115 protein-coding genes, 3 tRNA genes and 1 pseudogene (1 of these 119 running past the window's edge) are annotated in these 112,049 nt (G+C 60.4%); 34 read left to right on the top strand and 85 right to left on the bottom strand.

The window, feature by feature from the left end; translation table 11 throughout:
- Positions 1 to 2,449, top strand: the 3' portion of a protein-coding gene (locus IGB42_RS14670; RefSeq protein WP_159672913.1) for a non-ribosomal peptide synthetase. 6,143 nt of this gene lie to the left of the window's left edge; 2,449 of the gene's 8,592 nt are visible here — the last part of the coding sequence; the start codon falls outside the window, past its left edge; the stop codon is at positions 2,447 to 2,449.
- 403 nt (positions 2,450 to 2,852) lie between these two features.
- Here the strand turns inward: IGB42_RS14670 and IGB42_RS14665 are convergent, their stop codons facing one another.
- A complete protein-coding gene (locus tag IGB42_RS14665; RefSeq protein WP_159672911.1) occupies positions 2,853 to 3,035 on the bottom strand; it encodes a hypothetical protein in 183 nt (60 codons plus the stop codon).
- A gap of 350 nt (positions 3,036 to 3,385) precedes the next feature.
- Between IGB42_RS14665 and IGB42_RS14660 the strand changes: the two genes are divergently transcribed.
- The gene (locus tag IGB42_RS14660; protein ID WP_159672909.1) at positions 3,386 to 3,727 is read left to right on the top strand and encodes a hypothetical protein; all 342 of its coding nucleotides are present in this window, start codon (positions 3,386 to 3,388) and stop codon (positions 3,725 to 3,727) included.
- A 31-nt stretch (positions 3,728 to 3,758) separates the two neighbouring features.
- Positions 3,759 to 4,034 (top strand): cytoplasmic protein, encoded by a 276-nt coding sequence (locus tag IGB42_RS14655; RefSeq protein WP_159672907.1) that lies wholly within the window; start codon positions 3,759 to 3,761, stop codon positions 4,032 to 4,034.
- Between the two features lie 107 nt (positions 4,035 to 4,141).
- On the opposite strand, the gene IGB42_RS14650 is transcribed toward IGB42_RS14655, so the two are convergent.
- The 28 genes from IGB42_RS14650 to tpiA all read right to left on the bottom strand — a co-directional run bounded on the left by IGB42_RS14650 (position 4,142) and on the right by tpiA (position 28,298).
- Positions 4,142 to 4,218 (bottom strand) — tRNA-Pro (locus tag IGB42_RS14650).
- Positions 4,219 to 4,327: 109 nt separating this feature from the next.
- On the bottom strand, positions 4,328 to 4,690 hold the full coding sequence (locus IGB42_RS14645; RefSeq protein ID WP_159672905.1) for a MerR family transcriptional regulator: 363 nt from the start codon (positions 4,688 to 4,690) through the stop codon (positions 4,328 to 4,330).
- On the bottom strand, positions 4,653 to 4,973 hold the full coding sequence (locus IGB42_RS14640) for an integration host factor subunit alpha (RefSeq protein WP_159672903.1): 321 nt from the start codon (positions 4,971 to 4,973) through the stop codon (positions 4,653 to 4,655). Before IGB42_RS14640 ends, IGB42_RS14645 begins: the two co-directional genes overlap by 38 nt.
- A 22-nt stretch (positions 4,974 to 4,995) precedes the next feature.
- Positions 4,996 to 7,350, bottom strand: coding sequence for a phenylalanine--tRNA ligase subunit beta (gene pheT, locus IGB42_RS14635; protein ID WP_159672901.1), 2,355 nt, complete (start codon positions 7,348 to 7,350; stop codon positions 4,996 to 4,998).
- Between the two features lie 15 nt (positions 7,351 to 7,365).
- Complete coding sequence (gene pheS, locus IGB42_RS14630) at positions 7,366 to 8,361, bottom strand: phenylalanine--tRNA ligase subunit alpha (RefSeq protein ID WP_159672899.1); 996 nt, start codon at positions 8,359 to 8,361, stop codon at positions 7,366 to 7,368.
- Positions 8,362 to 8,551: 190 nt separating this feature from the next.
- Positions 8,552 to 8,911 carry a 50S ribosomal protein L20 gene (gene rplT, locus IGB42_RS14625; protein ID WP_035053497.1) on the bottom strand — a complete coding sequence of 120 codons (360 nt, stop codon included), beginning with the start codon at positions 8,909 to 8,911 and terminating at the stop codon, positions 8,552 to 8,554.
- A 16-nt stretch (positions 8,912 to 8,927) separates the two neighbouring features.
- The gene (gene rpmI / locus IGB42_RS14620; protein ID WP_159672897.1) at positions 8,928 to 9,125 is read right to left on the bottom strand and encodes a 50S ribosomal protein L35; all 198 of its coding nucleotides are present in this window, start codon (positions 9,123 to 9,125) and stop codon (positions 8,928 to 8,930) included.
- A gap of 228 nt (positions 9,126 to 9,353) precedes the next feature.
- Positions 9,354 to 9,875, bottom strand: coding sequence for a translation initiation factor IF-3 (infC, locus tag IGB42_RS14615; protein ID WP_159673116.1), 522 nt, complete (start codon positions 9,873 to 9,875; stop codon positions 9,354 to 9,356).
- Between the two features lie 48 nt (positions 9,876 to 9,923).
- Complete coding sequence (thrS, locus tag IGB42_RS14610; protein ID WP_159672894.1) at positions 9,924 to 11,828, bottom strand: threonine--tRNA ligase; 1,905 nt, start codon at positions 11,826 to 11,828, stop codon at positions 9,924 to 9,926.
- 217 nt (positions 11,829 to 12,045) lie between these two features.
- Positions 12,046 to 12,122: transfer RNA gene (locus tag IGB42_RS14605), tRNA-Val, on the bottom strand.
- 76 nt (positions 12,123 to 12,198) lie between these two features.
- Positions 12,199 to 12,492: a DUF2818 family protein gene (locus IGB42_RS14600; RefSeq protein WP_159672892.1), complete on the bottom strand. Its 294-nt coding sequence runs from the start codon at positions 12,490 to 12,492 to the stop codon at positions 12,199 to 12,201.
- Positions 12,493 to 12,498: 6 nt separating this feature from the next.
- Positions 12,499 to 13,953 carry an NADH-quinone oxidoreductase subunit NuoN gene (gene nuoN / locus IGB42_RS14595; protein WP_159672890.1) on the bottom strand — a complete coding sequence of 485 codons (1,455 nt, stop codon included), beginning with the start codon at positions 13,951 to 13,953 and terminating at the stop codon, positions 12,499 to 12,501.
- Between the two features lie 28 nt (positions 13,954 to 13,981).
- Positions 13,982 to 15,490, bottom strand: a complete 1,509-nt coding sequence (locus IGB42_RS14590) for an NADH-quinone oxidoreductase subunit M (RefSeq protein ID WP_159672888.1) — start codon at positions 15,488 to 15,490, stop codon at positions 13,982 to 13,984.
- 46 nt (positions 15,491 to 15,536) lie between these two features.
- On the bottom strand, positions 15,537 to 17,579 hold the full coding sequence (gene nuoL, locus IGB42_RS14585) for an NADH-quinone oxidoreductase subunit L (RefSeq protein WP_159672886.1): 2,043 nt from the start codon (positions 17,577 to 17,579) through the stop codon (positions 15,537 to 15,539).
- A 37-nt stretch (positions 17,580 to 17,616) separates the two neighbouring features.
- A complete protein-coding gene (gene nuoK, locus IGB42_RS14580) occupies positions 17,617 to 17,922 on the bottom strand; it encodes an NADH-quinone oxidoreductase subunit NuoK (protein ID WP_159672884.1) in 306 nt (101 codons plus the stop codon).
- Between the two features lie 15 nt (positions 17,923 to 17,937).
- Entirely contained in the window at positions 17,938 to 18,576 is a 639-nt protein-coding gene (locus IGB42_RS14575; RefSeq protein ID WP_159672882.1) for an NADH-quinone oxidoreductase subunit J, read from the bottom strand.
- 12 nt (positions 18,577 to 18,588) lie between these two features.
- On the bottom strand, positions 18,589 to 19,077 hold the full coding sequence (gene nuoI / locus IGB42_RS14570; RefSeq protein WP_084088800.1) for an NADH-quinone oxidoreductase subunit NuoI: 489 nt from the start codon (positions 19,075 to 19,077) through the stop codon (positions 18,589 to 18,591).
- 16 nt (positions 19,078 to 19,093) lie between these two features.
- Positions 19,094 to 20,146, bottom strand: a complete 1,053-nt coding sequence (nuoH, locus tag IGB42_RS14565) for an NADH-quinone oxidoreductase subunit NuoH (protein WP_159672880.1) — start codon at positions 20,144 to 20,146, stop codon at positions 19,094 to 19,096.
- A 10-nt stretch (positions 20,147 to 20,156) separates the two neighbouring features.
- A complete protein-coding gene (nuoG, locus tag IGB42_RS14560; protein WP_159672878.1) occupies positions 20,157 to 22,460 on the bottom strand; it encodes an NADH-quinone oxidoreductase subunit NuoG in 2,304 nt (767 codons plus the stop codon).
- A gap of 41 nt (positions 22,461 to 22,501) precedes the next feature.
- The gene (gene nuoF, locus IGB42_RS14555) at positions 22,502 to 23,791 is read right to left on the bottom strand and encodes an NADH-quinone oxidoreductase subunit NuoF (protein WP_159672876.1); all 1,290 of its coding nucleotides are present in this window, start codon (positions 23,789 to 23,791) and stop codon (positions 22,502 to 22,504) included.
- Between the two features lies 1 nt (position 23,792).
- Positions 23,793 to 24,266: an NADH-quinone oxidoreductase subunit NuoE gene (nuoE, locus tag IGB42_RS14550; protein WP_159672874.1), complete on the bottom strand. Its 474-nt coding sequence runs from the start codon at positions 24,264 to 24,266 to the stop codon at positions 23,793 to 23,795.
- Complete coding sequence (locus IGB42_RS14545; protein ID WP_159672872.1) at positions 24,266 to 25,522, bottom strand: NADH-quinone oxidoreductase subunit D; 1,257 nt, start codon at positions 25,520 to 25,522, stop codon at positions 24,266 to 24,268. The genes nuoE and IGB42_RS14545 overlap by 1 nt, the downstream gene beginning before the upstream one ends.
- Positions 25,512 to 26,105 carry an NADH-quinone oxidoreductase subunit C gene (locus tag IGB42_RS14540; RefSeq protein ID WP_159672870.1) on the bottom strand — a complete coding sequence of 198 codons (594 nt, stop codon included), beginning with the start codon at positions 26,103 to 26,105 and terminating at the stop codon, positions 25,512 to 25,514. Before IGB42_RS14540 ends, IGB42_RS14545 begins: the two co-directional genes overlap by 11 nt.
- Before the next feature lie 7 nt (positions 26,106 to 26,112).
- A complete protein-coding gene (locus IGB42_RS14535; protein WP_159672868.1) occupies positions 26,113 to 26,613 on the bottom strand; it encodes an NADH-quinone oxidoreductase subunit B family protein in 501 nt (166 codons plus the stop codon).
- Positions 26,614 to 26,618: 5 nt separating this feature from the next.
- Positions 26,619 to 26,987, bottom strand: a complete 369-nt coding sequence (locus IGB42_RS14530) for an NADH-quinone oxidoreductase subunit A (protein WP_159672866.1) — start codon at positions 26,985 to 26,987, stop codon at positions 26,619 to 26,621.
- A 91-nt stretch (positions 26,988 to 27,078) separates the two neighbouring features.
- Positions 27,079 to 27,163: transfer RNA gene (locus IGB42_RS14525), tRNA-Leu, on the bottom strand.
- 20 nt (positions 27,164 to 27,183) lie between these two features.
- Positions 27,184 to 27,531, bottom strand: coding sequence for a preprotein translocase subunit SecG (gene secG, locus IGB42_RS14520; protein WP_159672864.1), 348 nt, complete (start codon positions 27,529 to 27,531; stop codon positions 27,184 to 27,186).
- Between the two features lie 56 nt (positions 27,532 to 27,587).
- Complete coding sequence (tpiA, locus tag IGB42_RS14515; RefSeq protein ID WP_159672862.1) at positions 27,588 to 28,298, bottom strand: triose-phosphate isomerase; 711 nt, start codon at positions 28,296 to 28,298, stop codon at positions 27,588 to 27,590.
- A gap of 211 nt (positions 28,299 to 28,509) precedes the next feature.
- On the opposite strand from tpiA, the gene pstS reads away from it, so the two are divergent.
- From pstS to IGB42_RS14490, 5 genes are all read left to right on the top strand, one after another.
- Positions 28,510 to 29,550, top strand: coding sequence for a phosphate ABC transporter substrate-binding protein PstS (gene pstS, locus IGB42_RS14510; protein WP_159672859.1), 1,041 nt, complete (start codon positions 28,510 to 28,512; stop codon positions 29,548 to 29,550).
- Between the two features lie 145 nt (positions 29,551 to 29,695).
- Positions 29,696 to 30,652 (top strand): phosphate ABC transporter permease subunit PstC, encoded by a 957-nt coding sequence (pstC, locus tag IGB42_RS14505; protein WP_159672857.1) that lies wholly within the window; start codon positions 29,696 to 29,698, stop codon positions 30,650 to 30,652.
- Positions 30,653 to 30,663: 11 nt separating this feature from the next.
- Positions 30,664 to 31,500 carry a phosphate ABC transporter permease PstA gene (gene pstA / locus IGB42_RS14500; RefSeq protein WP_159672855.1) on the top strand — a complete coding sequence of 279 codons (837 nt, stop codon included), beginning with the start codon at positions 30,664 to 30,666 and terminating at the stop codon, positions 31,498 to 31,500.
- 25 nt (positions 31,501 to 31,525) lie between these two features.
- Positions 31,526 to 32,287, top strand: coding sequence for a phosphate ABC transporter ATP-binding protein PstB (gene pstB / locus IGB42_RS14495; RefSeq protein ID WP_159672853.1), 762 nt, complete (start codon positions 31,526 to 31,528; stop codon positions 32,285 to 32,287).
- Positions 32,288 to 32,671: 384 nt separating this feature from the next.
- On the top strand, positions 32,672 to 33,157 hold the full coding sequence (locus IGB42_RS14490; RefSeq protein ID WP_159672851.1) for an arsenate reductase ArsC: 486 nt from the start codon (positions 32,672 to 32,674) through the stop codon (positions 33,155 to 33,157).
- A gap of 179 nt (positions 33,158 to 33,336) precedes the next feature.
- Here IGB42_RS14490 and IGB42_RS14485 read toward each other — a convergent pair whose 3' ends face one another.
- The 5 genes from IGB42_RS14485 to IGB42_RS14465 all read right to left on the bottom strand — a co-directional run bounded on the left by IGB42_RS14485 (position 33,337) and on the right by IGB42_RS14465 (position 39,676).
- Complete coding sequence (locus tag IGB42_RS14485; RefSeq protein WP_159672849.1) at positions 33,337 to 33,945, bottom strand: hypothetical protein; 609 nt, start codon at positions 33,943 to 33,945, stop codon at positions 33,337 to 33,339.
- Between the two features lie 839 nt (positions 33,946 to 34,784).
- Complete coding sequence (glmM, locus tag IGB42_RS14480; RefSeq protein ID WP_159672847.1) at positions 34,785 to 36,146, bottom strand: phosphoglucosamine mutase; 1,362 nt, start codon at positions 36,144 to 36,146, stop codon at positions 34,785 to 34,787.
- A gap of 37 nt (positions 36,147 to 36,183) precedes the next feature.
- Positions 36,184 to 37,008: a dihydropteroate synthase gene (gene folP, locus IGB42_RS14475; RefSeq protein ID WP_159672845.1), complete on the bottom strand. Its 825-nt coding sequence runs from the start codon at positions 37,006 to 37,008 to the stop codon at positions 36,184 to 36,186.
- A 67-nt stretch (positions 37,009 to 37,075) separates the two neighbouring features.
- Positions 37,076 to 38,995 (bottom strand): ATP-dependent zinc metalloprotease FtsH, encoded by a 1,920-nt coding sequence (ftsH, locus tag IGB42_RS14470; RefSeq protein ID WP_159672843.1) that lies wholly within the window; start codon positions 38,993 to 38,995, stop codon positions 37,076 to 37,078.
- A gap of 60 nt (positions 38,996 to 39,055) precedes the next feature.
- Positions 39,056 to 39,676: an RlmE family RNA methyltransferase gene (locus IGB42_RS14465; RefSeq protein ID WP_159672841.1), complete on the bottom strand. Its 621-nt coding sequence runs from the start codon at positions 39,674 to 39,676 to the stop codon at positions 39,056 to 39,058.
- Positions 39,677 to 39,710: 34 nt separating this feature from the next.
- On the opposite strand from IGB42_RS14465, the gene yhbY reads away from it, so the two are divergent.
- Positions 39,711 to 40,031, top strand: coding sequence for a ribosome assembly RNA-binding protein YhbY (gene yhbY, locus IGB42_RS14460; protein ID WP_159672839.1), 321 nt, complete (start codon positions 39,711 to 39,713; stop codon positions 40,029 to 40,031).
- A 165-nt stretch (positions 40,032 to 40,196) separates the two neighbouring features.
- Here the strand turns inward: yhbY and IGB42_RS14455 are convergent, their stop codons facing one another.
- The 5 genes from IGB42_RS14455 to IGB42_RS14435 all read right to left on the bottom strand — a co-directional run bounded on the left by IGB42_RS14455 (position 40,197) and on the right by IGB42_RS14435 (position 46,619).
- Positions 40,197 to 40,634, bottom strand: a complete 438-nt coding sequence (locus IGB42_RS14455) for a DUF4149 domain-containing protein (protein WP_159672837.1) — start codon at positions 40,632 to 40,634, stop codon at positions 40,197 to 40,199.
- A gap of 76 nt (positions 40,635 to 40,710) precedes the next feature.
- The gene (gene greA, locus IGB42_RS14450; RefSeq protein WP_159672835.1) at positions 40,711 to 41,193 is read right to left on the bottom strand and encodes a transcription elongation factor GreA; all 483 of its coding nucleotides are present in this window, start codon (positions 41,191 to 41,193) and stop codon (positions 40,711 to 40,713) included.
- A 178-nt stretch (positions 41,194 to 41,371) separates the two neighbouring features.
- Positions 41,372 to 44,593, bottom strand: coding sequence for a carbamoyl-phosphate synthase large subunit (carB, locus tag IGB42_RS14445; RefSeq protein ID WP_159672833.1), 3,222 nt, complete (start codon positions 44,591 to 44,593; stop codon positions 41,372 to 41,374).
- Between the two features lie 117 nt (positions 44,594 to 44,710).
- Positions 44,711 to 45,838 (bottom strand): glutamine-hydrolyzing carbamoyl-phosphate synthase small subunit, encoded by a 1,128-nt coding sequence (gene carA, locus IGB42_RS14440; protein WP_159672831.1) that lies wholly within the window; start codon positions 45,836 to 45,838, stop codon positions 44,711 to 44,713.
- 331 nt (positions 45,839 to 46,169) lie between these two features.
- A complete protein-coding gene (locus IGB42_RS14435; RefSeq protein ID WP_159672828.1) occupies positions 46,170 to 46,619 on the bottom strand; it encodes a nuclear transport factor 2 family protein in 450 nt (149 codons plus the stop codon).
- A gap of 142 nt (positions 46,620 to 46,761) precedes the next feature.
- Between IGB42_RS14435 and IGB42_RS14430 the strand changes: the two genes are divergently transcribed.
- Positions 46,762 to 47,307 (top strand): TetR/AcrR family transcriptional regulator, encoded by a 546-nt coding sequence (locus tag IGB42_RS14430; RefSeq protein ID WP_159672826.1) that lies wholly within the window; start codon positions 46,762 to 46,764, stop codon positions 47,305 to 47,307.
- Positions 47,308 to 47,422: 115 nt separating this feature from the next.
- On the opposite strand, the gene IGB42_RS14425 is transcribed toward IGB42_RS14430, so the two are convergent.
- Both IGB42_RS14425 and IGB42_RS14420 read right to left on the bottom strand, forming a co-directional pair.
- Positions 47,423 to 48,778 carry a C13 family peptidase gene (locus IGB42_RS14425; protein ID WP_159672824.1) on the bottom strand — a complete coding sequence of 452 codons (1,356 nt, stop codon included), beginning with the start codon at positions 48,776 to 48,778 and terminating at the stop codon, positions 47,423 to 47,425.
- A 129-nt stretch (positions 48,779 to 48,907) separates the two neighbouring features.
- Positions 48,908 to 49,387, bottom strand: a complete 480-nt coding sequence (locus IGB42_RS14420; RefSeq protein ID WP_159672822.1) for a glutathione peroxidase — start codon at positions 49,385 to 49,387, stop codon at positions 48,908 to 48,910.
- Between the two features lie 72 nt (positions 49,388 to 49,459).
- On the opposite strand from IGB42_RS14420, the gene IGB42_RS14415 reads away from it, so the two are divergent.
- Entirely contained in the window at positions 49,460 to 49,897 is a 438-nt protein-coding gene (locus tag IGB42_RS14415; protein WP_201799947.1) for a DUF1841 family protein, read from the top strand.
- Positions 49,898 to 49,912: 15 nt separating this feature from the next.
- Here the strand turns inward: IGB42_RS14415 and IGB42_RS14410 are convergent, their stop codons facing one another.
- From IGB42_RS14410 to cyaY, 3 genes are read right to left on the bottom strand one after another with little or no spacing between them, the layout of a single operon-like run.
- Positions 49,913 to 51,382 (bottom strand): M48 family metalloprotease, encoded by a 1,470-nt coding sequence (locus IGB42_RS14410; RefSeq protein WP_159672820.1) that lies wholly within the window; start codon positions 51,380 to 51,382, stop codon positions 49,913 to 49,915.
- Between the two features lie 42 nt (positions 51,383 to 51,424).
- The gene (locus IGB42_RS14405) at positions 51,425 to 51,826 is read right to left on the bottom strand and encodes a VTT domain-containing protein (RefSeq protein WP_201799957.1); all 402 of its coding nucleotides are present in this window, start codon (positions 51,824 to 51,826) and stop codon (positions 51,425 to 51,427) included.
- Positions 51,827 to 51,837: 11 nt separating this feature from the next.
- A complete protein-coding gene (cyaY, locus tag IGB42_RS14400; protein ID WP_159672818.1) occupies positions 51,838 to 52,149 on the bottom strand; it encodes an iron donor protein CyaY in 312 nt (103 codons plus the stop codon).
- Between the two features lie 22 nt (positions 52,150 to 52,171).
- Between cyaY and IGB42_RS22690 the strand changes: the two genes are divergently transcribed.
- Positions 52,172 to 52,423, top strand: a complete 252-nt coding sequence (locus IGB42_RS22690) for a lipoprotein (protein WP_374705055.1) — start codon at positions 52,172 to 52,174, stop codon at positions 52,421 to 52,423.
- Between the two features lie 766 nt (positions 52,424 to 53,189).
- On the opposite strand, the gene IGB42_RS14390 is transcribed toward IGB42_RS22690, so the two are convergent.
- Positions 53,190 to 53,384 (bottom strand): hypothetical protein, encoded by a 195-nt coding sequence (locus IGB42_RS14390; RefSeq protein WP_159672814.1) that lies wholly within the window; start codon positions 53,382 to 53,384, stop codon positions 53,190 to 53,192.
- Positions 53,385 to 53,496: 112 nt separating this feature from the next.
- Between IGB42_RS14390 and IGB42_RS14385 the strand changes: the two genes are divergently transcribed.
- A complete protein-coding gene (locus IGB42_RS14385) occupies positions 53,497 to 53,700 on the top strand; it encodes a hypothetical protein (protein ID WP_159672812.1) in 204 nt (67 codons plus the stop codon).
- Between the two features lie 12 nt (positions 53,701 to 53,712).
- On the opposite strand, the gene IGB42_RS14380 is transcribed toward IGB42_RS14385, so the two are convergent.
- From IGB42_RS14380 to IGB42_RS14360, 5 genes are all read right to left on the bottom strand, one after another.
- On the bottom strand, positions 53,713 to 54,045 hold the full coding sequence (locus tag IGB42_RS14380) for a hypothetical protein (protein ID WP_159672810.1): 333 nt from the start codon (positions 54,043 to 54,045) through the stop codon (positions 53,713 to 53,715).
- A gap of 106 nt (positions 54,046 to 54,151) precedes the next feature.
- Positions 54,152 to 54,541 carry a hypothetical protein gene (locus tag IGB42_RS14375; protein ID WP_159672808.1) on the bottom strand — a complete coding sequence of 130 codons (390 nt, stop codon included), beginning with the start codon at positions 54,539 to 54,541 and terminating at the stop codon, positions 54,152 to 54,154.
- Positions 54,538 to 55,659: a hypothetical protein gene (locus IGB42_RS14370; RefSeq protein WP_159672806.1), complete on the bottom strand. Its 1,122-nt coding sequence runs from the start codon at positions 55,657 to 55,659 to the stop codon at positions 54,538 to 54,540. Before IGB42_RS14370 ends, IGB42_RS14375 begins: the two co-directional genes overlap by 4 nt.
- A 42-nt stretch (positions 55,660 to 55,701) precedes the next feature.
- Positions 55,702 to 56,412, bottom strand: a complete 711-nt coding sequence (locus tag IGB42_RS14365; protein ID WP_159672804.1) for a hypothetical protein — start codon at positions 56,410 to 56,412, stop codon at positions 55,702 to 55,704.
- On the bottom strand, positions 56,360 to 57,397 hold the full coding sequence (locus tag IGB42_RS14360; RefSeq protein ID WP_159672802.1) for a hypothetical protein: 1,038 nt from the start codon (positions 57,395 to 57,397) through the stop codon (positions 56,360 to 56,362). The genes IGB42_RS14365 and IGB42_RS14360 overlap by 53 nt, the downstream gene beginning before the upstream one ends.
- A gap of 404 nt (positions 57,398 to 57,801) precedes the next feature.
- On the opposite strand from IGB42_RS14360, the gene IGB42_RS14355 reads away from it, so the two are divergent.
- Positions 57,802 to 58,842 (top strand): NADP-dependent oxidoreductase, encoded by a 1,041-nt coding sequence (locus IGB42_RS14355; RefSeq protein WP_159672800.1) that lies wholly within the window; start codon positions 57,802 to 57,804, stop codon positions 58,840 to 58,842.
- 84 nt (positions 58,843 to 58,926) lie between these two features.
- On the opposite strand, the gene IGB42_RS14350 is transcribed toward IGB42_RS14355, so the two are convergent.
- Positions 58,927 to 59,535 carry a thermonuclease family protein gene (locus IGB42_RS14350; protein WP_201799946.1) on the bottom strand — a complete coding sequence of 203 codons (609 nt, stop codon included), beginning with the start codon at positions 59,533 to 59,535 and terminating at the stop codon, positions 58,927 to 58,929.
- Position 59,536: 1 nt separating this feature from the next.
- Entirely contained in the window at positions 59,537 to 60,370 is an 834-nt protein-coding gene (hpnC, locus tag IGB42_RS14345; protein ID WP_159672798.1) for a squalene synthase HpnC, read from the bottom strand.
- Between the two features lie 102 nt (positions 60,371 to 60,472).
- On the opposite strand from hpnC, the gene IGB42_RS14340 reads away from it, so the two are divergent.
- Positions 60,473 to 60,847: a helix-hairpin-helix domain-containing protein gene (locus tag IGB42_RS14340; protein WP_159672796.1), complete on the top strand. Its 375-nt coding sequence runs from the start codon at positions 60,473 to 60,475 to the stop codon at positions 60,845 to 60,847.
- Between the two features lie 95 nt (positions 60,848 to 60,942).
- Positions 60,943 to 61,281 carry a P-II family nitrogen regulator gene (gene glnK, locus IGB42_RS14335; protein ID WP_159672794.1) on the top strand — a complete coding sequence of 113 codons (339 nt, stop codon included), beginning with the start codon at positions 60,943 to 60,945 and terminating at the stop codon, positions 61,279 to 61,281.
- A gap of 81 nt (positions 61,282 to 61,362) precedes the next feature.
- On the opposite strand, the gene IGB42_RS14330 is transcribed toward glnK, so the two are convergent.
- Positions 61,363 to 61,704, bottom strand: coding sequence for an FKBP-type peptidyl-prolyl cis-trans isomerase (locus IGB42_RS14330; protein ID WP_159672793.1), 342 nt, complete (start codon positions 61,702 to 61,704; stop codon positions 61,363 to 61,365).
- A 391-nt stretch (positions 61,705 to 62,095) separates the two neighbouring features.
- The gene (locus tag IGB42_RS14325) at positions 62,096 to 63,055 is read right to left on the bottom strand and encodes a polysaccharide deacetylase family protein (RefSeq protein WP_236822596.1); all 960 of its coding nucleotides are present in this window, start codon (positions 63,053 to 63,055) and stop codon (positions 62,096 to 62,098) included.
- Positions 63,056 to 63,204: 149 nt separating this feature from the next.
- Here IGB42_RS14325 and IGB42_RS14320 point away from each other — a divergent pair, with 149 nt between their 5' ends.
- Together IGB42_RS14320 and IGB42_RS14315 are read left to right on the top strand one after the other, a co-directional pair.
- Positions 63,205 to 63,546, top strand: coding sequence for a hypothetical protein (locus IGB42_RS14320; protein WP_159672791.1), 342 nt, complete (start codon positions 63,205 to 63,207; stop codon positions 63,544 to 63,546).
- 272 nt (positions 63,547 to 63,818) lie between these two features.
- Positions 63,819 to 64,757 (top strand): class I SAM-dependent methyltransferase, encoded by a 939-nt coding sequence (locus IGB42_RS14315; RefSeq protein WP_159672790.1) that lies wholly within the window; start codon positions 63,819 to 63,821, stop codon positions 64,755 to 64,757.
- A 251-nt stretch (positions 64,758 to 65,008) separates the two neighbouring features.
- Here IGB42_RS14315 and argS read toward each other — a convergent pair whose 3' ends face one another.
- From argS to IGB42_RS14285, 6 genes are all read right to left on the bottom strand, one after another.
- Positions 65,009 to 66,736, bottom strand: a complete 1,728-nt coding sequence (argS, locus tag IGB42_RS14310; RefSeq protein ID WP_159672789.1) for an arginine--tRNA ligase — start codon at positions 66,734 to 66,736, stop codon at positions 65,009 to 65,011.
- A gap of 43 nt (positions 66,737 to 66,779) precedes the next feature.
- Positions 66,780 to 68,954, bottom strand: a complete 2,175-nt coding sequence (locus IGB42_RS14305; protein WP_159672788.1) for a primosomal protein N' — start codon at positions 68,952 to 68,954, stop codon at positions 66,780 to 66,782.
- Between the two features lie 317 nt (positions 68,955 to 69,271).
- Entirely contained in the window at positions 69,272 to 70,336 is a 1,065-nt protein-coding gene (hemE, locus tag IGB42_RS14300) for a uroporphyrinogen decarboxylase (RefSeq protein ID WP_159672787.1), read from the bottom strand.
- 42 nt (positions 70,337 to 70,378) lie between these two features.
- Positions 70,379 to 72,094: an ABC transporter ATP-binding protein/permease gene (locus IGB42_RS14295; protein ID WP_159672786.1), complete on the bottom strand. Its 1,716-nt coding sequence runs from the start codon at positions 72,092 to 72,094 to the stop codon at positions 70,379 to 70,381.
- A 63-nt stretch (positions 72,095 to 72,157) separates the two neighbouring features.
- Positions 72,158 to 72,568 (bottom strand): hypothetical protein, encoded by a 411-nt coding sequence (locus IGB42_RS14290; RefSeq protein ID WP_159672785.1) that lies wholly within the window; start codon positions 72,566 to 72,568, stop codon positions 72,158 to 72,160.
- The gene (locus IGB42_RS14285; protein ID WP_159672783.1) at positions 72,568 to 74,256 is read right to left on the bottom strand and encodes a glutamine--tRNA ligase/YqeY domain fusion protein; all 1,689 of its coding nucleotides are present in this window, start codon (positions 74,254 to 74,256) and stop codon (positions 72,568 to 72,570) included. The genes IGB42_RS14290 and IGB42_RS14285 overlap by 1 nt, the downstream gene beginning before the upstream one ends.
- Positions 74,257 to 74,433: 177 nt before the next feature.
- On the opposite strand from IGB42_RS14285, the gene IGB42_RS14280 reads away from it, so the two are divergent.
- The gene (locus tag IGB42_RS14280; protein ID WP_159672781.1) at positions 74,434 to 75,006 is read left to right on the top strand and encodes a YIP1 family protein; all 573 of its coding nucleotides are present in this window, start codon (positions 74,434 to 74,436) and stop codon (positions 75,004 to 75,006) included.
- Positions 75,007 to 75,093: 87 nt separating this feature from the next.
- Here IGB42_RS14280 and IGB42_RS14275 read toward each other — a convergent pair whose 3' ends face one another.
- The 4 genes from IGB42_RS14275 to IGB42_RS14260 all read right to left on the bottom strand — a co-directional run bounded on the left by IGB42_RS14275 (position 75,094) and on the right by IGB42_RS14260 (position 80,199).
- Positions 75,094 to 77,472, bottom strand: a complete 2,379-nt coding sequence (locus IGB42_RS14275) for a hypothetical protein (protein ID WP_159672779.1) — start codon at positions 77,470 to 77,472, stop codon at positions 75,094 to 75,096.
- A 347-nt stretch (positions 77,473 to 77,819) separates the two neighbouring features.
- The gene (locus IGB42_RS14270; protein ID WP_159672777.1) at positions 77,820 to 79,064 is read right to left on the bottom strand and encodes a uracil-xanthine permease family protein; all 1,245 of its coding nucleotides are present in this window, start codon (positions 79,062 to 79,064) and stop codon (positions 77,820 to 77,822) included.
- Between the two features lie 45 nt (positions 79,065 to 79,109).
- Positions 79,110 to 79,754, bottom strand: coding sequence for a uracil phosphoribosyltransferase (gene upp, locus IGB42_RS14265; protein ID WP_159672775.1), 645 nt, complete (start codon positions 79,752 to 79,754; stop codon positions 79,110 to 79,112).
- Positions 79,755 to 79,854: 100 nt separating this feature from the next.
- A complete protein-coding gene (locus IGB42_RS14260) occupies positions 79,855 to 80,199 on the bottom strand; it encodes a DMT family protein (RefSeq protein ID WP_159672773.1) in 345 nt (114 codons plus the stop codon).
- Between the two features lie 73 nt (positions 80,200 to 80,272).
- Between IGB42_RS14260 and IGB42_RS14255 the strand changes: the two genes are divergently transcribed.
- Both IGB42_RS14255 and IGB42_RS14250 read left to right on the top strand, forming a co-directional pair.
- The gene (locus tag IGB42_RS14255; protein WP_201799945.1) at positions 80,273 to 81,358 is read left to right on the top strand and encodes a tetratricopeptide repeat protein; all 1,086 of its coding nucleotides are present in this window, start codon (positions 80,273 to 80,275) and stop codon (positions 81,356 to 81,358) included.
- 24 nt (positions 81,359 to 81,382) lie between these two features.
- On the top strand, positions 81,383 to 82,654 hold the full coding sequence (locus IGB42_RS14250; protein WP_159672769.1) for a murein L,D-transpeptidase family protein: 1,272 nt from the start codon (positions 81,383 to 81,385) through the stop codon (positions 82,652 to 82,654).
- 96 nt (positions 82,655 to 82,750) lie between these two features.
- Here the strand turns inward: IGB42_RS14250 and IGB42_RS14245 are convergent, their stop codons facing one another.
- On the bottom strand, positions 82,751 to 83,491 hold the full coding sequence (locus IGB42_RS14245; protein WP_159672767.1) for a beta-ketoacyl-ACP reductase: 741 nt from the start codon (positions 83,489 to 83,491) through the stop codon (positions 82,751 to 82,753).
- On the opposite strand from IGB42_RS14245, the gene IGB42_RS14240 reads away from it, so the two are divergent.
- Complete coding sequence (locus IGB42_RS14240; protein WP_159672765.1) at positions 83,481 to 83,801, top strand: hypothetical protein; 321 nt, start codon at positions 83,481 to 83,483, stop codon at positions 83,799 to 83,801. The genes IGB42_RS14245 and IGB42_RS14240 overlap by 11 nt on opposite strands.
- A gap of 34 nt (positions 83,802 to 83,835) precedes the next feature.
- Here the strand turns inward: IGB42_RS14240 and IGB42_RS14235 are convergent.
- Positions 83,836 to 84,123, bottom strand: a pseudogene (locus tag IGB42_RS14235) (DUF3579 domain-containing protein); the annotation flags it as partial.
- 206 nt (positions 84,124 to 84,329) lie between these two features.
- On the opposite strand from IGB42_RS14235, the gene argF reads away from it, so the two are divergent.
- The 9 genes from argF (at position 84,330) to IGB42_RS14190 (ending at position 91,083) form a co-directional block, all read left to right on the top strand.
- The gene (argF, locus tag IGB42_RS14230) at positions 84,330 to 85,244 is read left to right on the top strand and encodes an ornithine carbamoyltransferase (protein WP_159672761.1); all 915 of its coding nucleotides are present in this window, start codon (positions 84,330 to 84,332) and stop codon (positions 85,242 to 85,244) included.
- Between the two features lie 7 nt (positions 85,245 to 85,251).
- Positions 85,252 to 85,881: a leucine efflux protein LeuE gene (gene leuE, locus IGB42_RS14225; protein ID WP_236822595.1), complete on the top strand. Its 630-nt coding sequence runs from the start codon at positions 85,252 to 85,254 to the stop codon at positions 85,879 to 85,881.
- Positions 85,882 to 85,964: 83 nt separating this feature from the next.
- On the top strand, positions 85,965 to 87,182 hold the full coding sequence (locus tag IGB42_RS14220) for an argininosuccinate synthase (protein ID WP_159672759.1): 1,218 nt from the start codon (positions 85,965 to 85,967) through the stop codon (positions 87,180 to 87,182).
- A 72-nt stretch (positions 87,183 to 87,254) separates the two neighbouring features.
- On the top strand, positions 87,255 to 87,482 hold the full coding sequence (locus tag IGB42_RS14215; RefSeq protein ID WP_236822594.1) for a DUF2788 domain-containing protein: 228 nt from the start codon (positions 87,255 to 87,257) through the stop codon (positions 87,480 to 87,482).
- 12 nt (positions 87,483 to 87,494) lie between these two features.
- Positions 87,495 to 87,806 carry a pyrimidine/purine nucleoside phosphorylase gene (locus IGB42_RS14210; RefSeq protein WP_159672756.1) on the top strand — a complete coding sequence of 104 codons (312 nt, stop codon included), beginning with the start codon at positions 87,495 to 87,497 and terminating at the stop codon, positions 87,804 to 87,806.
- 69 nt (positions 87,807 to 87,875) lie between these two features.
- Positions 87,876 to 88,406 (top strand): metal-dependent hydrolase, encoded by a 531-nt coding sequence (locus IGB42_RS14205; RefSeq protein WP_159672754.1) that lies wholly within the window; start codon positions 87,876 to 87,878, stop codon positions 88,404 to 88,406.
- Positions 88,407 to 88,408: 2 nt separating this feature from the next.
- Positions 88,409 to 88,894 (top strand): YajQ family cyclic di-GMP-binding protein, encoded by a 486-nt coding sequence (locus tag IGB42_RS14200; protein ID WP_159672752.1) that lies wholly within the window; start codon positions 88,409 to 88,411, stop codon positions 88,892 to 88,894.
- A gap of 55 nt (positions 88,895 to 88,949) precedes the next feature.
- Positions 88,950 to 90,830: a diguanylate cyclase gene (locus IGB42_RS14195; RefSeq protein ID WP_159672750.1), complete on the top strand. Its 1,881-nt coding sequence runs from the start codon at positions 88,950 to 88,952 to the stop codon at positions 90,828 to 90,830.
- Positions 90,831 to 90,921: 91 nt separating this feature from the next.
- Complete coding sequence (locus IGB42_RS14190) at positions 90,922 to 91,083, top strand: DUF3149 domain-containing protein (protein ID WP_159672748.1); 162 nt, start codon at positions 90,922 to 90,924, stop codon at positions 91,081 to 91,083.
- On the opposite strand, the gene IGB42_RS14185 is transcribed toward IGB42_RS14190, so the two are convergent.
- From IGB42_RS14185 to flgJ, 8 genes are all read right to left on the bottom strand, one after another.
- Positions 91,077 to 92,714 carry a glycosyltransferase family 39 protein gene (locus tag IGB42_RS14185; protein WP_159672746.1) on the bottom strand — a complete coding sequence of 546 codons (1,638 nt, stop codon included), beginning with the start codon at positions 92,712 to 92,714 and terminating at the stop codon, positions 91,077 to 91,079. The two genes, IGB42_RS14190 and IGB42_RS14185, sit on opposite strands and share 7 nt — an antisense overlap.
- Before the next feature lie 93 nt (positions 92,715 to 92,807).
- A complete protein-coding gene (locus tag IGB42_RS14180; RefSeq protein ID WP_159672744.1) occupies positions 92,808 to 93,071 on the bottom strand; it encodes a type B 50S ribosomal protein L31 in 264 nt (87 codons plus the stop codon).
- 299 nt (positions 93,072 to 93,370) lie between these two features.
- Positions 93,371 to 94,627: a transcription termination factor Rho gene (gene rho, locus IGB42_RS14175; protein WP_159672742.1), complete on the bottom strand. Its 1,257-nt coding sequence runs from the start codon at positions 94,625 to 94,627 to the stop codon at positions 93,371 to 93,373.
- Positions 94,628 to 94,823: 196 nt separating this feature from the next.
- Positions 94,824 to 95,150 carry a thioredoxin TrxA gene (gene trxA / locus IGB42_RS14170; protein ID WP_159672740.1) on the bottom strand — a complete coding sequence of 109 codons (327 nt, stop codon included), beginning with the start codon at positions 95,148 to 95,150 and terminating at the stop codon, positions 94,824 to 94,826.
- 130 nt (positions 95,151 to 95,280) lie between these two features.
- Positions 95,281 to 96,633 carry a DNA repair protein RadA gene (gene radA, locus IGB42_RS14165; RefSeq protein WP_159672738.1) on the bottom strand — a complete coding sequence of 451 codons (1,353 nt, stop codon included), beginning with the start codon at positions 96,631 to 96,633 and terminating at the stop codon, positions 95,281 to 95,283.
- A gap of 167 nt (positions 96,634 to 96,800) precedes the next feature.
- On the bottom strand, positions 96,801 to 98,189 hold the full coding sequence (gene flgL / locus IGB42_RS14160) for a flagellar hook-associated protein FlgL (RefSeq protein WP_159672736.1): 1,389 nt from the start codon (positions 98,187 to 98,189) through the stop codon (positions 96,801 to 96,803).
- Between the two features lie 36 nt (positions 98,190 to 98,225).
- Positions 98,226 to 100,409, bottom strand: coding sequence for a flagellar hook-associated protein FlgK (flgK, locus tag IGB42_RS14155; RefSeq protein ID WP_159672734.1), 2,184 nt, complete (start codon positions 100,407 to 100,409; stop codon positions 98,226 to 98,228).
- 28 nt (positions 100,410 to 100,437) lie between these two features.
- Positions 100,438 to 101,391 (bottom strand): flagellar assembly peptidoglycan hydrolase FlgJ, encoded by a 954-nt coding sequence (gene flgJ, locus IGB42_RS14150; RefSeq protein ID WP_159672732.1) that lies wholly within the window; start codon positions 101,389 to 101,391, stop codon positions 100,438 to 100,440.
- A 213-nt stretch (positions 101,392 to 101,604) separates the two neighbouring features.
- Here flgJ and IGB42_RS14145 point away from each other — a divergent pair, with 213 nt between their 5' ends.
- Positions 101,605 to 102,342, top strand: coding sequence for a pseudouridine synthase (locus IGB42_RS14145; protein WP_159672730.1), 738 nt, complete (start codon positions 101,605 to 101,607; stop codon positions 102,340 to 102,342).
- Positions 102,343 to 102,408: 66 nt separating this feature from the next.
- Here IGB42_RS14145 and IGB42_RS14140 read toward each other — a convergent pair whose 3' ends face one another.
- Complete coding sequence (locus IGB42_RS14140; RefSeq protein WP_236822593.1) at positions 102,409 to 102,966, bottom strand: fasciclin domain-containing protein; 558 nt, start codon at positions 102,964 to 102,966, stop codon at positions 102,409 to 102,411.
- A gap of 143 nt (positions 102,967 to 103,109) precedes the next feature.
- Here IGB42_RS14140 and IGB42_RS14135 point away from each other — a divergent pair, with 143 nt between their 5' ends.
- Both IGB42_RS14135 and IGB42_RS14130 read left to right on the top strand, forming a co-directional pair.
- On the top strand, positions 103,110 to 103,655 hold the full coding sequence (locus IGB42_RS14135; RefSeq protein ID WP_159672728.1) for a sigma-70 family RNA polymerase sigma factor: 546 nt from the start codon (positions 103,110 to 103,112) through the stop codon (positions 103,653 to 103,655).
- Between the two features lie 10 nt (positions 103,656 to 103,665).
- Positions 103,666 to 104,349, top strand: coding sequence for an anti-sigma factor domain-containing protein (locus tag IGB42_RS14130; protein ID WP_159672726.1), 684 nt, complete (start codon positions 103,666 to 103,668; stop codon positions 104,347 to 104,349).
- An 89-nt stretch (positions 104,350 to 104,438) separates the two neighbouring features.
- Here IGB42_RS14130 and IGB42_RS14125 read toward each other — a convergent pair whose 3' ends face one another.
- The 10 genes from IGB42_RS14125 to IGB42_RS14080 all read right to left on the bottom strand — a co-directional run.
- Positions 104,439 to 105,530 (bottom strand): flagellar basal body P-ring protein FlgI, encoded by a 1,092-nt coding sequence (locus tag IGB42_RS14125; RefSeq protein ID WP_174764218.1) that lies wholly within the window; start codon positions 105,528 to 105,530, stop codon positions 104,439 to 104,441.
- A 42-nt stretch (positions 105,531 to 105,572) separates the two neighbouring features.
- A complete protein-coding gene (locus tag IGB42_RS14120; protein WP_159672722.1) occupies positions 105,573 to 106,256 on the bottom strand; it encodes a flagellar basal body L-ring protein FlgH in 684 nt (227 codons plus the stop codon).
- A 9-nt stretch (positions 106,257 to 106,265) separates the two neighbouring features.
- Positions 106,266 to 107,051: a flagellar basal-body rod protein FlgG gene (flgG, locus tag IGB42_RS14115; protein WP_159672720.1), complete on the bottom strand. Its 786-nt coding sequence runs from the start codon at positions 107,049 to 107,051 to the stop codon at positions 106,266 to 106,268.
- 20 nt (positions 107,052 to 107,071) lie between these two features.
- Positions 107,072 to 107,809: a flagellar basal-body rod protein FlgF gene (gene flgF / locus IGB42_RS14110; protein ID WP_159672718.1), complete on the bottom strand. Its 738-nt coding sequence runs from the start codon at positions 107,807 to 107,809 to the stop codon at positions 107,072 to 107,074.
- 31 nt (positions 107,810 to 107,840) lie between these two features.
- Positions 107,841 to 109,181, bottom strand: coding sequence for a flagellar hook protein FlgE (gene flgE / locus IGB42_RS14105; RefSeq protein ID WP_159672715.1), 1,341 nt, complete (start codon positions 109,179 to 109,181; stop codon positions 107,841 to 107,843).
- Between the two features lie 71 nt (positions 109,182 to 109,252).
- A complete protein-coding gene (locus IGB42_RS14100) occupies positions 109,253 to 109,930 on the bottom strand; it encodes a flagellar hook assembly protein FlgD (protein ID WP_159672713.1) in 678 nt (225 codons plus the stop codon).
- Between the two features lie 16 nt (positions 109,931 to 109,946).
- Entirely contained in the window at positions 109,947 to 110,357 is a 411-nt protein-coding gene (gene flgC / locus IGB42_RS14095) for a flagellar basal body rod protein FlgC (protein WP_159672710.1), read from the bottom strand.
- 14 nt (positions 110,358 to 110,371) lie between these two features.
- Positions 110,372 to 110,779: a flagellar basal body rod protein FlgB gene (flgB, locus tag IGB42_RS14090; protein ID WP_159672708.1), complete on the bottom strand. Its 408-nt coding sequence runs from the start codon at positions 110,777 to 110,779 to the stop codon at positions 110,372 to 110,374.
- A 279-nt stretch (positions 110,780 to 111,058) separates the two neighbouring features.
- Positions 111,059 to 111,382, bottom strand: coding sequence for a DUF2325 domain-containing protein (locus IGB42_RS14085; RefSeq protein WP_174764217.1), 324 nt, complete (start codon positions 111,380 to 111,382; stop codon positions 111,059 to 111,061).
- Positions 111,383 to 111,522: 140 nt separating this feature from the next.
- Positions 111,523 to 112,049, bottom strand: a 527-nt coding sequence (locus tag IGB42_RS14080; protein ID WP_159672705.1) for a zinc-binding dehydrogenase, incomplete at its 5' end; no start/stop codon positions are given.

The raw sequence follows: 112,049 nt of genomic DNA, 5'->3' as shown, positions 1-112,049 counted from the left end.
TCTGGCGCGCGGCCTGACCGATGCGGGCGTACACACCGGCGATATCGTGGCCATTGCGCTGCCACGCTCGGTGAAGCTGAGCCTGGCGCTGCTGGCCGCCGTCGAGGCGGGCGCAGCTTACCTGCCGCTGGATACCGGCTACCCCATCGAGCGGCTGGCCTATATGGTCAGCGATGCCAAACCCAGGCTCATCGTGACCAGCCCGGAGCTGGCCGACTGCTTTGCGCCACTGGGCGAGCTGCTGATCATCGATACCCTTCCCGATGCCGCCACCGCTGCAGCGGCCACCTTCGAGCCGCCGCTGCTGACGCCGGAGCATGCGGCCTACCTGCTGTATACCTCCGGCTCTACTGGCCGCCCCAAGGGGGTACTGGTATCGCACCGCGCCATCGTCAACCGGCTGGTGTGGATGCAGCACGAATACGGGCTGATCCCCAGCGATGTGGTGATGCAGAAAACGCCATGCAGCTTCGATGTATCGGTATGGGAATTCTTCTGGCCCTACCTGTACGGCGCCCAGCTGCACATGGCCCCGGCCGAAGCGCACCGTGATCCGGAGGCGCTGCTGGCATTGATCGAAGCCGAACAGATCACCACCATGCACTTCGTGCCGTCGATGCTGGCCGCCTTTGTTGCGCACCTGCAGGCCGATCCGCAGCAACATGCACCGCGCACCTGCAGCCTCAAGCAGGTGTTCTGCAGCGGCGAAGCGCTGTCGAAAGAACTGGCGCAGCAATACGCGGCGCTGGTCGATGCACCGCTGCACAATCTGTACGGTCCCACCGAGGCCGCGGTCGACGTCAGCTACAAGCCGGCGGCAGACGACGATGCCGGCACCCGCATCGCCGCCAGCGTGCCGATCGGCAAGCCGGTATGGAATACCGGGCTGCGCATTCTGGATGCCGCGCTGCGCCAGGTACCAATCGGCGTGCAGGGCGAGCTTTACCTGACCGGCGTGCAGCTGGCGCACGGCTACCTGGGCCGCCCGGATCTGACCGCCGCACGCTTCGTTGCCGATCCGTATGCGGACCCCGCAAATGGTGGCGAGCGCATGTACCGCACCGGCGACGTGGTGCGCTGGCTGCCCACCGGCGACGTGGAATACCTGGGCCGCAGCGACGATCAGGTGAAAATCCGCGGCCAGCGCATCGAGCTGGGCGAAATCGAGGCGGTGCTGCTGGCCCAGCCGGGTGTGGCGCGCGCGGTGGTGCACGCCCGCACGCTGGGCAGTGCCGAAGCAATGGCCGGCGCGGACAGCCGGCAACTGGTCGGCTACATCGTTGCCGCCGATGCTGCGCCCGATGTCACGGCATTGCGTGCCGCACTGGCAGACCGGCTGCCGGCGCACATGGTGCCGGTAGGCATCGTGCAACTCGATGCCTTCCCACTCAGCGCCAACGGCAAGCTCGATCGCAAGGCATTGCCTGCGCCGAGCGATGTGGCCACCGGCAGCGGCCGTGCACCAAGGCCGGGGCTGGAAAGCCAGGTCGCCAACGTGTTCGCCCGCATGCTGGAAACGGAAGCGGTCTCCGCCGATGACGATTTCTTTGCACTGGGCGGCCATTCGCTGCTGGCGATGCGCCTGGCGGCCGAACTGCGCCGCGAGCTGAACCGGCCGGTTTCGGTTGGCCAGATCATGGTGTCGCCATCGGTGGCGCGGCTGGCAGCGGTGCTGTCGGATGCCAACGCCGCCAATGACCCGGCCAATGCCGGCTTCGGCGATGTGCTGCACCTGCGTGCCGGCCTGGGCGCACCGTTGTTCTGCATCCATCCGGCCTCCGGCTTTGCCTGGCAGTACAGCGGCCTCAGCCGCTACCTGCCGCCGCAGCTGCCGCTGATCGGCCTGCAGTCACCCCGCCCGGACGGCGCGATTGCCGCCAGCGCCGACATGGCTGCCGTGTGCGAGCAGCATCTGGCCGCATTGCGGCGCATCCAGCCGCATGGTCCGTATCATCTGGTCGGCTATTCGCTGGGTGGCACCGTGGCGCAGGGCCTGGCGGCACGGCTGAGCGCGCAGGGTGAAGAAGTAGCCTTCCTGGGCCTGTTCGATACCTATCCGCCGGAAGGCCAGGACTGGAGCGGGCCGACCGAGGACGAAGCCCGCGCCGAGGTAGACCGCGAACGCGAACAGTTCATGGATGCCGCCGAGGAAGCCACCGACAGCTTCATGGAGAACGAAAAAGCACAGATGTTCGGCCACATCATGGCCAACTACCAGGACGCGGTACGGTTGTTGTCAGCAGCGCGCACGCAGCGCTTTGCCGGCAAAGCCACGCTGTTCGTCGCCGAGCGGACGTTGCCGGCGGGCTGGGATGTGGAAGGTTGCTGGGCACCGCATCTGGATGGCCTGACCGTGCATCGCTTCGATTGCGCGCATGAAGACATCCTGTCACCCGAATCGCTGCAAACGCTGGGGCCGGTACTGGCGCAGGCATTGCGCGGGGATTGAACCATGACACTCGCGCTGCGCGTGATCGAGCCAGTCACGCAAGCACCCTGCATGCGGTTTTGCACTGCACCGGCCGTACGCTGGTCGGCGCGACTGCAGACTTGCGCTGCAGCGCCGATATGGATGATGCAGTAACAGCAATCGTAAAAACACGGCCCATGCCGTGGCAGTACACGCAATTCAAACCGGGGCCCTGCCCCGGTTTTTTTATGCCTGCCATTTGCGATGCATGCTCACAGGGCAAGCCAGCACATCACACCGCTTTCATGAGATCCGACGCGCTACCCATCGCCTTACCAGGCGCTGTTAGCCGCTTCAAAGGCGATGGCACCCGTTGCAGCAGACAGCAAAAAGCCGCCACAGCGCATGCGCACCGTGGCGGCTTTTGCCAGCAGGAACAGGTTTAGCTGTTCTTGTGGCTTTGGCGGCCGGCATTCACGTGTTGCTCGTGCGTGCCGCCCTGGGTGCCCTTGCCGCTTTGCGACGAAGCAGATTTGCTCTGCGACGACGAATTTTGCGACGAAGCGCTCTTGGCGTTGCTGTTGCTGTTCTTGGATTGATTGGACGAATTCGATTGATTAGCCATGATCATGCTCCTTGAAAAGTCGGCGAAGTTGCCGTTCCTCCCTGGTGCCGGAAGAACCGCCGCGCCTTTGCGCAACGTGACGTCAGCTTAATCGACCCGCCTGATTCCCCTCATCGGTACAGCCCGCGCTTTGGGCTAGGATTTCTGCCGGCCGCTTGTGGGGTAATCCCCATTGGCTTGTGGGGCAATGCCGTAACGTGGTTGCAATGCAGCAATGTGGTGACGTTGCAGCACAAAAACGGCAGTGACCATCGACGTGGCTGGGCTGCCACTGCCGTTTGCACCGCAGCATCGGCAATACGTATGCCACAGCAGCGCCCCGCTTGCCCTCTCCATTTGCATCAAGCAGCATGCCATCCGCATTGACATCCGTTCCACCAGTACCTAATTTGGAACGCTTCCCTTCATCCTCAATATGGAAACACGCAATGTATTTCTTGCTACGCTGCATCCGCGGTCTTGCCGGCCTGATCTTTGTGGGCAGTGCAAGTGCAGCCTTCAAGTATCTGGGCTCGGCTAACCTGCCCGGCACCGATACCGGCCACGCCATGGCCATCGTGCTGTTCATGGCCGTGCTGATGTCGATCTCTGGCGGCGTATTCTTCGGCCTGCGCAAACTGATCAACACGCTGCATCAAAAAAACGTTGGCACGCCACATCCCAAGCTGGCAGCCAGTCATTGGGCGCTGTGACGCAGCAATCCGTCTTTGCCGGACTGATGCAATGACAGCCATCATCGCCGCACATGAACACTCGATTTATCATCGCAAAGCACTGCAGCAAAGCGATCTTTGCGGCTGCCTCCATTGCCTGGCGATCTTTCCGCCAGATGCAATCGAGGAGTGGACCGATTTTCCCGAAGACGCAACGGATGAACCGCTCGGGAACACGGCGCTGTGCCCCGCATGCAGCATCGACCCGGTGATCGGTAGCGCCCCGGGGTATTCCGTCACCCCCGAGTTTCTGGCACAGACGCAGGCGCACCGGTTCAGGCACTGAGCTGCGTTGCCACAACCCCATGCGGTTCTGTTTCGCGACGCGGCATGGTGTTTGCAGAAATGAAAAACGCCGAATCAGCAATATCACTGATTCGGCGTTTCTTTTTTTGGTCGGAATGGCGGGATTCGAACTCGCGACCCCTTGCACCCCATGCAAGTGCGCTACCAGGCTGCGCTACATTCCGAGAGAGCAGCGATTATAACCACTCGTCGGCACTTGCGCCATAGCCCTCTTGCATTGAATTACCCAAGGGGAACCGACCCCTTGCACCCCATGCAAGTGCGCTAGCTGCATCAGGCCTGCAGCCAGTGCAGCAGCGCGTGCAGTTCTTCGCGCACGGTGGCATTGGCCACCACGGCGCTTGCTTCATCCTCACCCAGATGCGCCAGCTGGTTGCGGGCGCCACTGATGGTAAAGCCCTGCTCGTACAGCAGCGAGCGGATACGGCGCACCAGCAGCACCTCGTGGTGCTGGTAGTAACGCCGGTTGCCGCGGCGCTTCACCGGCTTGAGCTGGGTGAACTCCTGCTCCCAGTAGCGCAGCACATGCGGCTTTACGCCACACAGCTCGCTCACTTCACCGATGGTGAAGTAGCGCTTGGCCGGGATCGATGGCAGATCAGATGTCGGTACGACGTTGCTGCTGGCGCTTTGCATAATGCAGTTCAACCAGTCCCTTCAGTTTCTGGCTTGCGTGGAAGGTAACGACACGGCGCGCAGAGATAGGAATCTCTTCGCCGGTCTTGGGATTGCGGCCCGGGCGTTGCGGTTTGTCGCGCAGCTGGAAATTACCGAAACCTGAAAGTTTGACCACATCGCCATCTTGCAATGAGGTACGGATTTCTTCGAAAAAGGCCTCGACCATGTCTTTGGCCTCACGCTTGTTGAGGCCGACCTTGTCAAAAAGAAGATCGGCCAAATCAGCCTTGGTGAGCGTCATTTATTAAACCCTGAACAACCTGTTATGCGCGGAGCGTTGCACCGCATCCTTCCCCGCGGCGAATGATTTCCGCCACTACGCTTTCGACTTCTTCGTCCGTAAGCGTTTTCTGAGTATCTTGCATCAACACCTTGAATGCAAGGCTCTTTTTGCCTTCTTCAACACCCTTGCCACGGTAGACATCAAAGAGTTCGATGCCCGTAATCAACGGGGATTTCACTTTGGCAAACGCCGCAAGCAGCTCGGCGACGGCCACGTGCTCGTCCACCACCAGCGCCAGATCGCGGCGTACCGGCTGGAATTTCGACACCGCGCGGGCCTCGTGCTTGTGCACTGCCAGCAACGCGGCCACGTCCAGTTCGAACAACACCGGTGCGCTGCCCAGCTCGTAAGCCTGCGACCATTGCGGATGCAATTCACCCACCACTCCGATCACCAGGCCATCGACCACCACCTCGGCAGAACGGCCCGGGTGCAGTGCCACATGGCTGGCGCGGCGGAATTCGGCGCGGCGCGGGGCCAGCAATGCTTCCACGTCCGCTTTCACGTCGAAGAAATCAACCTTGTCCTTGCCTGCAGCCCATTGCTCCGGCTCGCGGCCACCCCATGCCAGGCCGGCGATCTTTTCCGGCTGTGCATCCGCGGCCACACCATGGAACACGCGCGCCACTTCGAACAGGCGCACGCGCTCATGGCGGCGGTTGATATTGTGCTTGAGGCCATTGATCAGACCGCCGAACAGTGTCGAGCGCATCACGCTCATCTGGCTGGCAATCGGGTTGATCAATTTTACCGGTGCCGTGTTGCCGGCAAAGTCTGCCTCCCACTTTTCTTCCACGAAAGCGTAGTTGATCGCTTCCTGGTAATCGCGGGCGGCGAGGATGTTCTTCAGTGCGGCCTTGCCACGCAGGTTGCCCGGCTGCGCCAGCATGGCGAGCTTGGCAACCGATGCACTCACGGGCACATTGTCGTAGCCATACACGCGCGCCACTTCTTCGATCAGGTCTTCCTCGATTTCGATATCGAAGCGATAAGACGGTGGCGTCACGGTGATCACGTCGCCCGCCAGCGCGGTAGCAAGGCCCAGCCGGCGCAGGATGGCAACGATCTCATCGGCCGGCAATGCCAGCCCCAGCACGCGGGCCACGCGCGATACACGCAGCGCCACCGGTGCACGTGCGGGCAGTTCGGCCACGCTTTCCTGCACCGGGCCAGCCTGGCCACCGCAGATGTCCAGCACCAGTTGCGTGGCGCGCTCCAGCGCGTTGCGACAGCTGCCGAAATCCACGCCCCGCTCGAAGCGGTGCGACGAATCGGACGAGAAACCCAGCCGGCGTGCCTTGCCGGCAATCACTGCCGGCGCAAAGAATGCCGATTCCAGGAAGACATCCTGTGCGCCGGCTTCCACGCCGGTTTCGCCGCCACCCATGATGCCGGCCAGTGCCACTGGCCTGGCTTCATCGGCAATCACCAGCATGTCGGCTTCGAGCTTCAGCTCCTTGTCGTTCAACAAGGTGATGGTCTCGCCGGCATGAGCAAAACGCACGGTGATGCCGCCCTGCAGCTTGGCCAGATCGAACGCGTGCATCGGCTGGCCCTGTTCGAGCAGCACATAGTTGGTGATGTCGACGATGGCCGAGATCGAGCGCGTGCCACTGCGCGCCAGGCGCTGCTTCATCCAGTCCGGCGTTGGCGCGGCCTGGTTCACACCCTTGATCACGCGGCCAGCGTAGCGCGGGCACGCATCACCCGCAGCCAGCGTGATGCTGCGCACATCGTCGACTTGCGGTGCCACTGCGGCAATCTCCACCACGGTCTGCGCGGTGCCGGTCAGCGCGGCCACTTCACGCGCAATCCCCTTGATCGACAGGCAATCGGTGCGGTTGGGCGTGAGCTTGAGCGTCAGCAGCCGGTCGTCCAGGTTCAGGTAGTCACGGATGGGTGTGCCGACCGGCGCATCCGCCGGCAGGATCATCAGGCCATCCACATCGTCGGGCAGGCCCAGCTCCTTGCCGGAACAGAGCATGCCGGACGATTCGATGCCGCGCACCTTGGCCTGCTTGATCTTGAAATCACCCGGCAGCACCGCGCCGATGCGTGCGCACGGAATGCGGATCCCCACCGAGACATTCGGCGCGCCGCAGACGATCTGCAGCGGCCCGGCTTCGCCGACGTTCACGCTGCACACGTTCAGGCGGTCTGCATCCGGGTGCTTGCTCACGCTGAGCACTTCGGCCACGAATACATTGCTGAATGCCGGGGCCGCAGCCTCGTTTTCTTCCACTTCCAGACCGGCCATGGTCAGCAAATGCGCCAGCTCATCGGACGAGAGCGCCGGGTTCACCCAGCTGCGCAGCCATTGTTCAGAGAATTTCATGCTGTGCGCTCCGGATTATTTGAATTGGCCAAGGAAGGACAGGTCGTTGTCGAAGAACAGGCGCAGATCGTTCACGCCGTAATACAGCATGGCAAAACGGTCGAGGCCGATGCCGAAGGCAAAGCCGGTGTACTGCTCCGCATCGATACCCACGTTCTTCAGCACATTCGGGTGCACCATGCCGCAACCGCCCACTTCCAGCCAGCCACGCGCGCCCAGCACGTCGATTTCGGCGGACGGCTCGGTAAACGGGAAGAACGACGGGCGGAACCGCACCTGCAGGTCGTCACGCTCGAAGAAGTTGCGCAGGAAGTCGACGATCACGCTCTTCAAGTCGGCAAACGATACGCCCTCGTCCACCCACAGGCCTTCCATCTGGTGGAACATCGGCGAGTGCGTGGCATCCGAGTCAACGCGGTACACGCGGCCCGGCGCAATGATCTTGATCGGCGGCTGGTTATCCAGCATGTAGCGCACCTGGATCGGGCTGGTATGCGTGCGCAGCACCAGCGGCTCGCCAGCGCCCTCTACATAGAAGGTGTCCTGCATGGCGCGCGCCGGGTGATCCTTGGGGATATTGAGCGCGGCAAAGTTGTGGAAGTCGTTTTCGATTTCCGGGCCATCGGCCACGTCGAAACCGATGGAGCGGAACAGGTTCTCGATGCGCTGCTGCACCAGTGTCACCGGGTGAAGTCCACCGGCGCTGCGGCCGCGGCCCGGCAACGTGATGTCCAGCGCCTCGGCCGCCAGCTGCTTCGCCAGCTTCTCGGCCGCCAGCGCTTCGCGGCGCGTGTTCAGCGCGGCTTCGAATGCCTGCTTAGCCTGGTTGACGGTGGCGCCGAAGCTTTTTTTCTCTTCCGGCGGCAAGGTGCCCAGCTGCTTGAGCAGCGCGCTGATGGCACCCTCTTTGCCGACATAGCGGGCTTTGGTGTTTTCAAGTTCGACCGGGTCGTTTGTCGCGGCGAGCGCGGCAAGGCCCTCTTCGAGTATGGCTTGTACGTTGGCAACCATGGTGGCCCCATCTGGGTCTGAAATACGTTACGCAAAACCGCCTGAGCACAGGCGCACTTGGGTAAGGCATCGCATTGTTTGAAACAGCGGCACGGCGGCCGGCGGACATCAGGCATCGGCTGGCGATCGGGTGAAAGCGGCCGAATAAAAAAGGGAGGCTTATCGCCTCCCTTTTCAAAGCACTTGCCGATCAGGCAGCGAGGCTTACCTTGGCTTGCTCGACAAACTTGGCAAAAGCCGGCTTGTCAAACACGGCCAGGTCGGCCAAGACCTTGCGGTCTACTTCGATGCCAGCCTTTTTCAGGCCGTTCATGAAGCGGCTGTACGCCAGACCACACTCACGGGAAGCCGCGTTGATACGGGCGATCCACAGAGTACGGAATTGACGCTTCCTTTGACGACGGTCGCGGTAAGCATATTGACCGGCCTTCATCACCGCTTGCTTGGCGATCCGGTATACGTTCTTGCGACGGCCGCGGTAACCCTTGGCCAGTGCGAGTACTTTCTTGTGACGAGCGCGGGCTGTTACACCACGTTTAACGCGAGGCATCTCTTATCTCCTTGAGTTACGCGTAGGGCAACATTGCACGTACGTGGCCCATGTTCGACGGATCGACCATGCTGGTGCCGCGCAGTTGGCGCTTTGTCTTGGTAGTTTTCTTGGTCAGGATGTGACGCTTGAACGCGTGTGCGCGCTTGACGCCGCCACCGCCGAGAACCTTGAAGCGCTTTTTGGCGCTGCTCTTGGTTTTCATCTTGGGCATGGAATGCTCCGAATGAAGTTAAATTAGGCAACAGGCGCCCCGCGGTATTGACCTTGGGGACTTAGTGGCCTGGCACCACGTTTATGTTGCGACAACCGGCAGCGGTGTTCTGCGCCTTGACGGGGGCTGTCGCCACCCCGCTCTTTTTTCTGTACGGCCTGTACTGCAAGCAATACGCCCCCTGCCGCATCAATCAATCGATGCCGGCAGGTACTGCGGCAGCAATGCTTATTTCTTCTTGGGCGACAGCATCATCACCATCTGACGGCCTTCCAGGCGCGGGTGTTGCTCCACGATCGCCAGTTCGGTCAGGTCAGCTTCGACACGCTTCAATTGCGCCATGCCGATTTCTTGGTGAGCCATTTCACGGCCGCGGAAACGCAGCGTGATCTTGGCCTTGTCGCCATCTTCGAGGAAGCGGATCAGATTGCGCAGCTTGACTTGGTAGTCGTTCTCGTCGGTACCCGGACGGAATTTGACTTCCTTGATCTGGATCTGCTTCTGATTGAGCTTGGCCGCGTGGTCTTTCTTGGATTTCTCGTACTTGTACTTGCCGTAGTCCATCACACGGCAAACCGGTGGCGTGGCGGTAGGGGCGATCTCAACCAGATCGACTTCCGCTTCTTCGGCCAGTGCCAGCGCTTGCGCCAGGCTCACGATACCGAGTTGCTCACCATCCAGACCTTGCAGTCGTACTTCTCGCGCGGTGATTTCACCATTGATGCGCGGTTCTTTATCCGAAGCAGCTATCTCTTTTCTCCAAGTCGTAAAACAAAAACCGTGCGGCTGACGTGGGCATCAGGCCTTGGGGGTTTCCGCCTGCATGCGTTCCAGGAACGCTGCCAGGTTGATTTGCCCGAGGTCTTCGCCACTGCGGCTGCGCACGGCCACCAAGCCCGCTTCTTTTTCCTTGTCGCCCACGATGAGCTGATAAGGAATCCGTTGCAAGCTATGTTCCCGGATTTTATAGGTTATTTTCTCATTTCTCAAGTCGGCCTCAACCCTGAGGCCTGCATCCTTGAGCTGGCGCGCCACCGATTCGGCATATTCACGCTGCGATTCGGAGATATTGAGCACCACCGCCTGCACCGGGGCCAGCCACGACGGGAACGCACCAGAGAAGTTTTCGATCAGGATGCCGAGGAAACGCTCCATCGAGCCGACGATGGCACGATGCAGCATCACCGGGCGCTGGCGGGTATTGTCTTCCGCCACGTATTCCGGGCCCAGGCGTTCGGGCAGAACGAAGTCGAGCTGCAGCGTACCGCACTGCCAGGAACGGCCGATGGCATCCTTGATGTGGTATTCGATCTTGGGGCCGTAGAACGCACCCTCGCCCGGCAACTCTTCCCATTCCACGCCACAGGCACGCAGTGCAACACGCAGGCCATCTTCGGCACGATCCCACACTTCATCGCTGCCGGCACGCTTGGCCGGGCGCAGCGCCAGCTTGATGGCGATGCCCTCAAAGCCGAAATCGTCGTACACGCTCATCGCCAGCGCATGGAAAGTCTTCGCTTCTTCGATCAGCTGGCTTTCCATACAGAAGATGTGTGCATCGTCCTGCGTGAAACCGCGCACGCGCATCAGACCGTGCAGCGAGCCGGACGGCTCGTTGCGGTGGCAGGCGCCGAACTCGGCCAAGCGCAGCGGCAGATCGCGGTACGAGCGCAGGTCGCTGTTGAAAATCTGTACGTGGCCCGGGCAGTTCATCGGCTTCACCGCATAGGTGCGCTTTTCCGATTCGGTCACGAACATGTTGTCCTGGTAGTTCTCCCAGTGGCCCGATTTCTCCCACAGGCTGCGGTCCATCATCATCGGCGTACGCACTTCCTGGTAGCCGGCCTTGTTCAGGCGGGCACGCATGTACTGCTCGACCGATTGCCACAGCGACCAGCCCTTGGGGTGCCAGAACACCATGCCCGGCGCCTCTTCCTGCATGTGGAACAGATCGAGAGCGCGGCCGATCTTGCGGTGATCGCGCTTTTCCGATTCTTCCAGCCGGTGCAGATAGGCTTCCAGGTCTTCTTTCTTCGCCCACGCCGTGCCATACACGCGGGTGAGCATTTCGTTCTTCGAATCACCGCGCCAGTAGGCACCGGCCACCTTCATCAGCTTGAAGACTTTCAGCTTGCCGGTGGACGGCACGTGCGGGCCGCGGCACAGGTCGGTGAAATCGCCTTCGCGGTACAGGCTCAGCACTTCACCCTGCGGGATCGATTCAATGATCTCGGCCTTGTACGCCTCGCCGATGCTCTTGAAGTAGGCAATGGCTTCGTCGCGCGGCAGCTCGTAGCGCTCGACCGGAATATCCTTCTTGGACAGCTCGAGCATTTTCTTCTCGATCGCTTCCAGATCTTCCGGCGTGAATGGGCGCTTGTAGCTGAAATCGTAGAAGAAGCCATCCTCGATCACCGGGCCGATGGTGACTTGCGCATCCGGGAACAGGCTCTTCACCGCGTAGGCGAGCAAGTGGGCTGTCGAGTGGCGGATCACGTCCAGGCCATCGGCATCACGCTCGGTCACGATGGCCAGCTGCACATCGCGCTCGATCAGGTAGCTGGTATCGACCAGCACACCATCCACCTTGCCGGCCAGCGCGGCACGGGCAAGACCGGCACCGATGCTGGCAGCAACGCCGGCTACGGTAACGGGCGCGTCGAATTGACGTTGGGAACCATCTGGAAGCGTAATCACCGGCATGTGAGCCACCTGTTCAAGTAAACGTTGTGTCTGCTGCGGCCCACATGGGCTGCGCGTATCGGTTCGTGCTTTGCGCCCGCGCGGGCAAAAAAAAAGTGCGGGCTAAGCCGCACTTTTTTACATCAAGCTCTGGTTTGACCAGTGCACGGCTACCCGGGTCAGTTTTGGGTAGTGGTGCGGGTTCGAAACATGAGCTTGATTCCTTATCTAAATCCGTTGGTAGGCACGATTGGACTCGAACCAACGACCCCCACCATGTCAAGGTGGTGCTCTAACCAGCTGAGCTACGTGCCTAACGAAGAAGGCGAACTATAGCGAGATTACCGCAGGGCTGCAAGCCCCCTTACACAAGAAATTTCGCTCAACTACGTCAAATACCGGGTTTACGCCAGAAATAGCGCCATACGAAGCCGGGCCAGGCCAGCACCGCGAACAACGCCAGCGTAGTGGCATAGAACGGCCAGTTCTGCGCGTGCACGTCGGCAATGCGCCCTTCCAGCAAGCGGGCTAGCAAACCCAGTACCACGTAGTAAACCAGCCATTCCAGCAACTGCCAGCCGAAGTGCTTGCGGGCCAGTGCCACAAAACCGAACAGCCGGACGGAGAGGAAAGGCACATTGGCGGCCAGCGCCGCCAATGTGCAGATGATCAGTACTTCGATCATGCGGGATCAGTGCATCAGCAGCGAGGTACCGATGGCGCGGTTGGCAATTGCCAGCAGCGTATCGGGCACCAGGCCCAGGGCCAGCAGCGCCAGGCAGTTCACCGACAGGATGATGCGCGTATCCCAGCCCGCAACGATGGCTTCGTTGTCGGTCGGCTCGTCAAAGTACATGACCTTGACCACGCGCAGGTAATAGAACGCGCCGATCAGCGACATCAGCACTGCAATCACCGCCAGCCATACCAGGCCCAGGTTCACCACAGCCTTGAGCACCGCCAGCTTGGCAAAGAAGCCGACGAAGACCGGAATGCCCGCCATCGAGAACATCACCATCAGCATCATCAGCGCAAACCACGGGCTGCGGCGGGCCAGGCCCTTGAACGCATCGATGGTATCGGCTTCATAACCCTCGCGGGACAGCAGCATGATCACACCGAAGCCGGCAGCTGCGGTCAGCACATAGGTGAACGCGTAGAAGAATGCCGCCGAATACCCAACCGGATTGGCCACCAGGAAACCCAGCAGCAGGAAACCCATGTGCGAAATCGTCGAGTACGCAAACATCCGCTTCAGGTTGGTTTGTGCAATCGCGGTCAGGTTGCCGATCACCAGCGACAGCACCGCCAGCACCACCAGCATGCTGCGCCAGTCCGGGCCGAAGCCCTCCAGGCCCTGTGCCAGAATGCGGATGATGAAGGCAAACGCAGCCAGCTTCGGAGCGGAACCGATCAGCTGTGCAATCGGGGTCGGTGCGCCTTCGTAAACGTCCGGCACCCACATATGGAACGGCACGGCACCCAGCTTGAAGCCGAGGCCGGTCACGATGAATACCAGACCGAAGATGGCCAGCAGCGGGTTGACCTGGCCTTGCGAGATCTTGTGCGCAATCACGAACACGTCCAGCGAACCGGTGGCACCGTAGACCATGGACATGCCGTACAGCAGCATGCCGGAGGCCAGCGCGCCCAGCACGAAGTACTTCATCGCTGCTTCGGTGGCTTTCACGTAGTCACGGCGCAGTGCCACCAGCGCATACAGCGACAGCGACAGCAGCTCCAGGCCCACATACAGCACCAGGAAGTTGACTGCAGACACCATCACCAGCATGCCCAGCAGCGCGAACAAGGTCAGCGTGAACAGCTCGCCACGCCACAGATCGCGCGTCTTGGCATAGCTGCGGGCATAAACCAGTGCCAGCGCCACGCCGATGATGATGCCGATCTTGGAGAAGGTGGCAATCTGGTCGACCACAAACAAGCCGTTGAACGCCAGCTGCGGCAGTTCCGAATAGCTGTAGAACAGCAGGCCACCGGTGACCGCCAGTGCGATCAGCGTCAGTACATAGGTCACCAGACGATCATCGTCACGGACAAAAAGATCAATCAGCAGGATCGCGCAGGTGGCACAGAGAAGGAAAATCTCCGGCGCGGCAATCCATGCATTCAAACTGGTCCAAGTCATGCTCTAAACCCTTATCTCGCAGACACTGTTATTGGGGGAGCTTGGATTGCGATACATGCCAGATCAGGTCATTGACCGACATATGCATCACATCGACAAACAGCTTCGGATACAAGCCCATGCCCAGCACGGTCACGGCCAGGATCGCCAGCACGAAGAACTCGCGTGCATTCACGTCCTTCAGTTCAGCCACGTGGTCGTTGCCCACATCGCCGAAAATCACCCGCTTGTACATCCACAAGGTGTACGCAGCGCCGAAGATCAGCGTGGTTGCACCCGCTACCGCGTACCAGAAGTTCACCTGCACCGCACCCAGGATTACCAGGAATTCACCCGAGAAACCCGAGGTACCCGGCAGGCCGGAGTTGGCCATGGCAAACAACATGAAGAAGGCAGCGAAAATCGGCATCTTGTTGGCCACGCCGCCGTAATCGGCGATCTTGCGGCTATGCACGCGGTCGTACATCACGCCGATGCAGAAGAACATCGCGGCGGATACGAAGCCGTGCGAGATCATCTGCGCAATCGCGCCCTCGACCGCCCACGAATTCAGTTCGCCGCCGCTGGTGCCGCCAAACATGAAGAAGCCCAGTGTGACGAAGCCCATGTGCGAGATCGACGAATACGCCACCAGCTTTTTCATGTCGGTCTGTACCAGCGCCACCAGGCCGATATACACCACCGCCACCAGCGAGAACAGCACGAACACCCACGCATATTCGCGGCAGGCATCGGGCACGATCGGCAGCGCAAACCGCAGGAAACCGTACGCACCCAGCTTGAGGGTGATCGCAGCCAGCACCATCGAACCACCAGTCGGTGCCTCGACGTGCGCATCCGGCAGCCAGGTATGCACCGGCCACATCGGCACCTTCACCGCAAAGGCGAAGAAGAAAGCGATCAGCACGAACACCTGTGCACCCATGCCCAGCGGCAGGCGGGCGAAATCAGCAATCGCAAAGCTGCCATCGGCCTGGTAGTACAGGTAGATGAAGGCAACCAGGGTGAGCAGCGAGCCCAGCAGCGTGTACAGGAAGAACTTGAACGACGCGTAAACGCGGTTCTGGCCACCCCAGATACCGATGATCAGGTACATCGGGATCAGCATCGCTTCAAAGAAGCAATAGAACAGGATGGCATCCTGCGCGGCAAACGCGCCGTTGATCAGGCCCGACATGATCAGGAACGCAGCCAGGTAATGCGCGGCACGCTTCTGGATCACTTCCCAGCCAGCCAGCACCACCAGCAAGGTGGTGAAGCTGTTGAGCAGCAGGAACCACACCGAGATGCCGTCCACGCCCAGGTGGTAGTTGATGTTGAACGTCTTGATCCACGGCTTGAGCTCAACGAACTGCATGCCGCCGTTGAGGACATCAAAACCGGTATAGAGCGGAATCGTGACCAGAAAGCTCGCCAGCGCGCCAATCACGGCGATCCAGCGTGCGATCTGTGCATGCTTGTCCCCGCCGGTGGCGAGCACCACGAGGCCTGCCAGTACTGGCAGCCAGATCGCGAGGCTCAGAAGATTACCCGTCATAGTCTTACCTACTTGTTATTTCATCAATCCGATTGAACGCCGCGCTTCAGTGCAGCGCGAACAGCCTGTACGTGAGCCAGCTCAGCAAACCCAGCGCGCCGATGATCATGGCGAACGCGTAGTGGTAGATGTAGCCAGTCTGTGCACGGCGAACGGCGCCGGAGAAGAAGCCCACCACCTTGGCCGTGCCGTTGACGATCAGGCCATCGATCATCAGCACGTCGCCCACCTTCCACAGCGCGGTACCCAGCGCACGACCAAAGGCGGAGAAGCCATTGATGTAGAGGTGATCCATGTAGTACTTCTCTTCCAGCAGCTTCTTGACGCCAATCGAGATGAAGAAGCGATCGCAGGCAGCCGGCAATGCAGGTTTGACCATGTAGAAAATGTAGGCAGCAACCACACCGCCGATGGCAAGGTACAGCGGCAGCGTGCTGAACGCGTGCTTCACCATGCCGAACGGGCCGTGGAATTCTTCCTTCATGATCTCCAGCGCGTGATGCGCTTCCGGATTGACGAAGATCACGCCTTCGAAGAAGTTGCCGTACAGCATCGGCTCGATCGCGAAGTAACCGATCAGCACCGACGGGATGGCCAGCAGCACCAGCGGCAGTGTCACCACCCACGGACTTTCGTGCGGCTTGTCGTGCGGGCCGAGGCCATGGTGATGGTCGTGGTCTTCTTCGTTGTTGTCGACGTGATGGTCGTGATGACCCTTCTCCATCCAGCGCTCCTTGCCATGGAAGACAAGGAAATACATGCGGAACGAGTAGAACGCAGTCACGAACACACCGGCCACCACGGCGAAGTAGGCAAAGCCCGCGCCCGGCAGATGCGATTCGGCCACCGCTTCGATGATCGAATCCTTGGAATAGAAGCCGGAGAAGAACGGCGTGCCGATCAGCGCCAGCGAACCCAGCAAGGAGGTGATCCAGGTGATCTTCATGTACTTGCGCAAGCCACCCATGTTGCGGATGTCCTGGTCATGATGCATGCCGATGATCACCGAGCCGGCGCCAAGGAACAGCAGCGCCTTGAAGAACGCGTGTGTCATCAGGTGGAACACGGCCACCGAGTAAGCCGATGCGCCCAGCGCCACGGTCATGTAACCGAGCTGCGACAGCGTGGAGTACGCAACCACGCGCTTGATGTCGTTCTGGATGATGCCGAGGAAACCCATGAACAGCGCAGTGATCGCGCCGATCACCAGCACGAAGTTCAGCGCGGTATCCGACAGCTCGAACAGCGGCGACATGCGCGACACCATGAAGATACCGGCCGTCACCATGGTGGCGGCGTGAATCAGCGCGGAAATCGGTGTCGGGCCCTCCATCGAATCGGGCAGCCATACGTGCAGCGGGAACTGTGCCGATTTACCCATCGCACCGACGAACAGCAGGATGCAGGTCACGCTCAGCAACGACCAGCTGGTACCCGGGAACAGGCTGATGGCTGCGTCTTTCAGTTCCGGCGCCTTGGCGAATACTTCGGCGTAATCGAGCGTACCGAAGTGCGCCAGCACGAGGCCGATGCCCAGCAGGAAGCCGAAGTCACCCACGCGGTTGACGAGAAACGCCTTCAGGTTGGCGAACGTGGCGGTCGGGCGCTTGAACCAGAAGCCGATCAGCAGGTAGGACACGAGGCCCACTGCTTCCCAGCCGAAGAACAGCTGCACGAAGTTGTTGGCCATCACCAGCATCAGCATCGAGAAGGTGAACAGCGAGATATAGCTGAAGAAACGCTGGTAGCCCGGGTCTTCCTGCATGTAGCCGATGGTGTAGATATGCACCATCAGCGAGACGAAGGTGACCACGCACATCATCATCGCGGTCAGCTTGTCGACCAGGAAGCCGACGTTGAGATCAACGCCGTTCACGGTCAGCCAGGTGTAGATGGTGCCGTTGAAGCTGGCGCCACCGTCGATCAAGGTCTTGAGCACGTAGGCAGACAGCGCGAACGCCACTGCCACGCCGCCGATGGTGACGGTATGCGCAGCGCGCCGGCCGATCGCCCAGCCAAAGAGACCTGCCACCAGCGCGCCAAACAACGGCGCCAGCGGAATCAGCAGGTAGATTGTTTTCATGTCCATGGGTTAAGCCCTGTTGTTATCTTGGCCGGAAGTCCGGTTAGCCCTTGAGATGATCGAGGTCTTCCACATTGATCGAGCGCAGGTTGCGGAACAGCACAACCAGGATCGCCAGGCCAATGGCCGACTCGGCCGCAGCCACTGTCAGGATGAAGAAGACAAAAATCTGTCCGGATGCGTCACCCAGGAACTGCGAAAACGCGATGAAATTGATATTGACCGCCAGCAGCATCAGCTCGATTGCCATCAGCAACACGATCAGGTTCTTGCGGTTCATGAAGATGCCGAACACCGAGATCGCAAACAGGATCGCGGCCAGCACCAAGTAATGAGTCAATGTGAGCATGTGTCTCCCCTGCCCTTATGCTTGCTGCTCGCCATCGGCAGCTTTGGGCGGCTCGATGGTGGCGCGGGCTTCAGTCGGCACAGAAACAATCTTGAGGCGATCATTGCGCTTCACCTTGATCTGGTCGGCCGGGTTGATGTACTTGGTGTTCTTGCGCTTGCGCAGCGTGAGCGCAATCGCCGCGATCATGCCCACCAGCAGCAAGGCAGCAGCCAGCTGGAACGGCAGGAAGTAATGCGTATAGATCAGTTGACCCAGTGCCTTGGCATTGTTGTAGCCAGGCGCCGGCTCGACGAGCACCGCCCCTTCGATCTGCGCGGCCTGGTGCGTGAGCACCAGCACCATTTCGACCGCCATGATCACGGCCACCGTGCCGGCTACCGGCACATAGCGCCAGAAGCCCTTGCGCAGCTCTTCGAAGTTGACGTCCAGCATCATCACCACGAACAGGAACAGCACCATCACCGCGCCCACGTAAATGACGATCAGCGATACCGCCAGGAACTCGGCCTTGATCAGCATCCACAGCACGGCACCGGTGAAGAACGACAGCACCAGGTACAGCGCGGCGTGCACCGGGTTCTTGGAGGCAATCACCCCGAACGCGGCCGCCAGCAGGACTGCGGCAAAGATATAAAAAATGACTACGGTCATCACAGATCCCTTTTAGCGGTACTTGGCGTCCGCAGCCTTGCGGGCTGCGATTTCGCTCTCGTACTTGTCGCCGACCGCGAGCAGCATCGGCTTGGTGTAATACAGATCGCCGCGCTTTTCGCCGTGGTATTCGAGGATGTGCGTTTCGACAATGGCATCCACTGGACAGGCTTCTTCGCAGAAACCGCAGAAGATGCACTTGGTCAGGTCGATGTCGTAACGCGAAGTGCGGCGGGTGCCGTCGTCACGCGTTTCCGATTCGATGGTGATGGCCATTGCCGGGCAGACGGCCTCGCACAGTTTGCAGGCAATGCAGCGCTCTTCGCCGTTGGCGTAGCGGCGCTGTGCATGCAGGCCGCGGAAACGCGGGCTGTACGGGGTTTTCTCTTCCGGGAACTGCACGGTGATCTTGCGCTGGAAGAAGTGACGCCCGGTGAGCATCAGCCCCTTGACGAGTTCGACCAGCAGGAAGGTCTTGAAGAAATGATTGATTTTTTCCATGTCTCTTATCCTCGCCTTACTTCCACAGCGTCAGCGGGGTTTGCATCCAGGCACCCACCAGCACGATCCACACCAGCGTGACCGGGATGAAGATTTTCCAGCCCAGACGCATCAGCTGGTCATAACGGTAGCGCGGGAATGTTGCGCGGAACCACAGGAAGCAGAACAACAGGAACGCAACCTTCAATACCCACCACAGGAAGCTTGCCGCGCCCAGCACCGGCCAGCTTGCCGGGAACGGGCTCAGCCAGCCGCCAAGGAACATGACAGCCGCCATGGCGGAAATCAGGATCATGTTGGCGTATTCGGCCAGGAAGAACAGCGCGAAGCTCATGCCCGAATATTCGATCATGTGGCCGGCAACGATTTCCGATTCGCCTTCGGTCACGTCGAACGGTGCGCGGTTGGTTTCCGCCAGGCCCGAGATGAAGTAGACGACGAACAGCGGCAGCAGCGGCAGCCAGTTCCAGCTGAACACCGAGCCACCGGCAATGCCATGGCCCTGACCATTGACGATCTCGGTGAGGTTGAGCGAACCGGACACCATGATCACGCCAACCAGCGCAAAGCCCATCGCCAGCTCGTACGAGATCACCTGCGCCGCGGCGCGCATCGCACCGAGGAACGCATACTTGGAGTTGGAAGCCCAACCGGCGAGGATCACGCCGTATACGCCCATCGAGGTAATGGCCATCACGTACAGCAGGCCCACGTTCACATCGGCCAGCACGAAGCCGGGATAGAACGGCACCACCGCCCACGCGGCCAGTGCCGGCATCAGCACCATCACCGGCGCCACGAAGAACAGCCCCTTGCTGGCGGCGGACGGAGTGATGATTTCCTTGAGCAGCAGCTTCACGCCGTCGGCGATCGGTTGCAGCAAGCCGAACGGACCAACCCGGTTCGGGCCGATACGGATCTGCATGTAGCCGATGACCTTGCGCTCTGCCAGGGTCATGTAGGCCACGGCACCGAAGATCGGCGCCACGATGCAGAGGATCTTCAGTACGGTCCAGATAACAAAGGCCAGCGTTTCATTGAGGCCCAGCGTGGTATGAAAGAATTCCATGCTTGTCCCCTTATGCCTTCACGACCGACACGGCGCCGGTACCCAGATTGCGGGTAGCCGGTGCAGCCAGCGGAACGCGTACCACCTGATCGAGCAGGCCTTCGTCTGCCACGGCAGCCAGCACGGCGTCACTACCACCCTGGCTCACGCGTACCTGGTCACCGGCAGCCACGCCCAGCGCGGCCAGCGTTGCCGCATTGGCACGCAGCTGGCCAGCCACCTGCGCATCGGCAGTCGCCTGCAGGCTGACTGCACGGCGGGTGATGGCATCGGCCTGATACGCCGGCACTTCGGCCAGGCGCACGAGACCTGCAGCAACAGCCTGCGGCTTGACGTGCACGGCCGCAGCCGGTGCATTGTCGAGTTTGGCATCGATGCCGGCAGCGAGGATTTCGTCGCGCACTTCTTCCGAGCTGTTGTAGTGGAAGTTTTCCACGCCCAGCAGGTTGCCCAGCACGCGGAAGACTTTCCACGCCGGACGGGTTTCGCCCAGCGGGCGTACCACGCCATTGAAGCTTTGCGGACGGCCTTCCATGTTGATGAAGGTGCCGGAGGTTTCCGAGAACGGCGAAACCGGCAGGATCACGTCGGCGTAATCGAATGCGCACGACTGGAATGGCGACATCACCACGACCATCTCGGCCTTTTCCAGCGCGGCAACGGCTTCTGCACCGTTGGCGGTATCGAAATCGGCTTCAGCATTGAGCAGCACGTAGGCTTTCTTCGGCTGGGCAAACACGTTGCCCGCCCCCTGGAAGCCCACCAGCTGCGCACCAACGGTATTGGCGGCATCGGACAGCACGCCCAGCTTGGCGCCCAACACGTCGGACAGCGCGGTTGCCGCAGCGTACAGCTCAGCAGCGCGTGCGTTCTGGATGGCAAGGTTGCCCAGCAGCACTGCGGCGCTTTCCTTGCCGATCAGTGTTTCGGCAACCTGCCTGGCAGTTGCGGTCACTTCAACGCCGTTCAGGTCGATATGCGCCGGTGCAGCAGCACCGGTGATTTCAACCGCAGCCTTCAGTGTAGCCAGCACGCCCTCGACCAGTTGGTCCGGGCGGGTGATCACCTGACCGCTCACCTTGGTGAGCAGATCATCGCCATGCGAGTTGATGATGGACAGCGTGCCGCCCTTCTTCACCGACTGGCGCAGGCGTTGCGCGATCAGCGGTTGATCCTTGCGCAGCGTGGAGCCGATCACCAGCACGGCCTTGGTCTGCGCCAGTTCGCTGATGCTCTGGCCCAGCCATTGCACACCCCTGGTGGCAACCGGCTCGGTCACGCGCAGGCGCGATTCGACGCTGGACACACCCACGCCAGCGAGCAGCTTCTTGAACAGGAACAGCTCTTCCAGCGTCGACGAGGCATTCGCCACGCCGGCCACGCTGTCGGCGCCATGATCAGCCACCACGGACTTGAGGCCGTTGGCCACGTATTCGAGTGCAGTCTGCCAATCGGCTTCCTGCCATACGCCGCCCTGCTTGATCAATGGCTTGGTCAGGCGCTCATCCGAATTCAGCGCTTCGTAGCTGAAACGGTCGCGGTCGGACAGCCAGCATTCGTTGATCGCTTCGTTTTCCAGCGGCAGCACGCGCTTGATCTTGTGATCCTTGACCTGCACCACCAGATTGGCGCCCAGGCCATCATGCGCGGCCACGCTCTTGCGGCGCGACAGCTCCCAGGTACGGGCGCTGTAGCGGAAAGGCTTGGACGTGAGCGCACCGACCGGGCACAGGTCGATGATGTTGCCGGAGATTTCCGAGTTCACCGTCTTGCCGATATACGGCATCACTTCGGTGAATTCGCCGCGGCCACCCATGCCCAGCTCCTGGAAGCCGGCAATTTCTTCGGTGAACCGCACGCAGCGGCTGCAATGGATGCAGCGTGTCATGTCGGTGGAGACCAGCGGACCGAGGTCCTTGTTGACCACCACGCGCTTTTCTTCCTGGTAGCGCGAGCCGGACTGGCCATAACCGACAGCCAGATCCTGCAGGTTGCACTCGCCGCCCTGATCGCAGATCGGGCAGTCCAGCGGGTGGTTGATCAACAGGAATTCCATCACGCCCTTCTGGGCCTTCACGGCCATGTCAGAGTGGGTGTAGACCTTCATCCCGTCAGTCACGGGCGTGGCACAGGCGGGCAGCGGTTTGGGCGCTTTTTCGACCTGGACCAGGCACATGCGGCAGTTGGCAGCGATCGACAGTTTCTTGTGGTAGCAGAAATGCGGGATGTGCACGCCGACAGAGTTCGCCGCGTCCATCACCGTGCTGCCGCCCGGCACTGTCAATGTCTTACCGTCGATTTCAATTTCCAGCATGATCGACTCGATTCAATGGCAAATTTTTAAACCAGCGCAAATCAGTAGCCTGGAGCCAGGCAGGATTTGCTATGGATGTGGTGTTCGAATTCGGCGCGGAAGTGCTTGAGCATCCCCTGCACCGGCATCACGGCGGCATCGCCCAGCGCACAGATGGTGCGGCCGGCGATATTGCCACCCACGGACAGCAGCAGGTCCAGATCTTCCGGACGGCCCTGGCCGTGTTCGATACGGTGCACCACGCGGTACAGCCAGCCCGTGCCTTCACGGCAAGGAGTACATTGGCCGCACGATTCCTCGTGGTAGAAATAGGACAGGCGTTCAAGCGCCTTCACCATGCAGACGGTTTCGTCCATGACGATGACCGCGCCCGAGCCCAGCATCGAGCCGGCCTTGGAGATCGAGTCATAATCCATCGTGCATTGCATCATGATTTCGGCCGGCAGCACCGGGGCGGACGAGCCACCCGGAATCACCGCCTTGAGCTTTTTGCCATCGCGCATGCCACCGCACATTTCCAGCAGTTCGCTGAACGGCGTGCCAAGCGGAATCTCATAGTTGCCCGGGCGGTTCACATGGCCGGAGACCGAGAACAGCTTGGTGCCGCCGTTGTTGGGCTTGCCCAGCTCCAGGAACTTCTGCCCGCCTTCGCGGATGATGAACGGCACCGATGCAAAGGTTTCGGTGTTGTTGATCGTGGTCGGCTTGCCATACAGGCCGAAGCTTGCCGGGAACGGCGGCTTGAAGCGCGGCTGGCCTTTCTTGCCTTCCAGCGATTCGAGCAACGCGGTTTCTTCGCCACAGATATAGGCGCCGTAACCGTGATGGCCATGCAGCTGGAAGCAGAAATCGGAACCCAGGATGTTGTCCCCCAGGAAACCGGCAGCACGCGCCTCTTCCAGCGCTTCTTCAAAGCGCAGGTAGGCGGCAAACACTTCACCGTGGATATAGTTGTAACCCACGGTGATACCCATTGCATACGCGCCGATGATCATGCCTTCGATCAGCGCATGCGGGTTGTACATCTGGATATCCAGGTCCTTGAAGGTACCCGGCTCGCCCTCGTCGGTGTTGCACACCAGGTATTTCTGGCCCGGGAAGCTGCGCGGCATGAACGACCATTTCAGGCCGGTGGGGAAGCCCGCACCGCCACGACCACGCAGGCCGGACGTTTTCATCTCGGCGATGATTTCATCCTGCGTGATCTTGTTTTCAATGATCTTCTTCAGCGCCGCGTAACCGCCACGCTTTACATATGCATCGAGTTTCCAGCTGTTCTGATCGTCCAGATCGACGCCTTCGAACACGACGCCTTTTACATACACGGTCATCTTATTCGAGCTCCGCCAGTTTCTTGTCGATCGCCTCGGGCGTCATGTGGTTGCACATGCTGTGGTTATTCACCAGCAGCACCGGCGCATAGCCGCAAGCACCCATGCACTCGCCTTCCTTGAGGGTGAACTTGCCGTCGGCAGTGGTTTCGCCGAGATCGATACCCAGCTTCTGCTTCAGGTAATCCGCCGCCTGGTAGCCGCCCGACAGCGCACAGGGCAGGTTGGTACAGACGGTGATCTTGTACTTGCCAACCGGCTTCATGTCGAACATGTTGTAGAAACTGGCCACTTCGTAGGCGGCAACCGGCGGGATACCCACGTAGTTGGCCACGTACTCGATCAGCTCGTTGCTGAGCCAGCCTTTTTCGGTCTGTGCAATGCGCAGCGCGCTCATGGTGGCAGAGCGGCGTTGCTCGGCCGGGTACTTTGCCAGCTCCCGGTCGATCTGCGAGAGAGAATCTTGAGTCAACATCAGCGGTCGATCTCCCCAAATACGATGTCTTGCGTGCCGATGATCGCGACCGCGTCGGAGATCATGTGGCCACGCGCCATTTCGTCCAGCGAGGCAAGGTGGGCAAAGCCCGGCGCACGGATCTTCAGGCGGTACGGCTTGTTGGCGCCGTCGCTCACCAGATAGATGCCGAACTCACCCTTGGGGTGCTCAACCGCGGCATATGCTTCGCCTTCCGGCACGTGCATGCCTTCGGTAAACAGCTTGAAGTGGTGGATCAGCTCTTCCATGTTCGACTTCATGTCGACACGGGGCGGCGGCGCCACCTTGTGGTTCTCCACGATCACCGGGCCCAGGTTGGCCTTCAGCCACGCCACGCACTGCTTGATGATGCGGTTGGACTGGCGCATTTCTTCCACGCGTACCAGATAACGGTCGTAGCAGTCGCCGTTCTTGCCGACCGGAATGTCGAAATCGAGCTTGTCGTACACTTCGTACGGCTGCTTCTTGCGCAGGTCCCATGCAATGCCCGAGCCACGCAGCATCGCGCCGGTCAGGCCCAGGTTCATCGCGCGTTCCGGCGTCAGCACACCGATACCGACGGTACGCTGCTTCCAGATGCGATTGTCGGTGAGCAATGTTTCATACTCGTCGACATAGGTCGGGAAGCGGTTGGTGAAGTCTTCGATGAAGTCGAGCAGCGAGCCTTCGCGGTTGCTGTTCATGCGCTTGATGGCTGCCGCGTTGCGTACCTTGGAGGCCTGGTATTGCGGCATCTCGTCCGGCAGATCGCGGTAAACGCCACCCGGGCGGTAGTAGGCAGCGTGCATGCGCGCGCCCGATACCGCTTCGTAGCAATCCATCAGGTCTTCACGCTCGCGGAATGCGTACAGGAAGATGGTCATCGCGCCGCAATCGAGGCCATGCGCGCCGATCCACATCAGGTGGTTCAGGATGCGGGTGATCTCGTCGAACATCACGCGGATGTATTGCGCGCGCAGCGGCACTTCGATGCCGCACAGCTTTTCGATCGCCATGCAGTACGCGTGCTCGTTGGACATCATCGACACGTAGTCGAGGCGGTCCATATAGGGCAGCGACTGGATGAAGGTCTTGGATTCGGCCAGCTTCTCGGTACCGCGGTGCAGCAGGCCGATATGCGGGTCGGCACGCTCGATGACTTCGCCATCGAGCTCCAGCACCAGGCGCAGCACGCCGTGCGCGGCCGGGTGTTGCGGGCCGAAGTTAAGTGTGTAGTTACGGATTTCAGACGCCACCGTAATTCTCCTCGCGAATGATGCGCGGGGTGATCTCGCGCGGTTCGATGGTGACGGGCTGATAGATCACGCGCGCCTGTTCCGGGTCGTAACGCATTTCCACGTAGCCGGACAGCGGGAAATCCTTGCGGAACGGATGGCCGACAAACCCATAGTCGGTGAGGATGCGGCGCAGATCCGGGTGGCCTTCGAAGACGAGGCCATACAGGTCGAACGCCTCGCGCTCGAACCAGTTGACGCCCGACCATACGTCGACCACCGAAGGCACGATGGGGAAATCGTCATCCGGCGCGTAAACGCGCACACGCAGGCGGAAATTGTTGGCATACGACAGCAGGTGGTAGACCGCTGCAAAGCGCTGGCCTTCCCAGATGCCGTCCTTGTACGCGCTGTAGTCTACGCCAGCGACGTCCAGACAGGCTTCGAAGCGGAACTCGGCATGGTCACGCAGCGTCAATGCGGCATCGAGCCAGTCTGCAGCGCGGATTTCAACGGTGACTTCGTTCAGATCGGTCTTGAGGCTTTGCAGCTTGTCGCCGAATACGGCGTTCAGGCTGTCGATCAGGGTATTGAGGGTTGCCATGCCGACCTCATGCCTGACGGGCCAGCAAACCGGCCCGTGCAATGGTGTTGGTACGCCGGATCTTGTTCTGCAACTGGATCAGGCCGTAAAGCAGCGCTTCCGCTGTCGGCGGGCAACCCGGCACATACACGTCCACCGGCACGATGCGGTCACAGCCACGCACCACCGAGTACGAATAGTGGTAGTAGCCACCGCCATTGGCACAGGAGCCCATGGACAGCACCCAGCGCGGTTCCGGCATCTGGTCGTACACCTTGCGCAGCGCCGGTGCCATCTTGTTGCACAGCGTGCCGGCCACGATCATCAGGTCGGACTGGCGTGGCGACGGGCGGAACACGATGCCGAAACGGTCGAGGTCATAACGCGCCGCGCCGGCGTGCATCATCTCGACCGCGCAACAGGCCAGCCCGAACGTCATCGGCCACAGCGAGCCGGTACGGGTCCAGTTCACCACGGTATCAACCGTCGTGGTGATGAAACCCTTGTTTTCTAGTGTTTGTGCATCCATCTCGCTTACTCCCACTCCAGTGCACCCTTCATCCACTCGTAGACGAAGCCGACAACCAGGATGGCCAGGAAAATCATCATGGAGATGAAACCGAAGGAACCGATCTCTTTGAGCACCAGCGCCCAGGGCACGAGGAATGCCACTTCGAGATCGAACAGAATGAACAGGATGGCCACGAGGTAATAGCGCACGTCGAACTGCATGCGTGCATCCTCGAACGCTTCAAAGCCGCACTCGTAAGGCGAGAGCTTGGCCGCATCCGGCTTGTTGGTCCCGAGCACCATGCTGAGCCCCTTGCCCAAAGCCATCGGCAACACACCGACCACCGTGGCAATGATGAGGAACAGCAGGATGGGGAAATAATTCTGCAGCATGTGAATCCCCGATAATCAATAAAAAGATAATTCCGATTTTTATTATTTTCGCGCAGCGGCACGCAGGCACGCGATGCCGCTGGAATATGAATGGTGCCGACAGTGAGACTCGAACTCACACAGCCGCAGCCACTACCCCCTCAAGATAGCGTGTCTACCAATTTCACCATGTCGGCGTGACGCCGATTCCCGGTGTTTACTCGGGAATCTTGTTCTGTACTGGCGATGCAGCTTGCTGCTGTACGCCGCTGGCAACGGTGGCGGACTGCTTCACGTCACTCATCACGCCCAGCGAAGTTTTGGAGGAAGGTGCACTAACCATAGTGAGTGCAAGGCAGCTGGCAAAGAAAACTGTGGCACAGACGGCGGTTGCGCGGCTCAGGAAGTTGGCCGAACCGGACGAACCGAACAGGCTGCCGGCAGACCCGCTGCCGAAGGCTGCGCCCATGTCGGCGCCCTTGCCATGCTGCATGAGGACGAGCACGATCACCGACGCGGCGGAGATCACGTTCAAAATCAGGACGATACTTTTCAGAAGTTCCATTTTTTTCTCGGTAAATTCGGCGCGAATTCTAGCGCCGGAGCGTTATTTTGGCAATGTCAGCGCGCCTGGCTGCTGATCTTGAGGAACTCGGTAGCGGACAACGCAGCGCCACCCACCAGTACACCGTCCACGCCTTCCGTGGCCAGCACTTGCGCGGCGTTATCGGCCTTCACGCTTCCGCCATACAACACCCTTGTACGCACATCGAGTGTCTGCTTGATGAAGGCGTGCATTTCGGCGATCTGCTCCGGTGTGGCGATCACCCCGGTTCCTACCGCCCACGATGGCTCATAGGCCACCGCGTACAAGCTCGTCGGCACGCCGGCGAGCACTTGCAATTCTTCTGCGATCACGTCACGCGCGACGCCCGCATCGCGCTGGGCCAGTGTTTCGCCCACGCAATACACCGGCAACAGGCCGCCATCAAGCGCGGCCTTGACCTTGCGCGCGGCCATTTCGCTGGTTTCATTGAAATAACGGCGGCGCTCCGAATGGCCAATGATGACCATCTCGCACCCCACATCGGCCAGCATGGCGGGGGATACCTCACCCGTGTATGCACCGATATGGAATTCGCACACGTCCTGCGCACCCAGCTGTATGTCCGACTCCGCCAGCAGCGTCTTGGCCAGCGCCAGATAAGGATACGCCACGCAGATCGCCACATTGGCGCCCAGACCAGCACGCACCAGCTCGGGCAGCACGGTGCGGATCTGCCCGACACTGCCGTGCATCTTCCAGTTGCCGATGACGAGTTGTCTTGCCATTGCTGTAGAGGGCCTGCGCGGGAAACACGGAATTCTATGCCCCCCCACCCCCCCAGTCAAACCAGCCTTACAAAGTCGGCCCTGCCAGGCCCGCCTGCCATCCCTCCGAAACGGACTTGTAATATTTCAGAAACATGAAGGCGCTAGCATCCACCCCGTACTCTGACTACACCCCTTGCACTGCTCAGTTCAACACACAGGAGTTTCTATCATGTCGTATGGGCGCAAACTGCTCGTTACCTTCGGCGCAGCCGCAGGCCTCTTTACCGTTCACGCCATGGCTGCCGATATCACCGGCGCCGGTGCGACGTTCCCGTACCCGCTGTACGCCAAGTGGGCTGAGCAGTACAAGGCCAAGACCAACACCGGCCTGAACTACCAGTCGATCGGCTCCGGTGGCGGCATCAAGCAGATCCAGGCCAAGACCGTCGATTTCGGCGCAACCGACAAGCCGTTGACCGCAGCCGAGCTGGACAAATCCGGCCTGGCCCAATTCCCGACCGTGATGGGCGGCGTGGTGGCTGTTGCCAACCTCGAAGCCGTCAAGGGTGGCGAACTGAAGCTGACTCCGGCCGTGCTGGCCGACATTTTCCTCGGCAAGATCACCAAGTGGAACGACGCCGCGATCACCAAGCTGAACCCGGGCATCAAGCTGCCGGAGCAGGCCATCACCGTGGTTCACCGCGCTGACGGTTCGGGCACCACCTGGATCTTCACCAACTACCTGTCCAAGGTTTCCGCAGACTGGAAAGAAAAAGTCGGCAACGATGCAGCCGTGTCCTGGCCGGTTGGCGTGGGCGGCAAGGGCAACGAAGGCGTAGCGCAGTACGTGCAACGCATCAAAGGCGCAATCGGCTATGTCGAATACGCTTATGCCAAGCAGAACAAGATGGACTACACCCAGCTGCAGAACAAGGCTGGCAACTTCGTGCTGCCGGATGACAACACCTTCAAGGCCGCCGCCGCCAATGCAGACTGGAAAGGCACACCGGGCTTCGCCGTGGTGCTGACCGACCAGGCTGGCAAGGATGCATGGCCGATCACCGGTGCCACCTTCATCCTGGTCTACAAGAAGCAGGACAAGCCGGAAATCGGCCAGGAAGTGCTGAAGTACTTCGACTGGGCGTACAAGGAAGGCGACAAGACTGCGACCGATCTCGACTACGTTGCACTGCCGGAAGCCGTGAAGGCCGAAGTGCGCAGCTCGTGGAAGCAGATCGTCGGCGCCAACAACGCACCGGTTTACAAGTAATCGGCACATGGCTGGCAAAGCCCTTATCCTTGCCAGCCTGGACGTAAAGACAACAGGAGCGGCAAACGCTCCTGTTGTTTTGTGCTAGCAAATAGCCGTCGCAACCGCGCCCACGATGGGCAAGCCAGTTTCTGCGGAGCAATCCATGACCACCCAAGCAGCACGCCTCAAACAGCAACACTACCAAGACATGCTGTTCCGTGGCTCGACCCGGTTTTTCGCTTTTCTGGTGCTTGCCACCCTGGTGGGCATCATCATTTCACTGATTTTGGGCGCGTGGCCGTCGATCCAGAAGTTTGGCCTCGGCTTCATCATCGGCAACGAATGGAACCCGGTCACCCAGGTATTCGGCGGCCGCAACTCCATCATCGGCACCCTGCTCTCATCGTTCATCGCGCTGCTGATCGCTGTGCCGGTCAGCTTCGGCATCGCCATCTTCCTGACCGAGCTGGCGCCCGTGTGGCTGCGCCGTCCCTTCGGCATTGCCATCGAACTGCTGGCCGGCGTACCTTCGATCATTTACGGCATGTGGGGCCTGTTCGTGTTCGCCCCGTGGTTTGCCGACAATGTACAGCCGTGGCTGCAGAACACCACGCACGGCATCCCGCTGCTGGGGCCGATTTTTGAAGGCCCGCCCATGGGCATCGGCATGCTGACCTCCGGCCTGATCCTGTCGATCATGGTCATTCCCTACATTTCGTCGGTCATGCGCGACGTTTTTGAAGTGGTGCCGGCGATGCTGAAGGAGTCGGCATACGGGCTGGGGTGCACCACCTGGGAAGTGGTGTGGAACGTGGTACTTCCCTTCACCAAGAACGGCGTGATTGGCGGCGTGATGCTGGGCCTTGGCCGTGCGCTGGGTGAAACCATGGCGATTACCTTCGTGATCGGCAACTCGCACAGCTCGATCAAATCGCTGTTCGATCCGGGCACTTCGATTGCCGCTACGCTGGCCAACGAATTCACCGAGGCAAGCGATGACCTGCATGTGGCCTCCCTGATCTACCTGGGCCTGCTGCTGTTCGTGATCACCTTCATCGTGCTCGTCCTTTCCAAAATCCTGCTTCTTCGCCTGCAAAAGGGCGAGGGCTCACACACCTGATCGGGCCAGCCATGAATCTCTATTTGCGCCGCCGCATCATCAACAAGCTGAGCATCGGGCTGTCCGTTGCGGCCATGTGTTTCGGCCTTGTCTGGCTGCTGTGGATCCTCTACACCCTGCTTCTGAACGGCTTTGGCGGTTTGTCGCTGAGCCTGTTCACCCAAACCACTCCGGCACCGGGCAGCGCCGGTGGCCTGTCCAACGCCATCATCGGCAGCGTGCAGATGGCCACGCTGGGTACCGCAATCGGCACGCCGATCGGCATCTTGGCGGGCACCTACCTGGCCGAATTCGGCCAGCGCGGCTGGCTGGCCCCGGCCACGCGCTTCATCAACGACATCCTGCTCGCTGCCCCCTCCATCGTGATCGGCCTGTTCATCTACGAGTTGTACGTCACGCACACCGGGCATTTCTCGGGTATTGCCGGCGCACTGGCGCTGGCGTTGCTGGTGATTCCGGTAGTGGTACGCACCACCGAGAGCATGCTGCGCCTGGTACCCAACACCATGCGTGAAGCCGCGTATGCACTGGGTGCACCGCAGTGGAAAATGACGTACTTCGTCACCCTGCGTGCGGCCAAGGCCGGGGTACTGACCGGCGTATTGCTGGCAGTAGCCCGCATTGTCGGTGAAACCGCGCCGCTGCTGTTCACTGCGCTGAACAACCAGTTCTACTCGAACATGAACCAGCCGATGGCCAACCTGCCGGTGGTGATCTTCCAGTTTGCCATGGCGCCGTACGAAGATTGGCACACGCTGGCATGGGCCGGCTCACTGCTGATCGGCCTGTTCGTACTCGGCCTCAACGTAGTTGCCCGCATCCTGGTTCGTCCGTCGAACCAGCACTGACCCGAATAAACAGGACGCTGATCCAATGAGCCAAAAAGCTAAACTTGCCGTCAAGAACCTCAACTTCTACTACGGCAACTTCCATGCGCTGAAGAACATCAACCTCGACATCCTGGAAGGCAAGGTCACCGCCTTCATCGGCCCGTCGGGCTGCGGCAAGTCCACACTGCTGCGCACCTTCAACCGCATGTACGACCTCTACCCCAAGCTGCGTGCCGAAGGCGAGATCCTGCTGAACAACGAGAACATCCTGCGCTCGGGCATCGACCTGAACATGCTGCGCGCCAAGGTGGGCATGGTGTTCCAGAAGCCGACCCCGTTCCCGATGTCGATCTACGACAACATCGCATTCGGCGTGAAGCTGTACGAAAGCCTGAACAAGGCCGACATGGACGACCGCGTGGAGTGGGCGCTGCAGAAAGCCGCACTGTGGAACGAGGTGAAGGACAAGCTCAGGCAATCCGGCCTTGGCCTCTCTGGCGGCCAGCAGCAACGGCTGTGTATCGCCCGCGCCGTGTCGGTAAAGCCGGAAGTGCTGCTACTGGATGAACCGACTTCCGCGCTCGACCCGATCTCGACCGCGCATGTGGAAGAACTGCTGCATGAACTGAAGCGCGATTACACCATCGCCATCGTTACGCACAACATGCAGCAGGCGGCACGCGTATCCGACTTCACCGCCTACATGTACCTGGGCGAGCTGATCGAAGTGGGCGGCACCGACAGCATCTTCACCGCGCCGAAGATGAAGGCAACTGAAGACTACATCACCGGCAAGTTCGGCTGATCAACCCCCGCCCCGCCGTTGGCGGGTCAGGCGGTGCAACGCACAGAACGGCGGCCAGATGGCCGCCGTTCTGTTTGCACGCGCCCGGTAACCGTCCGGGCGGACTGGCAAGGATAGCCGGCGCAGGCCAAGGCAAGCCCTCAGGCGCCGTTGCCACGTGATGGTCAGCCCTTTGTGTCTGCCTGTGCAATGCAAATGCGCCAGCGGCCATTGCCGGGGCCGCAAGCCCATTGCGGCAGAGGTAGCTGCAGAGCTTGATTTCAATACAGCCGCAACAATCCCCCCGTTCAATGGAGGGCTGCAGGAGCGGCTATGCTTATGGCATCGCCATCAAGTGCCCGCTCCCCATACCCATCGCAAACAATTACCCGGAAAGGATTCATCGTGAGCAAGGTCTACAACGTACTCTTCCTGTGCACCGCCAACTCTGCCCGCAGCGTACTGTCGGAAGGGCTGCTCAATGTGCTTGGCAAGGGGCGCTTCATGGCATTCAGCGCAGGCAGCCAACCCAGCGGCACCGTCAGTCCGCATGCCATCGAATTGCTGCAACAGATTGGCTACGACACCAGCGCACTGCACTCAAAATCCTGGGAGGTGTTCGATCAGCCTGATGCACCGGCCATGGATATCGTCATTACTGTATGCGATAACGCCAAAGGCGAAACCTGCCCGATCTGGCCCGGCCATCCGATCACCGCACACTGGGGCTACGAAGATCCGCAGACTGCGAGTGATGAGGAAAAACACGCAGCCTTCACCCGCGTGCTCCTGCAGATCAAGCAGCGCATCGAGTTGCTGGTGAGCCTGCCGGAAGACAAGATCGCGCACCTGGCCAGCATCCATGCGATTGGCGAGCACAAGGTCGATTAAGCATCGCCAGCAGGCCCCCCTGCCATATTGCGGCGGGTTTTTGTCTGCCATCCCGGCACAGGTGCAATGCGGGTGCTGAACACCGCATAACAGGCGAGCGCGCTACTGCCCCTGCTCCCGGGTCATTACCCCCAACGCGCCGCGCACGACGAGCAATACGCAGGCCTTGCTACCCCGGCTCAGGGAAAACGCGCCAGCGGCGGGAAATCCCCCTCGGCTTCCCAGAACCCGGGATGGCTGCGCTCCCGCACCCGCCACACCGCGCCATCCAGCGTATAGCGCTGCAGCACGATGCGGAAATCACCCCCGGCCGGCTCACAGCGGATAAGCAGGAAGGCATCGCGCCCGCCCTGCACAATACGCCGCCAATCGGCCTTGAGCGTACTGACAAGCCGCACCGGCTTGCGGCGCCCTGCGGCATCAACCGCTTCGACCCACTGCAAACGCTGGCCGGCAATGGCTACCGGCTGCGTCAGCGGCCCATTGTATGAGCCGGCGTCGGCAGTCAGATCCACGCTCACCAGCCAGGTCGGGGCAGCGGTGCCTTGCAGCGGGCGGGGATCGAGCCGGGCGAGTGAGGCAGGCAGCGGCAAGCGGTCCAGCACCTGCCCGTCGCAGCCACGCAGCTGCAGCGCCGCGCGCCCCTGCGGTGGCTCGCCCTGCCCCCACAGGCGGTCAACCGTTGCAGCGCTGACGCTAGGCGGCAATTGCAACTCGATACGCGGGCAGCGTTGTTGGCCTGCGGCAAGGGCTGTTGCCGGCACATTCACGAGCAGCAGTGCCAGCATGGCGAAGCTGGCTCTTGTTGCCGACCAGAATTGACCAGATACCATTACAACCCCGTCTCTGTTTTGCATACGCCATGGCGTTTTCAGCTAGGTTGGCGCCACTAGCTCGTTGTTATTAGTCTCGATGGTTAAGCAGCTGCGCTGCGACTCCGCACTTCGTGCGGTTTGGGGCGGGAGTGCGTCCCGCAAGCCGCCTCCCTTTTCTTGTCTCGCCAAGAAAAGGGAGCAAAAGAAGGCGCCCCTACTAAAGCGCTCCCTGCGGGAGTCCCCTGCGCTGCGCGCCAATCCCGGCGGGGAGGTAACTCGGCCCTGCGGACCTCAAACATCCCTCCCCTTCATCCGGGCTTGGCTGTGCTGCTCGGCGCTTCAGAAGGGATCAGGGTGGTACGCCACCAGCACACATATAGAAGGTCACCAGAAGATTTTGGTTCAGGTTTGAAAAACAGATCAAAAACAAACTGGGTAGCTTCGAAGCACCCTTCCCCTTCTAAGGCGCCGAGCAGCACAGGCAAGGCGGGGGTGCAGGGGGATGTCTGAGCCCGCAGGGCGGGCTACCGACCCGCCGGTAGCGTGCGAAGCTGTGATTCGCTCAGCACGGCCGCGCAGCACAGGGAATTGCATGGCGCAGCCATGGAACGCTTGCAACAGGTGACGCCAAAGCTTAGCGGCTCTGCCGCTTAGCGACGCGGGATGCCGGCTTGCCGGCACACCCGGGATCGTCAAGGAGGCGGCGAGAAGCCTCCTTGACCTGACGCGGGGCGGCCATCCGACCGCGGAAGGCGCCCTAAAACACCACGCCGCAGGCGCTTACCCAATCATCAGGGAAAGAACAAATCCCCCTATTCCGCCGATGCCTCGCTCGCCACGATCTGCGCAATCGCCTCGCCCCAGCGGCTGGCAACGCCTGCATCGGTATGCTCGACCATCACCCGTACAACAGGCTCGGTGCCCGACGGGCGCAGCAGCACGCGCCCTTCACTGCCCATGGCGGTTTCGGCTTCGGTCACCTTGGCCTTGATGGCACTGGAGGCGTGGCAATCGAAGCCCTTGGCGATGCGCACGTTCTTGAGCACCTGGGTAGACAGCGTCAGCTCGTCACACAGCGCAGACAGCGTCTTGCCCTGTTCGATCACCGCTTCCAGCACCTGCAGCGCGGAAATGATGCCGTCACCGGTGGAATGGCGATCCAGGCTCAGCAAATGGCCGGAGCCTTCGCCACCCAGCACCCAACCGTTTTCCTGCAGCTTTTCCAAAACGTAGCGGTCACCGACCTTGGCGCGCGCAAACGCGATGCCGCGCGCCTTCAGGCCGTTCTCCACACCCAGGTTGGTCATCAGCGTGCCGACCACGCCGCCGCCCAGCGTGCCGCGCTCGGCGCGGTAGCGCGCCACCGCAAACAGCAACATATCGCCGTCGATAATGGTGCCGTCGCCGTCCACCATGATCAGCCGGTCGCCATCGCCATCCAGTGCAATGCCATAGTCCGCGCCTTCGGCCAGTACCGCCTTGCGGATGGTTTCGACGTGGGTGGCACCCACTTCCTCGTTGATGTTGAAGCCGTTCGGCTTGTCGCCGATGGTGATCACTTCCGCACCCAGTTCGTGGAACACGTGCGGCGCTACCTGGTAGGTTGCGCCGTGCGCACAGTCGATCACCAGCTTGAGGCCGCGCAAGTCGAAATCGTTGGGGAAAGTCGATTTGCAGAATTCGATGTAGCGGCCGGCGGCATCGCTCACACGGCGCGCCTTGCCCAGCTGCTTGGAGCCTACGCATGGCTGTGCTTCGTCGATGGCGGCCTCGATGGCCAGCTCCACATCGTCGGGCAGCTTCTTGCCACCGGCACCGAAGAACTTGATGCCGTTGTCGTAATACGGGTTGTGCGATGCCGAAATCACCACACCAGCAGAAAGCCGCAGTGCGCGGGTCAGGTATGCCACGCCCGGCGTCGGCAACGGGCCGGTCAGATACACATCGACGCCAGCGGCATTGAAGCCGGCCTGCAGCGCCGCTTCCAGCAGATAGCCGGAAACGCGCGTGTCCTTGCCGACCAATACCGCTGCATGCTCGCCGTCGCCACGCTTGCCGGCAGCCGCCAGTACACGGCCAGCAGCGTAGCCCAGCTTCATGGCGAACTCTGGGGTGATCGGATATTCGCCAACCAGACCGCGAACGCCATCCGTACCGAAATATTTGCGTGACATCGAAAACCCTTGGGGGAAATGAAACCGGAATTGGCCGCTATTGTAAGGCCCGCAGCACCTTCAGTGCATCCACGGTTTCCTTTACGTCATGTACACGCAATATGGCCGCGCCGGCCTGCGCAGCCAGCAATGCTGCGGCGATGCTGGCCGGCAAGCGTGCTTCCACTGGCTGGCCGGTAATATCACCAAGCATGCGTTTGCGCGAAACGCCAATCAATTGCGGGCAACCCAGTTGTGCAATCGTCGCCGGCAGCGCCCTGAACAGCGCGGCGTTGTGCGCCAGGTTCTTGCCAAAGCCGAAGCCGGGGTCCAGCACGATACGGTCAGATGCAATGCCGGCGGCCAGCGCCGCATTACGGCGCGCCGCCAGGTAAGCGGTGACCTCTGCCACCACATCGTCATATTGCGGCGCCGCCTGCATGGTTTGCGGTTCACCCTGCATGTGCATCAGGCACACGGCAGCCGGGGATTGCGCCAGCATCGCCAGCGCACCTTGGCCTTCCAGCGCGGTAATGTCGTTCACCAGGTCTACCCCTGCCTGCAGCGCGGCATGCATCACCGCGGGTTTGCGCGTATCGATGGACAGCGGCACGCCCAGCGGCTGCAGCGCAGCCAGCACCGGCAATACGCGGGCCATTTCCTCGTCGGCCGGCACAAAGGCCGCGCCGGGGCGGGTGGATTCACCGCCGATATCGAGCATGTCGGCACCATCGGCCACCAGCCGCCGCGCATGGGCAATGGCTGCTGCCGTGGTGGCATGCCGGCCGCCATCGGAAAACGAATCAGGGGTGATGTTCACGATCCCCATCACCAGCGGGCGCTCCAGGCCCAGCTGGAAACGGCCACATTGCAATATCGACATGACAGTATTCCGTTCGAACATGGAAAAAGGCGGCCGAAGCCGCCTTTTCTGAAGTGCACTACCTTGATCAGCCTTCGGTTGCCGGTGTGGTGGTCACCACGGCGTCACCACCTGGCAGGCTGTCGCCCGCCTCGGGCTTGCTCGGCTTGGGCGGCGGCGGATACTTGGGCGGACGCGGATCGCGCCCTTCCATGATATCGCGCACCTGCTCGCGATCAATCGTTTCCCATTCCATCAGTGCCGACGTCATCGATTCGATCTTGTCGCGGTTATCTTCCAGCAGTTTCACTGCCAGCGCGTACTGTTCGTCGATGATGCGGCGGATTTCACTGTCCACCTGCTGCATGGTGGCTTCGGACACGTTCTTGTGCGTGGTCACCGAGCGGCCAAGGAACACTTCGCCGTCGTTTTCCGCGTACACCATCGGGCCCATCTTGTCGCTCATGCCATAGCGCGTGACCATATCGCGGGCCATCGCCGTAGCACGTTCGAAATCATTCGATGCGCCGGTGGAAATACGGTGCACGAACAGGTCTTCCGCCACACGGCCGCCAAACAGGATGGCGATCTCGTTCAGCATCTGGTCCTTGTAGTGCGAGAACTTGTCGCGCACCGGCAGTTGCCAGGTCAGGCCCAGCGCACGGCCACGCGGCATGATCGTCACCTTGTGGACCGGATCGGTGCCTTCCAGCAGCTCGGCGATCACCGCATGGCCGGATTCGTGGTACGCGGTAGCGCGGCGCTCATCCTCGGTCATCACCATGGTGCGGCGTTCCGGCCCCATGTAGATCTTGTCCTTGGCGGCTTCGAAGTCATCCATGTCCACCAGGCGCTTGTTGCGGCGCGCAGCAAACAGCGCGGCCTCATTCACCAGGTTGGCCAAGTCGGCACCGGACATGCCCGGCGTACCACGTGCCAGGATGGACGGTTCCACATCGTTGGAGATCGGCACCTTCTTCATGTGCACACCGAGGATCTGCTCGCGGCCACGGATATCCGGCAGCGGCACCACCACCTGGCGGTCGAAGCGGCCCGGGCGCAGCAGCGCCGGGTCCAGCACGTCCGGACGGTTGGTAGCGGCAATCACGATCACGCCGGAATTGCCCTCGAAGCCGTCCATTTCCACCAGCATCTGGTTCAACGTCTGCTCGCGTTCATCGTTGCCACCGCCCATGCCGGCGCCACGCTGGCGACCAACCGCGTCGATTTCATCGATGAAAATGATGCACGGTGCATTCTTCTTGGCGTTTTCGAACATGTCGCGCACGCGGGCCGCGCCCACGCCGACGAACATTTCCACGAAATCAGAACCCGAGATCGAGAAAAACGGTACCTTGGCTTCACCGGCAATTGCCTTGGCCAGCAGGGTTTTACCGGTACCCGGCGAGCCCACCATCAGGATGCCGCGCGGCATGCGGCCACCCAGGCTCTGATACTTGGAAGGATCACGCAGGTAATCGACGATTTCGGTAACTTCTTCCTTGGCCTCGTCGCAACCGGCAACATCGGCAAAGGTGATCACGTTGTTGCTGTCGTCCAGCATCTTGGCGCGGCTCTTGCCGAACGAGAACGCCCCGCCCTTGCCGCCGCCCTGCATCTGGCGCATGAAGAAAATCCACACACCGATCAGCAACAGCATCGGGAACCAGTTGATGAAGATGCTCATCAACATGCTCGGCTCTTCTTCCTGCTTGGCGGCAAATTGCACCTTGTGACCGAGCAGCGTATCGACCAGGCGCGAATCGAAAGGCGCATAGGTGATGAAGCTGCTGCCGTCATTGCGCTTGCCGCGAATGATCTGCATGGTGGTGCGCCCGGACGATTCGATCTCCGCCTGCTTGACGCGATTGGCGACCACATCCTCCATGAATTGCGAGTATGCAACCGGTGCGGTGCTGTCCTGCCGTTTCGTGATCTGCTGGAAAACCGTCATCAGCACCAGGGCGATGATCAGCCAGATCGCGATATTCTTGCCGAGATTGTTCACGGCTTGCTCCTTGCAGTGCGCAATGTGCGCGGATGGTACGACAGAGGGATTTTAATCCCCTCAGGCCTTCTTTTGCTTGCCCAATAAATACATTTCAGTACTGCGGTCACGTGAAGCCTTGGGTTTGCGCGACAACACCTGGGTGAAAGTCGCGCGCATTTCGGTCATGTACTCGTTATAACCCGAGCCCTGGAATACCTTGACCAGAAAATCGCCGCCAGGTTTCAAATGATCGCGAGCAAATTCCAGCGCCAGCTCGCACAGGTAGAAGCTGCGCGCCTGATCGGTTACGGCATTACCGGTGATATTGGGGGCGATATCGCAAATCACAAGGTCCACTTCACGCCCGCCCAGCAACCGGGTGTACTCGGCCAGTACCGCTTCTTCACGGAAATCGCCCTGGATGAAATCCACGCCGGGGATGAATGGCATCTCCAGGATATCCAGCGCAAACACACGCCCCTGCCCGCCCACCAGCTTGGCCGCCACCTGCGACCAGCTGCCCGGCGCGGCGCCCAGATCAGCCACCCACATGCCTTGCCTGATCAGGCGGTCCTTGTCGTTGATTTCAAGCAATTTGTAAGCCGCGCGGGCGCGAAAACCATCTTTTTGCGCCTGGTGAACATAGTGATCGTTCACATGTTCATGCAGCCATGCGTTGCTGCTTTTGGTACGGGCCATGTAAAATGCCTGATTATTCAAAGAGATTGTAAAAATGGAACTCACGCCAGACCAGCGCCGGCACCTGAAGAGCCTGGCGCACCACCTGAACCCGGTGGTGATGATAGGCAACAACGGCCTTACCGATGCGGTATTCCGCGAAATCGCCGTCAACCTCGATGCACACGAGCTGATCAAGATCCGCGTGCTGGGTGACGACCGTGCGCTGCGCGAAGAATACCTGCAAAAAATCTGCGCCGAACTGGGCGCTTCCACCGTGCAGCATATCGGCAAGCTGCTGATCGTTTACCGCGCCGCCGATGGCGACAAGCCGAAGATCGTACTGCCCAAGGCCAAAAAGACCAAGGCGGGCTGATCAACGCAGCAGCGGTAGCAAGCATCAAGGGGCGATTTTTCGCCCCTTTTTGCATCCTGCCTGTTGCAGAAACGGCTATCCGGCGCCGTATTGCACATCACATGGCCGCATTGCCATGCAACGCCGGCCTGGCACCGTGCCGCCCGTCAGCGGGCCAGCAGTTACTTACTTGCCCTCGCCGCGCCAGATGTAGATCAGCGCCAGCACGCTCTGCACCAGGTAGATCAGGCTGGAAATGGTGTGCCAGCTTTGCAGCCCGCCACCGAATACGCCTGTCGCCGCCTCCGAAATACCCGGCTTGATGCCGGCAATGATGGGAAACACCGCAAACTGATTGATCAGCGTGCACGCCAGCATGCCGATCACCAGCCACAGCTTGCCGGCCTGGAACGCCCGCAGGCCATCCACATACAGCCAGTACACAAGCAGGTAAATGCCGGCCACGATGCCCACCCAGCCGAAGGCGGTGAACAACTTGCCCACCACAGCGCCGGCAACCGGGCCGGACAGCGACTTGAACAGTACGGGCGCAACCAGCAACCCGATGATCCACATGCCGCCTATCCACAACGCGGTCAGTACGTTCTTGAGACCCACGCCCATTGCCTGGCTTTCCTTGTCTGCTTGCTGTGCTTATGTGCCTGCCGCCCGCGCCTGCCGTGCTGCAGGCGCGTAGCGCTTACAGGTATTTCACATCCAGGATTTCGTATTCGCGGATGCCACCGGGTGCCTGCACCTCGGCCACATCCTCGGCATACTTGCCGATCAGCGCGCGCGCAATCGGGCTGGATACCGAAATCTTGCCTTCTTTCAGGTTGGCTTCATCGTCACCGACGATCTGGTAAGCCACTTGTTCTTCGCTATCCAGATCCAGCAACTGCACGGTGGCGCCAAAAACGATGCGGCCCTCCGCAGTGGCTTCCAGCTCTTTCGGATCGATGATCTGCGCGTTGGAAAGCTTGCCTTCCAGATCGGCGATGCGGCCTTCCACGAAGCCCTGGCGCTCCTTGGCGGCATCGTATTCGGCGTTTTCCGACAGGTCACCGTGCGAACGTGCTTCGGCAATGGCTGCGATCACGGCTGGGCGGTCTACGCTTTTCAGGCGCTGCAACTCGGCCTTCAGCTTTTCCGCACCGACAACGGTCAGCGGGACTTTGATCATGTTCATATCTCCATGCGGGCAACATTTGTGCCCCCGCAAAAAAATCAAAGGGCCAAGACAGGCTTGGCCGGATTATCAGTCACGCGGCCGGATCGATCCGGCCGGTGGTACATGCGTACCAGCAAAAGCACAGCCGCCGTCCCGAGGGACGGCGGCTGCTGACTTGGACGTTAACTTATCAGGCTTTCAGGCGCTGATGCAAGCTCTGCACGTCGTAAACGCGCATTTCGCCCAGATCACGGATACCCACGCATGCCGCACGTGCACCGGCAATGGTGGTGTAGATCGGCAAACGCGCCTTCATCGCCTCGTGGCGGATCGAGTAGCTGTCCTGGATGGCCTGGCGACGCTCGTCCACGGTATTGAAGATCATGGCGATTTCGCCGTTCTTGATCATGTCCACGATGTGCGGGCGACCTTCGGTCACCTTGTTCACTGCCGTGACCGCAACACCAGCCCCGGCAATCGCCGCGGCCGTGCCCTTGGTGGCAATCACCTTGAAGCCCAGCTCGACCAGGATGCGTGCGCATTCGATGGCAGCCGGCTTGTCGCCCTCACGCACCGAGATGAACACATTGCCGTGCTGCGGCAGCACGATGCTGGCCGCAAGTTGCGATTTGACGAACGCTTCGGCAAAGGTTTCGCCCACGCCCATCACTTCGCCGGTCGACTTCATTTCCGGGCCCAGGATGGTATCCACGCCCGGGAACTTGGCAAACGGGAATACCGCTTCCTTCACCGAGTAATAAGGCGGGATCACTTCCTTGGTCACACCCTGGCTTTGCAGCGACTGGCCAGCCATGCAGCGCGCCGCCACCTTGGCCAGCGAGATGCCGGTGGCCTTGGACACGTACGGCACGGTGCGCGATGCACGCGGGTTCACTTCCAGCACGAACACGGTGGCCGCGTCGCCCTTGCCCTGGATGGCAAACTGCACGTTCATCAGGCCGATCACGTTCAGCGCACGCGCCATCGCCACGGTCTGGCGGCGCAGCTCGTCCTGCAACTCGTTCGAGAGGCTGTACGGCGGCAACGAGCACGCCGAGTCACCCGAGTGCACGCCGGCCTGCTCGATGTGTTCCATGATGCCGCCGATCAGCACTTCGCTGCCGTCGCTGATCGCGTCGACGTCGACTTCGATGGCATCGTTCAGGAAGCGGTCCAGCAGCACCGGGCTGTCGTTGGATACTTTCACCGCTTCACGCATGTAGCGGGTCAGGTCGTCCTCGGAGTGCACGATCTGCATTGCGCGGCCGCCCAGCACGTAGGACGGGCGCACCACCAGCGGGTAACCCAGGTTGGCCGCCAGTGCGATGGCGTCCTTCTCGGTACGCGCAGTGGCGTTTGGCGGCTGGCGCAGGCCCAGATCCTGCAGCAGCTTCTGGAAGCGCTCACGGTCTTCTGCGGCATCGATCATGTCCGGCGAGGTACCGATGATGGGCACGCCGTTGGCTTCCAGTGCACGCGCCAGCTTCAGCGGCGTCTGGCCACCGTATTGCACGATCACGCCGACCGGCTTTTCCACCGCCACGATTTCCAGCACGTCTTCCAGCGTCAGCGGCTCGAAGTACAGGCGATCGGAGGTATCGTAGTCGGTCGAGACGGTTTCCGGGTTGCAGTTGACCATGATGGTTTCGTAACCATCTTCACGCAGCGCCAGCGCCGCGTGCACGCAGCAGTAATCAAACTCGATACCCTGGCCGATCCGGTTCGGGCCGCCGCCCAGCACCATGATCTTCCTGGCGTTGGTGGGTTGCGATTCGCACTCTTCTTCGTAGGTCGAGTACATGTAGGCGGTATCGGTGGCAAATTCAGCCGCGCAGGTATCCACGCGCTTGTACACCGGGCGGATGCCCAGGCCATGGCGGTGGCGGCGTACCGCGTTCTGGTCGGTGCCCAGCAGGCCACCCAGACGGCGATCCGAGAAACCCTTGCGCTTGAGCTTGCGTACTTCGGCGTAATCCAGGCTTTCCACGTTGCGGCCACGCAGGCCGTTTTCCAGCTGCACGATCTCTTCGATCTGCGCGAGGAACCACGGATCGATCTTGGACAGTTTGAAAATCTCGTCCAGCGACAGGCCGATACGGAATGCATCCGCAACGAACCACAGGCGATCCGGGCCCGGCGCCGCCAGTTCGGATTCGATGGCCTGGCGATCGGTAGTGACTTCGTCGAAACCGGACATGCCGGTTTCCAGGCCGCGCAGTGCCTTCTGTAACGATTCCTGCAAGGTGCGGCCGATGGCCATCACTTCGCCCACCGACTTCATCTGCGTGGTGAGCTTGTTGTTGGCCTGCGGGAATTTCTCGAACGCGAAACGCGGCACCTTGGTGACCACGTAGTCGATCGACGGCTCGAACGATGCCGGGGTCTTGCCGCCGGTGATTTCGTTCTTCAGCTCGTCCAGTGTGAAGCCGACAGCCAGCTTGGCAGCGATCTTGGCGATGGGGAAGCCGGTGGCCTTGGAGGCGAGCGCAGACGAGCGCGATACCCGCGGGTTCATCTCGATGACGATCATGCGGCCATCATCCGGATTGACCGAGAACTGCACGTTGGAGCCGCCGGTATCCACTCCGATCTCACGCAGTACCGCCAGGCTGGCGTTACGCATGATCTGGTATTCCTTGTCGGTCAGCGTTTGCGCCGGCGCCACGGTGATCGAATCGCCGGTGTGCACGCCCATCGGGTCCAGGTTTTCGATCGAGCAGACGATGATGCAGTTGTCGGCGCGGTCACGCACCACTTCCATCTCGTACTCTTTCCAGCCCAGCAGCGATTCTTCGATCAGCAGTTCCTTGGTCGGGGAGAGATCCAGACCACGGGTACAGATTTCGATGAATTCCTGGATGTTGTAGGCAATGCCGCCGCCCGAACCACCCATGGTGAACGACGGGCGGATGATAGCCGGGAAGCCGACATTGGCCTGCGCGGAAATCGCTTCTTCCAGCGTGTGGGCAATCACCGAACGGGCAGAACCCAGGCCGATCTTGTCCATGGCCGCCTTGAATTTCTGGCGGTCTTCGGCCTTGTCGATCGCTTCCGGCGTGGCGCCGATCAGCTCGACCTTGTATTTGTCCAGCACACCATTGCGCCACAGGTCCAGCGCACAGTTCAGCGCGGTCTGGCCACCCATGGTCGGCAGGATCGCATCCGGGCGTTCCTTGTCGATGATTTTCTCGACCACTTGCCAGGTAATCGGCTCGATGTAGGTGACATCGGCCATGTTGGGGTCGGTCATGATCGTGGCCGGATTACTGTTGACCAGGATGACCTTGTAACCCTCTTCGCGCAGCGCCTTGCAGGCTTGCGCGCCGGAGTAGTCGAATTCGCAGGCCTGGCCGATCACGATCGGGCCGGCGCCAATGATGAGGATGCTCTTCAAGTCTGTACGTTTGGGCATTGCTATGAACCTTTTCCAATTGGCCGGCAAAGTGATCCTTTGCTGGCTGCGCTGCGCGGCGATCCGCCGTACTTGCTGCCGCCCCGTTGCTGCGTGCAGCACAAGGGCGGGCTGGAATTACTTTTGATCAGCCATCATGGCGATGAACTTGTCGAACAGGTACGCCACATCGTGCGGGCCGGGGCTGGCTTCCGGGTGGCCCTGGAAGCTGTAGGCCGGCGCATCGGTCAGCGCAATGCCCTGCACGGTGCCATCGAACAAGCTGCGGTGCGTGATGCGCACATTGGCCGGCAGGCTGGTTTCGTCCACCTGGAAACCATGGTTCTGCGACGTGATCATCACGTGCTTGCTGTCGAGGTCCTGCACCGGGTGGTTGGCACCGTGGTGGCCGAACTTCATCTTGCTGGTCTTGCCGCCGGTCGCCAGGCCCAGGATCTGGTGACCCAGGCAGATGCCGAAGGTCGGCACCTTCTTCGCGATGAACTCCCTGGTGGCGGCAATCGCGTAATCGCATGGCTCCGGATCACCGGGGCCGTTGGACAGGAACACGCCGTCCGGATTGAGTGCCAGCACTTCGGCGGCAGTGGTCTGCGCCGGTACCACGGTCAGCTTGCAACCGCGCTCTGCCAGCATGCGCAGGATGTTGTGTTTCACGCCGAAGTCGTACGCCACCACGTGATACTTGGGGTTGCTCTGCACGGTGTAGCCCACGCCCAGCTTCCACTCCGCGGTGGTCCAGTCGTGCGATTCGCTGATCGACACCACCTTGGCAAGGTCTTGCCCGGCCATGGAGCCGAAGGACTTGGCCTTTTCCACTGCAGCGGCCGCATCAATGTTCTCGCCGGATACGATGCAGCCGGGCTGTGCGCCCTTTTCACGCAGGATGCGCGTGAGCTTGCGGGTGTCGATATCGGAGATCGCCACGATGTTGTTGGCCTTCAGGTAGTCACCCAGGCTCATGGTCGAACGGAAATTGGAATGCAGCAGCGGCAGATCGCGGATGATCAGGCCGGAGGCGAAGACAGCGCGGGATTCGGCGTCTTCCGGGTTCACACCGTAATTGCCGATGTGCGGATAGGTCAGGGTAACGATCTGCTTGGTGTACGAGGGATCGGTGAGGATTTCCTGGTAACCGGTCAACGAGGTATTGAAAACAACTTCACCGATGGTCTCGCCATCGGCACCGATGGAAATACCATGGAAGAGTGTGCCGTCGGCAAGCGCGAGCAAGGCGGGTGTAGACACTGGGCGGCTCCTGAATAAGGATTTTTGGGGCCGCACACGTAGAAAAACGGGACAGGTGGCCCCATCCCGTTTCGTGTGCAAAATTTTCCGGATATTACAGGAAAAGCCCTTATCCTTCAAGGCTGCAGCGCACCGCAAGCGGGGATTTCCCGCCCCGCCGGGCGCTGGCCAACACCGCCAACTGTTTGATCTGGCACAATTCTTACAGTCAACAGACTGCCACGCAAGAACTGGTGTTAGAGCACCGCATACCAGCCTCTCTCGATGCCCCGGTACCGTCTACATACCCATCTTGCTGGCCATACGCCGGCAAGGCGGCGTGCGGTGGTATTCAGTCAAAGCGGCCACTGATGGTCTTCAGCTTGCCATCGCCGGCAAATTCGACGGTATCCACGCCGGTGAACAGCTTCACCCCCTGCGGTGTTTCCAGCCGCCATGCGCGGGAGTACGCGCCATCCTGCAGCTGCGGCGCCGCCAGCCAGTGTCCCAGCATGCCGGGATACTGGTTGCGTACCTCGGCAATGTAGCCCGATAACGCCGGGATACCCTGGGTGACCTTGCCCGGATCGCGGTAGGCAATGCCCTCGGCCACGCTCTGTTGCAGCAATTGCAGCCGCTGCGCGGCGTCATCGGTTTGCCATGCCTGCAGATACAGATCCATGGCCTGACCGCCACCCGCGGGGAGCTCCACAGCATGCGCGGACAAGGTGCCGCCGATCATCCCGCACGCCAGCACCCAGCGCCCCATACCGGTGAAAAACCATTTCCCGATGTTTTGCATTCCAGAATCTCCTTGGCCTCAGATTGCACACAAAAAATGTACTGAACGAACGGTACAATTTAAAGCGATGGCCAGTTGTGCTGTCAAGACCAGCAGCCCGCTTCCGATACAATCAGGTTTTCGATGCAGTCCGCAGCCCCACATGACGCGTGAAGAACTGGTAATCCGTTTGAGCGAGGTGTTCCACCAATATGGCTACGATGGCGCCACGCTCAGCCGGCTGTCTGCCGCCAGCGGCCTGGGCAAGGGCAGCCTGTATCACCACTTTCCGGGCGGCAAGGCGGAAATCGGCCTGGCGGTGCTGCAAGCGGCCGGGCTGCGCTTCCACCACCTGCTGGTCACGCTGCAAGGCAATGCCGATATCAGGAACAAGCTGGCGGTATTCGTGGCACGGCTGCGCCTGACCGATATGGAAAAACGCCAGGCCAGTACGCTGGACGTGTACAGCATGGGTGATGCGTGGGATGCATACGGCCAGGACATGCGCACCTCGGTGTTGCAGCTGGCCGAGCGGCTGGCTGGTGCGCTGCAGCAAGCGGGCCTGCCCGCTGATCTGGCGGAACAACGCGCCTATGACGCCGTCGCCATGCTGGAAGGCATGCGGCTGACCTGCCGCTGCCTCGGTGAATGGTCCCGCTACGAGCAGATGCTCGATCAGCTACCCTATACCCTGCTGGCAGCGCACTGAACCCGGCCAGCTGCATACCCTTTGCAGGTCTCTCTGCAGGCCGACCGGCAAAAACGGAGCGCAATGGCTGATCAACCAGCCGCTCCGGCTACAGCATAGCGCCGCTGCAATCTGCTCAATGCGCGCGCCAGCTCACCAGCTTGCCGGCGATGGCCGCGCCCACGAACAATTGCGGATGCGATGGCTCGATCTGCTCGCGCCGCTCCCGCTCGCTGACCGCCACGCGGGCAGCCTCGAACGCCGGCAACCAGTCGGCATGGCTGCGCAGCGCATCGTGCAGTGCATGGCCGTAATAGGTGAAATCGTTTTCGTCCGCGCAGCCGAACGAGGTATGCGTGGCATCCGCTGCAGTGGCCACCAGCGCATCCTCCGCCATCAGCGGCGCGATATAGCCCCCCGAGTAACAAGCGGACACCACCACCACGCGCCAGCGGATGCCGGCTTCCCTGATGGCAGCCGCCAGCCACTGCGGCGTGATCTGGTTGAGCTCGAGCGGCGCGTTGTCGATCAGGAAATCGTGCGTACGCCCGCCGTGCGAGGTCATGTACAGCACCAGCACGTCCTCGTCCTTGTTCATCTGCTGACCGATGCGTTGCAGCGCGGCAGACAGGCTGGTTTGCGTGGCGATGGGAATCTTGCCGGTGGCGCTGTCGTGATTGGCCAGCAAGATGGTATGGCCGGGTGTGGCAAAGCGCTGCTGGAACAGCGTATCGAACGAGCGCGCTTCGCGCAGGAACACCGCCTGCTCCGCATCGCCACCCAGCGCAATCGTGAACACTTCCGGCACGCCCGGCTTGCCGGCGGTAATGGCATCGAGCGCATCGTCCAATAGATAGGTTTCACCATAGAACGCATCTTCACCAGCCAGCTTGGGTGGTGGTGGGCGTATCTCATCGCGCTCCGCGCTGTAGTCGGGATAGAGCAGGCGCGGCGCATCCACCAGCCAGGCCTGCAACGCCAGCACGATCAGCGCAATGCCCAGCGCAAACAGCAACCCGCGCCAGCGCACCCAGCCGATGCCCCGCACCGCACCGATGCCTACCGCCAGCCCCAGCCAGCCGCTGGCGACGAAATAGCCGACAAAGCCGAACCACTCCATCAGCTGCCGGGATAAGAACAGGCGCGCCAGCTCATATACGCCGGCATACAGCCATCCGATCCAGATACCCGCAGCCAGCAGCAGGCCGAACATCATCCAGCCCATATCCGGCTGTGCGCGCCGATCGCACCACAGCCCGATCAGCAGCAGCACGAATGGCAGGAACAGCCAGATAGGCAGCGCATAGTCGTTGAACAGCGTGCCATCGCCATATACATAGCCCTGCACCAGCGAAGTCATCAGCCCGAGCGCCAGCACCACCAGTAGGGGCCAGCGCGGCACGGTGCCGTGGCGGGAAAGCGGCAGGAACAGCAGCGCGCGCAGCGCGGAGGTCAGCGGCGTAGCCAGTGCGTGGCGTTGATCAGGCGGCATCGTGGATGGCAGGCAGAGTCGGGACAGCCGCCATCGTGCCCGCCACGCCGGTCAGCGGCAAGCGCCGGCTTGCGGCTTCACGGCATATTCATACTGCGGGTGGCGATACCGCGCTGGCGCGCCGTCCGGTCAAAGCAGACGCTCGATATCGGCGCCGATTTCCTCGGGCGCCACGGTGGGCGCATAGCGCTTCACCACGTGGCCATCACGCCCCACCAGAAACTTGGTGAAATTCCACTTGATCGCCTCGGTACCGAGGATGCCCGGCTCTTCCTTTTTCAGGAAACGGTACAGCGGCGCAGCGGCACTGCCATTGACATCAATCTTGGCAAACAGCGGAAACGTGACGTTGTACTGCGTCTCGCAGAAATCGGTGATCTCGGCCTCGTCGCCGGGCTCCTGCCCGCCAAACTGGTTGCACGGAAAGGCCAATACCGCAAAGCCGCGCTCGCGGTAACGCTCGTACACTGCCTGCAAACCCTGGTATTGCGGCGTGAAGCCGCACTTGCTGGCCACATTGACGATCAGCAGTACCTGCCCCTCGAAATCCCGGAGCGGTTTGGCACCGCCGTGGATATCGGTGACGGAAAAATCATGGATAGCCGCCATGCTTGTTACTCCTGAAGATGGATGTTGAAGCGGGATAAGCGGAAAATACCCGCATACCCTGGAGTATTGCAGATGCTGTTCAACCCATCACGCGAACAGGCGCGACGTTTTTTTGTCGGCACCTGGCGCAAGTTTCAGGCCGGCCAACCGCTGGAAGACCTGGAAAAACTGATTGCCGGCGTGCTGGCACGCCACCCGGAATACCATGGCTACCTGGCCGAGGAATACCTGGATCGCGACTGGCCACCCGAACACGGCGAAACCAACCCGTTCCTGCACATCAGCATGCACCTGGCGGTGGAAGAGCAACTCTCCATCGACCAGCCCGCCGGCGTGAAAGCGGCCTATGCGGCGCTGTGCCAGGCCACCGGCGACGAGCACGTGGCCATGCACGAGATGATCGAAGGCCTCGGCGAAATGATCTGGCAGGCACAGCGCCATGGCCACGCGCCAGACCCTGCCACATACCTGGATGTACTAAGGCAGCGGCTGAACACGCTACGCCGTTGATGCCACCGGGCTCGTTCAGCCGCCGTCGCGCCAGGTTTCCGGGCGCACCTTCTGCTGCAGCTCGCGCAAGCGCGCTTCCAGCCCGGACATGGTGTAGAAATCACCACCGCTCTGGCGCTGCGCCATCTGCAATTGCTCGATGGCGGCGCTGAATTCGTTCAGCCGTGCAAAATACTCACCTTGTGCCCGGTACTGCTGCAGCACCCTGCCCGCCTTGGCGTGGATGCGCGCCTCGCGCTGGTAGAAATACGCGTCTCCCGGGTAAACCAGTTGTGATTCCTGCGTGGCCTTGAGCGCCTGATCCAGCTTGCCCGCATCCAGCAATGCATCGATCTGCCCGTAGCGCAGCGCGTGATACTCGGGGAAGGCAACCGTGGCGCGCGCGTAGCTGGCCAGCGCCTCGTCGAATTTGCCCTCCGCCACCAGGATCTGCCCTTCCAGCGACTCGAGGGCCGGATGCGAGCGCGTCAGGCCGAATGCCACCCGCGTGTCTTTCAGGCTTTTCTCCGCCGCCGCCGCATCACCGGCGCGCAATTGCGCCAGTGCCAGCCCATAGCGATACGCGGGCAGGTTGGGGTAGCGTTTTTCCGCCAATGCCTTGCGATAGAAATCCACCAGCTCGGATGCCTTGCCCTGCAGCACGCGTGCGCGTTCACGCATGAACCAGAAATCAGGCGAATCCACCACCTGCCGGTATGGCATTTCCTTCAGCCGTGCCTGTGCATCGGCAATCCGCTTGTAGGTCACCGGGTGGGTACGCAGGAACTCGGGCGCGTTGGCCTCCACCAGCCGGTTGCTGCGTTGCAGCCGTTCAAAAAATGCCGGCATGGCGGCGGGGTCAAACCCGGCGCTGATCAGCGTTTCCATACCGATGCGGTCCGCTTCCTGCTCGAATGCATAAGTGAAATCGAGCTGCTTCTGGATCGCCATCGCCTGCGCACCGGCCACCGCGGCCGATCCCACATTGCCGCCCCCGGAGCGCGACGCCAGGATGGCCACGCCGATGGCGGCGAGCATCATCCATGGCGTGAAGCGCGTGCCATCGATCAGCCGGGCAATATGGTGCTGGGTGACGTGGGCAATTTCATGCCCCAGCACGCTGGCCACCTCCGACTCATGCTGTGCAATCACCAGCAAGCCGGTGTTCACGCCGATAAAGCCGCCGGGGATGGAGAACGCGTTGACCTCCTTATCCCCCACCGGAAAGAAGGTAAAGCTCACCCCGCTGCCCGACGCATCCACCAGCCGGTTGCCCAGCTGGTTCAGATAGGCCTGCAGTTCGGCATCGTCCAGCATCACGCCGCTGCGGCGCAGCTCGTTCATCGCCGATTCGCCGATCTGCCGCTCCTGCGTGGGGCTCAGCCCTTCCTGCGAGATATCGCCCATGTCCGGCAGGCGCGTGGACAGGGTATCCGCGCCGGCAGGGCACGCCAGTGCAACCCCCAACGCGATCACCAGCAACCGCTGCATCAGGCCATTCTTCAAGCGTTAATCCTTTATCCATGGTGGTGCGCAATGCACCGGCCATCACGCACTGTGCCAATAGGGGCCCAGCGCGGCAATCACTGCATAACGGGAAAATTTGCCCAGCACCAGCCACAGCCAGATACGGCGCCACGGCCAGCGCAGCCAGCCTGCGGCAATGCATAGTGCATCGCCCACCACCGGTAACCACGTGGCCAGCAGGATGACTGGCCCCCAGCGCTGCAGCAAAGCCACCTTGCGCGGGGTTTCTGCCGGGGGAATACGCCGGCCCAGCCAGACCGTGACCAAGCCACCCAGGCTGTTACCCGCAGTAGCCACCAGCAATGCCGGCCACAGCTGTTGCGGCCATTTGATCAGATAGGCGGCCAGGGCGACCTCCGAGTTCCCCGGCAGCAGGGTGGCGGACAAGAACGCCGAGGCAAACAAGCCGCCCAGCCAGCCCAGATCGGCCCAGCTCAGAAGCTGAAATCCACGCCTGCGTGCAGGCTGACCGATGCAGCCAGATCGGCAAACAGCTCGCCATCGCCACGCGTATTGCGCCACTGGCCATCCACCAGCCGGTAGTGGAAACCACCGTTCCGCGCTGCCAGCCACATCTCGTGGTTGGGCACATGCCGGTTGACGATGATCTTGCTGCCATCGTCGAACTCGATCTCGAACACGTTGCCGGACAGCAGCGTTTCGACATCCAGGTCAGCGTCTTCCAGCGCGGTATCGATTTGCGCAAACACGGCATCAGAGAGATCAAGGAATTCGGATTCGGTCATTGGGGGCCAGCAGTCGAGTGATATGATGCCGATTTTGCCACCAATCCTCCCGGCCATGCGTGTTTGCGCCCTGATACTTCTTGCCACCACCCTGCTGGCCGCCTGCGGCTTCAAGGGCCCGCTTTACCTGCCCAAGCCGGGCAGCACGCCTGCCCAGAGCAGCAAGGCCGCATCCAGACCGGCAGCACGGCCCGCTTCTGTACCGGTGGCATCAGCAGTCACTGCCGTGTTACCGGCGGCTGAGCCGGTGAGCATTACGCCGTTGCGGGATTGATAGGTCAACCGCCACCTCTGATTCCCACATAACGCGGCTGCAAGTACGCTTGCAAATCACATGACCCAATAGCGCGGCAACTAAATGGCCAGAGCGTGAACACTTCGACCTCTCTGTCGACCTTCACCCTCACCCTTGCTTGAAGCCCGCGCCAATGCGGTCAATCATGCTTGCATGGTCACAATACAGAAAGTGCCTCCTGTACAAAAAGGCAGATTATCGGGAGCCCCCTCCTGAAAGCTTTTATTGAAACAGGTGAGCGCTTTTCATCGGGGATAATCTGTGAACAGAAGCGCTTGCCTTTCATGACCGAAAAAAAACTTTATTGAAATCATCACCACCAGAACCTGGCGTGGGCCCCGCCCCCATCATTCTTTTGTTGTTCCGGCACAATCAATACTCAAAAACAATCAAATATTTTATATCGCGCGTTGTCGCCGGCATAAAGCCAAGCTGTAAATACCTCAAAGATAGTCTGCACCCTTCAGGCAGTCAAAAAGAATGGCATTGAGAACTTCATCAGAGAGTCCTTCCCTGCCTTCGCGCTGCCACCCCCATATTGCGTTGATTGCCACGCCATCTACATCAGGGAAGCGTCTCTGAACGCCATTGCAATGTCATGATTTTTAACGCCCGGGCCCGCACGAATCATTTCCTTGAAAAGCTCGGAAGGCTTGACACCGGACAATATCTCTTTCATAGAACCTCCTTTTTCATGGCGTAAATATAACCCGGATATTTCCAAAATAATCCTCGGGTTCACTGACTACCGGGTAACCAAATCGGGCAACGATCTTCCCGTCCAGGTATTTGCAGCAGCTTGCTTCGGGGCCATGCCCTTTTCAAGATTTTCCGTATATTGTCTGTAGTTATCACTACCCTGTCCCGGCCTCCAGAAACCACGAATGGCGGCAACCCTCAGCCCTTCATTTTCGAACAATTTCATGGCACTGGCAAACATGTCCGCACCTGTTCCCAACTGTGCACTCAGATTTTTATAAGCATAGATATCAAGCCCCAGAACGCCTTTCTTGCAACTTCAACGATCACACCACACAACCAATCAAGCCAAGATGATGGAATCCATTCCAGAAGATCCGGATAAAGATACTTCTACAAGCAAAAAACCACTACCTCTCGTCAGCCATGCAATTTATTTGAATAAACTGCATGGCATTGCTTCAACATTTTCCTTATACGTCAGCTGGCGTTTTAACAGCAAATCAACGCCCATGACGTCCGGCCGGGAATATGTCTTTTTACAACAATCATCTTGAACACCTGCGATGCTAAATCGTAAATGTTTCCCCTCCCCTGACAAAAACCACCTTCACAATTTCGTCCAGCACGGGGCCATGCTTGCCACCCCCTGCACGGGCAACAATGCTCACCTGATCATGATACAAAAATTTGCCGCCCACATAGCAAGGGACATTATCCAACAGGCGATCCACGAAATCCCTGTCTGAAATCTCCAGACGCGTTTCTTCCGTAGCGCCCTCTATGTAGGGCGTTGTTTTGTCAGCCCGAACGGCAAGGAGCCCTTTGACGAGAATATTGACATCCATATACCGGGCAGGCTCCAGCATCACCTTTTCAAGTTCAACCTCTTGAAATTTCACTAGCGCACTCCTTTATCTCATAGTCATCAAGGGTAATTTATCTTTTTACTGGACCATGGAAGGAATTCCTGCCGCACTGCCACTGCACTATTTTTCGAACCATCTTTTATTCCAGGTCATCAAAATAAGCTTCCTTGGCTGACAGCGTCCAGACAAACCATCGCTTTTCCGGATTACCGTCCATGAACCCCTCCAGATGAAAGTCATGAATACCCCCTACCGGAAAGGGATCTGCGGTCCGCTCGACAATGGAAGTTTCAAAAGAATTGGGAAGTGCCACCAACCTTGATATTTTCAAGCCGGATTTCGCAACATCAGAAAAAGTAATTTTGCATGGGCTTTCAAACGAGAACTTTTCTGCCAGCGGATGTACTGAACCGCTGATATCAACGCCTTTTTCAAAAAAAACTTCAAGATCATTCCCTTTCCACTCGAAGCCAGTGCAAATGGCTTCAGAAAAGCCGATCTCGTCGAAAAACCCTTTAACAGCCGTCATGGTTTCCTCCTCAAGACAATGACAATCATGTCATCCGGATTGATAAAGCCCATCCCATCCGTCCGGCTGAACCGAACACCACCGAACCTGGCTGGATAGTCAGCCATGGCAGTCAATGGCGCCTTGTACTCAACCGGGTCGAACCCCATCAAATTTAACTGTTCCTCACTTGGGAACTTGCCAAGTTTCACATAAGAGTTACCCTTCGTTGCGGCAATGACCATTTCTCCACCGGGCTTGAGAACTCGCAGTGCTTCAGCAAGCCTATCATTTGCAAACATCGCGCTCCGATCAGAAATGAATGGGTTAAATGCCGTTATTTCAGCGCTCGAAGCAGCTGGCAGAAACCCCAAGCCTTTTGTCAAATCAGCTCGCACACCTTCCATTGCTTCAATATCCACATTGATTGCTCCACCTATTTTTGACTTTTTACCGCCAAACAGATCGACTCGCAAGCCTGTGGCTTTTGCGAGCGCAATCGATGCTTCATCGACTGTCATCGCCTTGCCGGGAGTGAATCCATAAGCATCCGCCGCTATGTCAGCCTCTGCGAGCGAATCGGGCATCGTATTCACGGGCTTTGTGTGATCAGGCTTGCCCGGATGTGCGATTTGCTCAATAAAACCGGACTCCGAAGCGGCGCCATTGAAAGGCAGCATAGCAGCTGAGACAACAACGTCACCGTCCAACGACTGTGTATTGTGTTGTACCTCATCAACGCGCAGCACTTGATTTGCCAGCTGCTGCAACATAAATCCATCTCCAGCTGCGACAGCCCGATGCGTAGCCGAAAGCCCGAATGCCCTGGCGTAAAGATCTGCCAGCGCGGCACGGCTGAAAGGCTCGCCGTTGCGATTAAGTACCCGCTCCGGAACAAAGATCAGCGCCCCTGTTGGCTGCGGCTGCGGCGTCCTGACCGCACCATGTTGCGCGGTCGTGTACATTGGCGTTTGTACGGCAGGTAACAACGGCGGCGCAGCGCCTGAAGCAGTTTGTATCGCCTCTGCTTCCGGCAATGACATGGCATCCCGAACAGGCGTAGCGGGCAAGGGCGCCATTTTCTGCAACCGTGCATCGGCATCCAGCCACATGCCCAACGCACGTTGATAAGTGGGCATGGCTTGCCGCTGGGCCAGTTCCTCCGCATTGTCAGCTTTTGCTTAGAGTTGCCGCATTACGTACAAACCGGCATCACGGCGGCGCTGCTGGGCCTGCCAATATGCGTGCTGTTGCGATTCGCTTCCCGGTTCAATCACAGGTTCAACAATCGGGCTGTCGTGATCAGCGGCGCTGACGCGGGCTTGCGTAGTCAAGGCATCCGCCGGCATTTCAATGCCATTTGCAGCGGCATTATCTGACTCCCGCGCCAAAGAATCCGGTCTTGTTGCCTGCGCCACCGCCGAAACATCCGGCTCATGGGCGGGGACAGATGGATCGGGTTCAGCGTGCTGTCCGGGTTCAAAGACATGCTGCTCATCTGGTTGCGGCAAGATAGTCCGTACCGGTACAACGCCGGCCGCCACAGACTGCTCACCGGCAACGGCCCCGGGCAGACCATCCGCATTACTGATGGCATGGGCTGAAGCCGGGGATGGCGCCTGTGGATCGGATACAGTCGATCGTCGCATCTCGCCAGGCTGCAGATCAACAACCGGCTCCAGTACCCGCGTCATGTCAGCCTGCTGCCTGCCTAGCGCCATGCCCTTGCCCACACCCTGCAACGCAAGCGATTGCCCAAGCCCGCCAGTGGCGCCGAGCACGGCGCTTTCCTGCCAGTTGTCGAAGGCATCCTCGCCGGTAGCCAAGTTGCCGGCAAGGTTATCGGCCAGCACTTCCTGTGCGGCTTCGCTCAACGGCTCGCGCACCAGCATGTCTGCATGCGTGTGCACCCATGCTGTACTTGCCGGGCGCATGTTCCAGCGCACGGGCCAAGCGGCTGCCATCGCCCAGCGTCTTGCCGATCAGCCCGGTGGTCAGCATCGCTTGCGCGGATGCCAGCAGCGCGTCGCCAGGCTTGGCGCCATCCTGCAAAGCTTGCCCATAGGTGGAAAGACCAGACTGCGTCACTTCGGAACCAAGCCCGAATGCGGATAAAGCCCGTGCAGACGCACCCGTCGTTTGCAGCGCCTTGCCACCCAAGCCGGTTAGCAGCGCCGGGCCGGTTTGCTCTGAGGCAATGTCACCAATCACACCGGGGTTATCGATTGCGGCTTGAACGGTCCCCGCCACATCCCGATCCGTGCGACTTGCAAAACGCGCCTTCTGGGCTTTCAATCCATCCGATTGGGCATTGTTGTAGAAGTCGTCAGATGACTGGCGATCCCGCAGTGCGATGCGCTGCGCTGTACCGATGCCACCATCCAGATCCTGGTACAACATCACCGGATTCAACGGCGCGGTGAGCAGCGAGGCGTCATACACCAGACGGGATATCCCGCGCGCGGCCGCCTTTACCGAATCACCGGCAATATCGCCAATCGTGCGGCTATCGGCAACATCCGCAATGGCCTTGAGCTGGTCTTGCCCGGCGCGGAACCCGGCGTATTTTGCGAATTCCGGCTGATCTACCTTGATCGTCGAGCGCGGGTCATCCCATTCGGCGCGATATGCGCGCAACCGGTCTTGTGCGTATTGCTGGAAATCCAGCTTGGGGTTGTCCCGTTGCCATATATCAGCGCCTATCGCATAGTTCTGCTGCACGTGCTGCACGATTGCAATGACTGCTTTCGATGGCGGCGGGGGTGGCTTGAAGTTGTCGACCCAATCGAGCGTGCCCGCTGCGCGCTCGATGGACCGCGGGCTGGGCTTGGGGTCGGACTGGATAAGCGGGTTGGCATATTGCTGGCCTTTTTTCATGGTGTTTCCAACAAAGGACAAGGGCGGTACAACGCCACCATTGTTCTTCGTCCCCGCATGCCATTCTGCATGTGTAACGCCTGCCTCAGTCCTTACCTGTTTCGATGCACCTGCTGCACCCAGTCACCGCCGCGCCGAAAAGCCGCATCCCGCCCTCCCTGCGTTTCCCGATGCATAGCGCAGGTAACGGGAATGCATTCTGCTCATTGCCTATTGCCTTAATGCATACAGGAACTAGCCAAGCGGTCTATCAGAACTTATAGTGCACAGCACAAACCTGTGCCCCATACAGCAGGAAACAAGCAAAAACCTAATAGGAAGCGGGGCTTTGCTTGACAACAGACAGTGCATTTCTGGCCATTTTCTAGACGACCGGTCCATTTCAACCTCAGCAGGAGCCCAGCATGCCCCAAACCAGTACCGGCAATCGCCGCATCGTTCTCGCCACCCGCCCAAGGGGTGCACCCGCCGCCGGTGATTTCCGGCTGGAAGAAGCCGCCGTGCCCAGACCCGGCGACGGCGAAGTGCTGCTGCGCACGCTCTACCTGTCGCTTGATCCGTATATGCGCAATCTGATGGAAGCGGCCGGCACCAGCTATGCACCCGCAATCGCGCTGGATCAGGTCATGGTGGGCAGCACGGTCAGCCGGGTGGTCGAATCGCGGCATGCCGGTTTGCAAGTGGGCGAGCTGGTGCTGGCCCAGTCCGGCTGGCAAGACTATGCGGTAGCCAACGGCGCAGATCTCAAGCCGCTGGGCGATATCGCCCGGCCATCACAGGCGCTGGGCGGGCTGGGCATGCCCGGCTTTACCGCTTATGTGGGCTTGCTGCATATCGGCCAGTTAAAGGCTGGAGAAACGGTGGTGGTTGCTGCAGCCACCGGTGCAGTGGGGGCAGTCGTCGGGCAACTCGCCCGGCTGAAAGGCGCGCGCGTGGTGGGCGTTGCCGGCGGCGCCGACAAATGCCGCTATGCAGTGGAAGAACTGGGCTTCGATGCCTGCCTGGACCGCAACCAGCCCGATCTGGGTACTGCGCTGGCCGCAGCCTGCCCGGATGGCATCGATGTGTATTTCGAGAATGTCGGCGGCGCGGTATTCGAAGCCGTATTGCCACTGCTCAACCTGCATGCGCGCGTACCGGTGTGCGGCATCATCGCGCATTACAACGATGGCTATGTGCAAGCCGGCCCCAACCTGCTGCCGCAAATGGTCAGAACCTTGCTGCAAAAGCGCATCCGCATGGAAGGCTTCATCATTCTGGATCACTTTGCCAACGCCGAGCGGGTGGAAGCATTCAACCAGGAAGTCAGCACCTGGGTGCGCGAAGGCCAAATCAAGCTGCCGGAAGATATCGTGCCAGGGCTGGAAAATGCCCCTGATGCGTTTACCGGCCTGCTGGCCGGCCGCAACTTCGGCAAGCTGGTGATCCAGGTGGCAGAAGACTGAACCAGCAAGCACCGCCATCAGGCGAACGCAGCAGGCTACATATCAACCCGAAATTGCCGACCGGGTGATTTGGCCAAACGGCAATTACTGGCGCTTGCTACGCCGGTAGTCCCACGGCGGCGTGGGTGCCTTGTCTGCCCACAGGCCTTGTTGCCCGCTGCGCGCCGCTTGCTCGGCTTCTTCATAGCGTTCGTACTCTGCACCCGATTGCTTGCCCTGCGCATACTGCTGGTAATGCCACGCCAGGCCAGCGGCAACCTGTGCGTAATTGACCGGGGCGCCGGCTACAGCCACAACGGCCACACCGCGCTGGTAACGGTCCACATCGATCACCTCGGCGGTGACCTGCTTGCGGTAGACCAGATCAGACAGCGCTGCCTTGGCTGCCTGCCCATAGGGCTGGCTTTTCTCCGGCGCATCGATGTACGCCAGACGCAGCTTGTATTGCTGCTTGCCGGCATCGAGCACGGTGACGGTATCACCATCGGCCACCGAAACCACTTCGCCGCTGACCACCATGCCCGGGGTCATGCTGCCCGGCGGGCCGGCTGGTTGATGTTGCTGCTGCCACCAGCCCCAGGCAAACGCGCCCAGTACGGCCAGTGCGGCAATGCGCGCCGGCCAGATGCGGCCACTCAGCAGTGATTGCAGCGCCTGCGTTTCGCGGCGGCCGAATCGGGGGGAGCGGGCCATATCAGCGCTTCCGCAGTGCGCGCCAGATCAGCCGCGGCCAGTCGCCGGCGGTGAGCTTGGGGCGGTGATTGAACATGTCGTAGCGCCGGGCTTCCAGCTGATCGAGGATGGTGGCGCCGCCCAGCACGGTCAGGCGCAGCTCCAGGCCGATGCGGCCGGGCAGGATTTTCGCCAGTGGTGCCCCGGCGTGCAACATGCGGCGCGTGCGGTCCACCTGGAAGGCCATCAGCCGCTGCCAGCGGATATCGGCATTGCCGACGGCAATCTGCGCCTCGGTCACCCCGAATTTTGCCAGTTCGTCCTGCGGCAGGTACACGCGGTCTTTCTGCCAGTCTATGGCCACGTCCTGCCAGAAATTGATCAGTTGCAACGCGGTGCAGATGCCATCCGACATCGCCAGGTTGCGCGTATCCGCAGCGCCGAACAGATGCAACAATATCCGCCCCACCGGGTTGGCGGAATGGCGGCAGTACTGCACCACCTCGCCAAAATCGGCGTAGCGGGTTTTCACCACATCCTGCTCGAATGCGCTGAGCAGATCGCCGCATAGCGACAGCGGCACCTCATAATCACGCACCGTTTGCGCCAGCGCCTGGTAACGCGCGGTGGCCGGTAATTCGCCCGCGGCAATGCGCGCCAGCTCCGCGCGGCAATCTGCCAGCGCGGCCAGGCGCGCGGCTGGTGTGGCATCGCCCTCATCGGCCAAGTCATCCGCGTGGCGGGCAAAGTGGTAGATGCTGGCCACCGGCTTGCGCAGGCGCCGCGGCATCAACAGCGATGCAACCGGGAAGTTTTCGTAGTGCGAAACAGACTGTTGTGCGGAAATGGCGGGCATGAAACTGAATTTAATCTGACAATTAGGCGGAGATTGCTATAGTAATGCCGTCGGCAAAGCTGCCGCGTACTGCAATGCAACCAAATACCGGGAGAACACATCATGAAAAAATGGCTCGTCGCGCTGTTCAGCGTCTTCGCACTGGTCACCAGCGCATTTGCTGCGGTGGATATTAACACTGCCAACCAGCAACAACTGGAAGCGATCAAGGGTATCGGCCCGGCCAAGGCCAAGGCCATCATCGACTACCGCACCGCCAACGGCGCGTTCAAGTCGACCGAAGACATCCAGAAGGTGCCGGGCATCAAGGAAGGCACCTACAAGAAGATCTCCGGCGAGATCAGCGTAGGCGGCAAGGCCGGCGCAGCAGCGCCCGCTGCCAAGCCGGGCAAGGCCAGCGCACCGGCAGCCAAGGCTGATAAAGCCAGCGTTCCTGCCGCCAAGCCTGCCAAGGCCAGTGCGCCTGCCAAGAAGTAAACAGCAGTCCATGTGAAAAACGGCGCCGATGGCGCCGTTTTTCATGGGCAAGCCGCTATACTTTCGGAGTTCAACAGCGCTCAAGGAGAGACGACATGAAAAAAATCGAAGCCGTCATCAAACCGTTCAAGCTCGACGAAGTACGCGAAGCCATTTCCGAACTGGGCATTTCCGGCCTGACCGTCACCGAGGTCAAGGGCTTTGGCCGCCAGAAAGGCCACACCGAGCTGTACCGCGGTGCAGAATACGTGGTCGATTTCCTGCCCAAGACCAAGGTGGAAGTGGTGATTGCCGACGATCAGGTCGACGCGGTGATCGAAGCCATCGTCAAGGCGGCCCACACCGGCAAGATCGGCGACGGCAAGATCTTCGTCACCCCGGTCGAGCACGTGGTACGCATCCGTACTGGCGAGACAAACGAAGCAGCAATCTGAGCCCCATGTTGACGGCCAACCGGCAATAGCGGCAAATAAGAAAGCCACGCCCATGCGTGGCTTTTGCAGCTACGTTCAAGCTCAATCGTCGCGCGTCAGCACTTCCAGCAACTCGATCTCGAAAATCAGGTTGGAATTCGGTTTGATATGTGCGCCAACCTGCTGCTCACCGTAGCCCAGGTGCGCCGGCACATACAGCTTGCGCTTGCCGCCCACCTTCATGCCCATCAGGCCCTGATCCCAGCCCTTGATCACCCGCCCGGTGCCGATCACGCACTGGAACGGCTTGCCGCGCTGGTACGAGGAATCGAAGGTGGTACCGTCCTCCAATACGCCCTTGTATTGCGTCGTGATCAATGCGCCCTTCACCACGGCCTTGCCTTCACCCAGCACAAGGTCTTCCACCTGTAACTCGTTGCTCATGACCTGTTCTCGTCCACTGCCGGCCAACAGCCAGCTCACGCAGGCGTTTTCTCAGGATTTGCGCAGTTTGGCAAGCTTGAGCATGGCACGGAAACATCGGCCCGGACGGGACCTGGTCACGCAAAGGCACAACCAGCCTAGCCGCCTCGCAGGATTTCCAGCTGCTCGCGCATGTCCCTGAGCGTGCTTTCCAGCTCGGCCAGCTCGCGCTGTTTTTGCGCCTGCTGCTGTTCAAGCTGCGCGACCTCTTCGGACAGTTTTTTTCACCAGGTGGGCATTGGCCAGGCGATGCATGCGTACTTCCTTCATGGAACGATCGGGCTTGCTGATAGCAGCGGATCATTGAACCACAAACCCGTCAATGCATGGCGCAAACCCTTGCCACGGCACATCAGCGGGCACCACCTTGCAGGCAATTCTTCGGTGATGCATCCACCTGCTGCTGCAGCGCCTTCAGCGGCAGGTAGTTGGTGAGCTTCAGCTTTTTCTGCTGTATCACCTTGTGCACTTCCGGCCCGTTCCACACGTCGAAATCGGACAAACGCAGTTGCAGGTCGGCAATGGCTTCGCGCGCACCGGGGCTGTCCTCGGCCGGGTGGATGATCAGGTGGTTCACGCCAGCCGGCAACGAGGCCAGCACATTGTCGTAGCCGGGAAAGCGCATGCCGGCCCGGCGCAATGCCGGGTTGTACAACATGGTGAAGGTATCGGGTGTGACCACGCCCAAGTCTTTCTGTATGCCCTGATTCAGCGCCAGTTGCTGCTCGAACGACATGCCGGCAAATTGCGAAATGGTCGGTATGCCGGTTTCACGCGCCAGGCCGGCATAGATATCGATGAACGCCTTGCTGCCACGCCAGAACAGCATGTGCCCATCAAGGTGGGTAACGGTCAGACCTGCAGCCTGCACCTTGGCGATCTGCGCGAGGATTTCCCGCTTCACCTCTTCCGGTTTCGCATGCTTCACCAGCTCATCCACGCTGGCCCACAGATTGCCCTGGTCGTTGTAGAGCGATGGCACTTCGCTCTTGGGTAACACCGCGCCCCATGGCTGTTTTTCCTGCCACTCGTTGGTCAGGGTCAGGTGCACGCCCACCGCCATGCCACGCGCCTTGGCCATCTCCGCCACCTTGGCAAAACCGGGGGTCGGCGGCATCACAGAGATATCCTGGATCAGCTTTTTATCGATCAGCCTGAATGCAGCCCGATCCAGCTCCGGATGCATGCCCAGGTCATCGGCATTGACGATCAACACCTTGTCGGCGGGCGCATAGCCCAGGCACTCGCTCAGTGGCGTGGCATAAGCAGCAGAGACAAGCACGGTGGCCAACAGGCCGAGGGGCAGTTTCATCAGATTCAATCGCAGCAAAGTCACGCCAGAAAGCACGGCGAAAGGTGGCATAATAGCGCCTGCCAGATTTTGTTGCCCGGTCTTTGCGGCGTCATCCTTGCGGATCAGCGCACTCTGGCATGCCATCTGCCCAGCAATCCGGACCTGATATGAAACACCTGCACATTGCCACTGCCCTGCTCACCGCGCTGAACGTAACGGCTGCGCTTGCCGAAGTCACCGAACAGGAAGCCATCCAGTCCCAGGTCGGCAGCGTGATGGCCTCCGCCGATTATGCGGCGAGGAAATGCCCCAACCTGCATATCGACCAAGCCAGGCTGCAGGCGCTGATCAAGCGCTCCGGCATGAGCGCGGAAGCGCTGCGCCGTGGCGAAGACTACGCCGAGCAGCGTGATGTGCTGGAGAGCCTGGGTAAAAGCGAGCAGGCCGCCATGCTGTGCAGCGTGCTGTCCTCAGCCCACGGCGGCTATGCGCGTGGCATCATCGAATGACAAGTAACAGACCCGGGCGTAACGCCAACATAGCGCAAATTGGCTTACCCACTGAGTAACCAAATTGCATGAGCAAGCTCATTGCGATGTCATGGTCAGCATTTCGGTTTGCATGCCAATACCCGACTGACGCAGCCATCGCGCAACGGTTCGATTGTTTGCACTTGGCGTGCAGGCAAAGCGCATCGGGAAAACAAAGTTTGTAGCGCCTATTGGCTATTCATCGTTTTACTTATGCTATACATGCGTATCATAACCAGGATTTACCCTATATGAACAGTCCAGCCGATGGCGATTGCCATAGCAGCGAACAAGAATGGGCCAACCGGTTATCCGATGCTCATAAGGATGAATGGAGCAAGGTGCTCTCTGATGCTGATCGCATCAAAGTAGGCGAGACTTGGTTCAGATCGGATACGCTTGATGCATGGCGGCATGAACGGATGCGAAATCCCATTAAATGCTTTATTGAAAACTATGCCGAGGGTAGCTGGCTGACAGTTGGAGATGGCAGGTTTGGCACCGATGCAAATTATTTGCTCAACGCCGGGGCGCCAGATGTACATTGCACAGATATCACGGACACCCTGCTGAAAATTGGCAATGAAAAAGGTTTCATAAAGGATTTTTCTGTCCAGAATGCAGAATCGATACAATTTGATAACAACAGCTTCGATTTTGTCTACTGCAAGGAATCATTCCACCATTTTCCGCGCCCCTACATGGCACTGTACGAAATGTTCCGTGTAGCAAAAAAGGCGGTTATTCTGACCGAACCACGAGATCAGATTGCAGACCGGGCACCATTTTCTTTTATATTCTATTTCCTCAAAAAGCTATTGCGTGGCACGGCATCGCAGCACTACTTCGAGCCAGTGGGAAATTATGTATATTCAATTTCCGAACGTGAGCTGGACAAATTCCTGCTTGGCATGCATTTCACACACGTGGCGTATCTGGCGGTCAACGATTCATATTTTGCAGGGTTGGAATTTACCAGTAGCACGGGGCGCAGCTTTAAAGATCGCAAGCTGAAATTCATACTGAACTTCAACATTCGATTGCAAAATATATTATGTGCGTTGGGCATCATGAAGTCTGGTTTGCTCACTGCAGCGCTATTCAAGAGCACACCGTCTTCAGAGCTGATTGCGAGCCTGCGTCAGCAGGGATGGAAAATCAAGGCGCTCCCTGAAAATCCTTATCTCTGAACGATGGATTTTCGGCATTCAGCCTGCCTCCCATAGAAATACTCAACGGGCGAGAACGGAACTGACTCAGGAGAGAATATTGGGAAATCAAGCAATGACGCCAATGGCAGCGTGCAGGCATAAAGCAGTATTGCGAAGCTGCAGCGCCGCTAAACACGCAAGGTCATACCTGTCATGAATCCCCAATGATGGAAAGCAAAATGGCTATCGTGCAAGATAGCCATTTCCCAACCATTATCCACTCAAAGATATTACATTTCTTCCAGCGCGGTAATCCCCAGCAAGCCCAAGCCGGTTTCCAGCGTGCGGCCAGTGAGCCTGGCCAGTTGCAGGCGGCTGGCCTGCACGTCACCTTCGCTCTTGAGGATCGGGCAGGCTTCATAGAAGCGCATGAACTGCGTGGCCAGCTGGTACAGGTAGCTGCACAGGAAATGCGGGCAGGCTTCGATGGCAGCCGACTGCAGCACATCGGCAAAGCGTGCCAGCTCCAGCGCCAGCGCATGCTCGGCCGGTTCGGCAATATTGATGGCGGCACCATCGCTCACCTCGCCCGCCTTGCGGAAAATACCGGCGATCCGTGTACACGCATACTGCAGGTAGGGCGCGGTATTGCCTTCGAACGACAGCATGCTGTCCCAGCTGAACTGGTAATCACTGGTGCGGTGCTTGGACAGATCCGCGTACTTCACCGCGCCGATGCCCACCGCCTGCGCGACATCCTGGCGCACCGAGGCAGCCAGATCCGGGTTCTTTTCCGATACCAGCGCATAGGCGCGGCTGACGGCTTCGTCCAGCAGCTCCACCAGCTTGATGGTATCGCCGCTACGGGTTTTGAACGGCTTGCCGTCCTCGCCCATCATGGTGCCGAACGCTACGTGCTCCAGCTGCATGGCAGCCGGGACGTAACCGGCCTTGCGGCCCAGCGTGAACAGCTGCTGGAAGTGCAGCGCCTGGCGCGCATCGACCACGTACAGCGAGCGGTCCGCGTGCAGCACGTCTGCGCGATAGCGCAAGGTGGCCAGATCGCTGGTGCTGTACAAAAAGCCGCCACCCTGCTTCTGGATGATGTAGGCAGCCGGCTCGCCGTCCTTGTTCTTGAACTCATCCAGGAACACCACCTGTGCGCCCTGGCTTTCGGTCAGCAGGCCCTTGGCGCGCAGGTCGGCCACCACCACCGGCAGGTCTTCGTTGTACGCAGATTCGCCGCGCACATCGGCGCGGGTGAGCTGCACACCCAGCTTGCTGTAAACCGCTTCGCAGTGCGACATCGAAACATTCAAGAACTGCTGCCACAGCGCATGCACCATGGGGTCGCCACTTTGCAGCTTCACCACGTAGTCGCGCGCGGTATCGGCAAATGCGGGATCGGCATCGAAGCGCACCTTGGCGGCACGATAGAAATTTTCCAGGTCGTCCAGCGCAATGGCGGCATCGCCGGCCTTGTCCTGCTCGACCAGGTAGGCGGTCAGCATGCCGAACTGCGTGCCCCAGTCGCCCACATGGTTCTGGCGTACCACGGTGTGGCCGAGGAAATCCAGCAAACGCGCCAGCGCATCGCCAATGATGGTCGAGCGCAAATGGCCGACGTGCATTTCCTTGGCAAGGTTGGGCGACGAGTAATCCACCACCACGGTCTGGCTGGCCGGCAGCGGCACGCCCAGCTTGGCATCGCTCAGCGCGGCATTGGCGCGCGCGGCCAGAAAGCTGTCTGCCAGTTTGATATTGATGAAGCCAGGCCCAGCGATTTCCAGCTTGTCGGCAATGCCATCTAGGTTCACCAGTTCCAGCACCGCCTGTGCCAGCTCGCGCGGGTTTTTCTTTAGCTGCTTGGCCGCGCCCATGGCGCCGTTGGCCTGATAATCACCGAACTCCGGTCGGGCAGCCGGCTGGATCACCGGGTTGGCATCGGGGGCGCCGGCGGCGGCAAACGCAGCGGCAAAACGCGCATTCAAAAGCTGCAACAAGGTGGTATCGGTCAAAACTGCTACTCCGCTTCTTCAATCTGTGGCGACGGCTGCGCCGTCAGAATTCCTGTGGATCAATGTCGGTCGTCACGCGGACGCCCGACGGTATCGTTGCCGCATGCAGCCACGCATCCAGCGCTTGCTGCAATACACCGCGCTGCGTGGCGCTCAGCACCAGTTGTGCACGCTCCACGCCGGCCTTGCGCACCAGCGTGGCCGGCACCGGGTCGTTGGCAACGACGCCTGCAGCCAGCAGCGCACGCTGCGCTTCGCGCAGCACCGCCATCGCGCGGGGCATCTGCTTGGCTTCCGCCCGCAGCATCGCCCACTGGCTGGCAGGGGGCAGCTGCAATTGCTTGCGCACCTGCAGCTGTTCATCGGCAAAAGCCGCGTAATCGCCGCGCACCAGCGAACCATAGAACGGGTGCTCGGGGTAATTGGTCTGGATCAGCACCCGGCCCGGTTGCCCGGCGCGGCCGGCACGGCCTGCCACCTGCAACAGCTGCGCAAACATGCGCTCTTCGGCGCGGAAATCCACGCTGAACAGGCCGCTGTCGGCGTTCAGCACGATCACCAGCTGCAGGTTGGCAAAATCGTGGCCCTTGGCCAGCATCTGCGTGCCCACCAGCAAGTTGGCCTCGCCTGCGTGCACCTGCACCAGCATCGCTTCCAGGCTGCCCTTGCGCCGCGTATTGTCGCGGTCGATGCGCAGCGGCGGCGTATCGGGGAAACGTGCCGTCAGTATATCCTCAATGCGCTGCGTACCCTGCCCCAGCGGCTGCAAATCCTGATTGCCGCAATCGGGGCATGCGGCCGGCGGCATGGTCTCGTAACCGCAATGGTGGCAGCGCAGCCGGCGCTCGCTCAGGTGCAGCACCAGCTTGGCCGAACACCGCTTGCAGCCGGATATCCAGCCGCAATCGCGGCAGGACAGCACCGGCGCATAACCGCGCCGGTTGATGAACACCAGCGCCTGCCCGCCATTTTTCAGGGTTTGTGCCAGGATATCCAGCGCCAGCGGATGAATGCCGTCCGGCATGTGGATGCGGCCGGTGGGCAGCAACTCCACCTTGGGCGAGATCGCCCCGCTCACCGCACGCTGCTTGAGCACCAGCTTCTGATAGCGGCCTTCCTGTGCGTTTTTCCAGCTTTCCAGGCTGGGCGTGGCCGAGCCCAGCACCACCGGCACCTTGCGCTGGTTGGCGCGGTAAACCGCCAGATCGCGCGCCGAGTAACGCACGCCCTCCGATTGGCGGTAAGAGGTATCGTGCTCCTCATCCACCACGATCAGGCCCAGCGCGGGCAACGGTGCAAACACCGCCAGCCGCGTGCCCAGCACGATGCGCGCTTCGCCGCGTGCCGCCATCAGCCAGTTGCGCGTGCGCTCACCCTCAGCCAGGCCGCTATGCAGGCTGACCACGCATTCCTGCGGAAACCGCTGCCGGAAGCGCCCTTCCAGCTGCGGCGTGAGGTTGATTTCCGGCACCAGCACCAGCGTTTGCTCGCCACGCCGCAGTGCCGCTTCGATCGCCCGCAGATACACCTCGGTTTTGCCGCTGCCGGTAATGCCGTACAGCAGGAAAGCGCTGAAACCACGCGCCGCGGTAATGGCCCCGACCACCCCGGCTTGTTCGGGCAGCAATTCCGGGCGTGGCCCGGTGCTGACCGCGGCTGGCTCGGGGGGATGCCAAGGCTGTGCCACCACCTGGCCAGCCTGCTGCCATTCCTTCAGATAACGGCTGGCATCCGCAGCCACCGGCCTGATCTCGTCCAGCCGGCGTGGGCTGGCCAGCAATGCCGCCAGCGCACGCTGCTTGTGCGCACGCGCAGACAGCGAGGCAATCAGTGCATCCACATCCACTGCCACATACGCCTGCTCGGCCTCGAAACCGCTCCATACCTTGGGCTGGCGGAACACTGTGGGCAGCGCACCGGCCAGCACCTGCCCCAGCGGGGCAAGGTAGTAATCGGCAACGAAGCGGCACAGCGCCAGCACATCGGCCGGCAGGGCCGGCATATCACCCGGCAGCGATTCGATATCACGAATGCCGGCAAAATCCGGCGCGGTATTGCTGATGGCAGTGACCACCCCGGCCAGCCGTTGCCGGCCGAACGGCACGATCACGCGCGCGCCCACTCCGGGTACCGGGCTGTTGGCGCGGTAATCGAAGGTGCGGGCCAGCGGCACATCCAGTGCAACCGTGGCATAAAAATCGGGGGGTGAAATCGTCATGCCGTAAGAATAAATTCACCGTATTGTCACTTCGGGAACCATCCACAGAAGCTGTGGATAATTTTGTGGGTAGCTTGGGATTAACTGCCCCGAAGCGAAGCGCGGCCTAGATTGCAGTTAAGTTGCTTATTTTTTAAACCGCAAAAATTAATATTTACAAATCAACAACTTAAGCATTATGTTGATTTCCATGCAAGCCAAGCCAACCGCAGTTGACAAGCGGCTTTTCTTACGCTCCAAGTCTGTGCATAACTTAGAACGGCTTTCATACCGTCTGCGTGAGAAAAGCGCCGCAAGTCCTTGTTAGCAAGAGAAAATCAGCGTACGGCCTGCTTGCGCGAAAAGTGGTGTACCGCGTTGACCAAGGCGGTCACATGCTCGGGATTGGTGAACTGGCTGATGCCATGGCCCAGATTGAACACGTGGCCGCTACCGGCACCGTAAGCTGACAACAATCGCGCCACTTCGGCCTCGATGGCAGCCGGTTGGGCGAACAACGCATTGGGGTCGAAGTTGCCCTGCAACGCCACCCGGTTGCCCACTCGGCGGCGCGCATCGCCAAGATCTACTGTCCAGTCCAGCCCCACCGCATCACAGCCACTATCGGCGATCTGCTCCAGCCATAGCCCGCCACCCTTGGTGAACACGATCACCGGCACGCGGCGGCCATCAGCCTCGCGCTTGAGGCCAGCCACGATGCGCTGCATGTAGGCGAGCGAGAACGCCTGGTACTTGCCGAATGCCAGCGCGCCGCCCCAGGTATCGAAAATCTGCACCGCCTGCGCACCCGCATCGATTTGCGCATTCAGGTAGGCGGTTACCGCCCGGGCGTTCACGTCCAGGATATGGTGCAGCAAGTCCGGGCGGTCATACATCAGCGTTTTGACGCGGCTGAAGGTATCCGAGCCACCGCCTTCGATCATGTAGCACGCCAGCGTGAACGGCGAACCGGAGAAACCGATCAGCGGCACCCGACCATCCAGCGCATTGCGGATGCTGCTGACTGCGTCGAACACATACTGCAGCTCGCTCATGTCCGGCACGCTCAGCGCCTTGATGGCCGCTTCGTCACGCAGCGGGCGCTCGAACTTGGGGCCTTCGCCCTCGGCAAAGTAGAGGCCCAGGCCCATGGCATCCGGCACGGTCAGGATATCGCTGAACAGGATGGCCGCATCGAGCGGAAAACGATCCAGCGGCTGCAGCGTGACTTCGGTGGCAAATTCTTTCGATTTGCACAGGTCAAGAAAGGAACCCGCCGCCTTGCGCGATGCGCGGTACTCCGGCAGATAGCGGCCCGCCTGGCGCATCAGCCATACGGGGGTGTATTCAACAGGCTCACGCAACAGCGCACGCAGGAAGGTATCGTTTTTAAGTGCAGTCATTCTTTTTCCAGATGCCAGCCCCACCGGAGCTGGCAAAAATCATCAAGCCAGTGACCAGTTGCCGTCACCATGGCAATCAAGGAAGCGGTTGTGGAATTGCTTGAGCGAGGAGCGATGGCCAACGCTGATCAGTGTGCTGCTTGGCAAGGCAGCGATCAGTGCTTGATACAGCGTCGATTCGGCCGCTTCATCGATTGCCGATGTCGCTTCATCCAGCACCAGTATCCGTGGCTTGAGCAGGAGTGCGCGCGCCATCGCAATGCGTTGCTGCTCACCCAAACTCAATTCATGCGACCAGGGTTTGACCACATCGAGCTGATCGGCCAATTGGCTGAGCTTCACCTGTGCCAGCACGGCGCGAAGCGCTTCATCATCAGCGAGTGTTTCGGCCGGGTAAGACAACGCCTCACGCAGACTGCCCAGCGGCAGGTAAGGACGCTGCGACAGGAACAGCACGCCGGCATCCTGTGGATACGCCACGTTGCCGCTGGCATACGGCCAGATCCCCGCCAGCGTACGCAGCAGCGTACTCTTGCCACTGCCCGACGCCCCCTGCACCAGCAGGCGATCCCCCGCCTGCAGCGACAAATCCAGCCCGGCAATCAACACATCGCCGTCGGGCTTGTTCACGCCCAATGCGCTGACCTGCACATGGTCAGCCGGCGCAGGTGACAGCACCGGCAATGCGGCGGCCTCGCCCAAGCTGTCTTCAAACGTGCTCAGCCGGTCGATCACCGCTTTCCAGGTTGCCAGCGTGGAGAAGCTATCCATGATGAAATTGAGCGAATCATAAACCTCTCGGAACGCATTGTTGATCTGCATCAGCCCGCCGAGCTGGATTTCCTTGGCAAACAGGCGTGGCGCCGCAACCAGGAACGGGAAGATGATCGCCAGTTGCCCCCAGAACGAGGTGAATGTAGTCAGACGCTTGTTGAGGCGCATGATGGACCAGAAGTTCTCCACCACGCTGCCGAGGCGGAACGACAACTGCTTGCGCTCGGCACCTTCGCCTTTGTAAAGCGCGATGGATTCGGCATTTTCCCGCACGCGTATCAGCGCAAAACGGAAGTTGGCCTCGCGGCGTTGCTGTTCGAAGTTGAGCCCGACCAGCGCCTTGCCGATCCAGATCGTCACCAGCGTGCCGACGATGGTATAAAGGATTGCTGCCCACACCATGTAGCCGGGAATCACCACATTGTGGCCCATCAATACAAAGCGCAATGGTCCGGACAATGCCCACAGGATGGTAATGAACGTAATCAAGTTCACTACCGAGCGCATCAGGCCCAGCGACAGCCCCAGCGTCAGGCTGACGAACTGCCCGACATCCTCGGCAATCCGCTGGTCGGGGTTATCGGTTTTGCGATCGGTCAGCTGTAGCCGGTAATAGCCTTGCCCTTGCATCCAGCGCTGCTTGAAGTCTTCGGTCAGCCAGCGCCGCCATTTGATTTCCAGCATCTGCCGGAAGTACAGCGCATAAACCTGAATGGCGATCCAGAAGAACGCCAGAATGGCAAAGTGCTTCATCTGTTGCCAGAACGTCACCGAATCGAGCTTTTGCAATGCGTCGTAGAACACGCCATACCAGCTGTTGAACTGGACATTCATGTAGACGATGGCCAGATTCAGCGCGACCACCAGCACCAGCAGGCCGATGCCCTTCCACTTTTCATCACCCACCCAATAAGGGCGGGTCAGATGCCAGAAGGCTTTGAATAGCTGTTGCTTGCTCAAACGCGTTGCTGTCGGTTCGCTCATTGCTACCCCTTTAGATATGCAAACGGGCGGCTGACGCCGCCCGGCTCGGCAAACAGGCCGATGTCATTTGCAAGGCTTGGTCGTCCAGCCCTTGCCACCGCGCCGGCACTTCCAGTCCTGCCGCGCGCTGTTGATATCCCAGCCGCTATCGGCCAGCACCAAGCCAAGCTGGTAGCGCTGGCTGGCAACGGCGTCATCCTTCAAGCCGGCCAGCACCACTTCCATCTGCACCTGCTCGCCCGCTTCGCCCTTCGCCTGCTGCCTGATAGCCAACGACTGGTAATCAGCCAGGCCATGCTCATCGGCAATGCGGTCTTTCAGATAGTCATAAACTACCTGTACCGGTGCCAGGCCGCGCGTACCCTTGAAAATCACCGGGGCCGCGGCTGCGTCGGCGGCAGCCGGGGCCGCATCGTCGGCCACTGCAAACGGCATCAGCGCGATCAGCAGCAAAACAGCGGCGATAGCGCGCATCACTTGGCTTCCTTGGCCGCCCACGCATCCTTGAGCGTCACGGTACGGTTGAAGACCGGCTTGCCGCCGGCCACATGGTCATGACGGTCAGTCACGAAGTAACCCAGGCGCTCGAACTGGTAACGCGTTTCCGGCGCCGCGGTGGACACCACCGGTTCCACATAGGCGGTAATGGTCTGCAGCGATGCACCGTTGATGAACTGCTTGAAGTCCACGTACTGGCCGTCGGCGCCGCGTACCGCATCCGGGCGTGCCTCGGTAAACAGGCGGTCGTACAAGCGCACTTCGGCTTCGATGGCGTGCTCGGCCGAGATCCAGTGGATCACGCCCTTCACCTTGCGGCCAACCGGGTTCTGGCCCAGCGTGGCGGGGTCGATGCTGCACTTGAGCTCGACCACATTGCCCGCCGCATCCTTCACCACTTCATCGCACTTGATCACATACGAGTAGCGCAGGCGCACTTCGCTGCCCAGTGTCAGCCGTTGCCAGCCCGCCGGCGGCACTTCGGCAAAGTCTTCCCGCTCCACATAGATGGTGGGCGCAATCGGCACTTCGCGCTCGCCCCACTCGGCATGGTGCGGGTGGTATGGCGCGCTGCGGCTGGCGGTTACGCCGGCCTCGAAATTGGTCAGCGTCACCTTGATCGGGTCCAGCACAGCAATCACGCGCGGGCAGGCTTCTTCCAGCGTTTCGCGTACCGCCCCTTCCAGGATGCTGTAGTCGATGATGTTCTCGCCCTTGGAGACACCGATACGCTGCGCAAACAGCTTGATGCCCTCCGGCGAGTAACCACGGCGGCGCATGCCGGTAATGGTAGGCATGCGCGGGTCATCCCAGCCGCTCACCAGCTGCTCGTCCACCAGTTGCTTGAGCTTGCGTTTGGAGGTGACCACATACAGCAGCTCCAACCGCGAGAACTCGATCTGTTGCGGATGACTGGCGATGGTGATGTTGTCCAGCACCCAGTCGTACAGCGGGCGATGATCTTCGAACTCCAGCGTGCACAGCGAATGCGTGATGCCTTCCAGCGCGTCCGAGATGCAATGCGTGTAGTCGTACATCGGGTAGATGCACCAGCTATCGCCAGTCTTGATGTGCGTGGCCCGCTTGATGCGGTAAATCACCGGATCGCGCAGGTTGAGGTTGGGCGAGCCCATGTCGATTTTCAGGCGCAGTGTCTTGCTGCCATCGGCATACTCGCCGGCGCGCATGGCGCGGAACAGCGCCAGGTTTTCCTCAACCGTGCGGGTGCGGTACGGGCTATCCCTGCCGGGCTTGGAGAAATCGCCGCGGTACTCGCGCATCTCCTCGGCATTCAGCTCGCACACGAAGGCCTTGCCGGCGCTGATCAGTTCTTCGGCGTACGCGTACAGTTGCTCGAAGTAGTCGGACGCATGGCGTACATCGCCATGCCATGCAAAACCCAGCCAGCGCACATCGGCTTCGATGGCGGCAGCGTATTCATCCTCTTCCTTCTCCGGATTGGTATCGTCCATGCGCAGGTTGCACTGGCCCTGGTAATCCTCGGCAATGCCGAAGTTCAGGCAGATCGATTTGGCGTGCCCGACATGCAGGTAACCATTGGGCTCGGGCGGAAAACGCGTCACGACGGACGAGCGCTTGCCGGAGACAAGATCGCCATCGATGATGGCGCGGATGAAGTTGCTGACTGGGGCTTCGTTGCTCATAAGCGCGGGAATGGACGGCTAGATTCAAAGGACAGATTGTAACCGGAAAAAGACCAGTCATCGGGCGATGCAACGCGCGGATGGATTTATGCGGGCAGCACTGGTCTAACACCAAGTCATACCCCGCCTTTTGCATGGCGTTTTCCTGCTTCCACCGCAAGGCCAAGGAGGTTTCCCATGAAAGCATCTTCGTACCCGCACATGCTCGTTTCCTACCACGAAGGCTGGGATGAGCTGCAAGCCGCACATCCCGCCACCCTGGGCATCTTCCTGAAACTGGTATTGCCGCTATCGCTGCTGCCGGTGTTGATGATGCTGTATGCCGGCAACCATTACGGCCAGTACTACGGCGGCGAAGTTAGCATGTCGCACTGGCAGACCGTGGCTGCAGCCTTTTTCGTTGCGGAAATGATCACCGTTCCCGGCATCGCCTGGATCATCCGGCAACTGGCGCGCGCGCACAAAGCGCATAGTGACTATGACGGCAGCTACCTGCTGGCAGCCGTGTCCGCCGTGCCGATGTGGTTGTCGTCACTGACGCTGTTCGTGCCCTACCTGGCATTCAACGTGGCCTGCGCCTTCACGGGCCTGGCCATGGCTTGCGCACTGGTCTACCACGGCATTCCCGCCATGCTGGGCAAGGAACGCGACGAAGATGTACGCGACATGACCTACCTGATCATGTGGATAGGCGGCGGTGCCTGGGCCATCCTGAGCGCCATTCTGTCGATGCCCATCTTTACGCATTAAGTTGCCATGCCGGGCTGCCAGCAGCGCAACCGGCGCAATGAAAAACAGGCCAGCGAAAGCTGGCCTGTTGGCTTGCCTGCCGGCAGTTCAGGGCTGCCGGGCTCGGGTCAGGTTGGGATAAACCGCAACCGAGCCGAACTTCACCTTCTCGGTCGAGGAAATCAGCACCTGGAATGCAGCGGGAGCGTAGTAGGTCGGGTCTGTTGTCACCCCGTAACCCATCTGCCCGTATTCGTTGTAGCCCCAAGTCATCAGCGAGCCGTCTTTCAGCAGCGCCTGGTAATGCAGCGAGCCGGCTGCAATGGACACCACATTCGACAGCGGCGCCTTGTCGGTGCCCTGTGCAACCTGCTTGGGCTTGACCAGGGATCCGGCAATCATCCGGCCCGATGCACCACCGCGCCAGCTATGAACACCGCCGTTCTTGTCCATCGCCAGTGCCTGCGTCGCACCTGCCGCCACCATGGTGAGCCCCGCCCAAATGCCACCGCTGTTCGGATCCTGAACCTGCTTGGCAAGCCGGGACGCCGGTACTTCGAGTTTGCCGTCCATGATGATGCCGCCAGGTACCCATTCCCAGACGCTGCTGTCACGGCTCAGCGCGAGGGCATAATCGCCCCCGAGGGAAATACCCACGATGTCGCTCAGGTCGCTACCGTCAACCCGCTTGACCAGCGAGGGCTGCACCGCACATTCATTGGAAGTAAACGCGGCACGCTGGTACCCCCAGTAATAAACCCGGCCATCTGCCGAGAGGGCCATATAGCTGTTCTTGCCTGCGGCAACCGCAACGATATTGCCCAGGTTGCCTGTTCCGGCAACGTTCCTGACATACACGGGTGTGGAATGGATAAAGCCATCGCCGGAACCGGTACATGTGCCCCAGGCAACCACCTGCCCGTCATCAAGCAGGGCCACCGCGTTTGTCGTGCCCACTTCAACCTGGACCACATGGCTGAGGTCCGCGCTTTCCTGCGGATTCCTGACTGCCAGCGGCAACAACGTACCGTCGATCACATCATTGCGGCCAGATGTCGCGAAGGTCTGATTCCCCCCCCACGTCCAGACCGTGCCATTTTCGGTCAGCGCCATGGCGTTGCCTGCCCCCAGGCTGGCCTGCACGGCACCCAACATGGCGGTTCGGCCCGTTGTGGCGACAACCGGCGCGGGTGTTTCTGCGATGCGCAATACCGATGCTGGCACCCCGCGACCCAACACCCCCAGGTAGTTATTGCCCCATGACCACGGACCGCCATTGGGCATCACCACCAGGCTACCGGCCAGCGATGTGCCACGCAGCCCGCTCCAGAATCGCTGCGGAATCACCTTCACCATCAGGATCGCACTGGTATCGCCACTGGATACCTTGACCGGAAAGCTGCCCAGCCGGCTGGCCTTGATACTGCTGCAATCGCTGGCTACCGTGATCACGCCGCTATCGGCGGCCGAGCACGACAGCGAAGTCTGCGGCAATACGCTGCCTGCATCATTGCGCAAGGTGACCTGCAGTGGCGTTGCCAGATTCCATGGCACCTTGCCATCCGCCGGCGCCTGGAAGGTGGCGGCAGCCGGACCGTGTGCGGTGCAGAGCTGAGACGGTGTCACAAGGCCAAAATTGAAGCGTTGTATCAGCTCGGTCGTCATGCCCTGCAAGGCAGCAGTACCGACGCAACCTTCGGGAAAGCGCAGCTCATATTGCCCGGCGCTCACGCTGGACGGCGGGCTCCTGTAGTTGCCGGTGATGGTCTGCCCGCCGGAATAGCGCTGGAAATCGGTCAGCAATTTGCCGTTCGACAGATCGCCACTGACGATGTGCCAGGCCGGGCCGGATGTGCCGTAGTGGAACATCGCCATGAACACGGTATTGCCTTGCACCTCGATGGCCCAGCCGCGGCCACCTTGCTCCGGGTTCCAGTACCAGCCCGTTTCAGGCGCAGCAGGATTGGGCGCCATATCAAGGCCGCCGGGCACGATGGGGAAGCGTTCTGCGTTGAGCACGCGGCCACCGGGCAAAGTCACCGTGGTCTTCGTATCCTTGCCGGACCCGGAGAAAACGATAAGCACCTCTCCCACGTCCCGGGCCACTGGCGAACGGTAGGTTCCCGAGTCTGCGGCCTGCCCGTTTTCGTAAGACTGCAGCATGCCCTTGAACTGATAGGCACCGTTGACCTGCGTCACCACACCTTGGGAAACATACCAGACCGGGTTTCCCAGATCGTCATACAGGAAGAAGCCCACAAAGCCCTTGTCGCGCTGCATTTCAAACATGAAGCCAGTGCCTGACTGGACCGGATTCCAGTACCAGCCATTGGCCGGCATGCCAGCCAAGCCAGCACCAGCCTGCGTTGCAACGGCGGTTTGCGCGGATTTGCCACTTTGGGCGCTGTCGGCATTGCTGCCCCCGCCACATGCAGCAAGCAACAACGCCGTGCACAGCATGGCGCAAAATAAACGGATGAATTTCATTGAAAACCTGCAGGAAATCGGGAGCACGTAGGAAAGCGCTGGCAGTTTATCACCACCCACTTTGCATGCAAAGTTGACTTTTTTTGAAAGATTTTCCCGCTTCCCCCATGTCCGGCGGGCCTTGGCCGGCACTGCGGAAAGCGATTCCCGCAGACGGGAAAACGCCGGATATCATCCGGTGCCCCGTGCCCTTGAGCCCGTCAAAAAGCCCCTGTCACCACACCGGGTGCGCAGGGGCTTTCAGTGGTATTTTTACAACAATCCTGAGTAAGCTCGCTGTGCATGCCATGGCCGCATGGCTGACCGGGCAAACAGGCCGCTACACGTTTTCCGCGCTGCTGCCGTGCTCAGACGTCCTGGCCCTCGGCAATACCATCGCGCCTGACAGGCTGCAGCGGAAGCAGCAGATTCAAAGCGATGGCCAGCAAACTCACCAACCCCACGCCCACCATATTGAACGCGCCGATCTTCACGGTCAGCCCGCCGATACCGCAGGTCAGCACCACGGCAACGATCACCAGATTGCGTGGCACCATCAGGTCTACCCTGGCATCGATCATGGTCTTGAGGCCAATACTGGCAATGGTGCCGAACAGGAGCACCATGATGCCACCCATCACCGGCATGGGGATCGACTGCAGCACCGCGTTGAATTTGCCGAAGAACGCCAGGATGATTGCCAGGCCAGCTGCCCAGGTCATGATCACCGGGTTGAAATTGCGCGTGATCATCAGTGCGCCGGTCACCTCTGCATAGGTGGTGATGGGCGGGCCGCCGATCAGGCCGGCAAAGCACACGCCCAGGCCATCACCGGCAAGCGTGCGGTGCAGCCCCGGGCTGGCGGTGTAGTCGTTGCCGGCCACCTTGCCCACCGCCATCACGCCGCCGATGTGCTCGATGGCCGGTGCAATCGCCACCGGCAGCATGAACAGCGCAGCGGCCCAGTTCACCTCGGGCTGTACGAAATGCGGCAATGCAAACCACGGTGCATCCGCCACATGCTGGAAATCGACTACGCCCAGCACGGCCGATGCCACGTAGCCGACAATCACGCCGGAAAGAATCGGCACCAGCCGCAGCATGCCACCGGCAAACACCGCCACGATGATGGTGGTAGCCAGCGAAATGCCCGCCAGCAGAATGGACGAGCCGTAGGGAATCAGCTGCTTGCCGCCTGCCTGCCCCATGGCCATGCCCGAAGCGGCCACCGCGACCGACATGCCGATGACGATGATCACCGGCCCGATCACCACCGCTGGCAGGATGCGGTGGATCAGCGCCATGCCACGCCATTTGATGATGGCCGCCACTACGAAATACATGAATCCGGCTGCGAACAGGCCAAACTGCGTGGCCGCCTGCCCCCAGGTCTGCATGGCAAAGATGATGGGGGCGATGAAAGCGAATGACGAACCCAGGAAGATGGGTACCTGGCGCCGCGTCACCAGTTGGAACAACAGCGTGCCTACCCCGGCGCCCAGCAACGCCATCGCAGGGTGCAGGCCGGTGAGCAAAGGCACCAGCACCAGCGCGCCGAATGCCACGAACAGGATCTGCGCGCCGGAAACGGCCGTTTTCAATGTGTGCAGCATGTATCGACTCCACGAGGCACAAAGCCGGGTCTCCCCGGCTCCGCTTCATTTGTTGTTGGTGGTACCGGTGGTACCGAAAATCTTGTCCCCCGCATCGCCCAGGCCCGGGATGATGTAGCCGTGCTCGTTCAGGTGGCTATCGAGCGATGCCGCCACGATCTGCACGTCCGGATGTTTTTCGTTGACGAGCTTCACGCCCTCGGGCGCAGCCACCATCACGATGGCCTTGATCTCGGTGCAACCATTGCGCTTGAGCATGTCGATGGTGGCCACCAGCGAGCCGCCGGTTGCCAGCATGGGGTCGATGATCAGCGCCAGCCTGTCTTCCAGATTGCCGACGAATTTCTCGAAATACGGCTCCGGCTGCAGCGTTTCCTCGTTGCGCGCCAGCCCCACCACGCTGATCTTGGCCGAGGGCACCAGGTCAAGCACGCCATCGAGCATGCCGATACCCGCGCGCAGGATGGGCACCACGGTCAGCTTCTTGCCCTTGATTTTCTTGACGTTGACCTCGCCGCACCAGCCCTGGATCACCACATCTTCCAGCGCCAGATCGCGCGTGGCTTCATACGCCAGCAGCCGCGCCAGCTCTGCGGTCAGCAGGCGGAATTTGTTGGTGCTGACCTCCGCCTCGCGCAGCAACGCCAGCTTGTGTTGCACCAGCGGATGATTCACCACATTGATCTGCATGCCCAGCCCCTGTTTTTTGCCTAAACTGGATCATTCTAGACAGGCTGACCGCCAGTGACATTGGCGAAAAGCATTAGGAGCGGCCAGCCGCTGCAACGCATCAACGGAACATGAAATACACCGCACCGGTCAGGCACAGGCCCGCCCACACGTAATCGAGCTTGAATGGCTGGTGCATGTAGAACACCGCAAACGGAATGAACAGGCTCAGTGTAATCACCTCCTGGATGATCTTGAGCTGCGCCAGACTGTAAACGCTGCTGCCGATGCGGTTGGCCGGCACCTGCAGCAGGTATTCGAACAACGCAATGCCCCAGCTGACCAGCGCTGCCCATAGCCAGCTGCGGTCGTTGACATGCTTGAGATGGCCATACCATGCAAACGTCATGAAGACATTAGAGGCAATCAGCAACAGAATGGAAGTAATACCGGGCGGCAGGTTCATAGGCGTCATACATAAGGTTTTGGTAAACTCCGCCAGTTTAGTCGCACCTTCAGATACACCGGAACAAACATCCATGCCCGTGCACCGTCTTTCCCGTCTTCGCTTTGCCGCCGTTACCGGCCTGCTGCTGTGCGCATTTGCCCACGCTGGCGACGCTGAAGACATCCAGACGCTGTTGCGTGCCAGGCAGTTTGCCCAGGTACTGGAAAAAGCCGACAAGGCGCTGCTCAAAACCCCGCAAGACGCGCAGATCCGCTTCATGCGCGGCCTGGCGCTGACCGAACTCGGCCGCACCGACGAAGCCATCAAGGCGTTCGTGAGCCTGTCCGAGGATTACCCGCAATTGCCGGAGCCGTACAACAACCTCGCGGTGCTGTACGCGCAGCAGAACCAGCTGGACAAATCGCGCGCTGCGCTGCAGATGGCGATCCAGACCAACCCCAGCTACGCCATCGCCCATGAAAACCTGGGCGACCTGTACGCACGGCTGGCTTCGCAGGCCTACAGCAAGGCACTGCAGCTGGAAAACAACAATACGGTGCAGACCAAGCTCAAGCTGGTGAGCGAGCTTTTCAGCCAGAACGCCATGGCGCCCAAGACGCAATTGGCCTCGGTCAAGCCGGGCAAAATCACACCGTTGCCGAAAATCACCATCACCGGTGCACCGCTCAAGCCGAGCGCCGTGCCGACATTGCCACCAACCATGGCCGTTGCGGCCGCCAAGCCCACCAGCAAGCCACTGCCGACGCTGGCACCAGTTGCCACTCCGGCGCCGGCACCAGCCAAGGTCGAAACCGCCAAGGCAGGCAATGACAGCGCGCGCCAGCAGGTGGTTGCCGCCGTGGATGGCTGGGCAGGCGCCTGGGGCAAGCAGAACGTGAACGGTTACCTGGGCGCGTATAGCCGCCAGTTCAAGGCACCGGGCGGCCAGAAATTCGATGCATGGGCCAAGGAGCGGCGTGATCGCATCAGCGCCCCCAAATCCATCGATGTGCACGTCAGTGACGTGAAAATCGACTTTGTCGATGAAGACACCGTGAAGGTGCGTTTCCGCCAGAGCTACAAGTCCGAACGGCTCTCGACCACCACGGGCAAAACGCTCATCATGCAGAAATCCGGCAATCGCTGGCTGATCATTGAAGAACGCGCTGGCGCGTAATCAGAGAGCAGGCAAGCTGATTTGATGTCGTTATCCAAATGGGCCAAAAGGCTCCTCAGTCTGGTCGCCCTGTTGCTGCTCGCCCCGGCAGCGCAGCCCAACTTTGCCAGCATCGACACCCCCTTCCGCGTACACCTGGGCGAAAAACCCGGCCGTGCCGCGCAAGGGACGCCCGAGCGCATGATCGTTGCCGCCATCGATTCGATCCGTCAGGGCCGCATGAACGATGCGCGCGCCACCGTGGATGCATTGCTCGACAAACAACCCAATTACCGGCTGGCCCATCTGCTCTCGGCAGACCTGTACGCAATGCGTGCAATGCCGCTGGAAAACATGGGCAGTGCCGCCAGCGCACCGGCAGACCGGCTGGAAGACCTGCGCCGCGAAGCGCTGGTGCGCAGCAAGCGTGAAACCGCGCCGCCGCCCACCGACCTGCTGCCAGCGCCACTGCTGGTGTTGTCACCCAGGCAGAAGCACGTGGTGCTGGTAGATGCCGGCAAGTCACGCATCTACATCTATGCCAACGATAACGGCACGCCGCGCTACGTAACCGACTACTACGCCACCATCGGCAAACTGGGTATGGGCAAGCAGGTGGAAGGCGACCAGCGTACCCCGCTGGGCGTGTATTTCGTCACCAGCCATATGCCGCGCGCGCAAATGGACAAAACCATGGGCTCCAACGCCGCACTGTACGGCGTGGGCGCTTGGCCGATGTCCTATCCCAACGAGTGGGATAAACGCGAAGGCCGCACCGGCCACGGCATCTGGCTACATGGCGTGCCATACGACACCTATGCGCGCGCGCCGTGGGCATCCAATGGCTGCGTGGCGCTCACCAATCCGGAAATGCTCGAGGTGGCCGATTACCTGCAGATCGGCGCCACTCCGGTAGTGATCGTTCCCAAGGTGGAATGGCTGGGTGCCGATGCCTGGCGTGCACGCCATCAGGAGGCCCAGCAAACGCTGGACAGCTGGCGCACTGCCTGGGAAAACCGTGACACCCCCAACTATGTCGCCGAGTACAGCCGCCGCTTCGTCAGCGAAGATGGCATCAGCTACGACAAATGGGCGGTGCAGAAAGCCAACGTCAATGCCGGCAAGCAATGGGCCAAGGTCAAGCTCGACGATATCAGCCTGTTTGCCACCGGCGGCGACAAACCGATGTGGGTATCCACCTTCAACCAGGATTACAGCAGCAACAACCTCAACCACCGCATGCGCAAGCGCCTGTATTGGGAACGTGATGCCCGGCAATGGAAAATCATCTGGGAAGGCGCGGCTGGCGCTGGCTGACCTCGCCATCCGGGCCTGCCTGCTATTGGCGCCTGCCCGATGAAGACGTAAAAAAGCCCGGAACGCATCCGGGCTTTTTCATGGGCTGCCTGCTGCTTACAGCGTCAGGCCACCCGTCACTTCGATGGCTGCGCCGTTGATATAGCTGGCATCGTCGGACGCGAGGAACGCATACACGTTGGCAATTTCTTCCGGCTGCGCCAGCCGCTTCATCGGTACCCGCTCTTCCATCGCCTGGATCACCTTTTCCGGCATCGAAGCAAGGATGGGAGTGGCAACGAAGCCCGGACAGACCGCATTGGCGCGGATACCCTTTTTGCCCAGTTCTTTCGCCCAGGTCTTGACGAAGCCGATCACGCCGAACTTGGCTGCCGCGTAATTGGTCTGGCCGAAGTTGCCGTACAGGCCCACCACCGAGGAGGCATTCAGGATCACCCCGCCGCCCTGTTCGATCATGGTATCGACCACGGCCTTGGCACAGTTGTAGACGCCCTTGAGGTTGATGTCGATCACGCGGTCGAACTGGTCATCGGTCATCTTGTAGAGCTGCGCATCGGCGACAATACCGGCATTGTTCACCAGGATATCGATGCGGCCGAACTGCGCCTTCACACCGCTGACCATGCTGGCAATCTGTTCCTTGTTGGTCACGTCGACCACGTAGCCCGCTGCCGTGGCGCCAGTGGCCACCAACTGCGATACCACGCTGTCGATGCCGGCCTGGTTCACGTCACAAACAATCACCTTTGCGCCTTCGGCAGCAAACTTGACCGCGGTAGCCTGGCCGATGCCGCTGGCCGAACCGGTAATGATGGCGACTTTGTCTTTGAGTTTCATCGTCTGTTGCCCCTTCTTCATCACGCGTGCATTCGCACTAACACGAACTAGCATAGCGCTGATTGTGCGGCGCAACAACGAAGATACGGTGAAATCTTTGGGGAAAATGGCCATGCACACAGCAATCAAATTGCCGCCGCCTGCTGGCAACACGCAGCAACACCACAGATACGGCCACTTCAGCAGTGCAAGAACGGCCAGCCGTCAGCTGTCGGTCACCAGCCTGCAACACAACGCGCGCCAAATGATGCAATGCGGCGGCCATATGCAAAGCGGCAAGGTAAAAACCTTGCCGCAGGGCAATACCTAGGTACAGCGGATCAGGAGTTGGCGTCGGCCTGGTACTGATCGAGCAGGGTGCGGCAGTCAACGATGCGCAGATCGTTGTCGCGGGCAAAGGTCATGATGAAATCGAACACGCGCGGGTCGATTTTCTCCAGCTGTTTGTCCACGGCCACGCAACGTACATTGTCCAGCACCATGGGGCGGACATACGGTGCATACGACAGCTTCTGGTCGAAGCCAAACGTGGAAAGAATGCCGGAGAGACGTTCGGCCCAGTCGCTGGGACGGAACTCGCGTCCGTTGCTGGTAAGCCCTTGGATGATGATTTCGTACGGATTACAGATCATAGGTGAGCTCGAACCGGGCGGCGTCTCTGAGGTTGCTTCAAACGCGGATTATACACCGGCGCTCTGCTGCGATGCGATAAAAAGCACCGTTGCGCGGATATACGCGCTGCCGGTGCCCCCAGGGCTTGCCGGCTTAACCCAAATCGTTGAATAATGTGGGTTTTTCCACAAAATCGCCGCCCGCAAGGACGCGCGCCCAGCTGCCTATGCGCCATTACCTGCAATTTTCCGACTTCACGCGCGAAGAATACGCCTACCTGTTCGAACGCACTCGCATCCTCAAGGAGCGCCTGAAAGCGGGCCAGCTCTACCAGCCGTTTGTCGGCCGTGTACTGGGGATGATTTTCGAGAAGTCGTCGACGCGTACGCGCATCTCGTTCGAAGCCGGGATGGCGCAGTTTGGCGGTCACGCCATGTTCATGCAGAGCAAGGACACACAACTGGGCCGTGGCGAGCCGATAGAAGACGTGGCCAAGGTGATGAGCCGCATGGTCGACATCGTGATGGTGCGTACCTTCGAGCAAAGCATCATCGACCGCTTTGCCGAGAACTCGCGCGTACCGGTGATCAATGGCCTGACCAATGAATACCACCCATGCCAGATCATGGCCGATATCTATACCTATATAGAGCGCTTCGGTTCGATCGAAGGCAAGACGGTGGCGTGGATCGGCGACAGCAACAATGTGTCGCGCACTTGGCTGCAAGCGGCGAAGATCTTCAACTTCAAGCTCAACCTCGCCTGCCCGCGCGGCTACGAAATGACCGTGCTTGATGGCCAGACCTATGGTGGCGACCATTTCGAGCAGTTCTACGACCCGTACAGCGCCGCCCGCGACGCCGACATCGTCACCACCGATGTATCCACATCGATGGGTTACGAGCGCGAAACGCTGCAGCGCAAGAAGGACTTCATCAACTACAAGGTCAGCGAAAAGCTGATGCTGCAGGCCAAGGCCAATGCGCTGTTCATGCATTGCCTGCCCGCGCACCGCGGCGAGGAAGTCGATCCGGAAGTGATCGATGGCCCACAATCGGTAGTCTGGGATGAAGCGGAAAACCGCATGCATACGCAGAAAGCAGTGATCGAATACCTGCTGCTTGGCAAAGTAGAGGATTGATCGCATCGTGACCCTGTTCGGCATCACCGATCTCGCCACCTACGTCGTCGGCACCATCGTCATCATCCTGATGCCGGGCCCCAACTCGCTGTTTGTACTGACCACGGCGGGCAAGCGTGGCGTACGTGCCGGTTTTGCCGCGGCAGGTGGCGTGTTTTGCGGTGATCTCGCCTTGATGCTGGCCGCAGTGCTGGGTGTCGCCTCGTTGATGCATGCATATCCGGTCGCGTTCGATTTTGTCCGCTACGCGGGTGCGGCCTATCTCTCCTATCTGGGCATCAGGCTGCTGTTCACGCGTACACAGCCATCTGCAGACGCTGATTTGCGCGCTGCCAGCCCGCGCCATGCATTCAGGCAGGCGCTGTCGATCTCGCTGGTGAACGTAAAGGCCATCCTGTTTTTCATGGCATTCTTCCCGCAGTTTGTCGACCCGGCCTACCCGCATGTTGCGGTCACTTTCATTGCGTTGGGCCTGATCGTGCAAGTGACAAGCATGAGTTACCTGACTGTTCTTATCCTGGCCGGCAGCCAGATCGCCCGCCGACTGGCAGAGCGACGATGGCTGGCGAGCCTGGGTGCAAAACTCACCGGACTGCTGTTCGTGAGTTTCGGCCTGCGGCTCGCCACCAGCAGGTAGGCTGTACCTCTATCTATCGTTCCGGCAACACGCCAGTAGCGCCGGAGCTGACCACCATCTGGCTTTTGATTTTGGGGAATTCCATGTCTGACGTGAAAAAAGTCGTCCTCGCCTACTCGGGCGGCCTCGACACCTCGGTGATCCTGAAGTGGCTGCAAGACGAATACCAATGTGAAGTCGTGACCTTCACCGCCGACCTTGGCCAGGGCGAAGAACTGGAACCGGCACGCCAGAAAGCACTGAAGTTCGGCATCAAGCCGGAAAACATTTACATCGACGATGTGCGCGAAGAATTCGTGCGTGATTTCGTGTTCCCGATGTTCCGCGCCAACACTGTTTACGAAGGCGAATACCTGCTGGGTACCTCGATTGCCCGCCCGCTGATCGCCAAGCGTCTGGTGGAAATCGCCCGCGAAACCAGGGCGGACGCCATCAGCCATGGCGCCACCGGCAAGGGTAACGACCAGGTACGTTTCGAGCTGGGCGCCTACGCGCTGATGCCGGAAGTGAAAGTGATCGCACCATGGCGCGAGTGGGATCTGCTGTCGCGCGAGAAGCTGATGGCCTACGCCGAAACCAATGGCATCGAAGTGGACATGAAGCACAAGAACGGCGGCGCGCCGTACTCGATGGATGCCAACCTGCTGCATATCAGCTTTGAAGGCCGCCATCTGGAAGATCCGAAAGCAGAAGCCGAAGAAAGCATGTGGCGCTGGACGGTATCGCCGGAGCAAGCGCCGGATGCGGCCGAATACGTCGATCTGGAATACGAAAACGGTGACGTGGTTGCCATCAACGGCGTGCGCCTGCGTGCACACGAAGTGCTGGCCAAGTTGAACGAGCTGGGCGGCAAGCACGGCATCGGCCGTCTGGATCTGGTGGAAAACCGCTACGTGGGCATGAAGAGCCGTGGCTGCTACGAAACCCCGGGCGGCACCATCCTGCTGAAGGCGCACCGCGGTATCGAATCGATCACGCTGGACCGTGAAGTGGCGCATCTGAAGGACGACCTGATGCCGCGCTACGCCACACTGATCTACAACGGCTACTGGTGGAGCCCGGAGCGCAAGGCACTGCAGGTACTGATCGACCATACCCAGGCCCGTGTGAACGGCTGGGTACGCGTGAAGCTGTACAAGGGTTCGGTAGCCGTGGTGGCACGTGATTCGAAAGACACCCTGTTCGACCAGACCATTGCCACCTTCGATGATGATGGCGGTGCCTACAACCAGGCCGACGCTGGCGGCTTCATCAAGCTCAACGCACTGCGCATGCGCATTGCCGGCAAGAAAGGCCGCTAAGCACCCCGCATGGTCGTCACCCCGGTGGCGACCTGCCGCAGCACCACGCACCCGACTTTGTAGAGAACCCGCATGTCCCTGCTCGATGCATTCATGAACATGGATGAAGAGACGTTTACCACGCTCTCCGTATCCATCCTGTGCACCGGCCTGATCGGCTATATGTGCTTCATCATCTACAAGCTGGCCAAGGATTCGAAGGCCGGCAAGTATGGCACCATCGTGCTCGCGTTCGTGCTGGGCTTCGGCATGTTCGGTTTCATCGCAAAAACCATCCTCACTGAAATCCTCCAGAAATAAGAGAGCATCACCATGAGCCAGTTCGATAACGTTTCCGTCGTCAAGAAAGCCAACGTCTACTTTGACGGCAAGTGCGTCAGCCACTCGATCACCCTTGCCGATGGCACCAAAAAGAGCGTTGGCGTGATCTTGCCTTCCACGCTGGTATTCAATACCGGCGCTCCGGAAATCATGGAGCTGATCGCCGGCAGTTGCCGGGTCAAGCTGGCGGGCGAAACCGCCGCGCAAACCTACAATGGCGGCCAATCGTTCAATGTACCGGGCGATTCGAGCTTCGAAATCGAAGTGACCGATACCCTGCACTACGTCTGCCATTTCGGCTAAGCGCCAGTGCGGCAGCCCCGGCCCCGGGCCGGCTGCCGCCCAACCATCCCAGCTGGCCGACGATAAAACATGCCCACCGTTTTTACCCACGCACTGGCAGGCGCCACGCTGGTGCGCTGCCTGCCCAAGGCATGGCGCTCCCCCCGGCTTTACGCCCTGGCTGCGCTGGCAGCCATGTTGCCAGACCTGGACGTGGTGACTTTTCGCCTGGGCATTCCCTACGCAGATCAATTTGGCCACCGTGGGGCCAGCCATTCGCTGTTTGCTGCGGCATTTTTCGGCCTGCTGCTGGCTGCGGGCCATGCCGCCCGTCGCGGGCGGGCCCCGTTTCTGGCCGCATGGGCAGTACTATTGGCCGCCATTGCATCACACGCTCTGCTGGATGCGTGTACCGATGGTGGCGAAGGTGTGGCGCTGCTATGGCCATTCAGCGATACGCGCTTTTTCTTCCCCGTTACCCCCATCAGCGTCTCGCCGATCGGCGCGCACTTCTTTTCTGCCCGTGGCGGGCATACGCTGATGAGCGAAGCCTTGTGGGTCGGCCTGCCCTGTCTGTTGCTGTGGCTGCTGCTCTCACTCAGATCCAGAACCAAGGAATAAACATGCCCTCCTTCGATATCGTTTCCGAAATCAACGAAGTTGAAGTCCGCAATGCGGTCGAACAAACCAACAAGGAAGTCGGTACCCGCTACGACTTCAAGGGCTCGGATGCCCGCGTGGAGCAAAACGACAAGGTACTCACGCTGCACGCGGACAGTGATTTCCAGCTCGATCAGGTGAAAGACATCCTGGTAACCAAACTCGCCAAGCGCGGTGTGGACATCCGCTGCCTGGACGAAGCCAAGACCGAAAAGGTGTCGGGCAACAAGGTGAAGCAGGCGGTCACCGTAAAGACCGGCATCGAGACTGAACTGGCCAAACGCATCGTGCGCGAGATCAAGGATTCCAAGCTGAAAGTGCAGGCTGCCATCCAGGGCGATGCGGTACGCGTATCCGGTGCCAAGCGTGATCTGCTGCAAGAAACCATCGCACTTGTACGCAAGGCGATTGATGATTTCCCGCTGCAGTATCAAAATTTTCGTGATTGATACACTGTTAGAAGTTTCTAATACTGTCACCCGGCCAACACGATAAACTGACGGGATGCGCTCCGTTTACCTGTTCTGGTCCAGCCGCCAATCAGCGATGATTTCGCTGATCGGTCTGCTATTTGGCCTGGGCATGGTCTTCATCCTCGGTTACCAGGTCAGCAGCTCGTACCGGGCCGAAGTGGATCGCGCGCGCAACGATGTGGATATCCAGGGGCAAGTGCTGGCCGGGCAACTTTCCTCGGCGCTACGCGAGTCGGACCTGATATTGCATGACCTTGAGCAACGGCTGAACGTCGGCGATCTGGCACGTGCCGATCTGGGTGAGAACCGCAACCAGATCGTCCAGCACATCCTTGCCGAAAAGCTGGCGCTGATCAGCCAGGCAGACAATATCGGCCTGGTGAACGCGGAAGCCGCCATCACGCATCGCGCAGTTGCGGACACCGACGGCGGGCTGCTTGATCGCGATTACTTCACGCTGATGCGCGACAACCCGCACAAGGAACGCCTGTACTCGCGACTGATCACGGACAGCAAGACCGGTGCCCGGGGCATCGTGGTGGCGCGACGCGTCGAGAGCGGCGAGAAAGGCTTTGCCGGGCTGATCGTGGCCAGCCTGCCCAGCAAGCACTTCGAGCGCCTGCTCGGTCAACTCACACTGGGTGCACACGGCCGCGTGATGCTGCTGGACAACCAGATGGGCGTGATCGCCAGCTACACACCCCACGCTGCTTCTGCAGCACTCAAGCCGGACAGCACGATAGTGCGCCAGCTGGCAGCCGGCAGCGGCGAAGGCAAGAGCGCCGTGCTGGTGCAAAGCCGGGCCGACCAGGCCACGCGTGAAATCAGCTACCGGCATGTGGAGGGCACGCCTTTCGTATTGCTGGTGAGCAAATCATCCGATGACTATCTGGCGAGCTGGCGCGAAGCCACGCTGTACTACCTGCTGGGTGGCGGACTGCTGCTGACCATGGCGCTGCTGATGAGCTATTTCTTCTGGCGATCGCACCGGCTGGCACGCACGCTGGCGCAGAAGGAGAGCAAGCTCAATGCCAGCGAAGCACGCTTCCGGCAAATGATCGAAACCACGCCGGTTGCGCTGGTGCTGGCCAGAAGGCCGGATTTCTTCATCACCTATGTGAACCAGCGCGCCGCCGATCTGTTCGATATGCCACAAGCAGCGGCACTGTCGATGCGTGCATTCGAGCTTTACCTGAACCGGCTCGATTTCATGGATCAGATGGAGCAGTTGCAGGGGGGCAAAACCATCCGTGCAGTGGAAATGCGGCTGCAACGCCAGAATGGCGAGCCATTCTGGGGCACGCTGTCGTTGTCCGAGGTCAGCACCAGCGAAAGCAGCACCGTGGTGCTGGGCATTGTCGACATTACCGAGCGCAAGCAGATGGAGGTAGAGCTGAAGCGCCGCGCCACCACCGACAGCCTGTCGGGCCTGGCCAACCGCGCGCACTTCATGGAATCGGCCAACCAGGAGCTGGCACGTGCCGAGCGCTACCGTCGTCCGCTCAGCCTGCTGATGGTCGATATCGACCACTTCAAGCGCATCAACGACACCTTTGGCCACGATGTGGGTGACAAGGCGATCCGCGCGCTATCCGATATCTGTCGCGGCATCCTGCGCGATGTCGATCTGCTGGCGCGGCTGGGCGGCGAGGAGTTTGCCGCGTTGCTGCCGGAAACCGCCCGTGATCATGCGGTGAGCGTGGCAGAGCGGCTGCGCATTGCCATCGAAGCGAACGTGATCATCACCGATGATGGCCAGGAAGTGCGCTTTACCTCCAGCATCGGCGTCACGCAGTTGCGCGACGGCGATACGCTGGTGGACGATCTGCTCAAGCGTGCTGACAATGCGCTCTACTATTCCAAGCACCATGGCCGCAACAAGGTCAGCGTGGCTGAGGAACTGCCACAATAATCACGGCGCACAAGCTTGATCTGGCGCAAAGCCGGCCTGACGTATTGCGCGCATCCTGATTGCATATCACCGGCAATCAAGGAGCGCCATCATGGAAAATACCCCGCTGCAAACCCTGTTCATGTCCGACATCGGCCTGCTCAGTCTGTTCACCATCAGCTTCGTCATCGCCATGGCTGGCTATATCGGCTGGTTTGTACACAAGAACGTCGTCAAGGCCACGCCGCCTGAGGACGCTCAGCAGCCTTACTGAGCCACCAGCCCCGGATTGGCAATCACCGTGAAGCGCTCGCGCCGTTCACCGGGCCGGCTGCCCTGCCACAGCACGACACTGCCGGCCGGGGCCGGCTCTTGCGTGAGCAGCCACGGACACGTGGCAGCCCGCTCGCGCCGCAAGGTAATGCCGGAAAAATAATCGAGCGACGCGGCCATGGAATCAGATACCTGACCGCCACCGAGGCAACCCGGATGCGATTGCATGAACTGGGCCAGCGACAAACTCACACTGCGATAACTCTTGGAGGCGTCCAGCCATGGCTGCCACAAGCCGATCAACACGCTCCACAGCAAGGTGACGCCGCATACCCAGTTGGTGAGTGCACGGCGGCCCAGCGGACGCTTGCGCGACAAGACCCAGATCCATACTGCGGTCACCGTGGCGGCAAACAGCAGGCCAGGCACATTGACCGATACTTGGTACGCGGGGCTGCCCGTCTGCAGCTCCTCCGCCCAGCTGGGCGGGATACCGGCGTGCAACACCAGCCAGCCCATCCACAGCACGCCGCTGAGCATGCCCAGCACCAGGATGCCGAACCAGTTGAGCGCAGCTGCTGCGCCGTGCCGCAGGCTATCCACGCCCGCGGTGGCCAGCAAGGCCAGCGGCGGCAGTGCGATCAACAACCTGGCTTCTTCGCCGTCTGCTGCGCAGGCCAGAAACACGCTATGGAACAATAGCATCAAGACCGGCAACACCAGCCCGGGTGACGACAGATCGCGCCGCAACACCCAGCCGCCCCACAGCGCCAGCGGCAAGGCCGGCCAGGCAAACCACGGCAACATCGAGAAGAAATAGCCCATCGCATGAAAGGCTTCCGGGTGACGGATACCGCCGAAAGACCCAAGCGAGTAGTGATTCAGCCAGGTCCGGAAAAGAGCCGGGGCCGCGTGCGAAAAATCAGCCAGCCATACGCCGGCCACCGGCAGTGTCAGCACCAGCCCGGTGATCAGCGTGGCCAGATACGCACCCCGCCGCCATGGCTTGAATGCCCACAAGGCCAGTGCGGTACCCAGCGCCAGCAGGAATTCCGCAGCAGAAACGCCCAGCAGCAGCACCAGCCATGCAAACGCCAGCACCCAGCCAGCCAGCAACGGCCGGCGGCGCGCCAGCGCCAGCGCATAGGCCTGCCAGCAGAAGCCGGTAAGCATCAGGATGGATGTTCCGAGGTGGTGGCCCCAGATGATGAGGCCGATGCAGCCAACCAGTGTTAATACCGTCACGCGGCCATTGCGCCGGCCGTAGAGTTCACGCCCGGTCAGCCCGATGCCCCAGAACGCCAGCGCGCACCACAAACCGGTTGTCAGACGGGCGGCATCGTGTACGGATAGCCCCAGCTGCACAAGCGGCCATGCCACAATGGTGGCAACCCAATAATACAGCGGGCTGCTGCCAAAGTAGGCCGAATCGGCAAACCATGGAATGGACCAGTGTTGCCCGGCCAGGAAACGCCCGATCACCGCCGCCGTTTCCAGCTCGCGTGGCTTCCATGGGTCATGTCCCACCAGGCCGGGCACCAGCCAGATCAGGCACAACAGCAGCAATAGCCAGGGTTTTTCAGCGCTTGCAGGCAGCGCAACGCGCTCGGTATCCGGGGAGTAAGTCAGCATGGGGAGACAAGTGTTCGCAACGTAGGGAGCATAAACCGGGGGCAAGAAAAAAGGCAGCGTAAAAGCTGCCTTTTTCTGAGCAAGCGCGAGGGCTTACTTGTTGCTGCTGTACATGCCGTACTTGCTGCGGAACTTCTCGATACGACCGGCGGTGTCGACGATCTTTTGCTTGCCGGTGTAGAACGGGTGCGATTCGGACGACACGTCCAGACGCACAACCGGGTATTCCTTGCCATCGGTCCACTTCATGGTTTCTGCGCCCTTGGCGGTCAGGGTGGACTTGGTCAGGAATTTGAAGTCAACGCTTGCGTCGAAGAAGATGACTTCTTTGTAATCTGGATGGATATCGGCTTTCATGATTTTTCCTAGGGTTTGCGCGCCGGGATTGTGCCGACGCTAAAACCGGGCATTATCCCAGAATGGCTCAGGGGCGGCAAGCTGTTGGCGCATCTATTCCATGCGTTCCGAATGAGGCATTCAATGCTTTTTATGCCGGAAAAACAAAGGCTTTTGTTTTTCAGCGCCTGCGGCGCGATGTTTTAGGGCACCTTCCGCGGCGCGGAAGCGGCACCCAAACACCGCGCCGCGGGCGCTTAGTCCTCAAAAACAAAACAGCCAGCGTTCATCACGCTGGCTGTTTACCCCCACCATCCACATCAACGACGCATCGAATCGAAAAAGTCGTTGTTGGTCTTGGTGGCCTTGATCTTGTCGAGCAGGAACTCCATCGCTTCCAGATCATCCATCGGGTACAGCAGCTTGCGCAGCACCCAGATCTTCTGCAGCTGTTCCTGCGGAATCAGCAATTCTTCACGGCGTGTACCTGAGCGGTTGATGTTGATCGCCGGGAACTGGCGCTTTTCCGCCATGCGGCGGTCCAGGTGCAGTTCATTGTTGCCGGTACCCTTGAACTCTTCAAAGATCACGTCGTCCATGCGGCTACCGGTATCGATCAACGCAGTAGCGATGATGGTCAGGCTACCGCCTTCCTCGATATTGCGGGCGGCGCCGAAGAAGCGCTTGGGGCGCTGCAGCGCGTTGGCATCCACACCGCCGGTCAGCACCTTGCCGGAAGCCGGCACCACGGTGTTGTAGGCACGGGCCAGGCGGGTGATCGAATCGAGCAGAATCACCACGTCCTTCTTGTGTTCGACCAGGCGCTTGGCCTTTTCGATCACCATTTCGGCAACCTGCACATGGCGGGTGGCCGGTTCGTCGAATGTCGAGCTGATCACTTCACCGCGTACCGAGCGGGTCATTTCGGTCACTTCTTCCGGGCGCTCGTCGATCAGCAGCACGATCAGCACCACGTCCGGATGATTGGCGGTGATTGCGTGCGCGATGTTCTGCAGCATCACCGTTTTACCGGTCTTGGGCGGCGCCACCAGCAGTGCGCGCTGGCCCTTGCCGATCGGCGCGATCAGGTCGATCACGCGGCCGGTGATGTTTTCCTCGGCCTTGATATCGCGTTCGAGATTCAGCCGCTTGTTCGGGAATAGCGGCGTGAGGTTTTCGAACAGGATCTTGTGTTTGGATGCTTCCGGCGCTTCGCCATTGATCTTGTCGACCTTCACCAGCGCGAAATAACGCTCGCCATCCTTGGGGGTACGGATTTCGCCCTCGATGGTATCGCCGGTATGCAGGTTGAAGCGGCGGATCTGGCTGGGGCTGACATAAATGTCATCCGGGCCGGCCAGATAGGAAATGTCCGGGCTGCGCAGGAAGCCGAAGCCATCCGGCAAGACTTCCAGGGTGCCATCGCCGAATATGGATTCGCCTTTCTTGCCATGGTTCTTCAGCAAGGCGAACAGCAAATCCTGCTTGCGCATCCGGTTGGCGCCTTCGATCTGGCTTTGCGTGGCCATTTCGAGCAGCTGGGATACGTGAAGATGTTTAAGGTCAGACAAGTGCATGGGCTGGGCTCATTGAGCTAGAGATACCGGGAAGTGGGTGCTGAATAGCGAGAGAATGAATGCTTGCGCGGGAAGAGCCCCGACACACGAGATTTTTTGTAAGGTTATAGCTGTGCCGAGACGGGTGTCAAGACACAAACGCGGCCGGGTGTACCGGCCGCGCAACACTTTGCGAAAATACCGCCAAAGCAATGGATTACAGGTTGCTGTCCAGGAATGCAGTCAGCTGCGATTTGGACAATGCGCCCACCTTGGTAGCCTTGACTTCGCCATCGGCGAACAGCATCAGGGTGGGGATGCCACGGATGCCATACTTGGGCGGCGTGCCCTGGTTTTCGTCGATATTGAGCTTGGCGATGGTCAGCTTGCCAGCGTATTCAGTGGAAATTTCGTCCAGGATCGGGGCAATCATTTTGCAAGGATTGCACCATGGCGCCCAGTAATCGACCAGCACCGGGCCTCGCGCTTGCAGGACATCGGCTTCAAAGCTGGCGTCGGTGGTGTAAACGATTTGCTCGCTCATGATGGTCTCCATTCAAAGGTAAAAATCATCGGCGCCTGCTGGTTGCGCCATGACAAAAGTAATGGCGGCATTTTATCGGCTTTCAAGCTGCAGCCGGAAAAAACAATTCAATGCACTCAATAGCTTGAAACTACAGCGCGTGGCTCACCGCTTCTTCCAGCCGATCGACGGCGGTGACAGTGATGCCTTCGATGGCCTGGCGCGGGCGGTTGGCACGGGGCACGATCGCATGGGTGAAACCCAACTTGGCCGCCTCGCGCAGCCGCTCCTGGCCTCGCTGTACCGGCCGCACTTCGCCGCTCAGGCCCACCTCGCCGAACACCACCAGTTTATGCTGCAGCGGCCGGTTACGCAGGCTGGACACGATGGCCAGCAATACCGCCAGATCGGCCGCAGGCTCGCTGATGCGCACGCCCCCCACCGCGTTGATGAAGACATCCTGATCGGACGTTGCCACCCCCGCATGACGGTGCAGCACCGCCAGCAGCAGCGCCAGCCGGTTCTGCTCCACGCCCACCGCCAGCCGCCGCGGCTGCGGTGCATGCGCATCGTCCACCAGCGCTTGCACCTCCACCAGCAAGGGGCGCGACCCCTCCTGCGTGACCAGTACGCATGAGCCTGCCACCGGCTCGGCATGCTGGCTCAGGAACAATGCAGACGGATTGGAGACCTCGCGCAGCCCCTTGTCGGTCATCGCGAACACGCCCAGCTCGTTCACCGCGCCAAAGCGGTTCTTGATGGCGCGGATCAGGCGGAAGCTCGAATGCGTATCGCCTTCGAAATACAGCACCGCATCGACGATGTGCTCCAGCACACGCGGCCCGGCCAGCGCGCCCTCCTTGGTCACGTGGCCCACCAGCAGGATGGTGGTGCCGGTGCGCTTGGCAAAGCGGGTAAGCTGCGCCGCGCACTCGCGCACCTGCGCCACGCTGCCGGGTGCGCTGTTGAGCGCCTGCGAATACAGTGTCTGGATCGAATCGATCACCGCCACCTGCGGCTGCACCTGATCCAGCGTGATGAGGATGCGCTCCAGACCGATTTCCGCCAGCAGGTTGATATCGCCAGCATCGAGCTGCAGCCGCTGCGCACGCAGCGCGATCTGCTGCGGCGATTCCTCGCCGGATACGTACAGTGTGCGGGTATGGGCGGCCATCAGGCTCAGTGCCTGCAGCAGCAAAGTCGATTTGCCGATGCCCGGATCACCGCCGATCAGCACCACGCCACCCGGCACCAAGCCACCACCCAGCACGCGGTCCAGCTCGCCGATGCCGGTTTCGGTACGCGGTATTTCCTCGGTCTTGACATCCGCCAGCCGGCGGATGGCGCCATCGGCCGCCAACGCTTCAAAGCGCGCCGGGCCCTTGCTCTCTTCCACCACCTCGACAAGCGTATTCCACTCGCCGCAGCCCGGGCACTGGCCCTGCCACTTGGGCGAAAGGCTGCCGCAAAGGCTGCAGCTGAAAACGGTCTTGGCGCGCGCCATGGCAAACTCCGGGAAACGATCAGCCAATTCTAACCGATCGCGCTGCTGCCCTGCCGCGCAGTCCTGCCGCACTGGCCGGCATGCCTGTCACGCAGAGATAAAAAAAAGCCTGCCACGAGGGCAGGCCGATATTGAGCACTGGGGACTCCAGATACATCAGATCTGCATCAGATGTATTTGAACAGGCTCAAACCCTGTACCGCGGCAAAGCTTTGCTGTGCCGCCTGCAATAGCGTCTGGTTCTGGCTGAAATCGCTGATTGCCTTGGTGTAATCAAGATCCTGCAAGCCCGACAGGGTCTTGCTGTACTGCAGGTTAAGGTCGTCGTTGGTGGCCTTGACCGAATCGATTTCGTTCATGCGCGAGCCTTGGTACGACTGACGGGTCAGCACGTTGCTGAGCGCATTGGCGAGGTTGGAAACCACGGTATTGAGCTGGTTCTGGAAGTCAGCCTGGCCGTTGCCGGTGGTATCGGTGTTGTAGTTCTTCAGCGCGCTGGAGAACGCCGCAAAGGTACTGAACATGTCGACGTTCTGGCTGGCTTGCAGCGTGAACTGGTCGCCGGTTTTCGGGGTGCCGCTCACGCTGGTCTTCACGCCAAAATCCCAGTTGGCGATGCGTGGCGTGGTTTCGCCAGCCAGTTGCTTGAACTGGATGTCGCCACCGGGTACGTAGTTGCGCGGGTACGAATTCACACCAGCCACCACCGGGCGCGGTCCGCCGCTGTAGTCGTAGCTGTCGATCATCGAGAAATTGAAGTTCGGGTTGGGCGTGGCCGTGCCCGGCAGCGTGGCCCGGTTGTCGATGATGTCGTAATGCGTGATGGTCTTGGTGCTGTCGGCTGGATCCACCGTCACGTTGAACTCGATCTTGTAATCCTGCACGTTGCCGGCGGCGGTCTTCCATTTGGTGGGGTCGACCACCTCACCGGGGCTGACGATGCCGCTGCCGGTATTGGTCGGGTTATATGCCGTCACGAAAGTGCCGTTGCCGTTCTTGACGCGCTGGAACACGTCGCTGCCCGGCTCGGAAACCGGCAGGTTGCGCGACGACGAAATCTGGATCAGCCGCTGACCATCGTCACCGTTGTAGGTAACCTGGCCGAATGCGGTTTCGGTGAATGGCTTGGTGTTGCCCTGATAGCCGGAGAACAGATAGAGGCCATTGCCGTCGGTCTGGTTGGCCAGCGCCAGCAGCTCCTGATAGCGGCCTTGCAGTTCGTTCTCGAGCGCGGCCTTGTCGGTGGCGATCTGCGTGGGGTTGCCGGCATTGATCGCCAGTTGCTGCACGTTCTGGATCAGCGTGGTGAGCTGATTCATCGTCGATTCGGATACGCGCAGCGCGGAATCCGCACTGGTGCTGTTGGTGGAGTACTGTGTGACCAGCGCATTGGTTTCGGTCACTTTCAGCGCGCGTGACGACGCGATCGGGTCATCCGACGGCGACAGCAGCTTGCGACCGCTGGAAAGCTGGTTCTGCAAGCGGGTCTGCATCGATTGCAGGTTCGACATCCCGATGGTGCCGCTGTTGTAAATGGTAACGGTAGCTACGCGCATGACAGTACTCCTTGATTCCTGCTAGTTCCGATCCGGTCAGACGATTTCTGCAATTGTCTGGAACGCCTGGTTGGCGATCTGGATCACCTTGCTTGCGGCCTGGTAGGCCTGCTGGTAACGCAACAGATTGGCAGCCTCCTCATCGAGGTTGACGCCGGACACGTTGTCGCGTGCGGCCTCCGCCTGCTGCAGGATCACCTTCTGTGCATCCAGTTGGATATTGGTCTGGTTGGTCTGGGTACCGATATTGGCCACCATGGCCGAATACGCATCCTGGTAGGTGGCAGTGCCGCCGAACATCAGCTTGCTGGTCTGCAGCGAAGCCATGGCCAGCGCGTTGCGGTTGTCCGCCGAGCCCCCGGTATTGGATTTCACATCCACCACGTCGCCGGTGGCCGGCTGGCCATCCAGCTTCATGTTCCAGCCGTTCACGCTCAGCGTCATGCCGGCGGTATAGGCGTTGCCGGTGCTGATGTTGGCACCGCTGTTCACATCGAACACGTCGAAAGTGTTGGTGGACGTGAAACGCACCTGGATCGGGTTGCGCACCGCCGGGTTGATGGCCGAATCCGTGGTATTGGTGGTCAGCAGGTCCGATGTGGGCTGGTACACCTTGAGCGTGCCGGTATTGGCCGTGCCCGGTGTTGCCGCCATCGGCGCCGCAGCGGCCACTTCGCGCGGGTCGGTCATGCGCACCGACATGCTGTGGATGAAGCCATCGGTCGGCTTGATCGTGAAGCGGTCGCCAGCGTTCATCGTGCCGCTTTCGATATTGAGGCGCATGCCATCCTGTGTGATCGGCACGGTGGCGTAGCTGGTCTTCACCCCGTCCGACAGGCGGGTGAGGATGAAATTGGTGCCGTCATAGCCCAGCTCGTAATCACTGGTCTTGAGCTGGTTCACATCGCTGATGTAGCCGCCCACCTGCGCATTGCCGGTATTGGCGTTGTTGCTGCGCACGGTGCCGATGTCCGGAGGGAACGACATGCCGGCGGTGGCGGATGCGGCGGGTGTGCCGGCGGTAAGCTGCACGGTCACCCCCAGCGCGGTGAAGCCCGCAGCCATCTGCGCCGGCGTGATCGCCTGCGACTGGTTGTCGGTCAGGCGGGTCAGCGTATAGCTGCCTGCCACGCTGTCGAAAGCCAGCGAGAAATCGCTGCTCGGAATGGTGTTGCCGGCAGCGGTAAAGTTGACGGTCGCGCCGGACAGGTTCACATCCAGCGATTTTTCGCGCTGGAAATCAAAGAAGTTCTGCCCGATGTTGTTGTACAGGTCCTGACCGGCACGCATCTGGTCGTTGATGGTTTGTGCCACCGTCAGCGCCACCTGGTTGAGGCTGTTCCTGGCAGTATCGAGGCCGTTCTTGCGGAAGTCGAACAAGCCCTGCAGCGCGCCACCGGTCAGTTGCGATTCCGGCAGGAAAATGGTGTTGCCGTTCTGCTCGTAGGCCACGGTGATGCGTTCCGGATCGGCAGGCGACTGCACGGCCGCCAGCGTGAACTGGGTACCGCCCACCACCAGGTTCTGGCCGTTGCCGATGAACACGTTCACCGAGCCATCGGTCTGGCTCACGGTGGACGCCTTCACATACTTGTTCAGCTCCTTGATCAGCGCATCACGCTGGTCGAGCAGATCATTGGGCGGCTGGCCGATGCCATTGACCGAGGAAATCTCCTTGTTCAGGTTGGCGATTTCCTTGGACAGCGAATTGATGGTCGACACCGTGTTGGTGATTTCGCCATTGGTCTGGTCGCGCATTTCATTCAGGCGCTTGTCGAAGGTCTGCAGACGGTTCAGCAACGATTGACCGCTGCTGATCAGCGCCTGGCGCGAGGCGGTATCGGCCGGGTTGGTGGCTACGTCCTGCACCGCTTTGAAGAAATCCTGCAGCGCGGGCGACACACCGGCTTCCGGGTCGGCAATGATGTCGTCCACTTCGGACAGGTGCGAGCTCAGCGTATCCAAGTAGCTGTTCTGCGTTTGCGCAGTCTGCACGGAACGGGTGAGGAATTCGTCGTACACGCGGCGGATGCTGTCCACCTTGACGCCCAGGCCGGTAAAACCGCTGCCCGAGAGCAACGGGTACGGCGCGCTCTGCTGGATGATCTGGCGCGAATACCCGGGGGTGTTGACGTTGGAAATGTTGTGCCCGGTTACGGTCAGACCGATGTTGGCCGCATTCAGGCCGCTGACGCCGATACCAAATACGCTGGAACCCATGATGTCACTCCACTCTTAATCGCCGGCGTTAGCCGATGTTGCTCGTAGCGTTGCCATAAAGACGGGCAACACGATCCGCCACGCGGGCGAGTTTGCTGGCATAGGCCGGGTCAGTGGCGTAGCCGTTCTGCTGCAAAGCCTGGCCGAAGCCGGCTGCATCGCTGCCTTGCCCCACTGCGTCGCTGAAGCGGCGCTTGATCAGCTGGGCGTAGTCTGCGAATGCGTCCTTGTACGAGTCGTAGGCGCGGAATTTCTCCACCCGCTTCTGTGGTGCGCCATTGACGTATTCGGTGGTGGTGATATCCACCGTCTTGCCGGTCCAGCTGCTGCCGGCCTTGATGCCGAACAGGTTGTGGCTGTCCGCACCTGCGGCGTCCTTGATCGGCTTCTTGCCCCAGCCGGTTTCCAGCGCCGCGTGAGCGGCCAGTACCTGCGACGACACCCCCAGCGCATCGGCCACCGAGGTGGCGGCATCGAGCACCTGCGACATGAAGCCGCTGCCACTGTTGCCAGCAGCACTGCTTGCCGCCGTGGTGGTGGAAGCGGCATCTTTTGCCGCTGCCGACGCGATCTTGCCGGTGAAGGTTGTTACTTTTTCATTCACTGCATCGAGGCCATCCCAGCCCAGCGGCACGCTGCGTTGCGGCTGCTTGAGCAAGCTGGGGTCACGCTGGATCTGGATCTGGCGCAGAATGCTGTCAGCAAGGCCGATGCCACCGTTTTGCGACCACGCCATGGCCAGTTGCTGATCCTGCATGCCGCGGAACATCTTGGTTGCAGACGAATCGAGCTCGTCGGCTGCCGGCGAGGCCGCACGCATGCTGGAGAGCATCTGTTGCATCAACAGGCTTTCAAACTGCTGCGCTGCAGCCTTGGCAGCCTTCTCTGGCGACTCCTTGTTCAGCAGGCGCAGGCCGTCAACAGCCCGTACATCGATGGCGAGGCTATTGCGTAAAGTGTCGGCGTTGGTCTGGCTGATCATGGCGGCAATCCGTTTCGGTTACCGGGGTAATGAGCAATTGCCATGCCAAGCACATCGCCACGGGAAAAATCAGTACAGGGGCATATTGTGCAGCCGTTTCAGGCCCTTCCGCCGGCCTGCCGCTACCGGTACTCGGCCGATTGCATGCATCAAATCTGCGGGGGCGGTGTGGCGCGCGTACAATACGTTTTTGCCTGACTGCATTTGAGCGCCATGACCGACAACCGCATCCGCCTTTCCAAACGCATGACCGAACTCGGCCTGTGCTCGCGCCGCGAGGCGGACGAGTTCATCGAGCTGGGCTGGGTGAAGGTCGACGGCAAGGTGGTCGATGTACTGGGCAGCCGCGTAGGTCCGGAGCAGACCGTTACACTGGAACGGCTGGGCCAGCAGGTGCAGGCCGAGCGCGTGACCATCATCGTGAACAAGCCGGTGGATGTGGTATCCGACGCGCCGCCGGCACGCAAGAACGCGGCGATCAACCTGATCGCGCCGGAGCGCCACTACGCGGAAGACCCGTCACAGGTCACCTTCCTGAAAAAGCACCTGAATCACCTGGCGCCGGTAGGCCGGCTCGATACCGAAGCCTCCGGCCTGCTGGTGTTCTCGCAGGATGGCCGCGTGGCCAAGAAGCTGATCGGTGAAGAAGCCGAGTTCGAGCAGGAATACCTGGTGTGGGTGGAAAGCAAGATCGAGGAATCGGTATTGCGCGAGCTTGGCAAGATCACCATGTGGGGCGACGATCAGCTGCGCCCGTTCAAAGTCAACCAGCAAAGCAACAAGCAATTGCGTTTCATCCTGCGCGAAAGCCGCGCCGGCATGATCGGCGCACTATGCGAACACGTGGAGCTGGAAGTGAGCAGCATCCGCCGCGTGCGTATCGGCCGTATCGGCTTGGGCGATCTGCCGATCGGCCAGTGGCGCTACCTGGGCGCCAACGAGCGCTTCTGATTGCACTGGCTGCCACAAGGCAAAACCGGGCCAGCGCCCGGTTTTTTCATGTGTGCGGGCCCGATCTTACTTGGGTAGCAGCACGGTATCGACCACGTGGATCACGCCATTGGACTGGAACACATCGTAGGTAGAGATATTGGCGATATCGCCCTTCTCATCCTTCAGCACCACATTCATCGGGCCGTTCTGCATCGCCCACAGCGTGCCGCCGCTGACGGTCTTGATTTCCGCCTTGCCGCCGCCCTTTTTGATCAGCGCCATGATATCGGCTGCAGACCATTTGCCCGCTACCACGTGATACGTCAGCACCTTGGTCAGCGCGGCCTTGTTCTCGGCCTTGAGCAGCGTATCCACGGTACCGGCCGGCAGCCTGGCAAACGCGGCGTTGGTCGGCGCGAACACGGTAAACGGGCCCTTGCCCTTCAGGGTATCGACAAGGCCGGCCGCTTTCACCGCAGCAACCAGCGTGGTGTGATCGGCAGAGTTCACCGCGTTGTCCACGATGTCCCTGGCCGGGAACATGCTTTGCCCGCCTACCATCACGGTATCGTCCGCGATGGCAACACTGGCGGTCAATGCGCTGGCAATCAGCAATGCGGTCATCAGTTTTATCATGGCCATACCTCACTCGGGTTATGCGGCAAACAGGGGGTTGCGGCAGATGCCCGATGTACGTGTGCCACGGCAGCAATGGATGCAATAGTTGGCAAAAAAAACTGCAGGCCAGCTATAGTCTGGCGCTGACCGATCCGGACTCCCCACCGATGACCGCACCCGATACGCTGGCCACCTTGCTGCACCGCTGTGCTGGCCGTGACGAAAAAGCGCTGGCAGAGCTGTACCGGCTGACGGCGCCGAAACTGTTTGGCGTTGCGCTGCGTATATTGCGCAGGAGCGACTGGGCTGAAGAGGTGCTGCAGGAGTGCTACGTGAACGTCTGGCAGCATGCGGCCAGCTACAGCATGGACAAGAGTGCACCGCAAACCTGGCTGACGCGCATCGTGCGCAATCGCTGCCTGGACTGGCTGCGCCGGCCTGATCATGAAGTGGCTGACATCGATGATGCCATCGTCGAAAACTGGGCCGACGAAGCCCCCGGCCCGCTGGCCCGCCTGCTCAGCAGCGACGACAGCCGCCGCATTGCCGGCTGCATGCAGGGACTGGAGGCCGCGCACCGGCAGGTGATTGCGCTGGCGTATTTCGATGGCATGAGCCACGGCGAGCTGGCAACGCACATGACGTTGCCGCTAGGTACGGTGAAGAGCTGGATCAGACGCGGTCTGGAAAAACTGCGGCTGTGTCTGGGCTGAGGAAAACAACATGAATTATCGCAAACCGGAACTGCAGGAAAGACTCGCCGCAGCCTATGCACTGGGCACCTTGCGCGGCCGCGCGCGCCAGCGCTTCGAGAGGCTGATGGTGGCCGATGCCGCGCTGCGCCGCACGGTAGCGGAATGGGAAGCACGCTTGGCGCCGCTGAACGAAGCGGTGGAACCGGTGCAACCGCCGCGCAGCATCTGGCGGCGCATCTCGGCGCAGGTGCGCGCAATGCGCCCGGCCCCGTCGCCTTGGAGCTGGCACGGGCTGGCACTGTGGCGCGCGCTGGCCGGCGGCATGGCCACCGCGGCGCTGGTGCTGGTGGCCGTGAATGTGCAGCTCGCCAACCGCCCACCGGAGGTGCAATACGTGGCGGTGCTGCAGGACAAATCGTCACAGGTGGCCATGGTGGTCAGCGCAGTGGATGTCACCGGCAAGCTTCGCGTGCTGCCGGTAAGCAGCACCACGCCAAGCGATCGTGATCTGGAACTGTGGGCACTACCGGAAGGCGGCAAGCCGCAATCACTGGGCGTGGTGGGCAGCACTGCGAAAACTGAACTGACCGCAACCGCGCAGCGCATCGCCAATGTGCCGGCGCTGGCCATCAGCCTGGAGCCCAAAGGCGGCTCACGGACCGGTCAGCCCACCGGGCCGGTGCTGTACTCGGGCAAGCTGCTGGCGATGTAGCGCTGGCTATAGCCGGCAAAAAAGGCGACCCGCGGGTCGCCTTTTCTGTTTGACGGGCTGCATGCCGCAGCAGCGTAGACAAGCAACGATCAGATGATCTCCAGCTCTGCCTTCAGCGCTCCGGCCGATTTCATGGCCTGCAAGATCGCCAGCAAATCCTGCGGGGTGGCGCCCACCGCGTTCAGCGCGCGCACCACGTCCCGCAGGTTGGATGCCTTGGGCAGCCTGGCTATCGGCCCCTTGTCGGCAGCGATCTGGATATCGGCATTCTGCACTGGCGCCGTCCGGCCGTTGGCCAGCGCATTGGGCTGCGCTACCTGGTTGTTGGCATTGATGGTGATGGTAAGGTTGCCATGCGAAATGGCGCACGAATCGAGCTCGACAGCCTGGTTCATCACGATGGAACCGGTGCGCGCATTGATGATCACCTTGGGCGATGCAGTGGCCGGCGTCACGTCGATGCCTTCCAGCCGGGCGATGAAGGTCACGCGCATGTTCGGGTCTTGTGGCGCACGCACCTGCACCACGCGGCCATCGAGCGCCGCAGCAACCGGACCGAATACCCCGTTGATGGCATTGACCACGCGGCTGGCAGTGGTGAAATCGGTCTGCAGCAGCTCCAGCTGCACGAATTCGCTGTTGTTCATGCCATTGGGTACGGCTTTTTCCACTGTGGCGCCATTGGGGATGCGGCCGGTAGCCAGTTGGTTGACCTGCACGCTGGAACCTGCGGCGGAAGCGCCGGCGCCCGCCACCACCATATTGCCCTGCGCCATTGCGTAGATCTGGTTATCCGCGCCCTTGAGCGGGGCCAGGATCAGCGTACCGCCACGTAGCGACTTGGCATTGCCGATCGACGAAACGGTCACGTCGATCAACTGGCCCGGCCGTGCAAACGCCGGCAAGGTGGCGGTCACGGTGACTGCGGCCACGTTCTTGAGCTGCAAGTTATTGGCATTGGGTACCTGGATGCCCACGTTGCCCAGCAGGTTGACGATGGACTGCACGGTGAATGGCGTTTGCGTGGTCTGGTCACCACTGCCATCAAGGCCGACCACCAAGCCATAGCCCACCAGCTGGTTGGGCCGCACGCCGGATACATTGGCCAGCTCGCGCAATTTTTCGGCATGCGTGGCAGAGGCGGCGCCCAGACAGATCAACAGGGCCAACAAATAACGCATTGGAAGACTCCGCGCGGCCTGCAACAACAGGTCACGCATGATTCAGAACGGCAGCACGTTCAGGAAAAAACGCTGCATCCAGCCCATGGTAGTGGCATCGGCAATGGCGCCCACGCCTGTCTGCTCGATGCGTGCATCCGCCACCTTGGTGGAGGAAATCACGTTGCCGGCCTTGATATCGTTCGGGTTGATCACGCCGGTGAAGCGCAGCATGTTCACCTGGTTGTTGACGGCGATCTGCTTGTCACCACCCACCACCAGATTACCGTTGGCGAGCCTGTCCACCACGGTCACCGTGATGCTGCCCCTGAAGGTATTGGTGTTGTTGGTGGCACCGGTGCCTTTCATGTCATTGTTGCCGCTGAAGCCCACGCTGGCATCACTGGTCGTGATGAACTTTTCCAGCTGCTTGGGAATGATGGGCAAATTGCCGGTGGTCTGGTAAGCGAGGCTGCCGGTGCGGTTGGCCGCGTTGTCGCTCTTGTTGCTGGCGGCCAGCGTTTCCTCGATGGTGATGGTCAGGATATCGCCAATGAACTTGGCCGTGCGTTCTTCGAACAGCAAGCGTGCCGAATTGGCCTGGTAGATCGCGCCGGGGTTTTCATTGCTGACGAGCTGCGGTTGCGGTTTGGCCGTGATGGGGCCAGTCACCACGCTGGGCGGGTTGGCACACGCAGCCAGCAGCGAGATCAGCGAAATGGAGACAGCAATACGCAGGCAGTTCATGGCTTCAGCTCACAGTTGCGTCAGTTTCTGCAGCATCTGGTCGGATGCCTGGATGGAACGCGAATTGATTTCAAACGCGCGTTGCGCCTGGATCATGTTGATCAACTCCTCAGTCACATTGACGTTGGAAGTTTCAACGTAACCCTGGTTGATCGCCCCCAGGCCGTTGGTCCCCGGGGTGCCGACGGTAGGCGCGCCCGACGCAGCGGTTTCCAGGTACATGTTCTCGCCGATCGACTGCAGACCGGGCGGGTTGATGAAGGTGGCCAGCTGGATGGCGCCAAGTTGTACCGGCGCCGCCGCATCGCTGTTGAGGATGGCACTGACCGTGCCATCCTTGCCCACCGTCACCTTGGTGGTACCGGCCGGCACCTGCAGCGCCGGTTGCAGCGCATAGCCGCTGCTGGTCACCACATTGCCCTGACTATCCACCTGGAACGAGCCATCGCGGGTGTAGGAGGTGGTGCCATCCGGCAGGGCAATCTGGAAGAAGCCCTCGCCATTCACTGCCATATCCAGCGAACCATCGGTCAACTGCAGGTTGCCCTGCAGATGGATGCGCGAAGTGGCCACCGTGCGCACGCCGGTACCCAGCTGCAGGCCGGTCGGCATCTGGGTGGTCTGGCTGGTGGCGCCGCCGGGCTGGCGCAGGTTCTGGTACAGCAGGTCTTCGAAGACCGGGCGTTCACGCTTGTAGCCATTGGTACTGACGTTGGCGAGGTTGTGCGAGATGACGTCGATGTTCGTCTGCATCGCGTCCATGCCGGTCTTGGCAATCCACAAGGAGCGCATCATGGCGTCGCTTCCCTACTCAATCAGTTGAAAGTCATCAGCTGCGCAGCCGAGCGGGCGTTCTGATCCGCAGTCTGCAGCAGTTTGATCTGGAAGTCGTATTGGCGCTGGGCAGAAACCATGGTCACCAATTGATCGACGGTATTCACATTGCTGGTTTCCAGCATGCCGCCAGCCAGCTTCACATCGGTGGCCACCGGTGCCGGGTCGCCGCTTTTCAGGCGGAACAGGCCGTCGTAACCTTTCTCGACATTCTGCGCTGCCGGATTCACCAGCTTGAGCCGGCCGATCTCGACCGATTGCGAGGGATTGGAAAGGTCGGTGCCGGTGACGGTGCCATCCTGGGAAATCGAGATGCGATTGTTTTCCGGGATGGTGAGCGGGCCGTTCTCGCCCTGCACCACCAAGCCGTTGCGGGTTTTCAACAAGCCCGTTGCATCGATCTCGAAACCCCCATTGCGGGTATACGCTTCGCCGGTCGGGGTTTGTACCGTCAGCCAGCCATCGCCATTCACTGCCACATCCAGATCGCGGCCGGTTGCCTGCAGGATGCCAGGCGACAGGTCGGAACCGGTGCTTTGCTCTACCACGAAGGCGCGCGTCGGCATGCCGCTGCCGCCCAGTGCCGGCACCGCGCGGAACGCGGCCAGCTCGGCACGGAAGCCTGGCGTGGCGGCATTGGCCAGATTGTTGGCCACTGTCGCTTCGCGCAGCATCGTGTGTTTGGCGCCGCTCATGGCGGTGTATATCAAGCGATCCATCAGTTTTTATCCGCTTTGCCGGTCGTTTCGATCAACGCAGGCTGACCAGGGTCTGCAGGATCTGATCCTGCGCCTTGATAGTCTGCGCGTTGGCTTGGTAGTTGCGCTGCGCAGTGATCAGGTTCACCAGCTCCGCCGTCAGGTCGACGTTGGAATCTTCCAGCGATGCCGACTGCAGCGAGCCAAGATCGGACGTGCCCGGATCGCCCACGCGCGGCTCACCGGATGCATAGCTCTGCGCCCAGCGGTTGTCGCCCAGCGGTTGCAGGCCCTGGTTATTGGGGAAATTGGCCAGCACCAGTTGGCCGACTGTCTTGGTCTGGCCATTGGAATAGTTACCCTGGATGGTGCCGTCCTTGGCAATCGACAGGCCGGTCAGGCGGCCGTCGGCGTAACCGTCCTGGTTGATCGAGTTCACGCCGAAGTCGCTGCCGAACTGCGTGGACTTGGCGAAGTTCACATTGAAAGTGAACGGGCTGGTGGCCCCGTTGGGTGCAACCAGCGTGGTTGAATAGTTGAATGTGGCAACCGCATCGGCCGGTGCAGCCGGTGTGCTGGTAGCGGACAGCAGCTTGCCGTTGCCGTCGAAGTACAGGTAACCCTGCGTCGGCGTGGCGTTCGGTGCAGTGCCCAGTGTCTGGGTCGGGTCGGCCGGCACCGGTGCGGCGCCGTCAAAGCTGGTCTGCAGCTCCCACTTGTTGGTATCGACCTTGGTGAAGTAATAGGTCAGCGAATGCGATACGCCTTGCGCGTCGTATACGGTGGCCGAGGTGGAATGGGTATAGGTGGTCGGGTCCGTGATCGACAGCGGGCCCACGCCGGTGGGCGGCGCAGTGCGATCGAGAATCGGCTTGGCAGCGTCGACGTTGATCACCATCTGGATACCGGCATTGCTGCTACCGGAACCGCCGGTGGCGCGTGCACCGATATTGCCGACGGTCAGCTGCAACGGCTTCGGAATACCCCCCTTGATTAGCAAACCGCTATTGGGATCAGTGGTCCAGCCAGTCAGGTACTGACCGTTGTTGTTGATATAGCCTTCGCGGTCGACCTGGAACTGGCCGTTACGGGTGTACGAAATGTTGCCGGCCTTGTCTTCCACGCGGTAGAAGCCGTTGCCGACGATGGCCACATCCAGTGCATTGTTGGTGGTGCTGATATTGCCCTGCGAGAACTGTTGCGCAATGTTGGACACCCGCACGCCGATACCGGCGATGGTGCTGGAGCTGGCAAAGCTGGAGGCATAGATATCGGCAAACTCGGCGCGCGAATTCTTGAAACCGACGGTGCTGGAGTTCGCGATGTTGTTGCCGATGACATCGAGATTCTTCGATGAGGCGTTCAGGCCGCTCAAACCTTGCTGGAAACCCATTTTTGCCTCCCGGGGCAATTATTGCCGGCTATGCCGGCCAGATCTGGCGCCTTGCGACGCCGCAGATCCGGTTACTTGACTTGCGTGATCTTGCTGAAATCGACCTTTTCGCCCGATGCCAGCAACACCTTGGGGCCGCTGGCATCAAACATCACACTGGTCGCCTGTTGCCAGGTCTTGGTATCCAAAGCAACAACCTTGCCATCTGCATCGGCGCCTGCGGCGGTGATCATGTAGGAGCCCTTGGGCATCTGCACGCCATCACCGTTCTTGCCGTCCCAGGTCAACGGCAGCTCGCCCTTGCCGCTCACCGTCATCTGGATCTGGTCGACCAGCTCGCCGGTGCTGGAGGTGATGCGCACCTGCACGGTATTCACGCCGGCAGGCACGGTAACAAAGCCGCCTTGCGCATCGCCGCTGCCGCTGTATTCCATCACCTTGCCGTCGGCCAGCACCTGTTTGCCGATCAGGCTGGCGGCCTGCATGCTTTGCGTGGTGCCATAGGCGGACAGCAGGCTGGCCATGGTGGTATTGAGTTTTTCGATGCCGGTCACGGTATTCACCTGCGCCATCTGGCTGGTGAACTGCGCGTTGTCCATCGGGTTCATCGGGTCTTGGCTTTGCAGCTGCTTGACCAGCAGCTTCATGAAGCGGTCGCCCTGCTCCTCGGTTGCACTCTTGCTGGTGGTGGCCTTTGCATTCAGTGCCGAGTAGTCAAAACTGCTGCCGACGCCATTGGTTGTTGCCATGGTGGAGCCTCCTCAATCAAGCCTGACCGAGCTGCAGGGTACGCAACAGCAGGGTCTTGGCGGTGTTCATCACATCCACGTTGGTCTGGTAGGACCGCGATGCGGAAATCATGTTCGTCATTTCTTCAACCGGGTTGACGTTCGGCATGGCGATATAGCCATTGCCGTCGGCCAGCGGGTTTTTCGGGTCATATACCAGCTTGGGCGGCGCCTGGTCTTCATAGACGCGGGCCACTTTCACGCCCACTGCGCGCGGGTCATTTGCCATCGGCGTGGCTTCGAAAACCACCTGCTTGGCGCGGTAGGGCTGGCCGTTGGAGCTGGTGACCGATTCGGCGTTGGCCATATTGCTGGCCACCACGTTCAGCCGCATCGATTGCGCCTTCATGGCACTGGAAGCGATATCGAAAACCTTGAATAGCGACATGGATCAGTCCTCGCTTACTGGCCGGTCAACGCGGTTTTCATGCTCTCGATACGACGAGTCATGAAGGTGAGCGCTGCCTGGTAGCGGATGGTGTTATCGGAAAAAGCCTGCATTTCGCTATCCATCTCGACCGTATTGCCGTCGATGGAAGACTGGTTGGGATTGCGGTACAGCAACTCCGGCGCAAACGGATCGACCATGCTGCTTTTCGGTTGCAGGTGGCGCGGATCGGTAGCGGCAATGGCCGGGGCCTGTTGCCTGCCGGTTGCCGCCTTGAATGCAACGGCAAAATCGAAGTCACGCGCCTTGTAGCTGGGAGTATCGGCATTGGCGATATTGGCGGACAACACTTCCTGGCGCGCCGAGCGCAGCTTGAGTGCGGCTTCCTGCGAGCTGAAGTAGCTGTTCAATTGTCCGATCATGGTGTTGCTCCGTTTTTGCTTTTCCAACTGTTGGCATCAGGGAAAGCATGAAACGTGCCATACAATCAGGCAGAAAACGGGCATAAAAAAAGCCCGGCGATCGGCCGGGCCTGAATGCGTGAAGGACTAAAAAACCATTGCTTAAACAGTGTGTTACCGTCAATCCAGCGCCACAGCAACACAGCACGCTCACCCTCTTACCGGCTGGCGCAGCGCAGCTGCCAATACGCTGGCAGACAGGCCGGCGGCAAGCATTGCCGGCCCGCTCCGGAATGCGGATCAGTGCAGCTTGCGATTGGGGCAGGTATCGCAAACCTTCTGGCACGACATTTTTTCCAGCGACTGCGACAGCGAACAGACCGAGCGCCGGCAGGCCACGAAGCGGATGTTCTGCTCGTTGGCAAATTCGCGGTAGTGGCGCATCACGTTGTGGCCCAGGAAATCCGTGAACAGGATGATGAGATCAACCCCTGCCAGGCTCTTGGGTTTGCGCTGGTGGGCAGCATGGCGGCCGGACACATGCTGGTGGATGCTGATGCCATATTGGGTCAGCAGATCCGGAATATTGCCGAGTACATCGGCACCGACTAGATATGCATTCACGACAAGTCTCCTATCAGGCCCACCGTTGTGGACTTCGTTGGAAAGCATTACATCACAAATGATAATCATTATCAAATGATTCGCAAGCACTTGTCTTTGCTGCAATTTGCGAGATTCCATGCACTGGAATCGGGCGTCAATCAGCCGCTTGGCATGGCTCCGATATCCAGCACCACCTTGCCGATATTGTGGCTGGCGCGCAGGTAATCGTGCGCGGCCTGGGCATCGGCCAGCGCAAAGGTACAGTCCAGATGGATGGCCAGTTTTCCGGCCAGCAAGGCCGGCAATATCTCGCTGCGCAACGCATGCGCCAGCGCTGCCTTCACCGCCAGTGCTTGCGGCCGCAAGGTGGAACCACGGATCTGCTGGCGCTTTACCAGCATCAGCCCCAAGTTGATTTCTGCCTTGCTGCCGTTCAGCAGGCCGATCAGGATCATGCGGCCATCGGCATTCAGGCATTGCTGGTTGCGCGGCAGATAGTCGCCACCCACCCCGTCCAGGATGAAGTCAGCGCCGCCAGCGGCCTTCACTGCGGCAGCAAAGTCCTGCTCGTGGTAGTTGATCACCAGCGCGGCGCCCAGCTGCCGGCAGAAATCGGCCTTGGCTGCACTGCCCACCGTGGCGGCCACCCGCGCGCCCAGATGATGGGCCAGCTGGATAGCCACCG

It is taken from the genome of Andreprevotia sp. IGB-42 (assembly GCF_009848685.1).
GTDB lineage: Bacteria > Pseudomonadota > Gammaproteobacteria > Burkholderiales > Chitinibacteraceae > Andreprevotia.
The sequence above is the reverse complement of the archived record's forward strand: the minus strand, read 5'-3'. Positions and strand labels throughout refer to the sequence as shown.

Excerpts from the sequence above, each read along its gene's own strand:
- IGB42_RS14665 (WP_159672911.1), bottom strand. The coding sequence starts at position 3,035 with ATGGCTAATCAATCGAATTCGTCCAATCAATCCAAGAACAGCAACAGC.
- IGB42_RS14660 (WP_159672909.1), top strand. The coding sequence starts at position 3,386 with ATGCCATCCGCATTGACATCCGTTCCACCAGTACCTAATTTGGAACGC.
- IGB42_RS14655 (WP_159672907.1), top strand. The coding sequence starts at position 3,759 with ATGACAGCCATCATCGCCGCACATGAACACTCGATTTATCATCGCAAA.
- IGB42_RS14645 (WP_159672905.1), bottom strand. The coding sequence starts at position 4,690 with ATGCAAAGCGCCAGCAGCAACGTCGTACCGACATCTGATCTGCCATCG.
- IGB42_RS14640 (WP_159672903.1), bottom strand. The coding sequence starts at position 4,973 with ATGACGCTCACCAAGGCTGATTTGGCCGATCTTCTTTTTGACAAGGTC.
- pheT (WP_159672901.1), bottom strand. The coding sequence starts at position 7,350 with ATGAAATTCTCTGAACAATGGCTGCGCAGCTGGGTGAACCCGGCGCTC.
- pheS (WP_159672899.1), bottom strand. The coding sequence starts at position 8,361 with ATGGTTGCCAACGTACAAGCCATACTCGAAGAGGGCCTTGCCGCGCTC.
- rplT (WP_035053497.1), bottom strand. The coding sequence starts at position 8,911 with ATGCCTCGCGTTAAACGTGGTGTAACAGCCCGCGCTCGTCACAAGAAA.
- rpmI (WP_159672897.1), bottom strand. The coding sequence starts at position 9,125 with ATGCCCAAGATGAAAACCAAGAGCAGCGCCAAAAAGCGCTTCAAGGTT.
- thrS (WP_159672894.1), bottom strand. The coding sequence starts at position 11,828 with ATGCCGGTGATTACGCTTCCAGATGGTTCCCAACGTCAATTCGACGCG.
- IGB42_RS14600 (WP_159672892.1), bottom strand. The coding sequence starts at position 12,492 with ATGATCGAAGTACTGATCATCTGCACATTGGCGGCGCTGGCCGCCAAT.
- nuoN (WP_159672890.1), bottom strand. The coding sequence starts at position 13,953 with ATGACTTGGACCAGTTTGAATGCATGGATTGCCGCGCCGGAGATTTTC.
- IGB42_RS14590 (WP_159672888.1), bottom strand. The coding sequence starts at position 15,490 with ATGACGGGTAATCTTCTGAGCCTCGCGATCTGGCTGCCAGTACTGGCA.
- nuoL (WP_159672886.1), bottom strand. The coding sequence starts at position 17,579 with ATGGACATGAAAACAATCTACCTGCTGATTCCGCTGGCGCCGTTGTTT.
- nuoK (WP_159672884.1), bottom strand. The coding sequence starts at position 17,922 with ATGCTCACATTGACTCATTACTTGGTGCTGGCCGCGATCCTGTTTGCG.
- IGB42_RS14575 (WP_159672882.1), bottom strand. The coding sequence starts at position 18,576 with ATGACCGTAGTCATTTTTTATATCTTTGCCGCAGTCCTGCTGGCGGCC.
- nuoI (WP_084088800.1), bottom strand. The coding sequence starts at position 19,077 with ATGGAAAAAATCAATCATTTCTTCAAGACCTTCCTGCTGGTCGAACTC.
- nuoH (WP_159672880.1), bottom strand. The coding sequence starts at position 20,146 with ATGGAATTCTTTCATACCACGCTGGGCCTCAATGAAACGCTGGCCTTT.
- nuoG (WP_159672878.1), bottom strand. The coding sequence starts at position 22,460 with ATGCTGGAAATTGAAATCGACGGTAAGACATTGACAGTGCCGGGCGGC.
- nuoF (WP_159672876.1), bottom strand. The coding sequence starts at position 23,791 with ATGACCGTGTATGTAAAAGGCGTCGTGTTCGAAGGCGTCGATCTGGAC.
- nuoE (WP_159672874.1), bottom strand. The coding sequence starts at position 24,266 with ATGTTGACTCAAGATTCTCTCTCGCAGATCGACCGGGAGCTGGCAAAG.
- IGB42_RS14540 (WP_159672870.1), bottom strand. The coding sequence starts at position 26,105 with ATGGCAACCCTCAATACCCTGATCGACAGCCTGAACGCCGTATTCGGC.
- IGB42_RS14535 (WP_159672868.1), bottom strand. The coding sequence starts at position 26,613 with ATGGATGCACAAACACTAGAAAACAAGGGTTTCATCACCACGACGGTT.
- IGB42_RS14530 (WP_159672866.1), bottom strand. The coding sequence starts at position 26,987 with ATGCTGCAGAATTATTTCCCCATCCTGCTGTTCCTCATCATTGCCACG.
- secG (WP_159672864.1), bottom strand. The coding sequence starts at position 27,531 with ATGGAACTTCTGAAAAGTATCGTCCTGATTTTGAACGTGATCTCCGCC.
- tpiA (WP_159672862.1), bottom strand. The coding sequence starts at position 28,298 with ATGGCAAGACAACTCGTCATCGGCAACTGGAAGATGCACGGCAGTGTC.
- pstS (WP_159672859.1), top strand. The coding sequence starts at position 28,510 with ATGTCGTATGGGCGCAAACTGCTCGTTACCTTCGGCGCAGCCGCAGGC.
- pstC (WP_159672857.1), top strand. The coding sequence starts at position 29,696 with ATGACCACCCAAGCAGCACGCCTCAAACAGCAACACTACCAAGACATG.
- pstA (WP_159672855.1), top strand. The coding sequence starts at position 30,664 with ATGAATCTCTATTTGCGCCGCCGCATCATCAACAAGCTGAGCATCGGG.
- pstB (WP_159672853.1), top strand. The coding sequence starts at position 31,526 with ATGAGCCAAAAAGCTAAACTTGCCGTCAAGAACCTCAACTTCTACTAC.
- IGB42_RS14485 (WP_159672849.1), bottom strand. The coding sequence starts at position 33,945 with ATGCTGGCACTGCTGCTCGTGAATGTGCCGGCAACAGCCCTTGCCGCA.
- glmM (WP_159672847.1), bottom strand. The coding sequence starts at position 36,146 with ATGTCACGCAAATATTTCGGTACGGATGGCGTTCGCGGTCTGGTTGGC.
- folP (WP_159672845.1), bottom strand. The coding sequence starts at position 37,008 with ATGTCGATATTGCAATGTGGCCGTTTCCAGCTGGGCCTGGAGCGCCCG.
- IGB42_RS14465 (WP_159672841.1), bottom strand. The coding sequence starts at position 39,676 with ATGGCCCGTACCAAAAGCAGCAACGCATGGCTGCATGAACATGTGAAC.
- yhbY (WP_159672839.1), top strand. The coding sequence starts at position 39,711 with ATGGAACTCACGCCAGACCAGCGCCGGCACCTGAAGAGCCTGGCGCAC.
- IGB42_RS14455 (WP_159672837.1), bottom strand. The coding sequence starts at position 40,634 with ATGGGCGTGGGTCTCAAGAACGTACTGACCGCGTTGTGGATAGGCGGC.
- greA (WP_159672835.1), bottom strand. The coding sequence starts at position 41,193 with ATGATCAAAGTCCCGCTGACCGTTGTCGGTGCGGAAAAGCTGAAGGCC.
- carB (WP_159672833.1), bottom strand. The coding sequence starts at position 44,593 with ATGCCCAAACGTACAGACTTGAAGAGCATCCTCATCATTGGCGCCGGC.
- IGB42_RS14435 (WP_159672828.1), bottom strand. The coding sequence starts at position 46,619 with ATGCAAAACATCGGGAAATGGTTTTTCACCGGTATGGGGCGCTGGGTG.
- IGB42_RS14430 (WP_159672826.1), top strand. The coding sequence starts at position 46,762 with ATGACGCGTGAAGAACTGGTAATCCGTTTGAGCGAGGTGTTCCACCAA.
- IGB42_RS14425 (WP_159672824.1), bottom strand. The coding sequence starts at position 48,778 with ATGCCGCCTGATCAACGCCACGCACTGGCTACGCCGCTGACCTCCGCG.
- IGB42_RS14420 (WP_159672822.1), bottom strand. The coding sequence starts at position 49,387 with ATGGCGGCTATCCATGATTTTTCCGTCACCGATATCCACGGCGGTGCC.
- IGB42_RS14415 (WP_201799947.1), top strand. The coding sequence starts at position 49,460 with ATGCTGTTCAACCCATCACGCGAACAGGCGCGACGTTTTTTTGTCGGC.
- cyaY (WP_159672818.1), bottom strand. The coding sequence starts at position 52,149 with ATGACCGAATCCGAATTCCTTGATCTCTCTGATGCCGTGTTTGCGCAA.
- IGB42_RS22690 (WP_374705055.1), top strand. The coding sequence starts at position 52,172 with ATGATGCCGATTTTGCCACCAATCCTCCCGGCCATGCGTGTTTGCGCC.
- IGB42_RS14390 (WP_159672814.1), bottom strand. The coding sequence starts at position 53,384 with ATGTTTGCCAGTGCCATGAAATTGTTCGAAAATGAAGGGCTGAGGGTT.
- IGB42_RS14385 (WP_159672812.1), top strand. The coding sequence starts at position 53,497 with ATGATGGAATCCATTCCAGAAGATCCGGATAAAGATACTTCTACAAGC.
- IGB42_RS14375 (WP_159672808.1), bottom strand. The coding sequence starts at position 54,541 with ATGACGGCTGTTAAAGGGTTTTTCGACGAGATCGGCTTTTCTGAAGCC.
- IGB42_RS14370 (WP_159672806.1), bottom strand. The coding sequence starts at position 55,659 with ATGCCCACTTATCAACGTGCGTTGGGCATGTGGCTGGATGCCGATGCA.
- IGB42_RS14365 (WP_159672804.1), bottom strand. The coding sequence starts at position 56,412 with ATGCTGGTGCGCGAGCCGTTGAGCGAAGCCGCACAGGAAGTGCTGGCC.
- IGB42_RS14360 (WP_159672802.1), bottom strand. The coding sequence starts at position 57,397 with ATGAAAAAAGGCCAGCAATATGCCAACCCGCTTATCCAGTCCGACCCC.
- IGB42_RS14355 (WP_159672800.1), top strand. The coding sequence starts at position 57,802 with ATGCCCCAAACCAGTACCGGCAATCGCCGCATCGTTCTCGCCACCCGC.
- IGB42_RS14350 (WP_201799946.1), bottom strand. The coding sequence starts at position 59,535 with ATGGCCCGCTCCCCCCGATTCGGCCGCCGCGAAACGCAGGCGCTGCAA.
- hpnC (WP_159672798.1), bottom strand. The coding sequence starts at position 60,370 with ATGCCCGCCATTTCCGCACAACAGTCTGTTTCGCACTACGAAAACTTC.
- IGB42_RS14340 (WP_159672796.1), top strand. The coding sequence starts at position 60,473 with ATGAAAAAATGGCTCGTCGCGCTGTTCAGCGTCTTCGCACTGGTCACC.
- glnK (WP_159672794.1), top strand. The coding sequence starts at position 60,943 with ATGAAAAAAATCGAAGCCGTCATCAAACCGTTCAAGCTCGACGAAGTA.
- IGB42_RS14330 (WP_159672793.1), bottom strand. The coding sequence starts at position 61,704 with ATGAGCAACGAGTTACAGGTGGAAGACCTTGTGCTGGGTGAAGGCAAG.
- IGB42_RS14325 (WP_236822596.1), bottom strand. The coding sequence starts at position 63,055 with ATGAAACTGCCCCTCGGCCTGTTGGCCACCGTGCTTGTCTCTGCTGCT.
- IGB42_RS14320 (WP_159672791.1), top strand. The coding sequence starts at position 63,205 with ATGAAACACCTGCACATTGCCACTGCCCTGCTCACCGCGCTGAACGTA.
- IGB42_RS14315 (WP_159672790.1), top strand. The coding sequence starts at position 63,819 with ATGAACAGTCCAGCCGATGGCGATTGCCATAGCAGCGAACAAGAATGG.
- IGB42_RS14305 (WP_159672788.1), bottom strand. The coding sequence starts at position 68,954 with ATGACGATTTCACCCCCCGATTTTTATGCCACGGTTGCACTGGATGTG.
- hemE (WP_159672787.1), bottom strand. The coding sequence starts at position 70,336 with ATGACTGCACTTAAAAACGATACCTTCCTGCGTGCGCTGTTGCGTGAG.
- IGB42_RS14295 (WP_159672786.1), bottom strand. The coding sequence starts at position 72,094 with ATGAGCGAACCGACAGCAACGCGTTTGAGCAAGCAACAGCTATTCAAA.
- IGB42_RS14290 (WP_159672785.1), bottom strand. The coding sequence starts at position 72,568 with ATGCGCGCTATCGCCGCTGTTTTGCTGCTGATCGCGCTGATGCCGTTT.
- IGB42_RS14285 (WP_159672783.1), bottom strand. The coding sequence starts at position 74,256 with ATGAGCAACGAAGCCCCAGTCAGCAACTTCATCCGCGCCATCATCGAT.
- IGB42_RS14280 (WP_159672781.1), top strand. The coding sequence starts at position 74,434 with ATGAAAGCATCTTCGTACCCGCACATGCTCGTTTCCTACCACGAAGGC.
- IGB42_RS14275 (WP_159672779.1), bottom strand. The coding sequence starts at position 77,472 with ATGAAATTCATCCGTTTATTTTGCGCCATGCTGTGCACGGCGTTGTTG.
- IGB42_RS14270 (WP_159672777.1), bottom strand. The coding sequence starts at position 79,064 with ATGCTGCACACATTGAAAACGGCCGTTTCCGGCGCGCAGATCCTGTTC.
- upp (WP_159672775.1), bottom strand. The coding sequence starts at position 79,754 with ATGCAGATCAATGTGGTGAATCATCCGCTGGTGCAACACAAGCTGGCG.
- IGB42_RS14260 (WP_159672773.1), bottom strand. The coding sequence starts at position 80,199 with ATGAACCTGCCGCCCGGTATTACTTCCATTCTGTTGCTGATTGCCTCT.
- IGB42_RS14255 (WP_201799945.1), top strand. The coding sequence starts at position 80,273 with ATGCCCGTGCACCGTCTTTCCCGTCTTCGCTTTGCCGCCGTTACCGGC.
- IGB42_RS14250 (WP_159672769.1), top strand. The coding sequence starts at position 81,383 with ATGTCGTTATCCAAATGGGCCAAAAGGCTCCTCAGTCTGGTCGCCCTG.
- IGB42_RS14245 (WP_159672767.1), bottom strand. The coding sequence starts at position 83,491 with ATGAAACTCAAAGACAAAGTCGCCATCATTACCGGTTCGGCCAGCGGC.
- argF (WP_159672761.1), top strand. The coding sequence starts at position 84,330 with ATGCGCCATTACCTGCAATTTTCCGACTTCACGCGCGAAGAATACGCC.
- IGB42_RS14220 (WP_159672759.1), top strand. The coding sequence starts at position 85,965 with ATGTCTGACGTGAAAAAAGTCGTCCTCGCCTACTCGGGCGGCCTCGAC.
- IGB42_RS14215 (WP_236822594.1), top strand. The coding sequence starts at position 87,255 with ATGTCCCTGCTCGATGCATTCATGAACATGGATGAAGAGACGTTTACC.
- IGB42_RS14210 (WP_159672756.1), top strand. The coding sequence starts at position 87,495 with ATGAGCCAGTTCGATAACGTTTCCGTCGTCAAGAAAGCCAACGTCTAC.
- IGB42_RS14205 (WP_159672754.1), top strand. The coding sequence starts at position 87,876 with ATGCCCACCGTTTTTACCCACGCACTGGCAGGCGCCACGCTGGTGCGC.
- IGB42_RS14200 (WP_159672752.1), top strand. The coding sequence starts at position 88,409 with ATGCCCTCCTTCGATATCGTTTCCGAAATCAACGAAGTTGAAGTCCGC.
- IGB42_RS14195 (WP_159672750.1), top strand. The coding sequence starts at position 88,950 with ATGCGCTCCGTTTACCTGTTCTGGTCCAGCCGCCAATCAGCGATGATT.
- IGB42_RS14190 (WP_159672748.1), top strand. The coding sequence starts at position 90,922 with ATGGAAAATACCCCGCTGCAAACCCTGTTCATGTCCGACATCGGCCTG.
- IGB42_RS14185 (WP_159672746.1), bottom strand. The coding sequence starts at position 92,714 with ATGCTGACTTACTCCCCGGATACCGAGCGCGTTGCGCTGCCTGCAAGC.
- IGB42_RS14180 (WP_159672744.1), bottom strand. The coding sequence starts at position 93,071 with ATGAAAGCCGATATCCATCCAGATTACAAAGAAGTCATCTTCTTCGAC.
- rho (WP_159672742.1), bottom strand. The coding sequence starts at position 94,627 with ATGCACTTGTCTGACCTTAAACATCTTCACGTATCCCAGCTGCTCGAA.
- trxA (WP_159672740.1), bottom strand. The coding sequence starts at position 95,150 with ATGAGCGAGCAAATCGTTTACACCACCGACGCCAGCTTTGAAGCCGAT.
- radA (WP_159672738.1), bottom strand. The coding sequence starts at position 96,633 with ATGGCGCGCGCCAAGACCGTTTTCAGCTGCAGCCTTTGCGGCAGCCTT.
- flgL (WP_159672736.1), bottom strand. The coding sequence starts at position 98,189 with ATGCGCGTAGCTACCGTTACCATTTACAACAGCGGCACCATCGGGATG.
- flgK (WP_159672734.1), bottom strand. The coding sequence starts at position 100,409 with ATGGGTTCCAGCGTATTTGGTATCGGCGTCAGCGGCCTGAATGCGGCC.
- flgJ (WP_159672732.1), bottom strand. The coding sequence starts at position 101,391 with ATGATCAGCCAGACCAACGCCGACACTTTACGCAATAGCCTCGCCATC.
- IGB42_RS14145 (WP_159672730.1), top strand. The coding sequence starts at position 101,605 with ATGACCGACAACCGCATCCGCCTTTCCAAACGCATGACCGAACTCGGC.
- IGB42_RS14140 (WP_236822593.1), bottom strand. The coding sequence starts at position 102,966 with ATGGCCATGATAAAACTGATGACCGCATTGCTGATTGCCAGCGCATTG.
- IGB42_RS14135 (WP_159672728.1), top strand. The coding sequence starts at position 103,110 with ATGACCGCACCCGATACGCTGGCCACCTTGCTGCACCGCTGTGCTGGC.
- IGB42_RS14130 (WP_159672726.1), top strand. The coding sequence starts at position 103,666 with ATGAATTATCGCAAACCGGAACTGCAGGAAAGACTCGCCGCAGCCTAT.
- IGB42_RS14125 (WP_174764218.1), bottom strand. The coding sequence starts at position 105,530 with ATGCGTTATTTGTTGGCCCTGTTGATCTGTCTGGGCGCCGCCTCTGCC.
- IGB42_RS14120 (WP_159672722.1), bottom strand. The coding sequence starts at position 106,256 with ATGAACTGCCTGCGTATTGCTGTCTCCATTTCGCTGATCTCGCTGCTG.
- flgG (WP_159672720.1), bottom strand. The coding sequence starts at position 107,051 with ATGATGCGCTCCTTGTGGATTGCCAAGACCGGCATGGACGCGATGCAG.
- flgF (WP_159672718.1), bottom strand. The coding sequence starts at position 107,809 with ATGGATCGCTTGATATACACCGCCATGAGCGGCGCCAAACACACGATG.
- flgE (WP_159672715.1), bottom strand. The coding sequence starts at position 109,181 with ATGGGTTTCCAGCAAGGTTTGAGCGGCCTGAACGCCTCATCGAAGAAT.
- IGB42_RS14100 (WP_159672713.1), bottom strand. The coding sequence starts at position 109,930 with ATGGCAACAACCAATGGCGTCGGCAGCAGTTTTGACTACTCGGCACTG.
- flgC (WP_159672710.1), bottom strand. The coding sequence starts at position 110,357 with ATGTCGCTATTCAAGGTTTTCGATATCGCTTCCAGTGCCATGAAGGCG.
- flgB (WP_159672708.1), bottom strand. The coding sequence starts at position 110,779 with ATGATCGGACAATTGAACAGCTACTTCAGCTCGCAGGAAGCCGCACTC.